Here is a 115343-nt window from a genome sequence, read left to right as displayed (position 1 = left end):
CCACTCCAGGGCACACTGACAGCCATTTAGCTTTTTTGGTGAATCAAAGCCATGTGTTAACGGGCGACGCTCTACTAATTCGGGGCTGTGGTCGGACGGATTTTCAAAGTGGGGATGCCGGTACTTTGTATGACTCTATCCACAGTAAATTATTTACCCTACCCGATGACGTTTTGGTTTATCCCGGCCATGATTACCGAGGCCAAACCGTTTCCACCATTGGGGAAGAAAAACGTTTTAATCCCCGATTGCTGGGGCGAGATCGCCAGGAATTTATCGAATTTATGGATAGTTTGAACCTGCCCGATCCCCAAAAAATTATGGAAGCTGTCCCCGCCAACCAACTCTGTGGTCAAAGGGCCGTACCTCTTTAAAAATCTAATTCTAGACCCATTTCCCGGTGAAAAATCCGTTGCAAATTATGGCTAGTTGCTTTCAGTCCCTTTACCGTACCTGGGGCAAAATCTTCAACGTAGCGGTGCTCAGCCTGGGGCTTTGGCTGGCCTGGGCGACTTTTTGGCCTGGGGCAACTCCGGCCCTGGTGCGGCAAACCACCGAAAAACCAGGGCAAACCCTGACCCAATCCCGCCAATCCCTACGGGACCAGGAAGGCAATACTTGGCAGGTGGTGTTATTTAAACGGGTAAAAGCTACTGGTGAAACGGAAACTAATTTGCGCTTGGTGGGTTTTCCCGGGGTAATATCCTTTCGCCATCCGGCTCCCTTAGTGGTTCAAGATAATGATGGTAGTACTGTTAACTTAACCGATCTTTTAGCGGCGGAGAGTCCTGGAGAAAATGTCGGTCAATTTTTAGTCACCGCAGATTTTGCCAAGCTAGAAATGAATGGCATTTGGGCATTAGATTTACCATTAAAAGAAGGAAATCAACAAATTAAAGTGCCTTACTTTGTACTTCAAGAATGGCAGGGATTGTTGGCCAAGTCCTCAGAATAATTGCTAATTTAGTTGTTAACCTGTGTAATACTTTTTTCTGATTTTGTAGAGACTATCCCGGAGATTAATGATGACAAGCTCGACCCAAACTAACCCCACCATTGCTCCTCAAACCCTGCAACAATTACGTCAGCAGGATGCGGTTATCTTAGTTGACGTGCGGGAACCCCTGGAATTTGTCGGGGAACACATCGCCGATGCCCATTCCCTCCCCCTATCTCGCCTTAATCCCAGTCAATTGCCCCAGGCAGAAGGAAAAACTACGGTGTTGTATTGCCAAAGTAGTAATCGTTCTGGTAATGCTCTGCAACAGTTGCAGGCCGCTGGGGCGGAAGGAATCATCCATTTAGAAGGGGGATTGTTAGCTTGGAAGCAGGCAGGATTGCCCACGGTAAAAACAAAAAACGCCCCTATCAGCATTATGCGTCAGGTGCAAATTATTGCCGGGAGCTTGGTGTTGACAGGGGTTTTATTAGGTACATTCGTTGCTCCAGGATTCTATTTTCTCAGTGGTTTTGTGGGGGCGGGATTGTTATTTGCTGGCATTTCTGGCACCTGCATGATGGCCAATCTGTTGGGCAAATTACCCTACAACCAAATTAAGGGGTAATAGCCATGGTGCTCCAGATGGTGGGCTATTTTTTGGCAGGTTGCATTGGCTTAAGTTTGGGGCTTTTGGGTGGCGGTGGCTCAGTATTGGCTTTGCCAATTTTAGTTTACGTTATGCAGGTTCCCCCCAAGGCGGCGATCGCCATGACGTTGGTGATTGTGGGGGTAGTGAGCTTGATTGGGGTAATTCCCCATTGGCGTCGGGGGAACGTTAATTTGCCTAAGGCCCTGATTTTTGGTTCTGCCACCATGGTGGGGGCTTTTGGAGGAGCTAAATTAGCAGCCCATCCCCTAGTGACGGAAACATTCCAGTTGGTTTTATTTGCTGTGCTGATGCTGGTGGCGGCCATTTTTATGATCCTCAAATCCCAACAGCGGCCCCAGTCTGCCTCCACTGAGGAAACAGCATTGGCAGCCTATCCTGCCCCCATCTGTAAATATTGTTGGCTATGGCTTTTGACTGAGGGCATTGCCATTGGCATTTTAACTGGATTGGTAGGGGTAGGGGGTGGTTTTGCCATTGTGCCGGCCCTGGTATTGCTAGGAAAGTTACCCATGAAAGAGGCGATCGGTACTTCTTTGTTGATTATTGCCTTTAACTCTGCAGCAGGCTTTTTAGGTTATTTTGGCCAAGTTAGTTTGGACTATCACATGATGGTGAGTTTCACCCTCTTCGCTGCCTTAGGAATTTTATTGGGTTCCTATCTATCCGGTTTTGTTGACGCAAGAAATTTACAGCAGGGTTTTGCCTACTTCCTCATGGCGATCGCCGCTTTTATTCTTTTTCAACAACGGGGCACTCTATGGAGTTCCAAGACCAATAGCTACCTGCCGGAACAAAGCTCCCAAGTATTGCTACAAAAAACCCGGTAGATCCGGCAGAATCAATGGGGAATAAAAAACCTTACGGACCATGGTAACCATTGCTATCCACACAGCATTAGGGGTGATCGGGGGCTTGCTAATTTTTGCCGTCTTTTTTTATCTTTCCAATGCACAGCAAACTTCTGCTCCCCTGGGGCTAATTTTTCTAGGGTTAGCCTGCGGCATCATGGCCCATTACCTTTCCCCTTGGGCGACCCTCGTTATCTTGGGATTATATGCCCTTATCTCCTTTAAAGAATGGTGGGGCGATCGCCATACCCCCTCCTGAATCCAATGCAACCTTTTGTCTAAAGGGAAAAAACGACACTTTTCAGCCAATTTGACCGTCCCCATCTCCATTAGCAATTTTTTGCCCTGCTTCATCATCCATGCTTTCCCTGCTCACACCTCTAGTTCTGGCCCAAGCCAATCCAATCACCATTCCCATCACTCCTCCCCCGGTAATCACCCAGCCGGCTCCCAACATTGGGGACTCTCCCCAAGAACTAAAAGTAGTGCAGCCGGTGCGTCCTTTGCCAGGGCAGCTAGATCAAATTCCGGTTTTTAACAGTAATAGTCCCGAACTAATTTTTAACGAAGGCATTATTCTCTCCACCCTGTCTTCCATTGGCATGGGTCATCCCTACGCCCACCTGAATCATCCCTTCCGGGGTCGGTTTGATGTCTTTGCCCACCACGTTGTCCAAGCATCTCCCGAAGGCAGGACTTTATACCTAGGGGTGTTATTGTTCAATGGCAGTCGGCAAGACGCCACGGTGGAAATTCTCCAGGGAGCCAGTTCCCTCACTTCCCCCGATGCCCTATTTATTGATCTGCCGCCGGTGGTGGAAAACAATGACGGTAAGGTTTTTGCGGGCCCCGGTAGCCGGGTAATGAACGATGTTTTGCGGGGACAACGGCAGAGTAATTACCCCGAAAAATTTGTCATTCCCGCTGGGCAAAGTCGCATGCTGATCAATCAGCCTTTGCCAGTGAACTATACCCCAGTGCCCGGACAGCCGCCACCGATTAGATTGCCGCGCAATGGTTTTTCTGCCTATCTCCGCCTTAACACCAACGTTCCTATCCATGCAGCCAGCATGGCCATGTATGCTCCCCAGGATAATTTTGGCGTAGAACAAGCTCCCCGCTTAGCGGATTGGGAAAACTTGCTTAAAACGGCTAACCTCATGCAACCCAGGGACCGTATTCCCCGCAATAGCCAACGGCGAATTTATAGCCGGGTGGCGGGGGTTTCCATTGGCTCCCAGTGGCAGGGCACCATCACCGACGACAACAGCCAACAATTAAATATTCCCGAACCAGGACGAGGCTTTTCCTATCCCATCAGTTCCCTAGAGGGAGGACGCATGGGTACTGGCCAAAATCAGTCTGCCCCCATGGCGGTGCGTTATCCGGATACGGCCTATGAATCCCATGGCAATTATGGGGTGCAATATAGTTTGACTTTACCTCTGGTGAATAACACCAACCGCAATCAGACCGTTGATCTGACGGTGGAAACCCCGCTCAAGTTTAATGACGCATCCAATGACCAGTTAACTTTTCTCGTTCCTCCCGCTGTCAATGTCTTTTTCCGGGGCACAGTAAGGTTCAGCTACACCGATCGCCGGGGTCAGACCAATAACCGTTACTACCATCTGGTGCAACGACGGGGACAAAAGGGAGAAAATTTGGTCACCCTAGACCTAAAACCGGGGGAAAAACGCACTGTTCAGGTGGATCTACTCTATCCCCCCGATGCCACACCGCCCCAACTGTTGACAGTGAGGACTCGCTGACCAGGGGACTGGGGGAGACTAATGGGGAATTGATCGCCTGAGTTTAGCAAGTTAGGACAACTAAAACTAACTTTTGGCCACGCTAACTTTCACCCCTGGGCTCTGTTCTTCTTCTCCTTCCTCTTCCCCTAGGCCCAATTCCCGTTTAAGGATGGCAATGGATTTCTCGCCGATGTAATGTTCCGAACAAATAATTTCCGGCATCCGGATCAAATCATGGCGTTCCGCTTCGATCGCCTGGCGCACAATGGGTTCACTAGCAGGATCGGTAATGATAGTGCGGGCGGTACGGACTAGGGAGCGCAATTTCGGGCGATCGCTCACCAAGGCCGATTTCAAAAAGAGGGATTCTCCCCGCAGGCTATGGATAAGAATTTCCGCAATGGTGAGAATGCCGGGGCTGAGGCTGACAATGCCTAAACAGGAGTTTTCCGGTAGGGCCTTAACTAGTTCTAGTTCTTTGCTGTAGTCGTAAATATCAACGGGAATAACCCGTACATCGTAGGGAGTGGCAATGGACTCCGCTTCGGCCAGGAAGTAGCGACTGGTGACCACTGTGCCGGAGGGCAGTTCCGACAGGGCTTGTTTGAGGGTTTCCATGGGCACTAACTGCACAGGGATTACCAGGGCTTGTTCCAATTCGTTGAGAATTAATTGTCCCGCCCCGATGTCCCGTTGGGGAACGGTGACTAACACCCTAGCGGTACTGCGCAGTCGCCAGTCAATGGTTTCTAAACAAAGCTCTTTCACCTGGGAAAGGTTTAACCCTTGGCTGAGCAGTTCATCAATGGTTTTTTGGATTAGCTGGCTGGCTTCGGGGTATTCCCGGAATAGGGGGCCATCAAGGATAATGCCCTCCTCGGTGCTGGGGGCTTTAACGTAAATACCTGAACCGGCGATGGATTCCACTAAGCCCGCATCTTCCAGATTTTGGTAAACCTTACTGATGGTGTTGCGGTGTAGGCCCGTCATCATGGCCAGTTGCCTGGTGCTGGGTAAACGATGCCCCGGATGATATTGACGGGAGGCGATCGCAAAACGGATTTGGTCAAATAACTGCTTGGAAGCAGGAATTTCGCTGTCGTTTTGAATTTGGAACTGTAGCATTTTAGGGAAGGGTAAACGAGGAGTAGGCAGATGAAGTCCGGATTTTATCCCACGGCTAAAGACGGTCTGCACCAGGGAAAGGTTCATTGGCAATTAGGTTTTGATGGCCACTAGCTCTCTGGTCCAAATGATTAGTTGTTGCCAACGTTTTCCCAATCAATTTTCACTAGCCACAAATTTTTAAAATTTCCCTCAACTGTTAAAGGGGCGGAGCCAACCCCAATCCATGGCCCAATCCAGGCTGGAACGAACTACGGCAAAACTAATCAGACTTTCCCCCATCAAAATGGCGATCGCCAGGGGATCTTCAGTGGTGGGCAATTCAATCAATCCGCCGCTCCGCACGAGGGTAAAGGCCAGCACGGCCCCGTCCCGGAGATGGGCATTGTCATCTTGGCGAATGATGTAGCGATAGGTGACAGCAAATAAAAAGCCACTCAGCAAACTACTACCAACGTTCAAACCCAGGTTAATCCAGTCCGAACTCAGTGGGCTTATGAGTAGGTTGAAATAGTTGTTGCCCAGCAAGGTCAACCCGTAAACCAGCCCAAAGGCGATCGCCCCTAGGCAACCGGCCTTAATGGACTCCAAACGTTCCTGAAAGCTTAATTGCACCCGTCAACCCCCTCCAGAAGCAAACACGGATCAATTATTGCAGGAAAGCTAGAATTTCACTGTGCAATTTTATGTTGGGGCTAGCTACTACTTCGGTGGATGTGGGGGTTAAATCCCGCCCCTGCCAATCGGTAAAACAATAATTTGCCCCGGTCAAAATGGGGATTAGCGCACAAAAATCATAAAAGTTCAGATCCGCTTCCACTATCACCACGGGCATGGCCGTCCAACCACTGGCGGCGGCAAGGTAATTAAAACAATCTCCCCCAAAGGCGGTGCGCTGACATTGGCGATAAATATTTGCCATTTTCTGCTGTTGCTCCGGGTTGGTGAACATTAACGGTGTGGTGGAAGCAATACAGGCGGAGGCTAAATTAATTTCGCTCTTTTCATAGGGATTAACCAGGGACATGCCGTTAAGGTTACTCTGCTCTCCCTGTACCCCCTGCCATCGATCGCCGCTGATGGGTTGATTGGCAATGCCCAGCACTGGCTGCATATTTTCATCCACTAAGCCAATCAGGGTGGCAAAAATTGGCAAGCCCCGCACAAAGGAGGAAGTACCATCAATGGGGTCTAGCACCCAGGTATAACCCGATTCTCCGCTAATATTCTCCCCTTCTTCCCTAATTACACTGTCCTGGGGCAATTTTGCTTGAATTAAATCCACCATGGCCTGTTCTGCTTCTTCATCAGCTTGGGTGACAATGGCGGAAACCTGGTCGGTTTTTGTGCCACTCTGGAGATGGGAGCGACGGAAATATTGAGCGAGTACGTCCCCGGAAATGGTGGCCAATTGCTGGGCGATGGCTAATCTTTGTTCAACCTCTGGCAACATTTTTCTATTCCAAAGACCCCTTCAAACTGGCGATCGCCGACAGTAATTGATCAATCTCGGCATCGGTGCCCACCGTAATGCGCAGATAATTGGTAATGCGGGGATGGTTAAAATAACGTACTAGAATTTTCTTTTCCTTCAGGGCTTGGTACAGGTCGGCGGCGGCCATCCAACGGGGGGCGGCAAAAACAAAATTGGCATCTGAAGGACAAACCTGAAAATCTAACTTGGCCAACTGCTCCATCAAACGGGTGCGAGTAGAACGTACCTTTTGCCACAGGGGTACAAATTCAGCTTGGTTCCGTAAAGCGGCGGTGCCCAAGGCCTGGGCCACCCGGTCAAGGTTATAGGAATCCCGCACCTTATCCATTTCTGCAATCAATGTCGGCGCGGCGATCGCCAATCCCACCCGCATCCCCGCCAGGCTATAACTCTTAGAAAGGGTGCGGGAAACAATCACATTGTCGAACTCTTGCAGAAAATCCCAATGGTCCTCGTCGGAAAAATCCCCATAGGCCTCGTCAATTACCACCACTCCTTCGGCCTGGGCACAGGTCTGCCAAAGAAATTCTCGCTTTAAATGTTTGCCTTTGGGGGGATTGGGAGAAGCGAGGAAAATTAATTTTGCCCCCGGACAAATCACCGGCCCGGTTAAATCAAAATTGGCATCGGTGGCAATCTTTTGCACCTTAGCTCCATGCACCGAGGCGATCGTCTCATACAAAGAGTAAGTAAGATCTAAAAAAGCAATGGTTTCCCCTGGATCAACAAAGGTGCGCACCACAATATTGAGAATATCGTCGGAGCCATTGCCCGCCAATACCTGGTTTAACTGCACTCCATACAAATCCGCCGCCGCCTGACGTAACTGGGTCGAAACGGGATCAGGGTAAAGCCGTACCTTTGGTAATTCCGCCGCCACCGCTGCCAACACTTGGGCCGGCGGATCGTAGGGATTTTCGTTGGTGTTTAGCTTGATAAAATCGTTAGTTTGGGGCTGTTCCCCGGGCACATAGGCAGGGGTTTGACGGACAGATGGACGGATGGACACCATTGCGAAATTACGGCCAAAGGGGCAAAAATCCCTTTGTTCAAAGCTTCTCCCAATACAGACCATACCCCGACACCGTTGCCGCTGTAAAGGCAAGACATAGGGGAACAATGGGGTTTTGCTAGGGCTGTTTTTGGCGCTCTTAATTGATCTACCAAGATGGAGCTGATGGATCTTTAACTTTCTACCGAAGAATTGAGGGGGCACAGAGAGATACCATTGCCCAACTGCCAATTATTCACAACAATGGCGGGCTGCGTATTCCTGAGCTATCTGGCCATAGGAATCTAAATAATGGCGGAGACAATGAAACTGGTCTGGGTTAAGACGGTAATAAATCCAGCGGCCCTCCTGGCGAGTGTGCACCAATTCCGCATCCCGCAAGCGCTTGAGATGGAATGATAACTTGGATTGGCTAATGGTCAGTTGCTCGCACAGGTCACACACGCATTGTTCCTGATTTTCCAGTAACGTCAGTACCTGTAGGCGAATGGGGTCAGAGAGGGCGTGGAATCCGGCACTAATTAGATCTTTTTCCGTTGGTTTCACAGCAATATAAGGAAATACCAATGCATTGTTTGCAGTGCGCTTGATTGAGATGCCCCCAAGCTTTTGTCTGGCTATGGTGCAAACTTTTCTGGAGGATTATTTAACTTTTACACAGAAGGCAAAATCAAGCTGAAATATAAGTTTAAAACCAAAGGGGAAGGCTTGATGGGGGGATATTGAGACAAATTTTTCGCTCAAAAGTAAAGTTTTGCCGAATTTTGTGCCGATTTTGACAAAACAATGTTATTTTTCGTGGTGGATATTTTTGATCCGAACTAGTCGATCGCATCTAGGCTTAAGTCGAGCCTGACTAAAATAAACTCTTTTTACCTTTTTTAAAACGCAAATGAAAAAGTACATTGCTGAATTTATCGGCACTTTTTGGCTAGTGCTTGGCGGCTGTGGCAGCGCTGTTTTTGCCGCATTTATTTCTGTTCCCGGTGGCGAAAACACCAACGAGTTTGGTTTGGGTTATCTGGGGGTTTCCGTTGCTTTTGGCCTGACCGTCTTCACTGGGGCCTACGGTTTAGGCCACATTTCCGGTGGTCATTTTAACCCTGCTGTTTCCTTTGGCCTCTGGATGGGCAAAAGATTCCCCAGTTCCCAGTTAGCCCCCTATATTGGAGCTCAGGTACTAGGGGCGATCTTAGCTGGCTTTTTTATTCTTATCGTCGCCCAGGGCAATCCTAACTTTATCCTCGATCCAGCCCAATCTAACCCCTTGGCCACCAACGGTTTTGGGGACCATTCCCCCCAGGGATATAGCTTCATGGCCGCGCTGTTAATCGAGTTTGTGTTGACTTTCATGTTCCTGTTGGTCATCCTTGGGGTAACGGATAAGCCTGCTCCCGCTGGGTTTGCCCCCGCCGCCATCGGTTTGGCCCTGACCCTAATTCACCTAGTCAGCATCCCCATTACCAACACCTCCGTCAACCCAGCCCGCAGCACCGGGGTTGCTCTTTTCTGTGGTAATCCTGCTTTGATTGGTCAACTATGGTTGTTTTGGCTAGCCCCGATCGCCGGAGCATTGTTGGCTGGCTTTGTCTATCACAATGTCTTGGAAGATTTAAGTCGCCCTGCAGTGGCCCCAGAACCAGAAGGGGAAAACTAGGGAAAGAAATCGTCCCCACTCCCCTTATTTAATCGTAGAGTTAGGTTATCCTAGCTTTGTTGATGTTGTTGCTCCCCAGATAGCCTCCGTTGTGCTAGCCCTCGGGGAGATTTTTGTGGCAAATTTGTAGGGTCAATGGGCTAATTTTTGTGGCTACCAGCATTGGTGCCCCCCAAAGTTCCTTGTGTCCGCAAAGCTCTCCCAATACCCCAAGGTTAGCGGGAAACTAGATCAGGCTCCCCCATGATTGGGAAATTTAGGATACAAATTAAAACCTGACCAACGGCCTCTTGCCAAGCTAACCACCAATAGTTTCTTGCCCGCCCCGAACCTGTGCAGAGTTACGTCGTCAGCGCCTGGGGCAATCCAGGGAATTTCACCCCGTCTTCCCTAACGATTGGATGGTGGGAATGTCAACACCTCCAAGCCAGGTTTGATCTTCTGGGAAGATTAAGATAAGTATTAGTTATGGCTTAGTCCGCTAAAGTCATCCATATAGATAGTCCACCTCAGACCCGCCCAAATTTTCCCCTCCGGTTCCATCCCCAGTTTCATTCCCTCCCTATGTCCAAACTCGTCATCGTCGAATCCCCCACCAAAGCTCGCACCATCCGCAATTATTTGCCGCAGGATTATCGGGTGGAAGCGTCCATGGGCCATGTACGGGATTTACCGGCTTCGGCAGATGAGGTGCCTGCGGCCTATAAGGACAAAAATTGGGCCAATTTAGGCGTCAACGTGGAAGACCATTTTAGCCCCCTTTATGTGGTGCCCAAAACCAAGAAAAAGGTGGTGAAGGAATTACAATCCGCCCTGAAAAATGCCGATGAAGTGATTCTGGCTACGGACGAAGACCGGGAAGGGGAAAGCATTAGCTGGCATTTATTACAACTGCTTCAGCCGAAGGTGCCCATTAAACGGATGGTATTCCATGAAATCACCCAGGAAGCCATTCGCCATGCCTTGGACAACTGCCGTGAGATTGACGAAAATTTGGTCCATGCCCAGGAAACTCGCCGGATTTTAGACCGCTTGGTGGGTTACACCCTTTCCCCGTTACTGTGGAAAAAAATTGCCTGGGGCTTATCCGCTGGCCGGGTGCAGTCGGTGGCGGTGCGTTTAATTGTGCAACGGGAACGGGCCCGCCGAGCTTTTAAAACCGCTGGTTACTGGGATCTAAAAGCAGAACTGGAACAAAGCAAAAATCCTTTCCAGGCTAAGTTAGCCACCCTCGCTGGGGTGAAATTGGCCACTGGCAGTGACTTTGACCCTAATACCGGTGCTTTGCTGCCAGATAAACGGGTGGTGGTACTGGATGAAGCCCAGGCGATCGCCTTGAGGGATCGTTTGTGGGGGCAACCTTGGGAAGTAATTAATACGGAGGAAAAACCAAGTACCCGTAAGCCTTCTCCCCCCTTTACCACCTCTACTCTGCAACAGGAAGCTAACCGCAAATTGGGTATTTCCGCCCGGGATACCATGCGGGTGGCCCAAAAGCTTTACGAAGAGGGTTACATCACCTATATGCGGACGGATTCGGTGCATCTTTCCGACCAGGCGGTGACGGCGGCCCGGAGTTGCGTCCAACAAATGTACGGTAAGGAATATCTCAGTCCCAAACCCAAGCAATACACCACCAAAAGTAAAGGGGCCCAGGAAGCCCACGAAGCCATTCGCCCTGCTGGAACAGAGTTTCGCATTCCCAACCGCACGGGGTTAAAGGAACGGGAATTGGCCCTGTATGAATTGATCTGGAAACGGACCGTGGCCTGTCAGATGGCCGACGCTAAAATCACCCAACTGAGCGTTTTATTAAAGGTGGAAGATGCGGAATTTCGGGCTGGGGGTAAGCGCATTGACTTCCCTGGTTATTTCCGAGCCTACGTGGAAGGTTCCGATGATCCCGATGCTGCCTTGGAAAACCAAGAGGTAATCTTGCCCCCCCTCAAAGTCGGCGATCGCCCGAGTTGCCAAGAAATTAACACCGTAGGCCACGAAACCCAGCCCCCGGCTCGCTATACGGAAGCTTCCTTGGTGAAAACATTGGAAAGTGAAGGGGTGGGCCGTCCCAGTACCTACGCCAGCATTATCGGCACTATCATTGACCGGGGCTATGTGCAAATGCGAGCTAAGGCGTTAACCCCTACCTTTACGGCCTTTGCGGTGGTGAGTTTGCTAGAATCCCATTTTCCAGACTTGGTGGATACGGGATTCACTTCCCGCATGGAGCAAAAATTAGACGAAATTGCGGTGGGCAAAACCCAATGGCTCCCCTATCTCCAGGGCTTTTTCCTAGGGGAATCGGGACTGGAAAACCAGGTTAAGGTGCGTCAAGACCAAATTGATCCGGCGATCGCCAAGGCCATTGAGTTGGAAAACCTGGCCGCCAAGGTGAAAATTGGCAAATTTGGCCCTTATATCGAAATTCCCCAGGGGGAAGAAATTATTACGGCATCCATCCCCCACGATTTAACCCCAGCGGACCTTAACCCAGACCAGGTCGCAGTGTTACTTAAGCAAAAAACCGAAGGCCCCGATAAAGTGGGCACCCATCCCGAAACCGGGGAACCGATTTTTGTGCTCATTGGTGCCTATGGTCCCTATGTCCAGCTAGGGGAAGCCACGGAGGAAAATAAGAAACCGAAACGCACTTCTCTACCCAAGGGAGTTAAGCCGGAGGATGTCACCCTGGAAATGGCGGTAGGATTGTTGGCTTTGCCCCGTACTTTGGGGCCCCATCCCGAATCGGGCAAAAATATCAAAGCTAGTCTGGGAAGGTTTGGTCCCTATGTGGTCCACGACCAAGGTAAAGACGGCAAGGATTATCGTTCCCTTAAAGGGGAGGACGATGTCTTGACCATCACCCTGGACCGGGCCTTAGAACTGTTGGCGGAACCAAAACGGGGCCGGGGTAGCCGCACTCCCCTCAAACAGTTGGGCCTCCACCCCGAAGATCAAGAGCCGGTGAATTTATTCAAAGGCCCCTATGGGGTTTACATCAAACATGGCAAAGTCAATGCCAGCTTACCGGAAGGGGAAACGGAAGAAACCATTACCCTAGAAAAGGCCTTACCTTTATTGGCGGAAAAGGCGGCCAGTGGAAAAAAAACTAGCCGTAAAAAGACCACCACCACAGCCAAAGGGACGAAGAAAACCAGCACTAAAAAGGCCAGTGCCACTGGTACCGCCAAGAAAACTACTACTAAACGCACCACCACTAGGAAAAAATCCCCCAGTAAAGCTACCAATCCAGACCAGTCTAGCGAGGCTAGTTAGAAGCTAGTTAAACAGCAGGATGAAAAAGCGTGTGACCCTAACTTTCCCCCGTAGTGCGGTGCAAATGCCCGTCACCTATCGTCTGGCCAAGGATTTTAATATTGCTGCCAACATTATCCGGGCCCAGGTAGCCCCCAACCAGGTGGGTAAAGTGGTGCTGGAATTGTCCGGGGACATTGACCAACTGGAGGCTTCTTTGGAATGGATGCGCTCCCAAAGTATTGAAGTTTCCTTGGCGAGTCGCGAAATTGTCATTGATGACCAAAGCTGTGTGGACTGTGGGCTCTGTACGGGGGTCTGCCCCACAGAAGCTCTGAGTTTAGACCCGGATAGTTTTCGCCTGATGTTTCGTCGTTCCCGTTGTGTGGTCTGTGAGCAATGTATTCCCTCCTGTCCTGTCCAGGCGATCGCCACTAATTTTTAGGCTCCATCACCGGCAATTATTCCCATGGAATCCCCCATTCAAGCCCAACCCCCCCTGGACTTTTTAGCTCCCGATCTCCAGCCTTGGTTGCTCCGGCTCGGGCCTTTGATTCTCCCCTGGTGGATCCGCTCCCAAACGGCGATCGCCAAAATCGAGGCCGAAAATTTAGAAACTTTAGTCCAGGCCTACACTGACTTTAGCCAAGGGAAAAACCGCCTACTGTTGGCCTTCCGCCACCCCAGCATCAATGATCCGTTGTGTATGGGGTATTTATTTTGGAATTTATTGCCGCCAGCACTCAAAAAAGGCCCCCTGCAACCGCCGCCGTTAAGCCATTCCCACTTCATGTATGACCGGGGCATTCCCCTCTGGGGGGGAGATTTTTTACGGTGGTTATTTCCCCGTTTAGGGGGTACATCCATTCAACGAGGTAAATTAGACCGTCCCGGTTTACGGTCGGCTCGGGAACTAATGCTCAATGGCCAATATCCCCTGGCCGCCGCGCCGGAAGGAGCCACCAACGGTCACAACGAACTGATTTCTCCCCTGGAACCAGGCATTGCCCAAATGGGATTTTGGTGCCTGGAGGATTTACGCAAAGCCCAACGGCAGGAGCAGACGTTAATTTTGCCAGTGGGTATTCAATACTTTTACCTTACGCCTCCCTGGCAAGAGATTGAAAATTTGCTTTCCCAATTGGAACAGGACTGCGGCATTCCCCCCAGCGACGACCATAGTTTGGGGGAAGCCAAGCTATACGAACGACTTTACCATTTAGGCGAAGTGATGTTGGATCTAATGGAGAATTTTTACCGACAGTTTTACCATCAAAATTTGCCAACAATGAAAGATTTAGCCAACCGTTTGCAAGAAAACTTTAACAGCTTGGAAACAGATCCAAATCAATTACTAGCTTCCCGTTTGCAGAATTTGCTTCATGCGGCCTTAACCGTGGGGGAAGAATATTTTCAAATTACCCCCAAGGGAACCCTCCCGGATCGTTGCCGACGGTTGGAACAGGCTGGTTGGGACTATATTTATCGAGAAGAATTACGGGATGAACAAGCTTTATTTCCCGTAAAAAAAGGCTTGGCTGATCGCATTGCTGAAGAAGCAGATTTAAGAATGTGGCATATGCGACTGGTGGAAAATTTTGTCGCCGTAACGGGCCACTATGTCAAAGAAAAACCAACGGTGGAAAGGTTTGCCGACACCCTTTTATTGCTTTGGAATGTCATTACCCGCATGAAGGGGGGCAACCTCAATAACCGTCCCATTTTGGGGCGTCAGCGGGCCCAACTTACCTTTGGTCAACCCATTCTAGTGGATGATTATTATAGCGATTACCAGGGCAATCGAAAATTGGCGATCGCCAAGGTAACTGAGGTTTTACAGGAAAAGTTATCCGGTCTGATTATTTAATTATTGCCAATGGTTTACCTGGTGTTAGCAATCTGATTGATCATCAGCCTTCCAAATCTGTTTCAGTGCTGTTCTTATCCATGGTTATCCACAGTTTTATTCTCCATCTCCACCGAAGCCACCACTGCATAAAAGGGGTCACTACCAGCCATACCTAAAAGTTGTAAGAATCCCGGTAAGTTTTGCCCTGGTTTAACAATGGTTTTCGGTGGGCCAAATTCCTTTACAGATTGGATATAGGCCCGGACTAACTGCAAATGACTGGCATCGGTGCCGTCCCGCCAAGCGGCGATCGCCTTTTGGTAAAACATGCGATTGGAAAAACTGACAATTACCACACCACCGGGCTTGAGAATACGGGCAATTTCGCTAAACACAGCTTCAGGATATTGCAAATATTGCACCGATACCGCCATTAATACGGCATCAAATTCCGCATCGGGGAAACCCAAAGCTGGATTTTCATTGAGATTTTGTACGAAGTAATGATCTAGCCGGGGATTTTTTGCCAATTCTTCCTCATTTAAACCATGACCTTCCACATGGGCAAAGTTCATTTCTCCGGGCAAATGGGATACCCAACTCCCCATCAAGTCTAAAATTTTTGTGCCAGGTTTGAGCTTTTGCCGATAAAGCTCTGTTAATTGGTCGATGAAGCCATTGTCCACATGGGTAACAAAGCGGGGATAGGCATAAAACTGACCGTCATTGCTGGGGTCGAGCTTACTGCGCTGGTCAGGATTAAGCAGGGCCATGGGGTTTAACTTTTAATGATGAATCGTTGGAAAAGAGCCATTTTCACTATTTATTTTAACGAAGGACTGAATATTGAAATACCCCCAAAAGTGTTGAAACATAAGTGAGGTAACAAAAAAAGGGGATAAAATAGACAAATCATCCCCAAAACAAGTAAACATCAACTACCATGCTAGGCTCTCTGAAAAAATAATCAAACCCATCCTTTGATGATGGCGTTGAATAGGTAGCCAATACTGATAATACCAATGGTCATTAACCCAATAAATACAGCTAATAGTTGTGGTCGCAGTACTTTTTTAAGAATTACCATTTCCGGCAGAGATAGTGCGGTTACCGCCATTGTGAAAGATAATACTGTACCCATGGGCATTCCCTTATTGACTAAAGCTTCAGTAATAGGCATAACCCCCGCAATATTGGCATAGAGTGGAACACCTAAAATCACCGAGATTGGTACGGCCAAAGGATTATTTGCCCCTGCATATTTGGTGATAAAATCCGTCGGCACATAACCATGAATCCCTGCACCGATTGCAATTCCAATCACCACATAAAGCCAAACCGATCGCACAATTTCGCTGGATTGGAATCTTCCTTGATCAAATCTTTGTCCCCAAGTTAACACCACTGGTTTTAGATTGTCTTCTTTTTCTATCGGTATTGTTTGACGTGATTTTTGCAGTTCCCAAACAAAGGGTTCTACCCATTTTTCCAATTTCATCAGTCCGATGATGTATCCAGAAGCGATCGCCAAACCTACCCCAAAGCCAATATAGATTAGGGTTACCTTCAACCCAAATAATCCCCACAACAGGATAACAGCAACCTCATTGACCATTGGTGCGGCCATCAGATAAGAAAAGGTAACTCCTAAAGGTACCCCTGCTTCTAAGAAGCCAATAAACAAAGGAACCGCAGAGCAAGAACAGAATGGTGTGACAATTCCGACCATTGCGGCCAAAATATTTCCCACAAAAGTACGCTTTCCTTCCAACAAAGAGCGAACCCGTTCTGGCTCCAAAAAGCTTTGAAATGTCCCAACAATAAAGCTAATTACAATTAGTAATGTTAATACTTTGGGCACATCATAAAGAAAGAAGTGCAGACTTGATCCTAAATGAGATGACATCGACAACCCCAAGACTTGGGTGACAATTTGGTTTGCCAACCAATCAAAAGGATAAAATGGGTCAAACATAATTTTGCCTTTTTAACCCTGTAATAGGGGCTGAATTTGTTTGGCATTAATGACTTGACCTTTACTGACAACTCTGCCATTGATTGTCATAGCCGGGGTAGACATCACACCTCGTTTAGCAATTTCAATGGGGTCAGTAACATGCAAAACTTCAGCAGTCAAATTTAGATTTGCTACAGCTTCTTTAACATTTGCTTCTAATTGTTGGCACTTTTTACAGCCTGCACCCAAAATTGCAATCTTGATAGTGCTCATGGCATAACTCCTTTTTTTATGTTTTCTAATTTAGTTCATTTGACTGTCAAATTTTCTTTTTATGGAAAATTTATGAAAAAATGTAATTATATTTGCCCTAAATATCATTGAGATCGCCACCAATCCATTGCTTCGCTTGTGCGAGTGCCGCATTAGGAAACAATTTAAACTTGCTCGGAATCAGCTAATTGACTTTTGCTCAATTTAACCTTCTTAACCTTCATGATCCTTCCTTGCATAGGACTACCCATTTCAGTGAGTAACATCGTCAAATCCCTGGTCATAGTAAGGTGCTTGGGTGCCGAGCTGCCTGTCCCAAAAAGTAAAATACAGTCCATAGTGAAATCTGTATTGACGATGATGAATCGCATGGTGAGCTGGACCGATAAACCAGCGGCCACACCAATGATGGGGGAAATTAGCCGGCAACCGATCAAGTCCGAGATGATTCACCACTGCCCATATAGTCATAGTGCTTAGCACCGCAATAACAGTAATAAAATGGAGAGGAATCACCAACGCAATGCCAACTAAAAACAGCACATGGGCGATCGCTTCCGGTGGATCGAAAGCAAAAGATGTCCAGGGTGTCAGATGATTTGATCGGTGATGTCCCTGATGCCACCAGCGGAATAGTAAAGGATGGTGAAACAGCCGATGCAAAAAGTAAAAGTAGGCGTCTTGGAGCACGATCACTATGACATAGCTAACACCTAGATACCATAGTGAATACTGATGAATGTCAGCGTATAAACGGGTGATACCTGAGTCGTATGCCGACAGAATCGATGCTGTCCCCAGTGCAAATACGACTGAAGAAAGTACCGAGAGTGCGATATCCCGTCGAATTTCTGGTGAAATCTCTCTGCAAAATAATCGTCCGGGTGGTGAATCTCGATACGCTGGCAGCACTTTGCTGTGATCGGCAGTGGTGCTGGCACAGTTGTCGATGGTGGGTCGACCAAAACCGACGGACAATAATAGGTCAATTGCCCCCGCCAGAACAAAGTATCGTGCCAGGATAATACCCAAGAAAGCCAATCCATAGAACGCAAATGAGTGGTCGATCAATTCAGTTTCCTCTCGATAGAATAATATATTGGTTTATTTGCTCTGGTTGTTCATCAGAAACAGACACGAGTGCTGGTTTTATAAGGTCTTGAGAAAACCAATCAAGTCGGCTAGATCTTCATCGCCCATTTGCCAGCGCGGCATATCTCTGTTCAACATTTTTTCGCCGTCAGGGTCTTGACCTTCGGCGATCGCCAAACGGAATTTTTCATCATCAATGAATTCATCCTTAAGGGCTGACCAACGAATGTCAGGGGCATTGATTCTCTGCATTCCCATCATCGTATGGACACCGCCACGTCCATCGGAGCCATGACAGGAAGCACAGGTTAAGAAGCTATTACCCATCATTCCCCCATTTCCCATTATTCCTCCCGATGAAATTATGCCAGTCGCAGTGATATTCGTACCGCGATCACTTGTCGTCGTGAAATAAATACGCTCACCATTAGAGGCAAATATTTGCTGTTGGGCCATTGCTGGGTTGCCATTTTGTGACGATGTGGGAACTGGCCGATATTGAGCGCTGTTAACTGTAGGCAATGGTGACATACAGGCATAGAGCAGTACTGCTGCTAGCATACTGATGAATAACCAAATGGAAATAAATTTATTTTTAGCTAGAGATCGCCTAATTAAATGTTTCATGATCGGTTCTCTATAATTGAAATAGAAGCGAAAGTGGAAACTTCTATTTTGTGTAGGAACAATTTATGAATTGCCCCTACTATTGGGAAAATTTATTGACTATTGATCTAACTAGACAGAGGTGGGTCAGTCCGATGACTCGCTTGATGCTCTAGCCGCCCCAGGGTGTGTTCAATCAAGTGGGTTAATTTCTCCGCAGCCCCGTCAACAGCTTGGTCTAGGGTTGCTGCCTGATGGGTTACCGCGAGGGCTTGGTATCCTGCGATGTGAGCTTCGATCATGCAGCGCATACTGTCATTGCCGTCCTCCTGCTCGCTGTTCTGATTACTTAGGTGAACATCAACGTTAGTGAGGCGAGTGCTGAATCGACTCAGACTCTCTTCCACTACACTACTAACCTCAGTGGCTAGTGCTTCGTGACCTTTAATGTTGTGACCGGTATTGATTTGGACTTGCATGGTAGTTTCCTCTTGTAATTGTGATAGGGATAAAAGTAAGGGGCGTTTATGAATTGCTCCTACGATAAAAAATTAAGAGTGTTAGTTTGCTTTCTGTAAATGGGGATGGGAAAACCATTGATGCAACTTCCTTAAACCGTAGGTAATATAAACTGGCTGGTCACAGTTAAAAACACTATAGGTTTTTTGTTTGATCCAGTCCGCAACCAAAAACCAGATGAAGGCATAACCCCAAACAATTCCTGCTAAACCCCAGCCTAGTGGGGCCATAAAAAATCCATAAACGGCAATTAGGGTTGCCACCCCTTGAGTTCCAAGTACAGCAATTAATAAAATTGGTGCTGGGGTAATTGACCAGAAAGGGCCTTTGGTAAGGGTTACAAAGATAGTTAGATGGCCGGCGATCAAGAGTTTTAGATAGATCAATGTCTGCAATGTGTCGCGATCAAGTTGGAAAGTCCGTTCTCCGAGGTACAACATGCCAAAGGAACTTGCTAGACCGGTCAGTCCTAAAACCGTTGCTAACCCCAGAACCACTGGCATATTCCATCTTTCAGGACGCTTGGCGGGACGGGTGTGATCGTAGGCGATGGAGATAATTGCACCATCGTTTAACAGGGCAAGCAACACAATCATGATTGCGGTGACTGGATAGAAGTTATAGACCAGAATCGAAAGGGTCATAAACAACAAAATCCGAATCGTTTCCGTAATTCGATAAATCGCGTAGTTATTCATGCGCTGAAAGATACGGCGACTTTCCTGAATGGCTTCCACGATGACACCGAGTCCGGGGGTAAGTAGCACAATATCCGCCGCCGCACGGGCAGCATCGGTAGCCCCTGACACCGCAATGCCTGCATCGGCTTTTTTCAGGGCTGGAGCATCATTCACCCCATCCCCCGCCATACCGACCAGATGTCCCCTCTGTTGCAGCACATCGACAATGTGATATTTGTGTTCGGGAAAGACTTGGGCAAACCCTGCGGCCGCCTCGATCGCCTCGTTAGTTTGTCCAATTTGGTGTAGTGGCTCTTTTCCCAAAAGACTAGCATCGAGAATATCGCCCTTGAGTCCGAGTTGATGGGCGGTTTCACTGGCGATCGGCCCCCAAAAATGCGATAAAAACTGCATGATTGGGCTAATGTTCTCCTCCGTCAGTTCATTTTCTCCATCCCGTAATCGGCGATCGCCTGCTTCTTTCTGACTTAATCCCTGAAGTGAAGTGTTTAATTGTTGTTGAAATTCTTCAAGGGGTAAATGGGAAAGAATCTCTGGATCGGCAAATACAGTCATGGTGGGATGTCTCCTGATATCTAGCAATCACCGAAAAATAAATCAGATCCTGATTCATTCAGTAATTGGGACTATCTATTGCGCTGCATTAATAATCTGAATAGTCATTTCCTCAACCTCTTTAGCAATTGCAGATAGGGCTGGATTCTGAGACAACGCCGCCAACATTTTTTCTGGTTTAATCATCCCAATCTTGGTAACATTTTTTTCTGTAAACACTGAGATTCGACAGGGTAGAGCCATATTTAGACACATATCAATGGCAAGAACTTTGGCCGCTTGCACTGGATTGCAGACTTCAAAAATTTTGCACTCTTCCGCAAATTCAATCCCTTTACTCCGCAGTGTAGCTCCCAAATCATGAATGTGTAATACTCCATAGCCATGACTCACCACCACTGATTCCAAGTCTTTAATCGCTAGGTCAAATAACTTATCAGTTTCAACTATGTAATACATGAAATCGTCCTTTGATATTGAAGATTTGAGCTTATCGATTAATGGATTACTAGTCCGCAAAAAAATCTCTAACCTTCGCCACAATTTGAGGATTTGTCATACTGTCAGATGTTTCCATCCCGATAACCTTAGCACCAAGATTATTTGCTTCAAGACATTGTTTCAGCTCATTTTTAGCGCTACTTGGTCCAAAGATAAAAATAGATTCCGCATTACGAATATAGTCAATTAATTCATCATAATAAGTGTTAAAGTCTTGGGTCAAAGTATTCTGCTGACTATCATCGGCAGGGACTTGGAGTGCTTCATAAGACCCCTTCATGGGTGAATCACCAGAACGCCGAGGCTGTGTTTCTACGTCTGATAGGATTTCTTTAATCTTTTCTTCTGTTTCCGCAATCGATACAATTACGGCTTTTTTGTGATCGATCCATAGTCCTAATTGATTATTCATAGCGATCACCTAAATTGATTACAATTCTATTACAAGTTTTATCTGAACATACTTGTTTTGTCACTTGCGATTAGTATGACAGTATGATGTTTGAAATAATATATATGCAATGTATGAGTTGGATGATTTGTATGAGAACGTCTTGAAACGTTACAAACTTGCGCCTATATTTATCCCATCGACCAGTGAGATCGACTGCCAAAGCACTGTCTGTTTAGGGAGTGAAAGTTAGAATGGTTATGCAGTATAAGATTAGAAAAATAGGCTGTGTGTATTGTGAGAGTGAACGGATAGTGAAGAATGGAAGAAAGAAGCTGAAGATAGAACAGATAGTTTAATAGTATTCCCGTAATGAATGTGGTCTTCGCTTCAACGAGTGTAGTGGTGCCCCCATGGCACGATTGAGAACGCCAGTGGAAAAAGCTTAGGAATCAAGGATAGGGGGTTGTATGAGGAGGGAGTCAAGACCGTTCAGGGATAGGGCAGGTGGATGCGGTGGTTTAACCATGACGAAAGACGCTACGGCAAGAAATGATAGAAGCTGGCAGGTGTTTATTTACCCCTTAAGATGACTACAGAATGGAAGTCTGGAGAAAAATACCACTCCGGCTATGGCCATGGGGTTTATTCAGCGCTCTGCAGAAATCCTGACTTCTAGAGGCTTTCCCCAATTCACTCCTTAAGCTGACAGCGCCCAAAATCACAACCTCCCGATAACGATTCGCCATGACAGACGCAATTAATGAAATTAACCAAGCATCGGAATTGGCTTTAAGTAATGGCGATCGGCTATTACAAGTTAGCTTAATTATGATCGCAGGAGGTGTTAGTTGCTTTGGAGGAATAATAATAATTCCTACACTAAAATTCTTTTTCAGTTGGTTCACTCCGCATTCTCTAACGGAAACCTATCTGCGAGTGGTAATTGCATCTAAATCTATTCTTCTGATTTTAATTACGCTGTTTGCAATGGAAATAATGCTGTTGCTAATCCCGAACACAGAATGGCTTAGTTTAATCGAATTTTGTTTCAGTATAGGCATCACAGTGCTCAGTGGCTGGTTTTTGTCAAAACTATTTAGAGATTTTTTTGACGCCAAAATTTTAGGGATAACTTTTGCTTCTAACCCCAAAGTGAGAGGGGAATCAATTTTCCTACTCCGCTATTTGGGCGATTTTGCGATCGCCGTCACCTTAATTATCTTCTTTTGCATCAGCCATAATATCAATGTCGCTGGCATTGTTGCTAGTTTAGGCATTGGAGGGATCGCCATTGCCTTTGCCGCTCAAAAGACATTAGAACAATTTTTGGGAGGAATTGTTTTAACCCTAGATCGCCCATTTATGGTGGGTGATTATATCGGTTTATCCGATGGACAGCAGGGCAAACAAGGCACATTTGGAAGAGTTGAGAGTATTGGTTTGAGATCAACTAAAATCCGCATTTCTGGCAAAGGTACACTCACAGTTATTCCCAATAATTCCCTCACCCAAGCTACCATTGAAAATTTTTCTGGTGCGAGGAAAATTATGTCAGTAATGACGATTACTTTTCCGGCGAAGGTATCAGTTGATGAGCAAGCACTAATTCGTCAAATCGTTATGGACAGCACAGTGGATATTTTTGGTTTAGATTGGCGTAGTACTGAGGTTGCATTTGGAGAAAATTATGCCCAAATTTCCTTTTTTATTTTAGGATCTAATGAATTGTCAATGGATTTACGAAAACAACTGCTAGATCTTGCGAGGCAACAAATTACCAAGCAACTAACACAACAGAATATTTCTTTTACTCTTAATGAGCCAACAATTTATGTGGATTCTCCAATCTCTATTTAAGTACTTAAACAAAAATTTCAAGAATTTAAATAGATGCTACTTACAAATTTTAAAAGCTATATTTATATGGTTTAACCTTTATTTGATTAGAATTACTAGACCAATAGTTAAACAAGTAACTCAACCAATCATTTTATTCTTTATTAGTTGGTTGGTTTTTATCGCTCCCCTAAGTTTTGCGCAAAATTCACCTTCCAGTCCTGCCCCAAATTTTAGCAATGGCTTTGCGTCCACTAGTGAGCCCGTTGTTGTGGATGGCATTCCCCTCTTTGATTTACAAGCAGTAGATCGTTCCACTGCCAAGGATAGAGCTGACTTTGCCAATAAGAGGATTAGCGATGCTATTGCTAACTCTCAAAATATTAATTTTGATGTCAATAATGATCCCAACACTGGAGTTACTTATATTTCCCTAAATGATCAATATCTGCTCACGGTGACGGCCAACGATGTATTACCCAGTTTTTCGCCGTTAGAACAAGCTACTCAATGGCAGAAAATTTTAAGGACGGCCACTGCCAAAGCAAAACAAGAACGAACTCGTCAATATCTTTGGCAACGAAGTGTTTGGATTCTAATGGCGATCGCCGTATTAATTGGGTTGCAAATTTTGCTGGGTATAATGACTCGAAAATTTAAGCTAAAAACTGGCATTGTCAGCAAGATTGGGTTTACTTTAAGCTGGATTGCCATTCTAAGTATTAGTTCTGAATGGTTCCCCTTTTTACGAAGTTGGCGTTATCATATTATTTCTCCATTTTTTCAACCCCAATGGTTAATATTTTTTGGTGCTTTAATTGGCTCTTTTATATTTAGTCGTTATGCCACAGATTTAGTAAAATTAGCTCTAAGAAAAATAGCCCCTCAATCCGTTGAAAAAATCTATAATGATATTATTTATCCAAGTGACCGTCTATTCAAATTTGTAGTTCTTAACCTTGCCGTTAGTTGGTCTTTAATTTTATTAGAGTCCTTCGCTCCGATTGCCTATAATCTGCTTAAGCCAATTTCTAATCTACTTTTAATAGGCAGTATATATTGGATATCCACAAAACTTATTAGCCGATATTTACGCACTTATGGTTTTAAGATAGGGGGAAGATTTAGCCCTGGCAGTGACGATGCAATTCTTGTCTTTGAAACTATCATTAATGTTTTTGCTTTTATTGTCGCCTTGGTGGCCTTTGCTAGAAGTCTCAATTTTGACTTAATTGGTTTAGTAGCAAGTTTAGGACTAGTTGGTTTAGCCGTTGCTTTTGCGGCCCAAAAAATTCTCGAACAATTGATTGCAACCTTAGTTCTTTATCTGGATCGTCCCTTCGTTACTGGGGACTACGTCCGTTTATCAGGAGGAGAACTAGGAAAAGTAGAAAGCATTGGTTTACGATCAACTAAAATTCGTTCTCTCGGTACTGGCACAATTATTGTCATGCCCAATTCTATTTTGGTAAGTGTAGAAATTGAAAATGTGACCCTTGCCAAGAAAATTATGGTTTTACTTTATATGAATTTTCCGGCAGTTTTGGAGGAACGAAAATTCGCTCTAGTACGACAAGCAATCATCGAAAAAACCTCGATTCTGTCAGGAATTGATGCAAATAGCACCAATATTTCCTATTCTGATGGCACAGGTAAAAGATTGCGGGTTAGTTTGACAATTCTTGGTTCTCAAGATGATGTCATCGAAGTCCGTAAACGCTTATTGACTCTGGCAAGCGTGGAAATTGCCAACTCCCTTTCTAGGCAAGGCATTGTCTTTACGATGGAAGACCCGACAATCTATTTCCAATCACCCATTACAATTTAACCAGGGCACTGTCTGTTGAGGGAATTTATTATGAGTCATCGGAGGATAGCTTACCATCAGCAACAAAACCCCTATGCGAAGGAACTAGAGGGACTGTAGGCAACGTTATCTGGTCTAATTGTTTGATTGTTGCCAATAGTTTGCTTGGTATCAGTAAGCTGATTGATGAGTAGATTAGATGTTTACCATGCACAGCTAAAATTGACTTTCTTATAAAAAACTTTAATAACTCATTTTCATCGATAAGGTCTTTATGCAGATTTAAGCCCGCTAAATATTTTCGCTTTTAGCAAACCAGCAAAAATGGCACTGGTCAGGAACATGACAACGGAATAAATTGCAGCAGGAATGGCCATAATCGGGGCATTTAAAAGGGTTGTGGCAATGGCGATCGCCAAGGTACCGTTTTGAATACCCACTTCAACGGTGATGGACTTTCTTTCCGCAAGGCCAAGTCCCGCCAAAAGGGCAATGCCATAGCCTAGAACCATGGTGAGGAGATTCAAGGTCACAGTTACTCCCCCCACCTGGAGGAAAAAGTCTGCCAAATTTGCCCTTTCCTTGACCAAAATAGCGACGATAATAATGCCAAGAAAAAAGAGGGAAAGCCATTTGACATTTTTCTCCACTACCATGGCTAACTTGGGTAAAAGGTGGTGACAAACCATGCCTAAACTAACGGGAATAATGGTAATTACGGCAATTTGCAGAACAGTTTTGAGAAAAGGAAGTTGGAGGGCAAATTGTTCCCCCATAAAATAATTAGCAGCGAGATTAACTATCAGGGGAATAGTAATGATGGTAATTAAACTACTGATGGCAGTTAGAGTAATGGAAAGAGCCACATTGCCTTTGAGCAAATAGGTAATTACATTGGATGTGGAGCCACCGGGGCAGGCGGCCAAAATCATTACTCCTACTGCTAACTCTGGGGACAAAGAAAATAAAGATGCCAGCCCGAATCCCACCATGGGCAACATTAGCAATTGGGCGATTAAACCAATTACAACTGCTTTGGGTTCTAGCCAAATGCGATTGAAATCTTTAATGGTAAGACCAAGCCCCATGCCAAACATAATTAAAAAAAGGGCTAGGGGTAAAAAAATGCTTGTTAAAAAATTGGACTCCATGAAAGTAAAGGGAGAGTGTTAATATGAAGTTAATAATATTGGGTAACTTGCTTGTTAGACTGAAGAAGTAAATCTACTTCTTTTTGTTCCTACAAAATAAAAGTAATGGAAGAATTTAACTAATAGAAAGAAGATATTCTATGGTCACAATCAATCAAGATCTGGCCGTGCCCATGACGGTAGCTAGGGCTTGGGTTAATTTTTGATTATCCGCCATGGTCCGTACTGCGACCCGAAAAAAATCCTGGCCTAATTCTGGAAAACTAAGGCAATCTCGGATTAAAATTTGGCATTTAATTAATAGTTCTTGTTGAAGTTCCGGCGCTGGAAAGGCGGTTTTTACAAGCAAAAAATTGGCTTGGCTTGCCAGGGGCAACAATCCCGGTAAACTAGCTAAATCTTTCTGCAATGCGGTACGGGCAGGGGGTAACCATTGCCATACCTGTTGACGGAATTCTTCCACTTCCAAACAGGCGATCGCCGCCGCTTCGGCTAAAACATTCACCGGCCATGGATCCCGCCAAGCCTGCCATTGCGAGAGTATGTCGGGATGGCCCAGGGCATAACCTAAGCGCAATCCAGGTAAACGGTAAAACTTGGTCAGGGAACGGAGAATAATTAAATTGGGATGCTCCCCCAGGTGGGATACTAAACTTTGCTCTTCCCCCGGGGGCAGAAAATCCATAAAGGCTTCGTCCAATAACACCCATTGATAGTGGGGTAGGAGAGCGAGAATTTCTTCCCTAGGCAGCAGAGTACCGGAGGGATTATGGGGATTATTAAGAATTAGACCCCGTTTTTGGGGCTGGATGGTGATGCTATCAGTAATTTCAGATAGTGATCGCAATTTTTGCCAGGGCCAGGGCTGATTTACTTGCCAGGTTATGGTTTTAAGTTTGGCTCCAGCCCCTCGCCAACTTCGGCCGTAGTCCCCAAAGGCTGGGCCCACCACATAGGTACAGTCCAAACTAGCAAAGGTACGCCCCGCTAAAGTTAATAATTCCGCCGAACCATTGCCCGGCAAAATCCAATCCACGGGTAAATGGTGGTAATCGGCGATCGCCTGACGAAGACGAACATATTGGGGGTCGGGATAGTGGTGCAGGGCCGGCAAAGCTGACTCAATGGCGGCCAGGACGGCGACGGGAGGGCCCAAAGGATTAATACTGGCGGAAAAATCTAATAAAGAAAAAGCTGGACAGCCTGCCATCTCCGCTGCCCAACCCAAATTACCACCGTGGTGGGGTCGCTCAAACAAAGGTCAGTGGCAATTATTTTTTCTCAGGAGCAACTTTATCTTTGAACATTTTGCCTGCAGAGAAAGCCGGCACCTTAGTGGCTGGAATGAGCATTTTATCCCCGGTTTTGGGGTTGCGGCCCTCCCGTTCCTTGCGTTCCCTGGCTTCAAAGGAACCAAAGCCCACTAGGGTCACTTTTTCTCCTTCGGCCACCACCTCCATGATGCAATCAATGGCGGCTGAGATCACCGCATCTACCTCCTTTTTCGTGATGCTTTCCCCCAGTTGTTCTTTCGCTTTGTCCGTGACCGCATGGACTAATTCGCCTTTATTCATCTGAAAAAATCTCCTTGAGAGTGAGTTTGTTGGAATAGACTCATTTTTTAGGCCTTTTCTCCCCATAACAGGGTCATCGGGAGGATCCACAGCCCGGATCTAGACAGAAATTTGGCATTAAAAATCCCTGAAATCCCCGCATACCGGCTGTTTCACTGCCTTATTCTATGCACAAAGTGTGGAAGTAGGATCACTTTTCCCCACGAATTTTTGCAGTTTTGCGGGATTTTGTCACAATCCTTTACGAAAACTGGAATTTTACTGCGCTCAGTTTACCAGCAATTAGAAGTTAGCCTAACTCGAAGGATGTGACTCCGTAAATTTTGTCTAGGGCGATGGGGGGAGCTTGCCCGGTGTACATTCGAGCAGTTTCAAAAACTATCTGCAAACCATATTTCTCCGCTAAGGCGATCGCCGCTTGGTTGGGTTCCGGCACATCTAGGTAAATGGTATTTTCCGCTGTAGGAATTGCTTTTAGAGCTAAAAAGAGCGCTTCCGCCACCTCTGGAGTATCAGCAAACAGAGGGCCAATTTTGTCCCCCACCCGGCAGGGGCGTAGAACGCCATAACCCCGCAAAATCCCATCTTCTTGATAGGCGATCGCCTGGTGCCCCGGTTGATGACACCACGTTCTTAGAAATTCTTCCCTGGGAGCAGGAAAACATTGACGGTCATAGGCCAACACGTCTTCCCAGGCCATGGCATTCAAGGGGACTATATGGGGCGATGGGATAGAAGGGCCCCCCGTAAAACCTTGGTAACGAATATTACGGTAAGCCAGATTAAAGCCGGATTTTTGATAATTCTCCTGCTGGGCCAGCACCCCGTCTAGGCCAATATTACAACCCCCTAAATGGGCTAAAGCCCTTTGCCAAATTTGCCAACCGTAGCCCTGACCTCGATACTCCGGTTTGACGATGTAAAAGCCTAAAAAACCAAATTCTTCGTTGTATTTAACCGCCGAAATGGTCGCAATGGGGTCCCCGGCCAGTAAACCAAGCAAAAATCCCTGGCGATCGCCTTGGTAAAAACAGTCGGCATCCTGCTGACCCGGATTCCAGCCCTCTGTGGCCGCCCAGTCCACCGCCAAGGCCACGTCGGATAAATCCATGGTTTTGATTAAGTATTTTTGCTCAGACATAACATTTAGCAGCGATGAACTTCAACGTTTGTTGACTTAGTAAAGGCAATTGTAATTAATGCTAAAACCGCCCCAATGCTAGCATTAACCTTGGATTGTCATAGATTTGAGTCAATCAAAAACCCCGAATCTTAACAATCGTTAATCTACTCACCCTGGGAGAAACTGCGGATGGTATCGATCGCCGAACGGACAAAATTAGACCTGCCCCCCATTGCTGGCCAAGAAGCGGAAATCTTAGCGGTGGTAAATGACAATAAGCCAGTGTTTTTGCACCAAACAAATTTACGCCTAGAAGATTTGCAGTCTGCCTGTGCTTGTGCGCTACATATGCACCAACCCACCATTCCAGCCGGACAAAACGGGGCGTTGATTTCTAATCTGCAATACATGTTTGAACATCCTGGGGAAGGGGATAACCATAATGCCGATCCCTTTGCGTGGTGCTATCGTCGGCTAGGAGAAATTATTCCCCGGCTCGTGGCGGAAGGTGCCAATCCCCGCATCATGTTGGACTACTCCGGCAACCTGCTCTGGGCGTTTCAGCAAATGGGGCGCCACGATATTTTGGATAACCTCAAACGGTTGGCCTGTGATGTCCAATATCAACCCTACGTGGAATGGCTGGGCACCATGTGGAGCCATGCGGTGGCCCCTTCCACCCCCATCCCAGATTTGAAATTACATATATTGGCGTGGCAACAGCATTTTGCTGATATTTTTGGTGCCGAAGCTCTGCAGCGAGTGAAGGGTTTTTCCCCACCGGAAATGCACTTACCCAACCATCCCGACACCTTATTTGAATACGTTAAGGCTTTGAAAGAATGTGGTTACCGTTGGTTAATGGTGCAGGAACATTCCGTGGAAAACCTCGATGGTAGTGGGCTTTCCGGTGACCAAAAATATATTCCCAATCGCTTGGTGGCCCGTAATTCCAAGGGAGACGAGGTCAGCATTGTGGCCCTCATTAAAACCCAGGGGTCTGACACCAAATTGGTGGCCCAAATGCAGCCCTATTACGAGGCTTTAGGCCGGGGCAAACAACCCGTGGGCAACCATCAAATTCCTGCCTGTGTGACCCAGATTGCGGACGGAGAAAATGGCGGCGTCATGATGAACGAATTTCCCCCCGCCTACGAACAAGCCACTCGCAAAATGGCAGAAAATGGGGGCAAGGCCGGCACTGTGGCCATTAACGGTACGGAATATTTGGAATTGTTGGCAGCGGCCGGGGTGCAGGAGTCTGAATTCCCCGCCATTCAAGCCATTCAGCAACACAAAATTTGGCAACGGGTTAACCCAGAGGAAGCCACTCCAGAAAAAGTGGAAGCGGCGATCGCCGATCTGAATGCCACCGACCACCAATTCACCATGGATGGAGCCTCCTGGACCAATGATCTCAGTTGGGTGCAGGGCTACGAAAATGTGCTCGAACCAATGAATCAACTCAGTGCCAAATTCCACCAAAAATTTGATCGTTTAGTGGCGGAAGATCCCAGCGTCACCCAACGGGAAGATTACCAAAATGCCCTACTTTACCTATTGTTAGTGGAAACCAGTTGCTTCCGCTATTGGGGCCAAGGCACCTGGACGGATTACGCCCGGGAATTGTACCGTCGGGGGGAAGCTGCCCTAGCGTAACTTTTGCCCATAGTGGAGAGTTATCTATCAAGCCAGCTCAAGGTGCATTTCCCATCGGGAAAAATCTAACTGGTTTTAGCTCTCCGTTAAGTTGTTAGCTCTATTGCCTGCCATGGCCGATCGCCAATCGTTGGAAGATGCCCTCCGTCGCATTTGGGGCTATGACCACTTTCGCTATCCCCAAGGGGAAGTCATTGATTGTCTATTGGCCGGGCGGGACTGTCTGGTGGTACTACCCACCGGAGGCGGAAAATCCATTTGTTTTCAACTACCGGCGTTACTGGGGGAGGGGCTAACTTTGGTGGTTTCGCCGTTGGTGGCCCTAATGGAAGACCAGGTGCAAAGTTTACGAAGGCAAAATCTACCCGCCGCCTGCCTCCATAGCCAACTAAGTCGCCCAGAGAAAAAGCAAGTATTGCGCCAGTTGGGCCAACAAACATTAAAACTTCTCTACCTTTCCCCAGAAACATTACTGAGTGAGTCAGTCTGGAATTTGCTCCGCCAACCCCAGATTAAGTTACAGGGTTTAATGCTCGATGAAGCCCATTGTTTAGTGCAGTGGGGAGATAGTTTTCGTCCCGCTTACCGTCGTTTGGGAGCCCTGCGGCAGGGATTGGGCCGAGATAAGGGCCAAATTCCCCTGGCCGCCTTCACCGCCACAGCCGATCGCCAGCAACAAGATTTGATCATAGCGGGATTAAATTTACGATCGCCGGAATGTTTCCAGGTCAGCCCCCATCGTCCCCAACTGCAACTGCAAGTCAAAACGGTGCTGAGTGAATATTGTCGAAGGCAACAACTACGGCGTTTTTTGCTCAAGCATTTGCAGGAAACCGGTTTAGTCTATGTCCGCACCCGCACCATGGCCATCAACTTAGCCCAATGGTTACAGTCACGGGGCTTTGATAGCGAAGCTTACCACGGCGGCTTGGGGGCTCACCAACGGCGACAGTTGGAGCAAAAATGGTTAACGGGCAAAATTTCTTCGGTGGTTTGTACAAACGCCTTTGGCCTCGGTATCGACAAACCCAATACCCGTTGGGTGTTGCACTACCAAGCTCCCTTGATGTTGATGGATTATCTCCAGGAAGTGGGGCGGGCTGGGCGGGATTTGCAACCGGCAGAATGTCTGACCTTAATTAGTGAACCCACCGGTTGGTTGGATTCTGGCGATCGCCAATTGCGCCAGTATTTTTTAGCCCAAGCCAGTCAATGTCTACAACGGGCAGAGGCCTTGAGTAAACAAATTCCGTCCCAGGGTAACTTAAGAGAACTAAAGCCCCATTTTCCCGATTTGGAAATAGCTCTGGCGTGGCTCCACCGTCGGGGTCGTTTAGAGTGGTTAGACCCGTTTAATTACCGCATTGCCCCTGGTGATAATCAAACTAATCCCCTGGGGGAATTGAAAAGCCAGTACCGCCTGATGACCCAATACTTAACCAGTTCCCGTTGTCGCTGGCAAACGATTTTGGCCGCCTTTGAGGATAACTCTTTGGGGGCCAGACAACCCTGTGGCACCTGCGACAATTGTTTGGCTAAACGTCAGTGATTTCTGGTCAAATGAAATTAAATAAATTTTGTGGAATGAGCGTTAATATACGGCACTGTGAAGTTTTAAGGGTTTACCAGAATTTTACAGTAACAAATGCTAGCATCAAGTTAATTTTAAATAGAAGGCCAAACTCAATGTTTTTAGGTCAAGAAAAATCCAAATTGACATGTAAATTTGTTAATACAAAAAAACTGTTAAATCATCTTTCACGAATTTTTCTGCCGATTATTTCTGTTGCTACAATGGGAATTCTGGAGTCCGTCAATGCGGCTCCGTTTAATGGTTGTAATGGCTCCGATTGTGTACAACATAACTTGCAAACCCAAACAGTTTGTGTTCAAGTGGGCACTGAATCAACGCCTAATGCACCAGTAGGCCCTGGACCAGGCTGGGCAAAAGGACTGAATACCGAAATTGATCAAAATATTTTGAAAGGTAATGTGGTTGCCTACAAAATACAGTGGTCTAGCGGATGGTCAGGATGGTTTGTAACTGGGGTTAATGATTTGGATATAAAATTCAATACTGATTCCGGTAATATGAGGCGAATGTGGTCTTACTTTACTGACCACCGACATCTTTATATAGTTTGCAAACAGCCTTAAATTTAGGCGTTTATTTATCTTTTTTTCGTTGCACCATGGTTAATCAGCCCCTTGTAAGCATCATTATTCCCGCCTATAGGGCTGAAAACACCATTGCTTTTACTGTCCGCAGTGTGTTGGCCCAGACCCATGACCATTGGCAGGTGGCGATTGGTGTGGATGACCAGGTAGATTACCTGCAACTGTTAGCGGAACAGGGCATCAATGACCCCAGGTTGAAGCAAATTTTTACTGGCGGCATTGGCAGTGGGGAGGCGATCGCCAGAAATACGGCAGTAAGTATTTGTGATGGAGAGATTCTGGCCAACTTGGATGCGGACGATGCCTTTGCTCCCGATCGCCTGGAAAAGTTAGTCCCCCTAGCGGAAAAGTATGGCGTGGCGATCGATAACACGGGGGTTTATAACAGTGAATTGGTGTTGTATAAGCAACCCTTTCCCCAACGGCAAGCACTGAGCTTTGCCACGGCGGCGGATATTCTTAGCCCCCGCATTCCCTTTTTTCCAGTTTTTCAACGACAATTTTTAGCAGATGGCTGGACGAAAGTGCCCTTTGCGGCGGATGTACTTTTTAATTTAGAGCTATTGAGTCGCACGGAAAAAGTAGCGATTCATCCCGACCCCCTCTATCGTTACTACAAACGGGACAATTCCATTACCCAATCTGCCAATGCTTTTGAGACGGCGGAAAAGGCCTATCTGACTATTTTGTCCTTGCTAGATGAAGGTGCTCTGACTTTAACCAACACAATTCGTCAGGCGGCCCACCAAGAATTTAGTGAAAATTTAGCTTTGAATAAAGTTTTTCGTCGTTACATGGAAGAAGGTCGTTGCCAAAATCTAGAACAATTTTTAGATATGACCAACAATGGACAACAAATTGAGTTTGCGGCTCACCCTAACTAAGTCTATTGCTCCATGGCGATCGCCCTATTTTTCTTGTAGTTAATCAGCAGTGAGAAAATTTGCCCCAGTCTATTGCCGCCCAATCTGGTTATACTCTGCCCGTATTTGCCTGTGCCTCGGCGATCGCCGCTGTGGAAACCTTGCTCACTGGTAACTGTCCAGATGTGGTGGCGTTGGAACTGTTGGAACCGGCCATAACAGCAGAAATCACCATTGAACAGGGAGCCTTGCTGGGCCAGCACAGAGCTTTGGCCATAAGCCGCAGTGAACCAGGCAATAACTTGGATTTAACTCGCCATACCCCTGTTTGGGCGGAAGTGGAGTTTACCCCAGGGGAAGGAAAATTGATTATTCAAGGGGGAGAAGGCATTGGCAAACAGCTTGACAGGGAAGGGCAAGCGGCCATTTACAGCTATGCCCAACGGCTGTTACATCACCATTTGCAACCCCGTATTAATGAAGATCAGAATCTCACAGTTACCCTAATTTTACCCCTTGGTCGAACCTTAGCCACCCGCACATCCAATGCAGCTTTTGGGGTGGTGGAAGGTTTATCTTTGTTAGGCACCAGCGGCATTGCCCAACCCCTAAGTGCTCCAGAGCAATTGGCGGAGTTTCAGCGGCATTTGACTAGTTTGGCCCAGCAACATCAATGTTTAGTATTTTGCTTGGGGGAAAACGGTTTAGATTTGGCCCGGCAGTGGGGAGTACCCTTAGACGAAATGGTAAAAACAGCCAATTGGTTAGGCTCCCTTTTGGTGTCGGCGGCGGCGGTAGGGGTGCAGGAAATCTTGCTCTTGGGTTACCACGGCAAATTGATCAAACTAGCCGGGGGCATTTTCCACACCCATCACCATTTAGCCGATGGCCGTTTGGAAATTCTCACTGCCCAAGCTGTACAAGCCGGTTTACCCTATCCTTTGGTACAGGAACTTGGCCAAGCACTCACCACCGAGGCAGGGTTAAAGCTGTTACGACAGTGGCAAACGGAGCAAAATTATCCTTGGGTTAGCAAAATCTACCAGGCTATGGCGGGCACCATCGATCGCCGTTCGGAGGAATATGTTTATAAGGTCAGTCAACATCGGTTAAAAGTGGGCAGTTTACTGTTTGATGGCGATCGCCTACCGGTGGCCATTAGCGCCCAGGGCCAAGCTATGGCCGATAAATTGGGGTTGACTATGCCAGAAACTTACCGGCCTGCCTAAACAAAACGCCACAATTTCGGGGAGGCACAGCCTAGGGGATAATAGGACAGTTGCCATTTGGAGGGAGACAGTAAACCATGCGCATTTTAATTATGGGGGGAACCCGTTTCATCGGTATCCATCTCTGCCGGGTGCTGGTGGCCCAAGGTCATGAAGTGGTGCTGTTTAATCGGGGAAATCGCCCTGACCCCGTCAATGGCCTGGCCCAAATCCATGGCGATCGCCGGGTCCCGGAGCAGTTGCGAGAAAAACTGGAAAAGGAAGAATTTGACATAATTTTTGACAACAACGGCCGGGAGTTGAGCGACACCCAGCCCCTGGTGGATTTATACAACGGTCGGGTCAAACAATTTATTTACATGAGTTCCGCCGGTGTGTATCAAGCCTCTTCCCAAATGCCCCACCGGGAGACCGATGCGGTGGATCCCCAAAGTCGTCATAAGGGAAAATTTGAAACGGAACGTTATCTGGCCCAGAGCGGCATTCCCTGGACCGCTATCCGCCCCACCTATATTTATGGTCCCCACAACTACAATGCCCTCGAATCCTGGTTTTTTGACCGTTTAGTGCGGGGTCGAGCCATTCCCATCCCCGGCAATGGTCAATACATCACCCAACTAGGCCATGTGGAAGATTTGGCGATCGCCATGGCCAAAACCATCGTTACCCCAGCGGCGATCGGACAAATTTATAATATCTCCGGCGATCGATACGTCACCATGGATGGTTTGGCTCAAGCCTGTGCCAATGCGGTGGGCCTTGACCCCCAGGGAGTTAAATTAGTCCACTATGACCCCAAGGATTTTGACTTTGGTAAACGCAAAGCCTTCCCGTTGCGCCAACAACACTTTTTTGCTGATATTCAAAAAGCCCAACACCATTTAGATTGGCATCCCAATTATGATTTAGTAGAAGGCCTAAAAAATAGCTTTCAACTGGATTATCTGCCGTCCGGTAAGGGGGAAGAAAAAGGAGATTTTGACTTAGATGAACAAATCCTAGCTTTTAGTTAACTTACAGCGGTTCGGGTATTTGAGTGACACGGCAAAACTCTTACAGAATGAAAGGGGTTGAGACTGCTTAATGTTTATCAGTCTGATTCGGAATTTGCTGTAGTTTACTAAATGCCAATGTTTGCAGCATTTTAATTGGTTAACTGTTACTGAACATCAAGGAGGAAAATAGTGGCCACCACTGCCGATGAAGTTTGGGCCTTACTGGGGCAGTTAATTGAGTCCCAAAAAGAAACCGATCGCCGCATGAAGGAGACTGATCGTCAAATCAAAGAACTAGGTAAACAAATTGGGGGATTAGGAAAAAAATTTGGTAGTTTTACCGAAGGTTTAGCTCTGCCTTCCATGGAGCGCATTCTGCAAGAGCGTTTTGGCATGGAGGTCATTAGTCCCAGTGTCAGAGCCAGCAAAGGAGGGCAACACCTAGAAATTGACGTTCTAGCCTATGCCAATAGTGACATTAATACTGCTTACGTGGTGGAAGTAAAAAGTCATCCTAGGGAAGAATCCATTACCCAATTGAAAAATTTGCTCCAGAAGTTTCGTATCTTCTTTCCTGAGCATAAAGATAAAAAATTATATGGCATTCTGGCGGCGGTAGATTGGTCAGGCGACTTAAAGCAACAGGCATTACGGGATGGTTTATATGTGGCCCTCATTCACGACGGGGTGTTTGAATTGGCCGAGACTCCAGCTGATTTTCAGCCCAAGCTTTGGTAATGATTTACCCGATCAAATGGGAATTTTGGGCGTTATTTAGTAATTCTAGGTAGCCCGATCATTTTCCAGTTTCTCAATCTCAATTTATTTAAACTTACTAATTTTTATGACTGCTCTCCGCATCGGCAACGGCTACGATATCCACCGCCTCGTAGGCGATCGCCCCTTGATTCTGGGGGGGGTTACCATTGCCCACCATTTGGGGCTAGATGGCCACAGCGATGCCGACGTGTTGACCCATGCCTTAATGGATGCCCTCCTGGGAGCGTTGAGTTTGGGGGACATTGGCCACTACTTTCCCCCCAACGATGCCCAGTGGCGGGGGGCCGACAGCCTCAAACTTTTGGCCCAGGTTAATCAACTCATCATTGAACGGGGTTGGCGCATTAATAATCTGGATAACGTGATTGTGGCAGAACAACCCAAACTTAAACCCCACATCCAGGCCATGAAGGAGAATCTAGCTAAAGTTTTGGCCATTGATCCAGACTTGATTGGTATTAAAGCCACCACCAATGAGCGTTTGGGTCCCACGGGCAGGGAAGAAGGCATTGCCGCCTACAGCGTCGCCCTATTGGTCAAAGAGGGGTAAACACTGGACCATGGGGCATGACATTCTTGCCCTATCCATGCCGCTGGTAAAGGTTGTTACGGTTTGCCTGTTGCAAAATGTGAGAAGAGCAGTTTAACCTGCCCTGTGAATTTTGACCGCATTTTTGCTTGGCCGCTGACCAGTTTAAAAGTCTTTATGAATCTTGCCCTGCCTAGCCAGTATCAATTTTTGCCCCGTTTTTTTCGCCTAGCCACCATTGCCGTCCTTTCCAATATGATGGTGCCCCTAGCTGGGTTAGTGGACACGGCTTTTTTGGGCCATTTGGAAGACATTGATTATTTAGCGGGGGTGATCCTAGGCTCAATTTTGTTTGATTACCTCTACCGGGTGTTAAAGTTTTTACGCACCAGCACCACTGCCCTCACAGCCCAAGCCGTAGGAGAAGAAGACCAAGCGGAAGTATGGGTGGCGGGATTGAGAAGTGCCTTCGTAGCCCTGTTGTTGGGACTGGGGATTTTAGCCCTGCAATATCCCTTGCAAAAATTCGGTTTTGCCCTGTTAACGGGGGCTCCGGGGGTAGAACAATCGGGCATGGATTATTTTTACGGCCGCATTTGGGGGGCTCCGGCGGTGTTACTTAATTTTGTTATCCTCGGTTGGCTATTGGGCCAGGAACGCAACGGCTTAGTTTTGCTCATTTCCCTGGTCGCCAATTTTTCCAACGTTGGCTTGGATTATCTCATGATCAATCGTTGGGGCTGGGCCAGTGCGGGAGCGGGTTGGGCCACTGCTAGTAGTCAGTATTTAGCTCTGGCATTGGGTTTGATCTGTATTGTCGCCTTAGCCAAGAAGGGGAAAGCTAAGGGAGAGTTTAAAGCGGCGATCGCCAAATTATCGGACTGGGGAGCATTACGGTCTACCATCGCCCTGAAAGGAAATATTTTGATCCGCTTTGTGGTCTTGATCACCACCTATTCTTTGTTTACCAATATCAGTTCCAGCTTTGGCACGGAAGTTTTGGCCCAAAATGGTCTGCTGTTGCAAATTGCCCTGCTCAGCCAATTCACCATCCAGGGGGTGGGTATGACCAGCCAAACCCTCACTGGTAATTTCAAGAGTAAAGGTGACTATCAATTATTATTGCCGGTTTTACTCACTGCCATTAGCACCACCTTAGTTATGGCCCTGGGATTTGCCGCCGTGGCGATCGCCTTCCCTGAAACCCTATTTGGACTGTTAACCAACCACGACGAAATCAACGACAGCGTCCGTCAATACACCATCTGGCTGATTCCCCTGTTGGAGAGTACGGCCCTCGCCTTTATGCTGGAAGGCTATTTCATCGGGCTTAAAGCTTCCCAACCCCTGAGGAACGGAGTACTGTTTGCCTTCTGCCTGATCTATCTGCCCTGCCTTGGACTAGCCATTTGGCAACAGAGCAATAATCTACTCTGGTTTTCCCTTGTTTCCTACATGCTGGGGCTAGTTATTTATCTGGGCTGGCAATTAATTACCCGATTTTCACCGCAGATTTTAGCCTTGGAAGCCAAACAGCCTAGCTAGGTTTGTCGGAGGACTGGGAACCATGGTGGCCATGGAAGCGAATACCAAGGAAAACGTCATAGAGGAAGCTCCAGAAATTTTTCCCTTCCAGTAACCCCAGGGACTGGGCACAGCCCTTCTCATCCAAAATTGGCTTGGTGATGTGATAGGTATTTTGGTAGTGGTACCAAGGAATAGAAGGCCACAGGTGGTGGATGAGGTGGTAATTTTGCCCGAAAATAAGCCAATTCAAAATGGGACTAGGATAAACCCGGGCATTCTTCCAGCGGTTCCTTTCCTGAAAAGGCCGGTGGGGTAAGTAATCAAAAAATAGCCCCAGGGCAATGCCGACGATCAAAGCCGGCACAAACCAGTAGTTCATCACAAAGCCGATAAAACCGTAATGAATGCCGAGAAAAACAATGGTGAACAATACCAGCCGACTTAAAAACCACTCCAGCAACTCATACTTACGCCACAACTGTCGCTTAAAGAAAAAGATCTCATGGTAGAAGAATCGGGCCGCAATCAGAAACAGGGGGCCGCCGGTGGAAACAAAATGGTCCGGGTCGTTCTCTGGGTCATTGACGTTGGCATGGTGTTGGAGATGCACCCGGGTAAAGACGGGAAAGGCAAAGCCCAACATTAGGGCACTACCGTGGCCGAGCACCGCATTAACAATGGTGTTACGGTGAGCTGCATTGTGGGATGCATCGTGGATTACTGTGCCCGACAGGTGTAACGCCAGCACTGAACAACAAAAGCAAAGCCAGTGGGGCAGTCCCCATTGCCAGTAGCCAAAAATGTTAGCAAGCATTAAGAGGATGGCTATCCCAAACATGGCTACGTTGGGATTGAAGCCGCCGTCCGCCTGTAAAAATTTCTTTGGGACAGCTTGGGAAACGGTTTGCAGCGGTTGGGTCGCCTGCATTACTATGACGGACTCCTGGCACACGAAATGGGACGCACTTCTGGTCAGTTTATAGCAAAAATGCTGGGGAAAGGAAGACAGCCAGAGAAAAAGCCCAGGACATCAAAGGCGCAGTCCCTGGGCCCCGACGTCATTGCCTGAGCACACTCGACACCTTGGATGTTACGCAAATGTAACGAAAAATATTGACCCTCTCAGAATTTAGGCAAAGCGCCCAAACCCAGCCCAGGCAAGCAATTCGCCAATTCACAAAAAGTTCATTTGGTCAACGGCCTTGACAAAAATCTTAACAATACGTTACATTTATTTACATAAGGTTACAAAACGAAAACCTTAAACACCTAAATCAAAGGAGACCAATTTATGACTAGCCGCGGATTTCGCCTCGACCAAGACAACCGTCTCAACAACTTCGCCATTGAACCCCCTGTATACGTTGACAGCAGCGTTCAAGCCGGTTGGACTGAATATGCCGAAAAAATGAATGGTCGCTTTGCCATGATCGGCTTTGTTTCCCTCCTAGCAATGGAAGTAATCACTGGCCACGGCATTGTGGGTTGGTTACTCTCTCTCTAATTTGCCGAGTAGACAGCCAAGCAATTTTATTGAATCAGGGCTTAGCCCCATCGATCGCCGAAGGAGTATCCTTCACCCCCTGGAAAATGAACAAGTAAGAGGTAAAACTATGAACGCCGACACCGATATTTATCAAAACAAAGATTTATTTGCCCCCGTTGTCTTCCGCAGAGACTTCAACGAATTTGCTCCCATAAATAGCAACCAAGCCTGGTCTTTATTTTTCACCGCCGGGCAGGAAGATAAGCAGTTGGGCAACAGCCCTGAATTGGGGCGCTTTTTCACCAATACCCTCTTAGCCATTGGGACTGCCACTTTCATCTGGGGTTACTTCTTCAGTCGTTGGGCTGACTTTCTCTAGAAATAACTGTGGCTCACCGCCACTGGAGTCGCCCCATGGTACTGCCTGCCATAGCACCACTGACACCCCTGGTACCGGGTGTTATTTTTTTGGCAATATGGCGATATTTTGTCGGCAGAAGACGGGGAAAGTAAAAATGATGAAGGGAAAAATGGACACAGCCAGACAGAAATTTAAATTTTTTTAGCAAACACCTGTGATTCTAGAAACTCTTACGGTATCCTTACGTCAACTAGCCTATGTGAGGAGTCAGCCGTGTTGGGTAAATCCATGAATCAAGCCGTCAATACCAACTGGGCGATCGAGAGTGGCGGAGGCAAACTAGGTGCCCTGCCCCCGGAATCGTTAACCAATGTTGACCTGATTTTGCTCTGTCAGCAAAAGACCCGTCCCGATAGTACCGCTTTCAATGAGTTGCTGCGGCGTTACCAGTCCCATGTGGATAAAATTCTTTATCACTTGGCCCCCGACTGGCAAGACCGGGCCGACTTAGCTCAGGAGGTTTGGATCCGGGTTTACCGTAACATCCATCGCTTGAACGAACCAGTCAAATTTAAGGGTTGGCTTAGCCGCATTGCCACTAACCTCTTCTACGACGAGTTACGCAAGCGCAAACGGGTTAGTCATCCCATATCCCTGGACGCTCCCCGGCGCATGGATGACGGCGAAATTGATTGGGACATTGAATCTGATTACCCGAGTCCCGATGATACTTTATCCACCGCTGAATTTTATGAATGTTTACGTTCGGCAATCAAAGACCTACCCGAGGCTTTCCGCACCACTATTATCCTGCGGGAAATTGACGGTTTAGCCTACGAGGAGATTGCCGAAATCACAGGGGTCTCCCTCGGGACAGTTAAATCCCGCATTGCCCGGGCCCGGGCGAAGTTACAGACTTTTTTACAGCCCTATTTGGCGTCCTAAACCTATCCTAAACATTGAATCCTAACTTCCGCCACCAGCAATGGCTTTGATGATTGGTGTTAGTCCTGTCACCCTTGGTTCAGGGAGTGTCCAACTTTGTGAGGAGTGAATCGGCCAGAGTTAATAACAAACCGCTAATTCACTATTACTTGTCGGTGGAGATTCCCCCGAAGAGGTTTACTATGAATTCAAAATTTGACTTTGATTACCCACGGCAGCCTTGGGATGGAGCTGAACCTGGGAATGAGCATTTATTGTTTGATGAAAAATTCGAGCTGTTGAGTGCTTACATTGACGGGGAGGTGAGCCCCCAGGAGAGAAAACAGGTACAAGGCTGGATTGATAGTGACCCGGAGTTTAAGCAGACTTACTTGGGCTTGATTCGTTTGCAGAATGCTTTACCCCAGGTGCCGGTGCCGCCGGCCATTGACACTGACGCCTTGGCCCAGAAGGTGTTTGCCAGGCTGGAGCAAGAAAATCGTTGGCGGGGTATTTGGTTCTGGGGCAGTGTTACCGCTGCTGCTGTGGTGGTGGCCGCCTACTCTAGTATCCTGGGTAAACCCTTGGATCCTTCTCTGAATCAGGCGAATTTGGACCCGGCCATCGTGGCCATGGATGAAGATCCTTTGATGATTGCAATCCACGAGCCGATGTTTGAAGTGTTAACCAAAGTGGACCCTGGCCATGGGCCCCAAAATGAGGGAGCGGAACAAGGGGTGGACTAATCTGATTGTTGCTTTGCCCCTGGATGACTAATTTGGTTGCATTAAATCTGTTTTTTAATTTGCTCGGTAGTGCTCTATTGCTTTCTCTACCGTGGCTCCTGTTGGGGATTATTGTTTCTAGTACTTTCCTAATTTGGACCGATGAACAAAAATGGGTGGCTAATTTTCCCCGCAATCGTTTGCTCAGTAGTTTGGTCGGAAGCGCCCTTGGTTTTCTGCTACCACTGGGGGCCTTTGGCAGTGTGCCTTTAGTAAGGCGGTTGCTTTTACAGGGAGCCCCTATTCCTTTAGCTATCAGCTTTTTAGTGGCGGCGCCCACTTTAAATATCTTTGCTATTGTTAGGGTTTTGTCTTCCCGTCAATCTCAGTACGGTCTCATCTTTCTTTGCATTTCTTTCAGTTGGTTGATGGCGATCGTGATGGGGTTGGTGTTTAGTCCCTATCGACTGGCCCGTCAACAGGCGGAGGAGGAGGGGGAAACGGCCCTGCTAAACATTCCCCTATTACGGTCGGGGGCTTTAATTATGCTCCAGTCTTCCATGGAGGCGTCCCCAAGGCAGGGAGGATTAGTTTTTGCCAGTGGAGTTAATCCCGTGGCGGACTTTTCCTGGCGGCAAAAGTTACATCTTTTCGGCCGTAACATTATTGAAGAATTTCAGGAATTCGGCGGGGTTTTGATTATCGGCACGGCGATCGCCTGTGGCATTGTCTTTTTCCTTCCCCAGGCATGGCTACTGCAATGGGCAGGACTGGGACCGGTGCGGCAAACGTTACTGATGATGGGTTGGTCGCTGATTTTACCCCTAGGAAACTTTACTAATCCAGATTTATTAGCACCCCTAGGGGAACAACTCTGGCGGGGGTCCATGGTTGCTTTTTCGCTTTGGGGGAGCCTGTTCAATTTACAGACCATTGGGCTCTGGTTAGTGACCTTAAGACTGCGCCCCCTGAGTTATTTAGTGTTCTTAGTAGGTTTATCGGTCTTTCTTTTTGCCATGGTGACCAATTACTACTTAAGTTAAGCTCAGTTAGGAAAAAAATTTGTCCCTTGATGGTGCTTAATTGGGGGGATTGCCATGATATTATTACAGGTAACGCGGATGTGGCGGAATTGGTATACGCGCACGTTTGAGGGGCGTGTGGCTTTGCCTTGCGAGTTCGAGTCTCGCCATCCGCATTTTACCAATGACTGAAGTGCAACAGAAAATGCCCCGCCTTTTCACAAGATTGGTGGGGTTTTCCGTCGGATTATTAAATTCACAAACAAAATACCCAAGTTTCCCGGCTGGTTAATGCTAGGCAGAAACCAGATCCCCTAGCCACTGTAATTGTTGGGGTAGACAAATAGTCTGTAGGTCATATTTAGCCTGGACTAGGTGGCGGGCATTAGTTCCCAATCTTTGTCTTTCCTCTTTGTCCCCTAATAACTGACAGATGGTTGTGGCTATGGCTGAGTAGTCGAAAAAGTCCACCAACCGGCCTGTTTCGCCATCGGTGATTACCTCCCGCACCGGGGCCGTGTTACTTGCGACAATGGCACAGCCAGAGGCCATGGACTCCAATAAACTCCAGGACAGCACAAAGGGATAACTGAGGTAAACGTGGACCGTGGAGATTTGTAGCAGATTGATGAAATATTGGTAGGGAATGGTGCCGAGGAAATAAAGACGACTCAACTGTTGCGGCGTCAGTTTACCCTTGACCTCCTCAAGAAAAATGTCTCGCCAAGGGCGATCGCCAGGGGGCTTGGCACCATAGCTAACTCCATTGCCGCCCACAATTAAAACCTTGGCATCGGGACGATTAGTGAGAATTGCCGGCAGGGAGCGCATAAAACTGTGGTAGCCCCGGTAGGGTTCCAAGTTGCGATTGACGAAAGTGATAATCTCGTCATTGCGGTTGAGGTTAATTTGATTATTGAAAGTTAGGCTGGCATCGCTGTTGGGGCGTAGAACATTAGTGTCAATGCCATCGTGGACAACTGTCAGCTTAGAACGGAAAGGTTCTGGAAATGAATCTGCTTGCCATTGGGTGGGGGCCAGTCCACCATCGGCAATGTCAAAATGAAGGTAATGGTTTAGGTTTTTCCAGCGAATGCGACAAACTTCGGTCTCGTCCGCGCTGGCAAATTCCGGGTCAAAGGTAGTGTCATACCCGGACGCATGGTAGAAAAATTCGCAGTAAATACCTAGCTTGGTTTGGGGCCACACATCTTTGATCAGTAAACTTTCCCCCCAGCCGGGGTTAGCAATGACAACATCGGGATTGAAACCCTGTTCTTTTAACTGACGGGCCTGATGAAAAACGGATTCTGCCCGGATAGTTTTGGTTTCAAAGTCCACCAGCCAAGGATGAATGTTTGGGGTACTGCCTCGATTAGGAAAATAGTTGACCAACTTTACCCCTTGCCAATGGGGGGGCGTGTTTTTTTGCATGATCAGGGCCACCACCTGATGCCCCTGTTGCACTAAGGCAGGAGCCAGATGTTTGAATTGCCCCGGAAAATTTTGGTGAAGAAAAAGAACGTTCATTATTTTTTTCTGGCCGCAGAATCGCTCTCCTCTAGGTCTACATCCACCACTTCACTGCTATCCACATCCTGGGTCTGTAACTCTTCTTTGAAGCCCCGCAGGGTTTTGCCCAGTGCTCCCCCCAATTCCGGAATTCTCTTGGGACCAAAAATGATGATTACTACCCCTAAAATCAGCAGAATTTCTGGCCAACCTAATCCAAACATTTTTTGCTCCTGGAGGGTCACAACGTCCTCCCATCATACTCTGAAGGTTTACCCAAATTGAGTTTTCGGCAGCTTGGCTGTTCTCCTCTAGGGCTATGGTTTCGGAGAATTCCGGCATCGGCTAAATTACTGTCCGGTTTGCAATTTGTGCACCAATTCATGGAAGGGTTCCCAATCATCGTCTTCGGCGATCGCCTGCCAGATGGTTTCAATGCGGGGACGCAGTAGGTCCGTGAGGGGATTGGCTTGCTCGAGCACTGTGGGTACTGTCGCCAAGGATTCCGAGGACAGTTGCTGCAACACCTGCTGATATATGGACCGCCAGGCAGACCAGTCCGCGCCGAGTAAGTCGACATTTTCCAAAATTAAATCGGCCTTATCCTGCCAACTAGGGCTGAAATTAAGCCGCAATTGGGCAAAGAAGTCCGGGTAGCTCCATTGGCTTTGGGCTAAACATTGCAGGGTTTGACCGACTAATTTTTCCCGTAACTCTAGATCCAGGCGATCGCCAAGGGTGGGGGAAATACCAAGGCGACGGGCCATCAAGGTGATGTAATGGCTTAAATAAATCCTTTCATAGTCCTCCAATACCTCGGCCATTGCCTTACTGGTAATAACAGAACTCAGAGCTGCTTGCAAACGTTCCAAATTCCAGCGGCAGATAGCCGGTTGATTACCAAAACGGTAGCGACCACCATAGTCGAAATAGGCGGCAATGAAATTTAAATCGTAGGTAGGGACAAAACCGTACGGGCCGTAATCAAAACTTTCCCCAGTGATGGACATGTTGTCCGTGTTCAATACCCCATGGCAAAAGCCCGCCGCCATCCATTGGGCTACTAACTTGGCCACCCGTTCCATCAACGCTTGGAAAAAGACAATATGAGTTGACCCATCAGAACTGGGGGCAGAAATTTCTGGGTAATAGGTCTGGATAACATGATCCAGTAATTGCCGAATCTGTTCTGTTTGGTGATGGTAATGGAGTCGCTCAAAGGTGCCAAAGCGGATATGGGAGCGGCTAAAGCGGATCATTACTGAAGCTCGGGTAGGGGAAGGCTCATCCCCCCGCCAGAGGGCATCCCCCGTTTCCACCAAACTTAAACAGCGGGAAGTATTGACTCCCAAACGGTGTAGGGCTTCGGCGGCTAAAACTTCCCGTACCCCGCCTTTGAGGGTTAAACGGCCGTCACCGCCCCTGGAGTAGGGAGTTTGGCCAGAGCCTTTGGTGCCAAAATCGAATAACTCCCCGTTTAGTCCCCGCACCTGGCCATAGAGGAAACCTCGACCGTCGCCCAAATTAGGGTTATATTCACCAAATTGGTAACCGTGGTAGCGCAGAGCTAAAAATGGTCTTACCCCATGGAACAAACCGAAAGCTTCAACAAAATCATCGTCCCTAACCTGACTCGGTTCTAGACCTACCATGGGCAACAGGCGATCGTTGCGGAATCTCAGTTTATGCTCAGGAAAAGTGGCCGCTGGCACTGCATCAAAAAATTCATTGCCCAAGGATTCTAAGGCTGGTTCGTAGGTTAAATTTAAAAACGGATTAGTCACAATTGTTGGGCAAAGCAGTAAAAGTGTAGCTAGATAAGCCAGGGAAATCGATGGTATTATCCCTATGCCACCGTCAATTTTGCTAGATTTTTGTAGTAACTTTAGCTAAATTCTGGCTGGCCACCACGGTATTTCTTGGAAAAATAGCGATGACCTTAGCAAAACGGATTTTGCCCTGTTTAGATGTTAATGCAGGGCGGGTGGTCAAGGGCATCAATTTTGTTGATCTCCAGGATGCGGGGGATCCGGTGGAGTTAGCCCGGGCCTATAACGAGGCGGGGGCGGACGAATTGGTGTTTTTAGACATTACTGCCACCCATGAGCAACGGGACACCATCATTGATGTGGTCTATCGCACGGCTGAAGAGGTCTTCATCCCCCTCACGGTGGGGGGTGGCATTTCCACGTTAGAGCATATTAAAAATTTACTCCGGGCCGGGGCGGATAAGGTGAGTGTGAATTCTTCCGCTGTGCGGGATCCGGATTTTATCAGTCGGGCCAGTGATCGTTTTGGGCGGCAATGTATTGTGGTGGCGATCGATGCTCGTCGTCGGCTAGATGCGGATAATCCTGGTTGGGATGTGTATGTGCGGGGTGGCCGAGAAAATACAGGTTTAGATGCGATCGCCTGGGCGGAAGAAGTGGCCCAACGGGGAGCGGGGGAATTGCTGGTCACTAGCATGGACGGGGATGGCACCCAAGCGGGCTACGATCTGGCCCTTACAGCGGCGATCGCCGAACGGGTGGAAATTCCGGTGATTGCTTCCGGGGGGGCAGGCAATTGTCAGCACGTATATGAAGCGTTTACGGAGGGTAAGGCTGAAGCTGCCCTGTTGGCTTCCCTGTTGCACTATGGCCAACTAACCATTGGGGAGTTAAAAGCCTTTTTACAAGCGAGACAAATTCCAGTCAGGCACGCTGCAGTCCTTGGCCAAGGGGACAACTAGGAAGAGATTCTTTGCTAAATCCCTTCAATCCTGGTGATGGTGGGCCAAAAGCAATTCTTCTGCCAACAACTGTTGGTAAAGTTCCGGCAGACGCTTCGTCATGACGTTATCCTCAATGCCGTAGCCCAAACTAGTCCAAGTGGGGGAAAGATGGCGCAAAACCTGGTCTAGATGGCCAGCCCGTAATTGGGCCCCAATATCTAATCCCCAGGCGTTGGTATCGGCGAGCCAACGGTAAAGCACTTGGTCCTGGTACTCCGGCTCAAAGCTGTAACTTTTCCAGAGCAAAAATTTCTGGGGCTGGGGATGATATTTACCCGCTTTTTCGGCCCAGGTGGTGTTCAAAAACTGGTAACGCCCAGAGGCCGTACTGCAATTGCCCCGATTCGGCCCCATAAAAATTTTGACGCAACGGTTGGGATGTTCGCTCAAGTCCCGCACATGCTGTCCCCCATAGATGACGTTATAGGGCTGGGCTGTGTTGGCTTCACTGGCGCTGATGGTGCGCATTAGGGCCCGTAGATAGGGATCACCCCCTTCCATCACTAGGGGAGCAATTTCCACCGCAGTGGAAAAGGAAGGCAATTTTAGCCTTGACCAGGGGGATTGCCACAGGGCCATGCCTCCCCAGCCCAATAAAACGGCGATCGCCAGGGTCCAGGGCCAGGGTGAAGCTAACCAAGGGCGATTTTTAACCAAGGAAAGGTCGGATGGGGACTGGGAATTGGGGTCAAGTAAAAATTCGCGGTCAATCATGGATGGGGGCCAGCGAAACCAGGGCGCTTTCCATCATAGGACTCCCACCAAGGCAAAATAAGTTTCCTTTTTCCACAGAAATTAATCCTCCAAAGCAGTAGAGCCAAGGCATCCCCAGAAAAGCTCTAAAATAGTCAATAGGGCGGGGTTGTTTCGACCAATGGGCGGCCCGTGGCCACCGTGGTCCATTCCCTGCCAACCTCTCTAAGTTTAACTTTTTCCTTTTCTGCACCTTGAACGTTTCTGTCCCCCATGTCCCGTCCGATTTACCGATGTTCGATGCCATTGATGCGGCCCTAGCTGATATTAAAGCGGGCAAGGCCGTGGTGGTGGTGGACGACGAAAATCGGGAAAATGAAGGGGATCTAATTTGTGCGGCCCAATTTGCCACCCCTTCTCTGGTTAACTTTATGGCTGTGGAAGCCCGGGGATTGATCTGCTTGGCCATGACTGGCGATCGCCTGGACGAATTAGATTTGCCTTTGATGGTCAGTAAAAACACTGACAGCAACCAAACAGCCTTCACTGTCAGCATTGATGCAGCTCCCCACCTAGGTGTAACCACAGGCATTTCCGCCGAAGACCGGGCCCGAACGATCCAAATTGCCATTAATCCCGTCACTCGCCCGGAAGATCTTTCTCGCCCTGGTCACATTTTCCCTCTGCGGGCCAAAACTGGGGGAGTGCTCAAACGGGCTGGCCACACGGAAGCCGCAGTGGACCTATCCCGCCTAGCAGGGCTTTATCCAGCGGGGGTAATTTGCGAAATTCAAAATGCCGACGGTTCCATGGCCCGGTTACCGGAATTGGTAGAGTATGCCCGCAAATATGACCTCAAACTGATCAGCATTGCTGATTTAATCAGTTACCGCCTCCAGCACGACCGCTTTGTGCAACGGGAGACCATCTGCCAATTTCCCAGCCAGTTTGGGGAGTTTAAGCTCTATGCCTACCGCAATTTATTAGACCAAACAGAGCACATTGCCATTGTGAAGGGCGATCCCGCGGCCTTTGGTCAACAGCCGGTAATGGTGCGGATGCATTCGGAATGCTTAACGGGTGATGCCCTGGGTTCCCTCCGCTGTGACTGTCGCATGCAACTCCAAGCGGCCCTCAAAATGCTGGAAAACCATGGTTTGGGGGTGGTGGTTTATCTCCGCCAGGAAGGTCGGGGCATTGGTTTGGTCAATAAGCTCAAGGCCTATTCCCTCCAGGATTTGGGCTATGACACCGTGGAAGCCAACGAACGGCTGGGTTTTCCCGCAGATCTGCGGGATTACGGCATGGGGGCGCAAATGCTCAACGATTTGGGGGTCAAACAAATCCGCTTGATCACCAACAATCCCCGGAAAATCGCCGGACTAAAAGGCTATGGGTTGGAAATTGTCGAACGGGTACCCCTGCTAATTGAAGCCAACGACTATAATTCCCATTACCTGACCACCAAAGCGGAAAAATTAGGGCACTGGTTAGTCAAAACCTATCTGCTGGCGATCGCCGTTAAATTTGCCCCCAATTTAGCTTCAGCCCAGCAACGGTACGAAAAATTGGAAAAAATCCGGGCCCTGTTGCAGGGAACCCCCCTGATGGTGCACGAAGACAACCGCCCCGTGGCGATCGCCCTATTCGGTAAAAACGGTCTAATTTTCCACGTCGGCCTAGACCAAAATTTACCGTCGGGCCAGCCCTGGCAAAAAAACTCCCATTCTCCCTACCCTGCTTTGGTGAAGAATTTCCTCGCCCAACTCAAAGAATGGCCGGACCTACAGGCCCTGGCCTTCCTGGTGGCCCAAGGGGAAGACCCCATGGAAACCCTGCAGGTCAGCCTGGACCGGGAAAATTTGGCTTTTGCCGACCTCACCCCCCATGCCCTAGACCAATGGCAGTGCCAAACAGTTTATACCTATGGCAAGGCTGCGGAGTAGGGATTGACAGGGACTCAAAGGCGAGCCAAAGCCTTGATTTTAGACTGCTTGTCAGGGGCTAAAAAAGTTAACTCCTCTGCCTCCACCAAACCTTCCTTTAAGAGTTGGGCAAAGACAAAAATAATCACCGACTGGCGATCGTCGTATTTCCCATCTATTTCGTGGCGTTTTGCACTCAAAAAATCGTGGAGCTTCCAAAGGTCTTCGATCATCGTAATCTGGGAAGCCTGGGCTTGCACCGTTGCCAACAACCCGTCTAATTCTCTTTCATAGGCCTTGCGAAAAAGGGCGTGGGCAGACTGGGTTTCAGCTTGGGACCAAGGTGCTTCAGCGGTTTGTAACATTAACTTATGATATTGATTTGTAATTATCATTACCATAATAAAAAAAGTGAGCTTGCTCTGCAACGAGAAGCCCACATTTATTAGTATTTTGGCTGATTATCCCTCCGCCCATGGTCTTCACCTATGGGAAAGAGAAAAAGCCCAGGGGAGTCATTCTAGCGAGCAAAATTGAGTAATTCTTTAGGGGAAGCCAGGAGATCGATCGCCACAAAGAAAATTTTCCCTTCGGGGTTGAGGAGGAAACGCCAGGCAATGTTCATGCCCACTTTGCCACCAAACCAAGGAGTTTGCACCTTACCGGTAACTTTAATTTGGGTGAAACCATCTTCTGCCGGTTCGGTAACGCCCCGTTCCGGGATCAATTTCAGGTTTTGGCACTCTTCCTGGAAAAAGCGGAGCACATTTTCTTTGCCAACAATGGGCCGTTGGAAGGGAGGTTGCAGAGCACCGTCGGGGGTAAATAGTTCGATTAAGGTGTCAAAATCATTGGCATTGAGGTTGTCCATGTAATTGAGGACAGTGGCATTGGTTACCCCTTCAATGGAAACTTTAGTGCGGCTAGCGGTGTCTTGGGGAGGAACCACAGGCTCAGCAATGCGTTTGGCATCTTGACCAGCAGTAAAGCCCATGTCCACCACCGCGTTCCGTAATACGGTAATCTGTTGACCGGATTCTAATCCTTGGATGGTGGCCAGTACCGCATTGGCGTTGGCGGAGAGTTGGTAGCCAGGGGGAATGGGGGCCACAAAACCCTGTTCCATCAATTCCCCTAAGCGATACCAAAAGCCTAATTTAATGTTGGGGGACCAACTGGCGTAGGTGCGGCACAGGGGAGTGTCAGCCCGGTTGGCCAGGTCACACATGGCCTGGGTTTGTTGGAGGGGGCTCATGGCTTGAATTTCCTTGAGGGCATTTTCTGCCAGTTGCATGCTGGCGGCCCCAGGGGCGGCAATGGTGAGAGTGTTACCCATTTCTAGGTAAGCAAACCAAATTAATGCCAACTGATCTTCGGCATTAAGTTGGCTAAAACGAGCGATAGTAGCTGGAACAACGTCCGCAGCTAAGGTGTTAGGGAAAATACCCCGGGCAGAGTCAATGGTGAATGGCATAGGTTTTATACATGAATCAACTTTCCCCAGAATTTACCATGGTTTGGTGGGCCCCTTTGGGATCGGAAAACCGAATGGGAACCGAGATTTTTTCTAAAAGTTTGTCCTAGCTTGACAATAATAGGACAAAGAATATAGTGGCTGAATAATTATTGTGTAGGCTACCATTGGTTGGGGAAATTAAATGATGGCAGCAACGAATACAAATCAGATTGTTCTCTTACTTATTTCCCCTTAGTGGTAGCTGGTTGGGGCAGTGATCAATAATTGCTCGGTAATTACAACAATGATCACTGTCTAGGACTATATTTTCTTCAGGCTCGACTTTTTTCCCTTGTAACGCTCCTATGCTTTATCAATTGGTTGTTGATTCGCCCTCGTTTAAGAAGGTCATTCGCTTACAAAATTCTTGTTATTCTATTGGCCGCCATCCGAGCAACACCATTGTTATTCCTTCCCCCCAAATTTCCCGTCGCCACGCCACCCTAATCAAAAAAATTAATCCCAATTTAGATATTTCCTTCCACATCATTGATGGAGATTTAGAAGGTCATCGCAGTCGCAATGGAGTGTGGGTTAATGGTGAATCCCATTTAGATTATGAGTTAGTGCATGGGGACGTCATCGCCCTATCGGAAGATATTCAAATCTTCTATCAGGCCATCCCGACCGACCCCAAAGATACTATCTCCGGCGGTGGCGATCGGCAGCGATTAACTCCGGATCTGTCGGAGCATTTTCCCCAGGAACAATGGGACATTACCCTGATCGGCCACGAGGATGATCTATCCCAACTGAGCCACGAACAATTGTCTAAGCTAGCCGCTTGTATTGAATATAGTCCCTACCCCATGGTGGAGATTGATTACTTCGGTAACTTGACCTATTTGAACACCGCTACTAAGGAAAAATTCCCCTCCATTCGGGAAGATTCCATGACCCATCCCCTGCTCAGAGATGTTATTCCCCAGCGGGAAGATGCTCCCACTTACTATATCCGCACTAGAGAGGTACAAATAGGAGATAAGTTTTATGAGCAACATATTCACTACCCCGCCGAAAGTCAGTTTATTCGTAGTTATATTTTCGACATTACTGAGCGCAAAGTAATTGAACAATCGATCCATTACCAGGCTTTTTATGATCCCTTAACGGACTTACCCAACCGTTTTTTGTTCAAACAAGAATTGGGCAAAGTCTTAAGTAACGTTCAGAATCAAAGTAGTGTTTTAGGGCTAGTGCTTTTAGGTTTTCGGGAACTGCAATCTTTAAATGATTTACTGGGGCACAGCGTTGCCGATGAGGTACTCAAAATTATCACTGAGAGATTGTCCGCCCATGTGAGATTAGAAGACTTACTTTGTCGTTGGCGGGGAGATACCTTTATATTGTTAATTCAATCCTGCCGTAACCTGGACGAAATTGAAGTTTTTGTACGACGATTGTTGGCGGTATTGAAAAGACCATTTTTCATTGCGAATAATCCCCTTTACCTCCAGGGTTATGCGGGCATTGCCTGTTACCCCAACCATGGGGATAACGTGGAAACTTTGCTCAATCGAGTGGGAGTGGCATTAAACGAAGTCAAGGACATTGGTAGTAGGCAATACTGCTTCTATGAAGAGTCCATGAACAGTGACCATTTAGAAAGGATTCAACTGGAGCATGCCCTACATCAGGCCCTGGAAAAAGATGAATTCTTGCTTTATTACCAACCGATTATTGATGTGCAAGCCGGTCGCCTTTGTGGAGTGGAAGCTCTGATCCGTTGGCAACATCCGTTCCAGGGTTTAGTCCCCCCAGGTTTGTTCATTGGTTTGCTGGAAACCACTGGCTTAATTATTCCGGTGGGGGAATGGATTATGCGCACAGCTTTTCAACATTTTCACAATTGGGCTCCGGCGGTGGATGATGATTTTCGCATTGCCATTAATCTTTCTCCCCAACAGTTCCAAGCACCGGATTTATTGCCGACAATTTTACGCATTTTGGAAGAATCTTCCTTGGCTCCCCATCGCCTTGAGGTGGAGATTACCGAAAACATTGTCATGCAGAACGTCACTGCCACCCAAAATTTGCTCAATGCCCTGCAATCCCATGGTATACGGCTTTCCATGGATGATTTTGGCACTGGCTATTCTTCCCTTTCCTACCTCAAAACCTTTCCCTTCAATACCCTAAAGATTGATCGTTCTTTCACTAAGGATATTCTCCACACCCCCAAAGATGCCGCCATTATTCAAGCCATACTGCTGTTGGGCAATGGTTTTAACTTAAACATTATCGCTGAAGGTATAGAGGAGGAATCCCAAGCCCGTTGTCTCTACGATTTAGGCTGTCGAGAAATGCAGGGCTATTGGTTTAGTCACCCCCTTTCGGAAGCAGAAATCACGGCTTTTCTAGCGGAAGGTAATTTTCAAAGATTTTGCCTTGGTTAGGGAACTTTTTCGACGAATTGGGTATAGCTAAGTTCGTTGATTGCATTCCAACCAAACATTTGAGTGCGGAATGTCTGCCATTGTTGATAAATTTCCTTAAATTGAGCATCTTTGCTGGCAAATTCTGCTAGTAAAGCTTGGGAAGTTTCTTGAGCTACCGTTAAAATTTCTGGAGAAAATGATTTGAGAATAGTTCCTCCGTCAAGTAGTGTTTTGAGGGCCATGCTGTTGAACGTTTCGTAGCGGGACAGCATCAATAAATTGGCGCTGCGGGCTGCTTCTTGAAAAATAGTTTGATATTCCAGGGGTAATTTTTCCCATTGGCTTTGGTTCACCAGTAGGTCCAAGGTGGGCCCTGGTTCCCACCAACCAGGATAGTAATAGTATTTGGCTGCCTTGTTTAATCCTAGTTTTTCGTCGTCGTAGGGCCCCACCCATTCCGCTGCGTCAATGGTGCCCCGGTCCAGGGCTAAAAACAGTTCTCCACCAGGGATTACCTGGACATTGACCCCCAGTTGGGCCATTACCTGCCCCCCCAGGCCGGGAATCCGCATTTTTAAGCCCCGCAAATCCGCTAGGGATTCCACCGGTTTCTTAAACCAGCCGGCCATTTGGGCTCCGGTGTTACCGGCAGGGAAGTTAATGATATTAAAATCGCTGTAAACCTTTTGCATCATTTCCAGCCCTCCTCCGGCATAGAGCCAGGCGTTTTGTTGTTGGGCAGTTAAACCAAAGGGCATTACACAGGCAAAACCCAGGGCTGGATTTTTGCCAATGTAGTAATAACTGGCGGTGTGTCCACATTCAATGGTGCCGTTCTGCACTGCGTCAAGGACTTCTAACCCTGGCACAATTTCCCCGGCGGCGTAGGGGGTGATGCGAAATTTCCCCCCGGTCATGGCGGCGATCGCCTCACAGAAATCCTGGGCTCCCCCATAAAGGGTATCAAGGGATTTGGGCCAACTGGTGACCATGCGCCAGCGAATATTGGGTAGCTCTCCTCCGGTGGTGGCTTGATTATTGGAGGTGGTGGCCTTGCCACAGGCAACTAAACTGGCGGCGGTTCCAGCGGCGATCGCCGATTGGCTAAGGAGTTGACGGCGTTTCATAGGGGCAGGTCATGAAAGGGATGATTTAAGGGATTTTCCCACAGGTTTACGGCTATATTGGTCGATTACTGAAAATTTCTCTTTAGAATGTAATTGCCGGTAATTGTTGACAAGCCAAATGGCGATCGCCAAGGAAATTGTGCTGGCTCACGGGGGAAATTTAACAGCAACTAACCATGAAACCGTCGGAGCAATGTTCAGCATTGAATTACCCTATCAACCAAACGTGGATGAAAATCCTTAGAATTTGACTACAAGAAGGTCAGGCTATACTGAAGAAAGTTCACAGCCTTTAGAAAATGATGCTTCAAGAACTCGAAGCCGTATTTGACGGGACAGCTCTTCAATTAGAAGTTCCCTTAAACCTTGCTGCAGGTACGAGGGTACGAATTGTCGTTGAAAGTGTTCTACCAAATGAAGTAAATGCACCTAAAACGTTTCTTAAAACTGCTCAGTCTTTAAAATTACAGGGTGAACCTGATTGGTCAGAGAAAATTGATCGATCTAAGCGATCCGGAGACTCGAAGGAAAAGGCACAATGGAAAATCGCAGTTTCACGATTGAACTGGTGATCGCCAGCTTAAAAGAGGCAACACGGTTTTATTTGGAGAAATTTGCTCTACCTTTATCTATCGTCACTGAACTGTTAAACAAATCTTTCATGCAAAGTACAAAATTCCGTCTTTGACTTTGACGCGAACTCAAGGGTTTAATGCAGCATCCATTTTGTCAAAATGATTGTACTGCATCCACGCTATACTTAATACCTAGTTATGTTATACGGCAAAGCACAATATGGCTTGGCAGAAATTTACCCGAACGAAGAGCGTCAACCGTGAGACACCAATGGTGACGATTAACAAATCGCACTTCTACTACAATGCCGTCTCTGCACGTATATTCGAACTCAAAGACGGTAAACGCGTCGTCTACCACATTGATGAGGTAAACCGTAAGGTCGGATTCCAATTCACCAAAGAAGATAGCGACCACAGCTATTCAGTATTCGCCAAAAGAGGTATCGCTGGCTTTAGAAGTAGTTCTCAAGACGTCGTCGCGAACTATCGTTGGGTAAAAGCAGTTGCATTGCTTCCGGACGCTATCGAGCGTCGATTTCGCTTACGGCTGGATGGAAAACTTTGGGTCGCACAGTTCTGCCCCGCCTTTGAAATGAAAGTGTTGCGCTCAGAGGCAGTGACTATCCCCTCCGGTGATACGGGAATCTACCGTTATTTAAACTCTGGCGTCATTGTATACATCGGCAAAGGCAATATTCGGTCACGATTGAGAGAAACCGGGCGTGATCAATGGCAGTTCGATACAGTTGAATACTCGGTAGTTCCAGACGAAGAAAGTCAGTACGAATGGGAGTCGTTTTGGATCGACCGTTTCAAAGAAGCCAATAATGATATGTTGCCTTCGTACAATGCTATAGCAGGGCGCGCTGTGTGACATTTAAGCTCAATCATCCTTTCTCTGTGTCATGATATGGTCGGGAACTCACAATTTGCCTTCCGTGCCAACGAACAACTCTGAAATACAAAACCAAGCAAGAAGTATCTTGGATGCAATTGCATTTACTCCCTTCGAGCAATGCCAACCTTTAAGTCGTGATTTCAAAGATATTCCTGATCATCCTGGTATTTACGCAGTAAGACATAAATTTCAAGGATTACTTTACATTGGCAAAACTAAAAGCCTACGAGGTCGTTTTAAAGGTGGACACAAAGCTTTCTTATGGGCTTGGCTCGATCAGTATAAAAGTGAAGATGTACGAATTGCGGTGCAGAAAATACCTTACTCAAAAAATCCTAAGCTACTATTGGAACTAGAGGCGATTATTTTAAGGGCAACCGAGCCGCCGTATAATGTCCAAATTCCTATGGAGTCCTAGGCCGTGCAAGTGAAACTTTCGGAGCAAATTTCGTCCGCTGATGCAGAAGTTATTTTAAGGTGTTTACCAAATCGGATTCAAGATGCTCTAACTGCTCGGGCTACGGAAATTGATTATCCCGTTGAAGCAGTCATCGAGATGGCGATCGCCAGTTTTTTAGATACAGAGGCGTTAAGTTTTGCAGACTGTAAGCCAGGGCGAGGTCAGTAAGTCAAATAAATCACTGCACCCGACTCAAAGATGACATCATTGACAACAAAGGTAGGATTGGCTAGTATGATAGCCTAATCCTACTGGGCTGTCGCAGGCGGCTTATGACAATGAGTAAGAAAGTCAGTATAACCCTGGACGACGATATTCTAGATTTTGTGGATCAACTTACAAGCAATCGTAGCAGCTTTATAAATGATATTCTCTGGCAAGAAAAGAGAAGAAATTTTATGAAAGAGTTAGAAGATGCCTATAAAGATCAGGCGGATGACCCAGAGTTTCAAGAAGAAGTTTCTGTTTGGGAAATTACAGTGGGCGATGGTTTAAATGCCTAACGGAACCTTAACCTACAAGCGGGGAGAGATATGGTGGGTCGATCTGAAGCCGGTTGTTGGTCATGAAACCGATAAAGAACGCCCCTGTCTGATTCTGCAAAACGATGTTGGCAACCAAAATGGAACAACCACAATAGTGGCTCCTTTATTGCCTGGAACAAAAACCTATCCATTTGTTGTGAACATTACACCGACTCCACGGAATGGACTCAATGGCGATCGCCATATTAACTTGAGCCAATTAAGGGCTGTTGATGCTCAGAGAATTAAAAATAAACAAGGCACCCTGGAAGATATTTATTGGGAAGAAATTGAGAAAGCAGTATCTATTGAACTTGGTTTCAATTCTGCCTTTAAGTCTTGATAAAAAAAGAGCCTGAAAATGCCCTCGCATTTAGGATTGCAATACATTGGCTAGATATTTACCCGTATAGGAAGTGGGATGTTGAGCCACAATTTCCGGTGTGCCTGTAACCACCAATTCCCCTCCCCGATCGCCGCCTTCGGGGCCCAGATCAATAATCCAATCACTGCAACGGATTACGTCTAGATTATGTTCAATGACTAAAACAGAATTGCCTTTATCTACTAGTCTTTGCAACACATTCAGTAGATGATGCACATCATAAAAAGATAGACCCGTGGTGGGCTCATCGATGAGATACAAAGTTTTGCCCGTGGCCCGGCGGGATAATTCCGAGGCTAGTTTGACCCGTTGGGCTTCTCCCCCGGATAGGGTAGGAGCCGGTTGACCCAGTTTGATATAACCCAAACCCACATCCACCAAGGTTTGCAGACGATTCACTGCCCTGGGAATATTTTCAAATACCGTTAACGCTTCTTCCGTGGTCATGGCCAACACATCGGCGATGGAATAGCCCTTATATTTAACCTGCAACGTTTCCCGGTTATACCTGGCCCCTTTACACACGTCACATTGCACATAAACATCGGGCAAAAAATTCATTTCAATGACGTTGACCCCTTGCCCGGCACAGGCTTCACAGCGGCCTCCTTTGACGTTAAAGGAAAATTGCCCCGGCTTATAGCCCCTCGCTTTAGCCTCAACGGTTTGGGTGAAAATTTCCCGAATTGGATCGAAAATGCCGGTATAGGTAGCCGGATTAGAGCGGGGAGTGCGGCCAATGGGGGACTGGTCAATGACAATCACCTTATCGATCGCCTGGAGGCCGGTGATTTCCCGTAAATGCTTAGGGAAGGCGACTTGGCGGGAGAGATGATGTTGCAGAGCCGGATGGAGTAATTCATTCACCAGGGTAGATTTGCCGGAGCCGGATACCCCCGTAACGCACACCAGTTTGCCCAGGGGAATGGTCACATCAATATTGCGTAGATTGTTATGACAGCAACCCTGGAGGGTTAACTTAGCCCCATTGCCGTTCCGACGCTCTGGGGGAGTGGCGATCGCCTCCCGGCCGGATAGATAAGCCCCAGTCAGGGATCTTTTATTTTTTAATAGGGTCTGGAAATCCCCTTGACAGACAATTTCGCCGCCATGGATGCCCGCTTTGGGGCCAATATCGACAATATGGTCAGCGTGGCGGATGGTATCTTCGTCATGCTCCACCACAATTAACGTATTGCCTAGATCCCGCAATTTAGTCAAAGTAGCTAAAAGGCGATCGTTATCCCGTTGATGCAAACCAATACTAGGCTCATCCAACACATACAAAACCCCCGTTAGACCGGAACCAATTTGGGTAGCGAGGCGAATCCGTTGGGCTTCCCCCCCCGATAAAGTCATAGCTGCCCGATCTAGAGTGAGGTAATCCAAACCTACGTCCAGGAGAAAGGTTAAACGGGCTTTAATTTCCTTGAGGGCCAACTCCCCAATCATGGCTTGTCGGGGGGTCAACTCTAGGTTTTCAATCCGTTCTAGGGTCTGACGGATGGGGACACTGGTTAAATCGTTAATGTTGTACTGCCCCAGCTTTACGGCCAGCGCTTCGGGTTTTAACCTTTTACCGTCGCAGGTATGACAGGGTTGATTAATAATATATTTTTCCAATTTTTGTTTAATGGCATCGGAATTAGTTTCGTCATAGTTTTTTTGCAGAATATTTAACGCCCCGGCAAAACGACGATAATAACCTTGTTTATTGCGGTAGCGAGATTCCCCTTCAAACCAAATTTCTTCTTCCGTACCGTATAAAACCACTTCCTTTTGCTCTTGGGTTAACTTTTTCCAAGGGGTTTGTAGTTTAAAATCAAAATGTTGTCCCAAACTGTATAGTAAGGACAAGTAATAGGAATTATCTTTCTCTGACCAAGGGGCGATCGCCGCATAGACAGGCTTTTCTGGATCGGGAATGACCAAATCGGGGCAGAAGGAGCGCACAAAGCCAATGCCATGGCAATCGGGACAAGCACCATAGGGGGAGTTAAAGGAAAACAAACGAGGGGAAAGTTCATCCATCACCGCCCCATGTTCCGGACAAGCAAAGTTTTCTGAAAAGATAATTTCCTTGGGTAATTCTGCGTGGTAAGCTTGACCATTTTCCGCCGCTTTTAATGCTTCTTTGTCGTCTTTTTTACCCCCATCTAACACTGCCAGCGTTGGCTTGTCCAAAATATCTATAATGGCAGTGCCTTCTGCTTGCTTTAAACAAGTGCTGAGGGAGTCCACCAGTCTTTCCTGTAAACCATCCTTTTTGATCAGGCGATCGATGACTATTTCAATGGTGTGGGCTTGGTTCTTTTTCAGTTCAATATTGTCACTTAATTCCCGCACTTCTCCATTAATTCTTACCCGCACAAAGCCCTGGGAAACCAAACTGGAAAGTAGTTGCACATGGGTGCCTTTTTTCCCTTTTACCACCGGAGCCAAAATTTGAAACTTAGTTCTGTCGGGCAACTCCATCACCCGATCGCACATTTGGTCAATGGTTTGGGGGGCAATGTTCCGTTGGCAGTGGGGACAATGGGGACTACCGGCTCGGCCAAATAGCAGACGGAGGTAGTCGTAAATTTCCGTAACTGTGCCCACGGTGGAGCGGGGATTATGGGAAGTGGATTTCTGATCGATGGAAATGGCGGGACTCAGCCCCTCAATGCTGTCAACATCGGGCTTATCCAATTGCCCCAAAAACTGTCGTGCGTAGGCACTGAGGGATTCCACATAGCGCCGTTGACCTTCTGCAAAGATGGTGTCAAAAGCCAAGGAAGATTTCCCTGACCCCGATACCCCCGTAAAGACAATCAGGCGATCGCGGGGCAGGTCTAGATCCACATTTTTCAGGTTATGTTGTCTAGCGCCTCGAATACGGATGCTATTTTGGTCGGGCATAGGGGGGCGGCAAGGCTCTTAACTTTTCTTCACGATTTTAAACTGTCTTTGCTAATCTTGGTCGGCGATCGCCATTTAGGTAAAGGAAAAATTGTCTAACTGATACAATTTTCTGTAGAGCAAAAATTAATTAACCAAGAATGTCAAAAGCAAGCAAGGGTCCAGAATTTGTCAAATATTTTGTTCCACTGCTTTCTGCTTTAAAGGAATTAGGCTATTCGGGTACTCCCAGCGAAGTTAAAAACGTAATCATTGAAAAATTGCAAATATCCGAAGAATTACTGGAGGAAAAGCTTAAAAGTGGCTCCTCCCGGATTATCAACCAGATTGACTGGGCCAGATTCTATTTGGTGAAAGCTGGTTATTTAGATTCTTCTAAACGGGGAGTCTGGACATTAACAGAGAAAGGAATAGCAGAAACGGTAACCAATCAGAAAGCATTCACCATTTTCAAGGAAGTTCAGGGCGAGTTCAAGGATAAAAAATCGGTGGACTCAAATGGAAGTAATGGGGAAATTCAAGAAGAGGAAATTTATGCCCCTGACGATGGTGAAAGTCTGATTACAGTCGACTATCGAGAAAAACTACTGCAAATATTAAGAAATCTTTCCCCTAGCGGATTTGAGCACCTGTGTAAACAATTTTTGCGGGAAGCTGGTTTTCAAGAGGTGGAGGTTACAGGAAAAACTGGAGATGGAGGCATTGACGGCAAAGGTATTTTGCAAATTAATCCCCTGTTAAGCATCCCGGTTTTATTTCAGTGTAAACGTTACGCAGGATCGGTGGGAGCACCACAAATCAGAGATTTTCGCGGGGCGATGATGGGTCGGGCCGACAAGGGGATTTTAATCACCACAGGAAGTTTCACCAAAGAAGCAGAGAGAGAAGCTATCCGGGATGGGGTATCACCGACAGAATTGGTCGACTCAAACAAGTTAATTAAAATGTTTGAGCAGTTAGAATTAGGCCTAAAACCCAAAATAGTTTACGAAATTGATACAGATTTTTTTGATCGCTTTAAGTAGTATAAACTTCACAACATAGATTCATTTTCTGCTGAATGTTGCCGAGGCTGATCCTTCTTTCTTTAGCAAAGTACAGGCCACAATAATGCCAATAATAGCTAATAAACCCATGGGGTAAAACGCATAGGTGTAGCTACCAAATAAATCTCGAACCCGACCTGTTACCAAAGTTCCAATTAAAGCTCCCATGCCATAGGCGGTGAAAATAATGCCATAATTTTGGGCGTACTGGTCAGGATCAAAAAAGCGTAGCGTCATAGTGGGAGCCATGGCTAACCAACCCCCTAGGCAGAACCAGAATAAACAGAAAGCAATTAAGTAGGTGGCAACCTGCCCGGTTTGAGCATTGATCATTAAAATACAAGCGATCAAAATCAAAACATAGGATAAAATTGCAATGTGGTGGGGCTTAAATTTATCAGCAAGCCAGCCAAATAGCGGACGACTTACTCCGTTAAAGAGGGCAAATAAGGACACACTACCCGCCGCCACATTGGGATTAATATTAATAATTTCCTGTCCCACCGGACTGGAAATGCCGATGGCACTCAACCCCACTAATGCCCCGATGATATAGCAAATCCATAGACCATAAAATGAGCGGGTTTTAAACAAATTTTGGGGATAAACCGGGGTTAAAATAGTTTCAGTATTAGTGATTTTCTGGGGTGGTTGCCATCCCCTGGGAGGAAATTTCATCGTTAAGGAAATAGTCAGAATAACCAGAGTGAAGACAATGCCCAAAAGACGCAGGGTAGGGCGGACAGTATAAACACTAATTAAATGGTTAGCCAGGGGGGCAGTGATCAGGGGAGATAAACCAAAGCCAATAATAGTTAATCCCATCGCTAGTCCTTTTTTGTCCGGAAACCAGCGGGCCACAACAGCCATAGGAACACCATAAACAATACCAATGCCAATGCCGGTAATTACTCCGTAGGTAAAAATCAAAGTTCCGACGTTAGTGGCAAAACTAGATAAAATGTAACCCAAACCGACAATAATACCACCAACAGCAGTGATTTTACGGGTACCAAGGCGGGGAATGTAAAACCCCGTAATAGGCATAAAAATGGCATAGAAAACCAACACAAAAGTATAGGGCAGTAAACTAGCTGTTGCACTAATGCCCAATTCATTCTCTAGGGGAGTCCTGAAAATACTCCAGGAATATACCGTGCCCAGACAAAGTAAAACAGTCATTCCCAATGGAACTAAAAACCATCTACTTTGATGGGCATTTTTCCCTAGAACAGTGACCCCTAATTCATTATTCATAAACAATAATTTTTGCAGTCAAAAAATTGCTAATCAGTATCCATAATTAGGGTCGATGTTAACCGGTTGATTAACTTTGGTTTACTAGCGATCTATAACCTGCGCCAACGACGGCCATCCTTATTAATTAACCATTCCGCCTCCGCCGGTTCCCAGGTGCCAGCTTCGTACAAAGGCATGGAAAGGGGATCACTGGGGGCATCCCAAGCTGATAACACCGGAGTTACTACCCGCCAAGCTTCTTCCACCTCATCAGCCCTAGTGAAGAGGGTTTGATCCCCCAACATACAATCCAGTAAGAGACGATGATAAGCGTCAGCCGTGGCCACCCCAAAGGAAGAACCATAGCTAAAATCCATATCCACGGTGCGGGTACGCAATTCTGAGCCAGGCATCTTTGCTTCAAAGCGGAGAGAAATACCTTCGTTGGGCTGAATTCGCAGACTCAACACATTGGGGTTAGCTTGGTGAGCCACGGATTGAAAAATTAACAATGGCACTTCCCGGAATTGAATGGCGATCTCACTCACTTTTTTGGGCATGCGCTTGCCGGTGCGGAGATAAAAGGGGACTCCCTGCCAACGCCAGTTATCCACCATTAACTTGAGGGCGACAAAGGTGGGGGTGGTAGAAGTGGGAGCTACCCCTGATTCTTCCCGATAGCCGGGGACTGGTTTGCCGCCCATCCAACCCGCTTTATATTGACCACGGATGCCAGCATTTTCCAGGTTATTAATATCTGCCAAACGGGTAGCCTGTAAAACTTTAACCTTTTCGTTGCGAATACTATCTGCATCAATGGCGTTGGGGGGGTCCATGGCGGTCAAGCAAAACAGTTGCAACAGGTGGTTCTGCACCATGTCCCGCAGGGCACCGGCAGATTCGTAATAACCAGCCCGTTCTTCTACACCTACCGTTTCTGCCACCGTAATTTGTACGTGGTCGACAAACTGGCGATTCCACAATGGTTCAAAAATTGCATTGGCAAAGCGGAATACCATTAGGTTCTGCACCGTTTCTTTGCCCAGATAATGGTCGATGCGATATACCTGATTTTCTTTACAAACCCCCTGCACCACTCGGTTAAGGTTTTGGGCTGAGCTTAAATCTCGACCAAAGGGCTTTTCGATCACAATCCGGCTTTTTATCGGATCACTAAGCATCCCCGCCGCCCCCAATTGTTTAATACCTGGGGGAAAGAAGTTGGGGGAAACGGCTAAATAGAAGACCCGATTGCCCCTGGTGTTGCGTTTTTCATCTAATTCCGCCAGGAAGTTTTTCAATTTGAGATAGCTTTCTGGGTCGTCCATGTTGCCGGAGCAATAAAATAGACCCTGGGCAAACTCATTCCACAGGTCCTCGCTACCAATGCCGGTGGAAAATTCTTCGATGCCCTTACGCATCTGCTCACGAAAATGGTCGTGGCTCCAGTCCCTTCTAGCAAAACCGACAACTGTTAACTCCGGGGGTAAACGACGCTCCCGTTTCATTTGGTAGATGGCTGGCACCAGTTTCCGTTGGGTCAGGTCCCCCGATGCGCCAAAAATGGTCAAAATGAGGGGTTCTGGAGTGCGTTCTTGGCGGAGTCCAGTGCGGAAGGGATTTTCGAGTAGCGTTACCATGGGGAATGCTCGTATTGTGTGACCACTTACGCTTTAAAATAACTCACAATTCCCGAAAGTTTTCTTTTTCCGGCAAAGTTTTCAGGAAAAATTCTTTTCCTAGTCCAAATCCTGAAATAGGGGGGTGCTGAGGTATCTTTCCCCAAAACTAGGTTGGATCATAACAATTAATTTATCTTTATTGGCAGGTCTTTTTCCCACTTTGATGGCCGCCGCTAGAGCTGCCCCGGTGGAAATCCCCGACAATAAACCTTCTTCCCTGGCTAATCTACGGCCGTAGGCGATCGCCTCTTGGTCGGTAACGGTAATTACTTCATCAATTAAATCCACATCCAGCACTTCGGGAATAAAGCCTGCCCCAATGCCTTGGATTTTGTGGGGACCTGGTTTCCCCCCCGATAAGACCGGACTATTGTGGGGTTCCACGGCGATCGCCTGAAAAGTAGGCTTTTTCTCCTTCAATACAGAAGCAACCCCGGTAATTGTGCCACCAGTGCCTACCCCCGCCACCAAAAAATCAATGGCTCCGTCCGTATCTTGCCAAATTTCCAATGCTGTAGTTTGTTGATGAATTTGAGGATTAGCCGGATTATCAAACTGTTGCAACATATAGGCATTGGGTAAACTTTCCGCCAATTCCTGGGCCCTTCTAATGCACCCGCCCATACCTTCTCCCCCTGGGGTGAGTTCCAATTTGGCTCCATAGGCTTTTAACATAGCCCGTCGTTCTTGGCTCATGGTTTCTGGCATGGTCAAAATCAATTGATAACCCTTGGCCGCCGCCACCATGGCGAGGGCAATACCTGTATTACCGGAAGTGGGCTCAATCAACAGAGTTCTGCCTGGTTCAATCAACCCTTCCTGTTCTGCCCGGTTAATCATATTGACGCCAATGCGGTCTTTTACCGACGCCGCCGGGTTCATCCCTTCTAACTTGACTACAATTTGAGCTTCACACCCCTCGGATTGGGGAATACGATTGAGGCTAACTAGAGGAGTACGACCAATTAACTCCGTAACATTGCTGGCAATTTTCATAGATAAGGGGCTACTAAGAGAGGAAATCTGCCTGCATCTTACAACGAAAAACCCCACCAAAGGCGGGGTCAAAGAGTTATTAGAGCTTAACTTTCAAATAAGTATCCTGGGAAGATGAACTTAGAATTAGAAAGTGAAGGTACCACGGATGGTGCCAATGAAGGCGTCAGTGGCGTTGGTGGTCTGTTCAGGCTTGGAGATCCAGATTACACCAGGGGTCAAAGAAAGGTTGTCGGTCAGTTGATACTTGTAGAACAATTCAACTTGGACAGGGTTAGCGGTGGTTACAAAGGTGGTGCCTAAAGTACCGTTGGTGAAACCAGAAACATAGGGTTGAACACCAGCAAAGATACCAAGCACGTTACCTTCTTTACCAAGGTCAGGGAAGGCAAAGCCACCACCGTAGGTCCAGATGTCACCGTTGTCCTTACCAATCAAAGTTACGTTGGTGTAGCTACCATAGGCACTGAAGCTCAACCAGTCAGCAACGTTCCAAGCCATTTGGATACCATAGCTGTTGGTTTGTTTACCACCGAAGTCGTAGGGGTTGACAACGTTACCCGAAGCAGTACCACCACTGACATTACCGTTGTAGGTAGCTGCATCTACGGGGGGAGCACCTACGCCCAAACCGTTAACAAAGGAATCGTTCAATTCAGAACGGTTGAGGTTAGCGGCAGTCGTACCAACAATACCCTGGGTGCCACCTTTACCGAAGATAGCGGCATCGGGGGTGGTGTAGGCATTAACGTAGGTGAAACCTAGGCTGACCCGGTCGAAAATATTGGTGGTAATCTGGGCCAAGGCACCGTAGCCACCGTTAAACAGACCATTGCCACCACTGCTGAAGTCGTAGTTATTACCGGTAGCAGGGTTGGTCACGGAGCTGCCGCTGCTGGGGTTGGCACCAGTGCTAGCCAAGTAACCCAAGCTCAAGGAAGTGGGTCCTAAGAGATTGCTGAGGAAGCCCAACTCAAGGCTAGTACCTATACCAGTACCACCACCAATGGAGTAGATGGGGTTCTGGGCAGTGAATTGGCTCAAGGAACCTTTACCACCGGTGTAGTCATCGAAGTAGGGGTTCAGGGTGGGAACGAAGTCATCCCAGATACCACCAAAGGCAGCGATGTAGTTGTTGAGACGGAAGTTGGTTCCCAAATCGAGGGGTACATAGTAAGCTAACCAGTCGACGGCGACGTTATTATTATCGCCGGGGGAAAGTTGGTGCACCTGGGTGAAGGTGGGGCTTTCATAGTAGTTGCCGACAATACCAATGGGGTTACCGGTCTCGGGATCGATAACGTTTTGGGTGGGGTAGAAGCTCTTGAAGCGATTATTGCTACCAGCGGCAAGACGAGTAACCAACAGGTCTTCACCGGAAAAACTGGTGTTGAACTGTAAGCGAACCCGGTTTTGGAATACAGCCTGGTTGTTGTCGCTCTGGTTGTTGAGGGTGTTTTTGGTACCAAAGATGGCGGTGGGAGCAAAAATCACTTCCCCGGTCAATTTGGTGGTGGTAGAAAACTGATGGTCTTCCAGGAAGGAGGTGCGGGCTTCAAGGTTGTCAACCCGGGCACCCAAAGCAGCCAACTCTGCTTCGAATTCCTGCATGAGACGTTTTAGTTTGTCGATGTCCTCACGGAGAACCGCCACATTTTCCTGAATCAAACGTTCCATAACGTTCATACAGGCGTTAAGACCAGCGGCAAATTCCCAACGGCTGAGAGCCCGATCGCCACGGAAGGTGCGGTCAGGGTAACCAACGATACAACCGTAGCGTTCCACCAAGCTCTTGAGCGCTTCATAGGCCCAGGCGGTGGGTTGCACATCGCGGAGTTCGCTGACGCTGGTTACTTGATCAACACTGGAGAGTTGACCTTCAGCGGTGTATTGATCTAATTGATCTAAAACTTGAGCATTCGTAACGTTGTCGGGAGCGGCGTTAGCAGCACCAGCCACAAGGGCGGCACCGATCACAGCGGGGCTCACTAACAGGGACTTCCAAGATAGTTTAAGCATTTTTAGCTTTTCCTCACACCTAATAATGACTACGGGAACCAAGTCCTATACTCAGTAACACATTGTACACGTTTTTTTCGAAAGAGTGGGAGAAGTTGACAATTTTCTTTAGATTCATGGTGAATGCTAGGTTTAGCAAGGCCATTGGGCTGTTTTGTAGACTCGGTTTAGGGTGCCGGAGCCACAATCAGTTTTGGCAAAGAAAAACCGCCTACAGCTTCTGCTCACGGAACGATGATGTTGATGGTTAATAACAAATTATAGTTGCTATTTTGATGATGGCTAGGGTGAGGGTCAGTTTTCTGGCTGGCCCCCTCAGCTTGGTCGAGGAGATAGCCGACCATTTCCTAATCTATCAGGTTGATCAGATATTGTTTGACCTCAACAAGTCTCCGTTGCAAAGCCCATTGAGGATTGTTCAGGGCTGTGGTTGGAGAAATATCACTGCCCACTAGGGTAAAAATTTGCTTTAGGTTGGACGGGGTTTTTGTTTGGTTTTCTTGACTTTGCCCCGCCACCACGATCGCCGGTTTCCCCATAGCTTGTGCCAGCTCAATGACCCTCCCCACAACTTTGCCCTGGTGAGATTGGCCATCGAAGCAACCTTCCCCGGTTACCACTAGGTCGCATTGGGCCATGGCTTGTTCCAGCCCCGTCAACTGGGCGATCGCCGTAAACCCCGACTCGATAGTGGCCTTGAGGGCCCAGGCAACGCCCCCACCAACCCCCCCAGCGGCACCGGCTCCGGAAAAATTAAGCTCAAAGCCATCCCTTTTTCTAACTACCTGAGCAAAATGTTCCAGCCCACGATCTAAGCGTTGCACCATGGCTGGATCTGCCCCTTTTTGGGGAGCATAAACAAAGGCGGCCCCATGGGAACCGTAAAAAGGATTGGTCACATCACATAACAGGGCGATCTGGGGAAAAGTATCTAACACTGCGGGAATAATTTCGGTGACTTTTTCCAGACCTTGTCCTCCCCACCCGACAGATTGGCCTTGATAATCTAAAAACCTCCAACCCAACGCCATCAGCAAACCTAAACCGCCATCATTGGTGGCTGAACCACCGATCGCCAGTTGAATGTGTTTTGCTCCCCGCTGGACAGCATGGGCAATTAATTCCCCAGTGCCGTAGCTAGTGGTAATTTCCGGATTACGCTTCCCCATGGGGACCAAAGGTAAACCGCTGGCCTGGGCCATTTCAATGACCGCTGTTTCCTTTTCTGCTAACCATAAATAACGGGCGTCAACCTTTTGACCAGGCAATGGGCCCTGTACCCGCACCGTTTGCCATTGGCTATCGAGATTATGGGCGATCGCCTCTAGAGTTCCTTCCCCACCATCAGCCAAGGGATGGGCAACACAGTCAAATTCTGGTGCTAAAACTTCCGATGTAATACGGCAAACCTCCCCAGCGGAGAGAGTCCCTTTAAACGAGTCTGGTGCAATCAGGATTCGGCGCATCAGGGCATCTTCTAGCCTCCCCTATCCACACCTGTTGCACTTCCTCACGAACTAACGAAAAAAATTAACGACGATTCAGACCTTCCGCGGCTTCTCGGAAAGGCTCCACCTCAGGACTAAAATCAATAGGCAGAACCGCTACGACGTTTTCGTGGGGCCGGGGAATGATCACCCAGGTTTTCACATCTGCCCCTTCCGTGCGGTTAATGGCATCAATACCCGCCGCCATGGCAGTTTTTACTTCCTGCACATCTCCACGAATGTTAAGGGTGAACCGAGCACTCCCTGCCCGAATGTAGCCCACAATGGTAATCCTACCGGCCTTAACCATGGCATCAGCAGCGGCAAGAATACCGGGAAAACCAATGGTTTCAATGGAACCGACGGCGGATTGGGCGGACATATTTTTCTCCTTGACAGTGGCGGCAAAAACTAAAGGACAGATCGAACCAAAACCCTCGACTTAACGACTGGTCGGGGTGGAGATTAGCGAGAATCCCATGGTCAACTATAGGCTAAGTGGTGTACATCGGACCACGAGGGCGGCAAAGTCTCCGTTAGGTGCGGAAGCGAGCGACTTTTTCTGTGTATTCCACCGGCAGAACCGCCAGGACATTTTCGGGTGGATTGGGGACGATGTAGTGGCTGACAATTTCTCCCCCCATAACGGATTCGTTGACCGCGGCTAGACCCATCTTCATCGAGAGATTGACCTCCGACACTGGACCCCGTATTGCGACCACAAAATTTCCCCGTTCCGCCAAGTCATAGTACACCAAGGTCACCCTTCCCCCCTTGAGCATGGCATCGGCGGCGGCCAGAACGGAGGGAAAGCCAAGAGTTTGTATAACGCCAACGGCCTGGGGCATGGGAAATTCCTCTGGGGGGACGGATGGGAACAATCAATCGGACTGGGTAAGCGAGGATTAGAACTCAGCTAGCCTTTCATCCTATCAAAAACGTGGCACGGGCAAATCAACACGCAAGGTGCCAGGGCTGTTAACCAGGGGAATTGTTTGCTTGGGCAGGGAACAACGAATAGCTTTCGAGCTGGCGCCCTAATCGATGCCCACCTTGCTCCCTGACTAAAATCCCCGCTATGGGGGCCAGTCAGTGTGTCAAAATACTAGATTGTTGTGCCCCGATCGCCCTTGCTTGTTTTATCTTTACGGATCAGCGGGGGGAGATGCGGCGGCGGTCCAAATCGTTACTACAAACTAAGTTTTCCCCCAGAAATCATGGCTGAGACCCTACTGTTTGCCGCCCTACGCCAAGCCCTTGACGAAGAAATGGGACGGGATGTCAACGTCCTTGTGCTGGGAGAAGATGTGGGGCACTATGGCGGTTCCTACAAGGTGACCAAGGATTTGTACGAAAAGTATGGCGAAATGCGGGTGTTGGATACCCCGATCGCCGAAAACAGTTTCACCGGCATGGCGGTGGGGGCGGCCATGACAGGGTTACGCCCAGTCATTGAAGGCATGAACATGGGTTTCCTACTGTTGGCGTTTAACCAAATTGCCAATAACGCAGGCATGTTGCGCTACACTTCCGGCGGCAATTACCAAATTCCTATGGTCATTAGGGGGCCTGGGGGCGTAGGTCGACAGTTAGGGGCAGAGCACTCCCAACGGTTGGAGGCCTATTTCCATGCAGTGCCGGGGCTAAAAATTGTGGCTTGCTCCACCCCCTACAATGCCAAGGGTTTACTCAAAGCGGCCATTCGGGACAATAACCCAGTGTTATTTTTTGAGCATGTACTGCTGTACAACCTGAAGGAAAATCTGCCCGACTACGAATATATTGTGCCCTTGGATAAAGCGGAAGTGGTGCGTCCTGGTAAAGACGTGACCATTTTGACCTATTCCCGCATGCGTCACCATTGCTTACAGGCCCTCAAAACCTTGGAAAAAGAAGGTTACGACCCGGAAGTAATCGACCTGATTTCCCTCAAGCCCTTTGACATGGAAACCATTAGCGCTTCGGTGAAGAAAACCCATCGGGTAATTATTGTCGAAGAATGTATGAAGACTGGCGGCATTGGGGCAGAATTAATCGCCCTCATCAATGACCATCTCTTTGATGAATTAGATGCTCCGGTGGTGCGCCTTTCTTCCCAGGATATTCCCACCCCCTATAACGGCATGTTGGAACGGCTGACCATTGTCCAACCACCCCAAATTGTCGACGCGGTCAAGGCGATCGTCGGTTAATAGACTTCGAAGCAATAGCCCTTGCCGTAAACAGAATTAATCAGGCGGGGGGCATTGGGCTGTTCAATTTTGCGTCGTAGCAACCGCACTAGGGCGGCCAAAACGTTGCTACTGGGGGGGGATTCTCCCGGCCAGAGGCGAGCATAGATTTCCTCGTGGCTCAAAATTTGCCCCGGGGCCTGAAGGAACAGACTCAGCAGGGCCACTTCCTTTTCCGACAGGGCAATGCGTTGACCTTGACAATAGGCCACTTGATTAGCCACATCTAGGCTGACGTTGTTGACACTAAGCACATTGCTTTTACCTGGAATTTCTGGAGAGATTTCTCCTTGGCCTTGCCGTCGCAATAGGGCTCGCACCCTGGCTAAAAGTTCCCTTAATTCAAAGGGTTTAATTAAATAGTCATCTCCACCGGCATCTAAGCCCGCCACCCGGTCATCGAGGGTATCTTTAGCAGTGAGAAATAAAACCGGCGTTGACCGTCCCAGAGCCCTAATTTGACGACAAATTTCCAACCCAGATACCTGGGGCAACATCCAGTCAAGGATTAATAAGTCATATTGACCGGCGATCGCCATGGCTAAACCCATTTGACCTTGGTCGGCCACATCAGTGCGATAACCCTGATGCCCTAATGCTTTGCTTAAAGGTTCCGTTAAAGCATTTTCGTCGTCCACTAAAAGAATATTGGCCATGGCTAATTCTCCTCCCACAAATAGACCACCCATCCCTGGAAGCAAACTGGAACCAAATATGATTCCGACTGACTTACTAATTAATTTTATAATTGATTGAAAAAGTTATTCCCACAGCATGCAGTATTTCTAGTGACGTATGATCGTGGATGTCAAGCTTAGGGAAGGAGCTAACAAAATCAAGGACGGAGTAAATGGAATGGTATTTGTTAATGACATTGAATAATAGCAAATAACAGCGTTCCATTCTTTTATTTACAATAGGTTGCTCACTAATCACTCCAACGCTTCAGCATACTTCGATCAAAAAATTTAAACTCAGTATTTTCATCCTGCTTGGCTTCGTACATTGCAATATCAGAAAATTTTAAAATTTCATCACCTTTTTCTGAATCATCAGGTGCAATGGCAATGCCAATGCTGAGCAAAATTTCAATTGATTGGCCCTGAATTATTACAGGTCTTTTAAAAATCTTTAAGATATTAAAGACAATATCCTCAACCTTTAAGCTATTCTCAAGATTTTGTATTATCAAAATAAATTCATCTCCACCGATGCGGAACAGATCATCATCAGAGCGAACAGCCTGCTGAAGTCGATTAGCTGTCTCCTTTAGTACTAGATCTCCAGCGTCATGGCCAAGGGTATCGTTAATTTTTTTGAATTTATTTAGGTCTATAAATAAAATGGCAGTTTTAGAATTGCATTGTTGTGATTTTTTGATAGAATCGTCAATTTTATCAAACATGTCTGCTCGATTTTCCAGTCCAGTTAATTCATCATGGTGAACTTTATAGTCTAATATTTGCGTCCGTTCCTGCACTCTTTCGTTCATTTTAAAAAAAGCAGAGAGTAGATAGCCAATTTCATCATTGGGCAAAATATCTGAAACATCAAGTTTTTCGCCTTTGTCAACTTTCTCTGTGCTAGCAAGAAGTAGTTTCAGTGGTGAAAATAATTGTTTATTTAAAAATGAGAGAGTCATAAAGGCAAGAAATACAAAAAACATGATCTGAATATAAATAAATGTAAATAGCACTGCTCTGTTCCTTCGGTAATCACCCTTCCTTTGCTCTAGCAAAACATTTTCTGTATTTACCATTTCCCTAAGTACATTTCTGATATCTTCCATTGACTTCCTGCCTTTACCTTGATTGATAATTTCAAGGGATTTGACATAATTATTTTCCTGATTTAAACGAGTTGTTTCTGATAACTCATTGAGATTAATTTCAAGATATTTTTTGATGGAGTCTAAACGTTGTTGCTGAATAGGATTGTCTATAGTCAAAGTTTTCAATTGCTTGAAATGATATTCAATTTTTTCTAAACTAATCTGATAATGCATCAAATAGGATAGCCTTTTGGTAAGCAAATAATTTCTTTGATTAGCTTCAGCGTTATCTATACTGCCTAAAAAGTTACTTATTTCACCTAAAACTTGATTCGTATGATTGACCCATTCTAGTTTTTCTTCACCATATTTTTCTATTTGAAAACTTATGGCACCGTTACCAATGGCTGTTAGAAATAGCAAAGATAAAAACATCAATACTTTTCTTTTAATACTCATATCCAGCCAATCCGGCTTATTAAAATGTGGATGATTGTCGGGAAAACTTCTACTATCAGGAAATCATTAGGAGATAAAGTGTTCGCCGAAAATATTTAAAACGAATCATAAGATCCCAACCAAGGGCCGCCGGTGACCACCGCCAGCAAAGTTTTTGGGACACGAGTCAACTCAAGATAAACTCTTTCGCTTTCCTGTTGGTCTTGAGAGAATTTTGAAGAGAGTGGGTGTAAAATTCCGATAGTTTGTTTTTGAGTAGGCTCTAATGAGCATTTCCTCGATTCTATCAAAATAATCTCAATTATTTAAAGTTCGACTGAGAATAGGTTGAAGCCACAATGCTACTCATGAATAATCACGGCATTTGGTTGAACAAAAATCAGATGAACAATTTGTGGTTATCTGCACACGGTATGGGCGGGGCAAGTTGGCTAAATATACAAGAGCGGATTTCATTGACAGTGGCATTGAGCAAATCCAATTAGTTCGGGCGGTACCCCTAGGCGATCGCCAGATTTCCATGGCAATATTTAATCCCCAAAGCAAATCCCCCACCAACGAGGGCAGGGGACAAGCTTAATTACCTAACAGAGGATTTTCGTTAACCGAACTTGCCCGCTGTGGAAGCAATTAGGAATGCCGCATAGGTGAGGACATAACCAACGGTGAAGTGGGCTAAGCCAACCAAACGGGCTTGAACGATGGACAACGCAACGGGCTTATCTTTCCAACGAACCAAGTTCGCCAAAGGAGTGCGCTCGTGGGCCCAAACGATGGTTTCAATCAACTCTTGCCAGTAACCCCGCCAAGAGATCAGGAACATGAAGCCGGTGGCCCAGACCAGGTGTCCGAAGAGGAACATCCAAGCCCAAACCGACAGGTTGTTAACACCGTAGGGATTGTAGCCGTTGATCAACTGAGCAGAGTTTGCCCAGAGATAATCCCGGAACCATCCCATCAGGTAGGTAGAGTTTTCGTTGAACTGAGCAACGTTACCCGTCCAAACACCGAGGTGTTTCCAGTGCCAGTAGAAGGTCAACCAGCCCAGGGTATTCAGCATCCAGAACATGGCTAGGTAGAAGGAATCCCAAGCAGAGATGTCGCAGGTACCGCCACGGCCGGGGCCGTCACAGGGGAAGGAGTAACCGAAGTCTTTTTTGTCCGGCATCAACTTGGAACCACGGGCATCCAAAGCACCTTTGATCAAGATCAGGGCAGTGGTGTGCAACCCTAGGGCGATGGCGTGGTGAACCAAGAAGTCCCCAGGACCAATGGTCAAGAACAGGGAATTGGTGCCGCTGTTGATAGCATCCAACCAACCGGGTAACCAAGCGGCTCCAGTGGTGGAAGCAATGCTGTCAGGATTGGAGAGCAATACGTCAAAGCCATAGAGAGCTTTACCGGAAGTTGCTTGAATCCATTGAGCAAAAACAGGCTCGATCAGAATTTGTTTTTCGGGGGTACCGAAGGCCACCACCACATCGTTATGGACATAAAGACCAAGGGTGTGGAAGCCCAAGAAGAGGGATACCCAACTGAGGTGGGAAATCAGTGCTTCTTTGTGTTCAAGCATGCGGGCCAGCACATTATCTTTATTGGCCACAGGATCGTAATCCCGGACAAAGAAGATGGCACCGTGGGCAAAAGCACCGACCATCAGGAATCCAGCAATGTACTGGTGATGGGTGTAGAGGGCTGCTTGGGTGGTGTGGTCCTGGGCAATAAAGGCGTAGGAGGGCAGGGAGTACATGTGCTGCGCCACCAGGGAAGTAATAACCCCTAAGCTTGCCAAGGCTAAGCCGAGTTGGAAGTGGAGGGAGTTATTGATGGTGTCGTACAGGTTGGTATGGCCTGCGCCGGTTAGGGGACCTTTATGGGCATTAAGAATTTCTTTGATGCTGTGGCCAATGCCCCAGTTGGTGCGATACATGTGACCAGCAATGATGAAGATCACGGCGATCGCCAAATGGTGGTGGGCAATGTCCGTTAACCAGAGAGCTTCCGTTTGAGGGTGGAAACCACCCAGGAAGGTCAAGATTGCGGTACCAGCACCTTCAGAAGTACCAAAAATGTGGCCAGCAGTGTCGGGATCCGCTGCATACACGCCCCAGTTGCCGGTGAAGAAAGGCATCAAACCAGCAGGGTGGGGAGGGGTAGACAGGAAGTTATCCCAACCAACGTGTTGACCCCGGGCTTCGGGAATCGCGACGTGGACCAAGTGACCAGCCCAAGCCAAGGAGCTAACCCCGAACAAACCAGCCAAGTGGTGATTTAAGCGGGATTCGGCATTTTTAAACCAAGCTAAGCTAGGACGGAACTTCGGTTGGAGGTGTAGCCAGCCTGCAAACAAAAACAGGGAAGCTAACACTAATAGGAAGACCGCACCAGAGTAGAGCTCTTGGTTGGTGGTCATACCAATGGTGTAGAACCAGTGGTAAACCCCGGAATAAGCAATGTTAACCGGGTTAGAAGCCCCAGCTTGGGTGAAGGCATTAACTGCCCCCTCGCCAAAGTGGGGATCCCAAATCGCATGGGCGATCGGGCGAATGTTTAAAGGATCTTTAATCCATTGTTCAAAATTACCTTGCCACGCAACGTGGAAAAGGGTGCCAGACGTCCACAGGAAAATGATGGCGATGTGACCAAAGTGGGAGGCAAAAATCTTTTGGTAAAGATTCTCCTCAGTCATCCCATCGTGGGTTTCAAAGTCGTGGGCCGTAGCAATCCCGTACCAAATACGCCGTGTAGTCGGGTCTTGGGCGAGATCCTGGCTAAATTTAGGAAATTTAGTTGCCATAGCTTTTTCGGAAATTCTCCTCGTTAAGCAAGCAAAATGAGGCTAATGCAGAAGCGCTGCTCATTTCCGGATTGTTAAAGCCACTATAACAAGGGGTTATAGGGGTGAATATAGGGTAAAAGCGAAATTAAAACCGCTTCTATTAAAGGCTGGGGAGGGTGAAGGGCAGGGGGAAGATTAGGGCGAGTTAAAAACCTCAGCCAATCCCCCTGGTTTATCCCGGAAAACCCAACTTCAGCTCAAAGTCTAGCCAATGGAAAGACTGCGGGCGAGGAAGAACGCCCAGGTGGTAACAATACCTCCGAGGAGATAATGCGCTACACCGACCGCACGACCTTGAATGATGCTCAAAGCGCGGGGTTGAATGGCAGGAGCCACATTCAGTTTGTTGTGAGCCCAGACAATGGACTCGATCAACTCTTGCCAATATCCCCGTCCACTGAACAGGAACATGAGGCTGAAGGCGAAGACAAAGTGTCCAGCAAGGAACATGATGCCGTAGGCCGACAGGGCAGAACCGTAGGAGTTGATTACGTTGGCGGCTTGGGCCCAGAGGAAGTCCCGCAACCAGCCATTGATGGTGATGGCACTCTGGGCAAAGTTACCCAGGGTCACATGGGTGACACCGCCATCGGGGGAAACGGTACCCCAAACATCGGATTGCATTTTCCAACTGAAGTGGAAGATGACGATGGAAAGAGAGTTGTACATCCAGAACAGACCAAGGAAAACGTGGTCCCAACCAGATACTTGGCAGGTGCCGCCGCGACCAGGGCCATCACAGGGGAAACGGAAGCCGAGATTCGCTTTATCGGGGACAAGGCGAGAACTACGGGCATACAGAACCCCTTTGAGGAGGATCAGGGCCGTTACGTGGATTGTGAAAGCGTGGATGTGGTGAACCATGAAGTCTGCCGTACCCAGGGTGATGGGCATCATGGCGACTTTACCGGCAACGGCAACGGTTTCTCCACCAAAGGCATAGCTGGCAGTGGCCAAGGCATTGGGAGCAGTGGCTCCGGGGGCCAAGGTGTGCAGGTGCTGTACCCATTGGGCAAAGATCGGTTGCAATTGAATGGCCGTGTCGGAAAACATGTCCTGGGGACGGCCTAAAGCCCGCATGGTGTCGTTGTGGATGTAGAGACCGAAGCTATGGAAGCCGAGGAAAATACATACCCAGTTGAGATGGGAAATGATGGCGTCACGGTGGCGCAGCATCCGATCCAGCAAGTTATTAACGTTTTTGGCGGGATCGTAATCACGCACCATGAAGATGGCGCCATGGGCACCGGCCCCTACGATGAGGAAGCCGCCAATCCACATGTGGTGGGTGAATAGGGATAGCTGCGTAGCGTAATCGATCGCCTGGTAGGGGTAGGGCGGCATCGCATACATGTGTTGTGCAACGATGATCGTCAAAGAACCTAACAGGGCGAGGTTAATGGCCAATTGAGCGTGCCAAGAAGTGGTCAGGATTTCATAAAGTCCTTTGTGACCTTCCCCGGTGAAGGGGCCCTTGTGGGCTTCGAGGATCTCTTTCATACTGTGACCGATGCCCCAGTTCGTGCGGTACATATGACCGGCAATGATGAACAGGACGGCGATCGCCAAGTGGTGGTGAGCGGTATCAGATAACCACAATCCGCCGGTTACCGGATTCAATCCCCCCTTAAAGGTGAGGAAGTCAGCGTAGACTCCCCAGTTGAGGGTAAAGAACGGCGTCAAGCCCTGGGCAAAGCTGGGGTAGAGTTCCGCCATTTTGCTCGGCTCTAAAATAAACTCGTGGGGGAGGGGAATGTCCTTAGGAGCAACCCCAGCATCCAAAAGTTTATTAATGGGCATGGAAACGTGGATCTGGTGACCCGCCCATCCCAAGGAGCCTAAACCCAACAAACCAGCCAAATGATGGTTCATCATCGACTCCACATTTTGGAACCATTCCAATTTGGGAGCTTTGACGTGGTAGTGGAACCAGCCAGCGAACAGCATTAGGGCAGCCATAACCAAACCACCAATGGCGGTGCAGTAAAGCTGATAGCTGTCGGTGAAACCGGAGGCCCGCCAGAGATAAAACAGGCCGGACGTAATCTGAATACCGTGGAAGCCGCCGCCCACATCTCCATTCAAAATGCCTTGACCAACAATGGGCCAAACCACTTGAGCACTGGGTTTAATGTGGGTGGGGTCAGCTAACCAACCTTCGTAATTGGAAAATTTCGCGCCGTGGAAGTACATTCCACTTAACCAAACAAAGACCACAGCGAGGTGCCCAAAGTGAGCACTGAAGATTTTGCGCGAAACATCTTCTAAATCGCTGGTCTGACTATCAAAATCATGGGCATTGGCATGGAGATTCCAAATCCAGGTGGTGGTTTTGGGACCTCTAGCTAAAGTCCGGTCGAAGTGACCCGGCTTGCCCCACTTCTCGAAGGAAGTTGGTACCGGATTGTTATCAACCGAGACTTTGGCCTTAGCCTCTCTTTCGGGTGGACTAATTGTCATGCAGGGTTCTCCTCGCTCGACAATGAACTATTAAGGGTTTCCTATGCAGAATAGTGTAATAGAGGAAGCGTAAAAAAGGGAATTAGTTTTCGCTTCATAATAACGATGTTAAACCTTGCACAGATAGGCGTTTTCAGCAAACATCACTAGAAGATAATACGGCCTCCCCCCCCCTAGGCAAGACCTGCGTAACAATAATTAAAAATTGCCCCAGCCCTGACCAGTTCTAGCTCCTGGATTTTGCAAAGACTTACAAAAGTCAAGATAAAGTTGAACTTTGTTACAAAAATTTACAGCATTTTCATCAATTTACAACTGATAGCAATGGACACCGTCAAAAATTAGATAGAAATTAATCAATGTTGTTGCTATAACGGCCTTAATTTTAAGAAATGTTAAGAAAAGGATTTTGGCAATGCTCTCCATAGATAAAAATTATGATCGCCCTTGGGACGATGGGGACGTTTTACAAATTGGCCCAGAAGCTGAACAGGAAAATCAGTCCGACGGTCTGGCTTGGACTCTGCTGGAATGTTTTGCTGAGGTTAAAAATCCCTGGTTGACTTTGAAAGGAGAAAGGTGGCAGGACGGCCAGGCCAGGAGATTGGATTATTGGCGAGTGGAAAAGGCTGATTCTTTGGTGTTGTTGCCCCAACAGGGCGATCGCTTGCTTTTACCCCATCCTATTTTCCGGCCGGGGATAGGTCGATCTACTTGGGATTTTCCCGGAGGAAGGCTCACGGATATAACTAAGGTGGAGCTAACTTTGGCTGAAATTCTCAATCGGGAACTGGATGTCCCCCTGGATGCCATCACTGAAATAGTGCCCCTCAATCCCGGCGGTTGGACCGTTAATAGTTCTTTCTCCAACCAAAAGCTCCATGGCTATTGGATCAGGATCAACGAAGATTTTTCCCCCAACCCCAAGGCGATCGGAGCCGAGTTCCATGTCCCTTCACAACTAGTCGATTTGCTAAAAATTTTGGACTGTTTGCAATGTCGGGCCCTACTGCGGGAATGGCAACAGATTAATCACCGATTTGATGGTTCAGATTAAAAGACCAAATTTGCCCCAGGAGTGAACTCTCCCCAGGGCGATCGCCATTTCCTCTAATTACCCAGACTTATCATTCACTTAAGCAAATGGTTGTTGATCTGGGATTTTATTTAACCTATGATATGGTGTAACAAATAACACTGTTTCTATGCATCTAGCGTCTACCATTGCTGCTTGGCTATGGTCGCGTCTCCTTGGGGCCTAGATAAAATCAGCCATTTCGGCCATCACTTTAATTGTATTAGCTTTTCTCTGTCTAGGTTCTAGACGGTCCTGGGTTCTTCGCACCGAGTAATCCGGAAAATTTTTCGGTGACTCGAACGTTTGGACGGCGAAAGTGGAACCTTGTTAACAAAATTTCCCACAACCCCCATGTTAGAAAGTTTAAGTCGAATTATCTGGCTAGTACCTTGCTACGCTCTCTTAGGTGCCCTCTTGGCAGTCCCTTGGTCACCGGGCTTAACTCGACAAACGGGGCCAAGACCGGCGGGCTATATCAGCACTTTAATGACTTTCACTGCATTTTTGCATAGTCTGCTAGTGCTTATCTATATTTGGCAGCAACCCGCCATCGATCTTTCTTTTCCCTGGCTACAGGCCGCCGACCTAGAGATTAGCTTTGATTTAAAAATATCCACCGTCAACATTGCTGCCTTAGTGGTGATTACTGGCCTTAACTTGGGGGCACAGATTTATGCCATTGGCTACCTAGAAAGGGACTGGGGCTGGGCCAGATTTTTCTCGCTAATGGCTCTATTTGAAGCGGGATTATGCACTTTAGTGTTGTGCAACTCACTGTTTTTCAGCTACGTTGTTCTGGAAATTTTGACCCTAGGGACCTATCTTCTCATTGGCTATTGGTTCAATCAATCCCTAGTGGTGACCGGGGCGAGGGATGCTTTTTTAACTAAACGGGTTGGGGATTTAATTTTATTAATGGGGGTGGTGGCCCTACTACCTCTGGCTGGAAGTTGGAATTATGATGATTTAGCTCAATGGGCTGCCAGTGCAGACTTAAATCCCACCGCCGCTACTCTGCTTTGTCTAGCCTTAATTGCTGGACCTTTGGCTAAATGTGCCCAATTTCCGCTCCATCTCTGGTTGGATGAAGCCATGGAAGGGCCGATTCCCGCCACCATTCTCAGGAATACAGTGGTGGTTTCAACGGGAGCATGGGTTTTGGTAAAAGTACAACCCATTCTGGCCCTTTCCCCTGTGGCTTTAACCTTCATGGTCACTGTCGGTTCCCTAACGGCGATCGGTGCTTCCCTCATCGCCATTGCCCAGATTGATATTAAGCGGTCCCTTTCCTATGTGGTTAGTGCTTATATGGGCTTGGTCTTCATTGCTGTGGGCACAGGGCAAGGAGAAACGGCTCTACAATTGATTTTCACCTACACCTTCGCCATGGCAATTTTGGTCATGTGTGTGGGGGGCATTATTCTTAACAATGTTAGCCAGGACTTGACCCAGTACGGTGGTCTTTGGAGTCGTCGTCCGATTTCTGGTTTGAGTTATCTGGTCGGGATTGCTTCCCTTATTGCCCTACCTCCCTTTGGCACCTTTTGGGCTTGGTTAAAACTGACAGAACATTTAGCAGAGACCAATCCCTTACTAGTGGGAGTTTTGTTAGTTGTCAATCTACTCACCGCCTTCAATGTAACCAGGGAATTTTGTTTGATTTTCGGTGGTGTAGCTAAACCGATGACTACCCGATCGCCAGAGGGTTTGTGGGCCCTGGTGCTGCCCATGGTGGTAACAGTGGGTTTTGCTCTGCATCTGTCCCTCATTTTAAAGCAAGGAAATTTATTGCCGGATTTTGCCGATATCAATTGGGGACTAAGCTCAGTCTTAATTATTTCTAGCTTGCTTGGTGTGGGAAGCTCAGCCTTTATTTACCTCAATCCCAAAATTAGTAAACCGATTAATTTACCCTTGCCCGCACTACAAAACTTTTTTGCCTATGACTTATATACAGACAAATTCTACAAAATCACCATTGTCGCCATCATTGACTCAATTTCTCGTTTGATTAACTGGTTCGACAAAACCTTTGTAGATGGAGTAATTAACTTAATCGGCATCGTAACAATTTTTAGTGGTCAGAGCCTGAAATATAACGTTTCTGGTCAGACGCAATTTTATGTCCTTTCCATCGTTCTAGGCTTGACTTTAATTGGCGCATTTCTCAGTTATTCCCTATTTGGCCAAGCATTTTAAGCCCAAGTCCAAGAAAATCAAAACTGAACGAATTCCATCCATTGACTCTGGTTTGTGTTTGATTTTCCCCCGGCAAGATTTACCTTCATCTAACTGATTTATCACCTCTTTTTGCCATGCTTAGCCTGCTATTAATCCTGCCAGTTATCGGAGCTTTAATTATTGGCTTTTTTCCGGGCAACATACCAGCCAAACAACTGCGGCAAATCACCGAACTATTTGCTGTGTTGACCCTGGTTTGGTCATTGCTAGTGTTGTTTAAGTTTGATGTTACGGACCCCCAGTTTCAATTCCAGGAATATATACCTTGGATTCCCCAGCTTGGTTTAAACTACAGCCTTGCCATTGATGGGTTATCCCTCCCCCTAGTCATTCTTAATAACTTGTTAACGGGAGTGGCGATTTACAGTATTGGGCCCAACGTCAATAGGTCAAGACTTTATTATGGCTTGATTTTGTTAATTAATGCTGGTATTTCCGGTGCCTTACTAGCCCAAAACTTGCTTCTATTTATTGTCTTCTACGAACTGGAATTAATTCCCTTCTACTTGATGATCGCCATTTGGGGTGGGGAAAAGCGGGGTTATGCCTCCATGAAATTTCTGCTCTACACTGCCTTTTCTGGTCTGTTGGTGTTGGCGGCTTTTCTCGGCATGAGTTTGCTAAGTGGTAGCCATTCTTTTGATTACAACCCACAAATTACCCAAACCTTCACTGAGTCTGCCCAAACCGTTCTGCTGATTCTAATTTTGCTGGGTTTTGGCATCAAAATTCCCCTAGTGCCTCTCCACACTTGGTTACCGGATGCCTACACAGAAGCTTCCCCGGCCACGGCTATTCTATTGGGGGGAATTTTATCCAAACTTGGAACCTACGGCATCATTCGCTTTGGTCTGCAATTATTTCCCCAAACCTGGGCCCAGTTTGCCCCGGTGCTAGCCATCATTGGCACCGTCACTGTACTGTACGGAGCCCTCTCGGCGATCGCCCAAAAAGACATCAAACGGATGGTGGCCTACAGCTCCATTGGCCACATGGGATATATCTTGGTGGCCGCCGCCGCTGGCACGGAATTAAGTGTTTTGGGGGCAGTGGCCCAAATGGTTAGCCACGGCCTGATTTTGGCCTTGTTATTTCACCTGGTTGGTATCGTCGAACGGAAAGCTGGTACCCGCGACCTGGATGTGTTGAATGGCTTGATGAATCCCATTCGGGGTTTGCCCCTCACCAGTGCCCTATTAATTACTGGGGGCATGGCCAGTGCTGGCATTCCTGGCTTGGTGGGGTTTGCAGCGGAATTCATCGTTTTCCAAGGCAGTTTTCCCACCTTTCCCATTCCCACCCTACTCTGCATTCTGGCTTCGGGTTTAACAGCGGTCTATTTTGTCATTCTTTTAAACCGTACCTGCTTTGGCAAGCTTGATAATCAACAGGCTTACTATCCGAAAGTATTAGCCTCGGAAATGCTACCGGCCCTGGTATTAACCGCCATTATTTTCTTCCTCGGTGTTCAGCCCAACTATTTAGTGCATTGGACGCAAACCACCACCAATGAAATGATTGCCCAACTGCCCCATGGCACTCCCGCTGTTGAGCAATTAGCCCAAGGGGTGACCTTGCCATAACTTTAGCGCCGTTGCCATTGTCCGTTGTCTTGAGTGCAGTTTATTTTTCCCTCGTGAACCAGAAATGACTACCCTGACCCAAAACACCATCTTACCCCCCTCCACCCATCCCTTTGCGGACGTTATCCATCGCCTTGAAGCCGGTGGATCCATGTTGCCAGACACCCCAGAAAATTTGATGCAGATTATCGGTATTTACAAAGCCTATGCTGTGCCCATGGATTTTTACTGGCGGGATCTGCTCTACATTGCGGAGCGAGTTTTCCTGAATCCCCTACGTTTCTTTAAATATTTTTTGCCCCAGGAATATTTAGACCTAGCCAACCACTATGCTGGGGAAACTGCCGATCTGAGAATCTGGCGGGGGGAAGCTTCCGCCCATCCTGAGTTGCTGGAATTCATGGAAAAAGGCAACACCACCAAAATGCCCAAACTGTTTCATCACCTCTGGCATGACCGCATCAATATGGAGTTTGCGGAAGCCTGTATGCAAGCAATGCTATGGCATGGCCGGGATATGGGCATGGGCAAATTCGACGCTTACCTAGACAGTGATGAATATAAGGCCAACGCAGATAAAGCGATTCGCGCTTACTTCAAGGGTAATCCCCCTATGTTGGCTTTGTATAAACTTTTCCCTGATTTATTTTTGGAACAGGTTAGAGAACTATCCTACTATTCCAATTTGGGGCTTTTTTGGGAAGTGATGGCGCCGGTATTCTTTGAAATGTCCGACATTTACGATGAGGGTGGATTTAAAGGAGTTCCTGATGCCATGAACTTCTTAGTTAACGGTATTTTTGCCATTGCTGGCCGCCCCATTTATCACCATGTTTATATTGATGGCGAATGTTTAGAAATTATTCCCAAATCTAAAGGTTTTACTTGGCTTTATGAAGCGGCATTACCCTATGTGGAAGCTGTGTTTTACCGCACGGCGCCATTCCGGGGCACCAAATCCTACAATGCCCAGGCCAAACAGGTACCAGACGAACAAAAGGATTTTCACTACGGTATTTTGTACGCCGATGTTTTCCCCGTTGGTACTGCGGGCATTCCCCCCACGTTGTTAATGGATGATATGTTGCACTTTTTACCGCCCTACTTGGTGGAATATTATCAAAAACATTGCCGGGGCGAAGACGATATGTTGGTGCAACTGGGGATTACCTTCCAGCGCTCAATGTACAATGTTACATCGGCAGTTATCCAGGCTTTACGGACAGCATTGTTATATCCCCTAGATGATCCTAACCCCCGGCATTTAGCTAAAAATCGACAATTTTTTGAAGCTCAAATTGACCGATTTCTCCGTCCTGAGGCCCGCTTAAAAGATATTCAAACTGATCGCTATCGTTAGTTGCCTTCAGTTTAACCTACAGACTGGGTTGAAATAAACTGAAATTTTGTCTTCAATCTCCCCATTTTTGGGAAAATTGTGAATTTTTTCTCCCTAATGGGGAAATTGAAAGTTTTCCTCACCCCTGCTCCTGCTAACTGTTCCGTGCTTGCCCAACTAAGCTGAGTAAATCCATGCCTAACATTGTTGAAATTGCCGTGGCCGACGATAGATTTTCCACCTTGGTAACCGCTGTCACTGCGGCCAATTTGGTTGATGTATTGCAAAGCCCTGGGCCCTTTACGGTATTTGCTCCCACTGATGCGGCCTTTGCCAAACTTCCCCCCGGTACCATTACCACCCTAGTACAAAACATTCCCCAATTGGCGCGGATTCTGACCTACCATGTGGTTGCTGGAAAGCTTACCCAAGCCGATTTATGTCGCCTATCAACCGTTGATTCGGTGGAGGGTTCCCCGATCGCCATTGACTGTACGGAGGGGTTTGAAGTGAAAAATGCTACGGTAATTATCCCCGATATCGAAGCGGACAACGGCATCATCCATGTAATTGATAACGTTATTCTGATGGGATAGGCATGGTGTCCTATTTGTCCAAAACCTGCGTCCCAGGGGGTAATGGCTTGGTATTCCAACTGCGGAGCCAATGGACTAGGATGGAAAATAGTAATCCCAACGGTAATGCTGTTGGTAGGAGCCATCTGTGAACAATTTTTCCCCCAAATTTGTTACCGTCAACCAATCAGGCCTAGGTTGTGGCTTGACCGTGCTGGCTGTGGCCTTACTGCTCAGTGCCATTGGTCTGAAATGGGTTGTCAATGGCATTGCTCTATTGATTTTGCTGCTGTTCCTAGCCCCAACAGTGGGTTTTTTGGTATTTCGCTGGTGGCTGAAGAGAAAACTGGTAGATGGGGACTGTCCCGTTTGTCAGTACCATTTCACTGGCTTTGATGGTCAACCATGCCGATGCCCCAGTTGTGGGGAAGTTTTGGAGGTAAGCAATGGCCAATTTACCCGTCCCACTCCCCCCGGCACCATTGACGTGCAAGCGGTGGACGTATCAGTTAAAGCCCTGGATGAATCCTGATTTTTATGGGATTCCAAGAGAATTTTCACTGTCGTTCTGATAGCCACTGGGCGATCGCCGGCGGCAGATCCCGTTGCACCTTGCCACTGACATACATACCAATGTGCCCCACAGGGAAGGATTGTACGGTGTAGTCACTGTTTTCGGGCAAATATTCCCCCAGAGCGAGGGAAGAAGCCGGGGCAACCAAATGATCTTTTTCGGCATATAAATTCAAAATGGGCATGGTGAGGTGGTGCAAATCCACCCGGCGATCGCCGATCATTACTTCCCCTTTAATTAACTTATTTTGTTGATAAAAATCCTTGAGGAATTGACGGTAAGTTTCCCCCGCTTGATCGGGACTATCAAAAATCCATTTTTCCATGCGGAGAAAGTTTAATAATTTGGCCTCATCCCCCATAATATTTGGCACATCCAGATACTTTTGATAACCCAATTGCACGGGCTTGAGCATGAGAAATTCCAAATTAAGATAATCACCTGGAATGTTGCCCATGGCATCCACCATTAGGTCAATGTCCACGGCTTCGGCCCCCAAAGTACAGCCCCCCCTAGCATTCAACAAAGTACCGGGTTGCTCAAAGTCCACCGGGGCCACCATCACCACTAAGCTTTTAACTTTCTCAGGAAAAAGGGAAGCATAGCACAAACTAAATGTCCCCCCCTGACAGACCCCTAGGAGGGTGATTTTTTCCTGTTGGGAGCGCTGGCAAATTACATCGACACAGTTGTTTAAATAACCGCATAAATGATCTTCTAAGGTCAACCAACGATCGCCACGGGAAGGATAACCCCAATCAATTAGGTACACATCCAAACCCAGTTTAAGTAGGTTGGCCACCAGGGAACGCCCTTCTTGCAAATCCACCATGTAGGGGCGATTCACCAAAGCGTAAACAATTAAGACAGGAACAGGCAGGGGATTTTCCACCACCGGTTGGAAGCGGTAAAGAACGACCTTATCTTCCTGGTAAATTGCCTCTTTAGGGGTAAAACCTACTTGAATATCATCTTCATTCAAACCCTGTAAATTTTCCAAGCCGGAGAGGAATTTTTCAGTAAAATCTAACGTTTCATGGAGATTTTCTTCCATGCCCATCTGAGCAAAAAAAGGCAACATAATTTTCAACCAATGAACAATAAAAAAAAGTAAAAACATTAACGGTTAATCAGCTAACCAAGGGCATTATCCGAACAGACTGTAATTCTTTCTCTGCAATCCTCTGCTAAGATTTGGCGCTTTGAAAGATTTTGCCAGAATTTTTCCTCTAACTTAGCCATAAATATGCTTGGCAATTACCAATTCAATGGAGGAGGTATGGCAGGCTAGATCTTAACCTTGGTCTGATTCCGTTTCCCCTAAACGCTTTTTCAAACTTTTAACTTCTTTCCGTAATTGATAAATAGTTTGATGAATTTCATCCACCTCCGAGCGAGTGGGTAAGTTGAGCGTTTTTAACCATGCTTCGAGAATCTCTTGTTGTTGAATCCGATAACGATTCAACGCATTAATAAATTTGCCCCGTACTTTAAGATTTTTCTCTTGGCAGAAGGCTTCTTCAAATACTTGGTCAGCGGCGATCGCCCACCGTTGTTGAAATTCCTTCCAAGTTTTAACGGGTTTATCTTCCTGGGCCCGGGCTAGTAAATCTTCCATCAGGGCGGCAAAGCCCCGATATTGAATATCCGCTTCCAGTAATTGGTAGTCCGCCATGGCATGGGATAACTTGACCCAATCGTCAAAGGCCCGTAACAATTTGCCATTCATTTCCCGGCTGGGGCCCAGTAACGGCGATCGCATAAAACTGCCCAGATTTTTACTGTAGAGGGCATCGCCATAAAGATTGCTTAAATCTAGCCAGGCATGGATGTCGCCTGTGGGTAATTTGCCCAGGGGGGCGACGCTACTCTGCCAGGTGGAGAGCCAGAGTTGGGAAAATTTTTGTACTTCCTTGAGATAACACTGCCATAAACCATCCATGTCCCCCCGGAGAGCTTGGGTGCTGATGGTGTATTGCTCAATCTGGGCTTGCAACTGTTCTAGGTAGCCCTGCACTGCCGCTTGGGCCGAACCATTATCCAATTTGGGCCACAGACTCTGCCAAGCTTCAAAAGAAAGTTTGAGTAGCTGTCCATAAAATTGCTGGGATTGGAGGAACTGCTGGGGCAAAGACTCAAAGGGCTGGGGGGCATTGCCCATCATCCCACCAGCGCCCCCTTTGGCCATGAGGTCAAACCAATTCTTCCAAGCCTGACTACTGGACTCCAGCCAGAACTGACTGAGGGGAGTCATGAGTTCTGTCCAGGTTTTACTTGTCGATTCCATGGTCAAAATCCACCTTACTACTGGCTGCTACCTGAATTATGGCTCAGCTTTTTGGGGTGGCAACTGTTGATCTGGAAAATTTGTCATGGGAAGGGAGAATTACGACGGAATCTAGCCTTGACCGCCGAACTGCCGCTGATAAACTTCGTCTTCTTTTTCGGTGATAATTTTTAAATCTGAGCGGGGGTAGGCCACACAAAGCAAGGCATAACCCTCTGCCTGTAGTTCGGCCGAAACCCCCATGCCGTCCGCTTGATCCACTGTGCCTTCTGTGATCAATGCCGCACAGGTAGTACAAACTCCAGCTCCACAGGAAGTGGGCAACTGTATTCCCTCATCATCGGCCGCTTGGAGCACCGTTTTATCCTCGGGCACGGAAATGGTGTAGGTCTGACCCTGGTGTTGGATTTCGGCGGTGTAGGTGTTAACCATGGCAAAGCGGTAATAATAAAAGGATTAATCGGATTTTTGGCCAATGAACACTCTAGCAAGTTTTGGATAGCCTGTTAACCAACTGGAGGCAGGCTCAGGCTGGCCACCATTGCGCCCATGGCAGTGGGCTAGAAAAATAATTTTCCATCGGCGATCGCCAGGGGGGAAGACCGAATCCGGTCCGTGGTGAACCCAGGTTAAAATCAGGGCATAATCTCCGTAACTCTTTTTAAATCAACAAGGAATTTTCTATGGCATCTAACAGTACGGCGGACGGTAAAGATCGTTTTTTTAGTGCTCTGATTTATCTGATTCCCCTCATTGATGCATTCATGTTCGGCAGTTTTTTATTGCAGCAATTTCCTATTTTACAGATAATCTACTTGCCTATTATGCCCCTGTTGCAATTCTATTATCAGTTCCCCTTCGCTTCTTTTATTATTTTTATTGTACTGTTTATGGCGGTGGTTAGAAATAACAATATTTCCCACTTTATCCGCTTCAATGCCATGCAAGCCATCCTCATTGGCATCCTACTATCATTGTTTGGCTTAGTTGTCGCCTACGTTATCCAGCCAGTGTTTGGTCAAGGATTAGTCATCGAAACTCTCTACAATTTTGCTTTCCTTGGTGCCTTAGCCTGTGGATTTTTTGGCATTGTTCAATCAGTGCTGGGGCGCTATGCAGAAATTCCCACCATTTCTGATGCAGCCTATTCCCAGGTGCGTTTTTAGTCATCCAAACTAACCGCTTTTAACCGGACCAACCTGATTAACTGGAGCTATTTTTGTTGACCATGTCTGATAGTCGTTTAAATCTGGTGGCGATCGCCATTTTTCTGATGATGATGTCTGCCCTAGTGGGGCCGATAGTCCACCTTTCCCCGGCCATACCCGCGGTGGCGACCCTAGGGATTTTGGGCATAATCACAGCAGATCAAATTAGTTGGCAAGGTAGGGGAACGGACTTTTTTGTCGGTCTCTTCCAAACCAAAGCAGAAAAAGAGAGGATTTTGTGCCATGAGGCGGGGCATTTCCTCGTGGCCCATTACCTACAGGTTCCCATTACTAACTACAGTCTTAGTCCCTGGGAAGTTCTGCGCCAAGGGGCTGGCGGGATGGCGGGTATTCAATTCGATACGACTAATCTAGAAAATCAGTGTCGGGATTGGCACCTGCGTCCCCAAGCTCTGGAACGTTGGGCTACGGTCTGGATGGCGGGCATTGCCGCGGAAAAAATTATCTACGGTGAAGCCCAGGGGGGAAATGGCGATCGCCAGCAGCTACGCCAAGCCTTTCGTCGGGCAGGACTGCCGGAAATTAACCTAAACCAAAAGGAAAGTTGGGCCTTTCTCCAGGCCAAAAACTTGCTGGAACAACATCGCCAAGCCCATGGTCAGTTGCAACAAGCTCTGGCCCAGCGGCGATCAGTGGAAGAATGCCGTCATCTTATCGCCCAACATCTAGGGGAGCCTGCTGTTAGTTCCAATTAACGAGTTAAGTTAGCTTAATTCAGTTGAAACGAACTTTTTTGGTGATTGCGACCCATTCATCTCCAAGCAGTGATTTTAGGGGATACCATTAGAACCATTACCCGCAGACTATGGTGTCGGTGTAGGGCTGTTATCATATCTATTATTGGGGGTCAGCACAATTGTCAAAAATGTTTCACATACCCACATACCCTACCCCAAACGCTATCGACGCCATTGGTCTGTGTCAGCAAGAATTCTTCCCCTAACATTCGCTAACTATCATGAAATTTAACACGGAATGCTTACCCGATGTTATCAACAAAATTGAGAGTAACCGCGAAAGAATTAGGCTCAAGAAAATCATTTACGGCTTGACCAACAAGGTTTGGGAAAACGATCCCAAAGTGGTGGGGGGCTGCTCCACCTACATGCTGTTAATGAACTTAATGAAAGTCCAACCAGAGATCAAACGTCTGGTGTCGGACATGTATAACTTGATTGAAAGCCTGAATCGGAAGCAAGCCTATGTGCCGATCGCCAAGAACTTGCTAGATATTATCGCCCCCATTTATGGCATCACCTCCGACAGCATCGGCCAATCATTGTTGGAAAACCTATTAGACGAAAAAGAAGAAGAGAAAAAACGTCAACGGAAAACCTGTCTTAATTTACTCGAAGTAGTAGTCAAAGATGAAATTTATAACGAACTACAAAAACTGCCCGTCAACGTGGCCAAATTTGTCAGCATTGCCGAGGTAGCTAGTTACACCCTGAACCGCCTACCGCCTATGTATGTGGCTAGTGAAGAAGGGAAAGCCTTTCAGATGCAACGAGTCGAACAAATGCGGGGGGAAATTCGTACCGCGGTATTGAGGGGGATTGGGGCAATTATGCGAGATCCTCTAAAAAAATCTACTCCCTTACAGGTAGATGAAATCGATTCCTTCAGCACGGCCCACTCCATCCTGATGGAGTTAGAGGAATTTGCCCGCAACATCGGCGTTGCCCAGGATAAAGTTAGCCTGGATGAACTTTCTAGCAAAATTCGTCGGGGCGTGAGAGATTACCATGCCGCCTTATTAGACCTCGAACAAGTGCTAGACGTCTATGGCATTGCCTACGAAAAAATTACTGCTAAAAATTTAGCCTCGGTGGTGCGCAAAATTCTGCGGCAAGTTGAAAAAAATCAACGGGATGGACACTATAGCACCAATTCAGGAGATGGTTTATCTGGCAGTAAAAGAAGTCATGGAGAGGAAATGGATGCTCAACAGACATCCATTGTGGAGTTTGGTAACTATGGAGACGAAGAAAATAAGGAAAATAGCGACGAAGATTTTGCTAGCTCCATTCGTGACTGGTACACCTTTTAGGGGCATCGGCATCATTAAAGCGACCCTATGTCATCGTTCCTGTTTGACTTTGCTCCTTTCTTGCGGCAGCGGTGGAGAAATTTTGCTCCAGCCAGGCTAAGCAGGTTTGATTGAACTTGGTGGGACACTCATCGTGCAAACAATGGCCGACCCCTGGCCAAAGTTGAAACTCGATTTTGTTATTTAACTGGGCAAATTGCTTCCCATACCGACAGGGAATGAACCGATCGCCATCTCCCCAAAGCAACAATATGGGTAAATCGAGGCTAGGCAAGACTTCCTTCACTGACGGCGCAAAATGGGGCTGGCGCACAGAGCCAAACAATTGTCGAAAAGCAACCTCAGCCCCCAGATCCTGAGGAGGGGAGCAAATAATCTGCACCAATTCTTCTTCAAACTGCTCTGGATCAGGCTGTTCCTGCCGTAAACCATAGGCCAAACTAGCCCAACGCTGAATAATCGGGGGACGACGCACAAATTTGAATAGGCCATTGAGTAACCAAGGGGGAGAAAATGCATTTTCTATCTTTTCAATCCAAGGCCGAAAAAAACGGGGGGCGGCCTGCTGACGGAGGGACACATCGGGCAAACTGGCCATAACTAATCCGGCCACTAGGGCTGGACTTTCTGCCGCCATGGTCAAAGCCACCAGGGAACCAATGGAATTTCCCACTAGCACCGTGGGACAACCAATGATTTCCCGACAAAAATCCTCCACTTGGTCGGCCCAGGAGTAGGCGCTGTAACGTTCGTTGGCCTTGCGCGAACCACCAAAACCGAGTAGATCAATGGCATAAACGCTGGTGTGCTGGGCAAACACCGACAGGTTATAACGCCAATGTTCGATCGCCGCCCCAAAACCATGGATGAGCAACAGGGGGGGTAAACCAGTGGCCTCGGGAGGATGACGAAAACTGTACCGAATTTGCCAGCCCCGCCAATTCCATTCCCGCTGACAGCCAATACGGCCATCCCATCGGTTTACGCTGCCTGGGTTTGTCCCTTGTCTACCCTGGGCCTGGGTGATGGGAATGTCATCAATCAATTGTTTTCACCATCGTAATTAAGCTTGAAATGGATGGGGGCACAAAAATCATCAATACCTTGCTCCAAAACGTAGGCCACCACCAAAGGCGCCAACAGGGGATGACAGACTTTGCGCTCGCTGAGGTGACTGACCACTGCACTGATGTTATTGTCCTTCAGGGCCCCAGGAAAATCCCCCTCACAAATGGCTACCCGACATCTTTTGGCCAAGCCTTCTAGCCAGTCATTGCGATCGGGCTGTTGCCCCACTTGGATGCCCAGGGTCAAAGCTGCATCCTCTAAATTACCTTCACAATCCTCGATGGTATCCAGCGCCTGCATCGCCTCCACAGAGTGGGCAAGTTGGTCACGGTAACGGGCGATCGCCTGGGAGGTAATGGTGGTCATCGGCTTTTCAATTAGGATCGAGCAAAACTGCATTCTAGCGGCCAATAGTCCGGGCGCAACAGCGGGGGAAGTAGGGAAAAAGCAACTTTTGCAAAAGAGGGTAAATCAGTTATGATGAGAAATTGTGAGTTTTTACTATGACCATGAACGCCCAAGCCATAATCAATTCCATCGAGGCAGAGTTTCTCAAAGAAGACCTGCCCACCATCCATGTCGGTGACACCATCAAGGTTGGGGTCAAGATTGTCGAAGGTGGTAAAGAGCGGATCCAACCCTACGAAGGCACCGTCATTGCCAAGCGTAACGGCGGCATCAGCGAAACCATCACCGTGCGTAAAATTTTCCAAGGTGTCGGTGTAGAAAGGGTTTTTCTGCTCCATTCCCCCCGGGTTGCCAGCATTAAAGTATTGCGTCGCGGTAAAGTTCGTCGGGCCAAGCTTTACTATCTCCGGGATCGGGTTGGTAAAGCTACCCGTATTAAACAACGGTTTGACCGGGCCCTGTAGTCCGCAAAACTGTGATCTCCAACACCATGGCGATCGCCCTCGATGGGAATTGGCAACAAATTAGGGTATGATGGTGCGAGAGTGCAGACTCTGGGGCTAACCTCAGCCCAGACTATGCGTCCTTAGTTCAGTTGGTAGAACGCAGGTCTCCAAAACCTGATGTCGGGGGTTCAAGTCCTCCAGGGCGCGTTGACCACCAATTACCTCGCTAACGATTGTCCCGCAACTGTTCAACTTTGCGTTTGGTGATATTCCGGATTTTCTCATTAGTTACAATGATTTGGGAGGCAAGAAAAACCTGTGGTTAAGAAGGAAGCGGTCAGAACCGACAGTACCGAAGACAACTCCGTGGACAGTGCCCAGGCCCGGAGCAACTTCATTACGGCCACCAAAGATGAGTTGGCAAAAGTGGTTTGGCCTTCCCGTCAACAACTAATCAGCGAATCCGTGGCTGTGATTCTAATGGTTATTTTGGTCTCAACGGTGATCTACTTTGTTGACCAGATCTTTGGCTGGATTACTAAGCAACCTTTTCTTTTTGGTTGAGGCTGGCGAGAAAAGGCCAATAATTCCTGATGCAGGTTATGCTAACTTTTTTGCAGAAATTGGCCAGGAAAAGAACTTTTCTTTCACTATGCAGTTAGTTATTCAGCCAGATTCGATATTATTTAGCTTTTCGGCAAATTCTTAGTATTTTTGCCATCCTAAATTTAAGTTTTTAAGTTTTAAAAATTTTCCATTTGCTAAGTCAAAAAAATTAGACTTTAAACCTAGCCAATCTGACTCCGAATCTGAGTTTGGATTGGGATTAATGCCCACCGTAAATACTCCCTGTACATGTTGTTGTCATGAGCTTCACTGACGATCAGTCTCCGGTCGCGGAACAAAACAAAAAATCCTCCTCCGAAGGCCATTGGTTTGCTGTACAAGTGGCCTCTGGCTGTGAAAAGCGAGTCAAGCTCAATCTTGAGCAAAGGATTCACACCTTGGACGTGGCCGATCGCATTCTCCAGGTGGAAATCCCAAAAACCCCCATTGTGAAAATCCGTAAAGATGGGGCCCGGGTGCAGGGAGAAGAGAAAATCTTCCCTGGCTATGTGCTCATCCGCATGATTATGGACGATGACGCTTGGCAGGTGGTAAAAAACACCCCCCATGTGATCAACTTCGTCGGCTCTGAGCAAAAACGTCACTATGGTCGGGGGCGAGGCCACGTTTTGCCCATGCCCCTCAGCCATGGGGAAGTGGAACGGATCTTCCGTCATGTGGATGAGCAGGAACCGGTGGTGAAAATCGATATGGAAATCGGTGATCACGTCATGGTGCTCTCCGGCCCCTTTAAAGATTTTGAAGGGGACGTGATTGAAGTCAGTCCAGAAAGAAGTAAGCTAAAAGCCTTACTGTCCATTTTCGGTCGGGAAACCCCGGTGGAATTGGAATTTACCCAAGTGGAAAAACAGAATTAAGCCTTTTATTGGGGGAAGAGCAAGGAATTCCTGCTCCCCATGGTCGGCTTGATTGCTGTTAATTCACATCCTAATCACATTAACTTAGACATACATAAGCAATGGCCAAGAAAGTCGTCGCTCTGATTAAACTGGCCCTGCCCGCTGGCAAGGCTAACCCTGCGCCCCCCGTCGGCCCTGCCCTGGGTCAACATGGGGTTAACATCATGGCATTTTGCAAAGAGTACAATGCCAAAACCGCCGACAAACCCGGGATGATTATTCCTGTGGAAATTTCGGTGTTTGAAGACCGTAGTTTCACTTTTATCCTCAAAACTCCCCCTGCTTCAGTGCTAATCCGCAAAGCCGCTGGGGTGGAAAAAGGCTCTAGTGAACCAAACAAAACTAAAGTGGCTTCCATTACCCGGGACCAACTGCGGGAAATTGCCCAAACCAAATTGCCCGATCTCAATGCCAATGACATTGATGCGGCCATGAATATCATTGAAGGCACCGCCCGCAACATGGGTATCACCGTCAACAGCTAAGCACAGTTCACGGCTTGAGCCGATTAAGTTTTCTATTTATTTCGGGGAGAAGTTCCCTACTTCGCCAGTACCCAAGGAGTTACCAAATTCATGACTAAAAAGCTTTCAAAACGGATGCAGGCGGCGATCGCCAAGGTAAATGACAGCAAACTCTATAGCCCCCTGGAGGCGATGGAACTGCTGAAGGAAACCGCCACTGCTAAATTTGATGAAACCGCAGAGGCCCATATTCGTCTGGGCATTGACCCCAAATACAGTGACCAACAAATTCGAACCACTGTTTCTTTGCCTAAGGGCACAGGGCAAACGGTACGGGTAGCAGTCCTAGCCCGGGGGGAAAAGGTCAAGGAAGCCACCGATGCTGGGGCCGACATTGCCGGTTCTGAAGAATTGATTGAAGAAATCCAAAAGGGCATGATGGACTTTGACGTGCTCATTGCCACCCCCGATATGATGCCCAAAATTGCCCGACTGGGTAAACAATTGGGGCCACGGGGCCTGATGCCTTCTCCCAAGGGGGGGACAGTAACAGCGGACGTGACAGCGGCGGTCAATGAATTTAAGGCAGGAAAATTAGAATTCCGGGCTGATCGTACGGGCATCGTTCATGTTATGTTTGGAAAGGCCTCTTTTTCTGCCGATGATCTGTTGGCGAATTTAAAAGCGCTGCAAGAGACCATTGACCGCAATCGTCCTTCCGGGGCCAAAGGCCGTTTCTGGCGCACCGTGTTTGTGTCCAGTTCCATGGGTCCTTCCATCCCCGTAGACGTTAATGCTTTGCGCGATCTGAAGTTTGAGGATAACTAAGCGACGACAATTTCCGAGTCATTTCTAGCCACTATTCATTTAACTGGCTACGCCAAAGACCGCAGGAGCAATTAGGGTTGCTTAATTAACCTGCCGAGGTTGAAGCCTGAATCAAGATTTAAGTCTGGGGGAATTCTTTCCGCTGGCTTTTGATCCTCTGCTTCAGCCCCGGCGATCGCCAAGGGGCATTTTTATTGTGTGTTTAATGCTTGCTATCCCAACCCCAAGGAGGTGAAACCCGAATGGGAAGAACGAGAGAAAATAAAGCGACGGTAATCACCGAAGTCCAGGAGTTGTTCCAGGACGCCCAGATGACCATGGTCATTGATTATCAGGGATTGACCGTTGCCGAAATTACCGATTTACGGAACCGACTCCGCCCCCTGGGTGGAACCTGTAAAATCGCCAAAAATACCTTAGTCCGTCGGGCTTTGGCTGGGCAAGAAGCCTGGTCCCCCATGGAAGAATTCCTGACGGGAACTACAGCAATTGTGGTGCTCAAGGATGACCTGGGTGGGGCCATTAAGGCCTACAAAAAATTCCAGAAAGATACCAAAAAAACCCAACTCAAAGGGGGGGTACTGGAAGGAAAAAGCCTGTCCCAAGCTGACGTGGAGGCGATCGGTGATCTGCCCTCCAAAGAGCAACTCATGGGTCAAATTGCCGGAGGCATCAACGCCCTGGCTACCAAGATTGCCCTGGGCATCAAAGAAGTTCCGGCTTCCGTGGCCCGTGGTCTCCAAGCCCATGTGGACAAAGAATAGGGTAGTTTTTCACCCTGCTTGTCCCAAAACCATTTGCTTTGGGTTTGTCTAGTTAGATTTAACCTACTTATCCTATAGGAGTCATTTCTATGTCCGCTGCAACCGATCAAATTTTAGAACAGTTAAAAAGTCTTTCCCTGTTGGAAGCTTCCGAGTTAGTTAAACAAATCGAAGAAGCTTTTGGTGTTAGCGCCGCTGCCCCCGTTGGTGGCATGGTTATGGCCGCCGCTGCTGCTGCCCCCGCTGAAGCTGCTGAAGAAAAAACTGAATTCGACGTTATCCTCGAAGAAGTACCCGCCGACAAGAAAATTGCCGTGCTTAAAGTTGTCCGCACCATCACTGGTTTGGGTCTGAAAGAAGCCAAAGAGTTGGTGGAATCTACCCCCAAAGCCATCAAAGAAGCTACCGGCAAAGATGATGCTGAAGCCATCAAAAAACAAGTGGAAGAAGCTGGTGGTAAAGCCGCCGTTAAATAGTCATTTGGCATATTTGCCTAACCATTTAACTGTTTGCTTACCCATCGATCATTTTCCTATTAGAAATTGAATTGTTAGGAGCTAACCTAATCACTCTTTTTCTCGGGCCAGGGTTTTTCCTTGGCCTTTTTATTTCATGCTTTAAGAATTTTTTGTGCCATTCTGTCTAAATTTCACTTTTGAGTTTCATGGTACAATGTCATTGTGCCTGAAATCTATACTTTCGCTCTATTCATGTAAGCTATATGTGAATTTGAAATGACATTTGCAGAAGCCGCTATTTTAATTCTCAAAGAAGCAGGTGAGCCTTTACACTATCAGGAAATTACGAGACGAATTCTTGAACGTTCTTTAGTTTCTACCAATGGAGCTACTCCCCATAATACGCTCTACGCAGTAATGCATCTTGACGAAAAGCAAGATAACATAAACAGTCGATTCATTAAACTAAAAGGAGGTGTCTTTGGATTAAGAGAGTTAGTAAACAAACAAAAAATAGAATCTAAATTAATTGAAGATGTTAAAAGTAATGTTTCTGAAAGACAGGTAAGAATACCTTTTTTTCCAAAATATTCAGAATTGAAGCTGATTTTACCAATTTGGGAAAATACAAATAAAAATCAAATTACTCATCTTCATTCAACTATATCAACACTTAGAGGTACTCCCCAGTCCCCTGTTAATTGGACAAATCCAGATGAATGGATTTTTGAACGTCTTAATGAAAAAGACAAAGAATTAGCTTTAAATATCTGGACTCAATCTAGAAAGCTAGTAAATCCCCGGTACACTTATGGTCATTGGTTACTAGCAAACACATATTCTCTCGTTTTTGAAAATGATTCAGGACAAATACAGGTTACCCCCAAGGGAGAAAATTTTGTCAGAGAATGCTTCGGAGAAACAGAGAAGTTTATTGATGAAAATGAAGGGCTAATAAAAATATTAAATATAATTGCAGAGCGGGGCACTGGTAGGGCAGGGGAATTTTATCCTGAATGGGAATCTTATTTAAAAAAAAGTTCAAATTTTAGTACCGAATCAACAATTAAAGATACCCTGAGAAGAAGACTAGATAATCTTGTAAATCGTCAATTGCTTAGTAGATCGGGACGTAATTACAGTATCACTGAACAGGGTTTATCTTACATTAATTTGAATAATCAAGAATCAGAAGCTATTCCAGTTGAAAAAACTCAAGACATTTATTATTTAGTAAAACAACAAACTGTTGCGGTAAGAGCAAGCTTGCTAGAAATTTTATCAGAAATGAATCCCTATCATTTTGAGCATTTGATTAAAAATCTACTCGAATCTATGAATTATCAAAATGTTAATGTAACATCTCAATCTAACGATAAAGGAATAGATGTAATTGCGGATATTGAATTTGGTATCACGTCTATTAGAGAAGTTGTACAAGTTAAGCGTCAAAAAGCAAATATCCAGAGGACAGTCCTAGATGCATTGAGAGGGTCACTACATAGATTTAGCGCAGTCCGTGGAACAATTATTAGCACAGGTAATTTTACTAAGGGAGCAGAAAATGCGTCTATTGAAAAAGGGGCGGCACCGATAACCTTAATTAATGGAGAAAAACTGATAGATTTGCTAATAGAAAATGAAATAGGAATTAAGAAAAAGAATATTTCATTGATGGAAATTGATGAAAACGCATTTATTTTTGATCTAAACAATGAATAGCTCTTGAAAAATAATCTACAATTTGGATAAAACTAATCCAATCATGTGTCTAATAAAATCAAGAATTAATAAATCAACATAATTAAACTATGGGCAACACATTTGGCAGTTTATTCCGCATTACCACCTTTGGTGAATCCCATGGGGGCGGCGTGGGGGTAATTATCGATGGTTGCCCTCCCCGGTTAGAAATTTCCCCAGAAGAAATTCAAGTGGATTTGGACCGGCGACGCCCAGGACAAAGCAAAATCACTACCCCCCGCAAGGAAGCTGACCAGTGTGAAATCCTCTCCGGGGTGTTTGAGAGCAAAACCTTGGGTACACCGATCGCCATTTTGGTCAGGAATAAAGATGCCCGTTCCCAGGATTACAACGAGATGGCGGTGAAATATCGTCCTTCCCACGCCGATGCTACCTATGAAGCTAAATATGGTATCCGTAATTGGCAGGGGGGCGGCCGGTCTTCCGCCAGGGAAACCATTGGCCGAGTTGCCGCTGGGGCGATCGCCAAAAAGATCCTCGCCCAGTTCAATGGGGTGGAAATTGTCGCCTACGTGAAAAGTATCCAGGATATTGAGGCAGAGGTGGATACCAATTCTGTCACCCTAGAACAGGTGGAAAGCAACATTGTCCGGTGTCCCGATGGTGAATGTGCAGAAAAAATGATTGAACGCATTGACCAAGTGCTACGGCAAAAAGACTCCATTGGTGGGGTGGTGGAGTGTGTAATCCGCAATGCCCCGAAAGGATTGGGAGAGCCGGTATTTGATAAATTGGAGGCGGATTTGGCCAAAGCAATGATGTCTCTCCCGGCCACCAAAGGGTTTGAGTTTGGTTCTGGTTTTGCCGGTACTTTACTGACCGGCAGTCAACATAATGACGAATATTACCTGGATGAAGCAGGGGAATGGCGCACCCGTACCAACCGTTCCGGGGGAGTCCAGGGGGGCATCAGCAACGGCGAACCAATTATTATGCGTATAGCTTTTAAACCTACTGCCACCATTGGCCAGGAGCAAAAAACTGTCAGTAACATTGGGGAGGAAACTACCTTAGCTGCTAAAGGTCGCCATGATCCCTGTGTGTTACCTAGGGCCGTTCCCATGGTGGAAGCCATGGCCGCCCTGGTACTTTGTGACCATCTCTTGCGTTTCCAGGCCCAATGCAAGACCCTCCCTTAGAAACTGTTTAGAAGTGTCAATTTTTACCCTCAATCCGATTTGTCCCAGAATTAGGAGTTAGGGGAACTTCTTGAATACACCCTTAGAACGGAATTTGAATTTTGGAACAGCTAAAACTGTTTGATGCGCCCTCCAGCTATCGAGTCAAGCGGGAGCCAAAGTTGGCGCTCGATCGCCAGGGATTGGAGAATTGGCAGGGGAAAATCCACCAATATCAACAGAATCAACGGCAAACTGGACAACCCCAACAAGTTTCCCTCTTTGACACCCCGGCCACCAGTTGGCACCATGCCGACGAAATTGACCCGTTTACTTTGCCCCAACAGTCTTCTCTGTTTTGGCGACAAGGTAAAGATGGGACGGCAATAGCAGGGGAGCATGAGGGTTGTTTATACTTTATTCTTGACCGCCGTTGGCCAATATTGCTTTACGTGGGGGAAACCAAATTAACAGCAGATCAACGTTGGCAGGGCACCCATGACTGTAAGGATTATATTTTGAGCTACATCGAATTACATCGCCGCTATGAATTGGAAGTGGAAGTGGTGGCCGCTTTTTGGCCCCATGTGCCCCCGGAGAAGAAAACTCTCCTGGCTTGGGAAAAGGAATTAATTATTAAATGGCGATCGCCTTTTAATAAAGAGTGTTGGCGTTGGTGGGGTCAGCCCTTTGGCAAATTGAGTTAAATTCCAGCAAAAATGGCCTCACCCCCTTAGTGCAAAGGAAAAGTGGACGGGCAACTACCTGCGGATTCACCGAGCTACTCAACTTGGCGGAAGGTTACAATGCGTTTTGATGATCATTTTCTAGCAACAAACTGGTTTGTGTCTCACAAAACCCCATTTCGTTAGCAACAAAACCTCTCCTCTCCATCAATGACTTCCTCCACCCCCGTCTCCCGTTGGTTAGAGCAATGGCAAGTCCGTTTTGAAGCTGTGCCGGTCCCCAAAACGGAGGAATCCATTATTTTCCGCATTTTGGTGCAGTTAATGGTGATTGTGGGTATTGTTGCCACGGACGTAGCGGCCCAAACCACCTGGAGTTTATGGGCCATTCCCCTCAGTATTATTGGTTCCTGGTGGAGTTGGCGACAAAGAAAAAAGAAAAATATTGCCCTCAAATTTTTGCTGGCGATCGCCATGGTAGCCATGTTGTTCGTCTTCTTAGGCAACTTGGTGGAAAACCTAAATGCTAGCCAGGTGGCCCTAGCGGGGCTATTGGTGCAACTGCAGGTATTGCACAGTTTTGATTTGCCCCAGCGTAAAGATTTGGGCTACTCCATGGTGATTGGACTGATCCTATTGGGGGTGGCAGGTACCCTGTCCCAAACCTTGGCCTTTGCCCCCTGGTTGCTACTTTTTTTAGCTGTGGCCATTCCCACCCTAGTGTTGGATTATCGTTCCCGTTTGGGTTTAGAAGGAATTCCCTTCTCCCTCTGGAAAAGTCGTGGGCAAAAAAGTTCATCCCATCAGGCAGAATACTCTCCCCTAGTGCCGAGAAAATTGTTAGCTCTGTTGGCAGTAACCCTAGCCTTTGGACTGTTATTGTTTGCCCTGATGCCCCGTTTTCCTGGTTATAGACTGCAAAGTTTTCCTGTGTCCAGCCCTGGGGAAGTACAACAGCAAACCTTCGAGGGACAAAATCAAGATATTAATAACCCCGGTTATCGTCGGGGCGATGGCACTGGTACCGGCGGCGAGGGAGATGGTTCAGAACCAGGGCAGGTGGATGACACCTTTTACTACGGTTTTAACAGCCGCATGAACCAAAATTTACGGGGGCAAATGACCAAACAATTGGTGCTCCGGGTGCGTTCCCAAGCGCCAGGTTTTTGGAAAGCGTTGTCCTTTGACCACTACACCGGCCAGGGATGGGAAATTACCGATAACACGAAAATTACCAAAGTGGAACGATCGCCATGGTCCTATCGTTTTGTGCTGGATAACATTGATTCCCTGATGGAAACGGAGAGTGTGGTGCAAACCTACACCGCTGTAATGGATTTACCTAATGTGATCCCAAGCCTCTATCACCCTAGATTTTTATACTTTCCCACCAGGGAAGTGGGCATAGATCCCAATGGCAGTTTACGATCGCCGGTGGGCTTACTGGAGGGCATTACCTACACAGTCATTTCGGAAGTACCGGTGCGCAACCGGACTATGTTACAGAACTATCGCATTCCCCCAGAAGTCAAAATCTCCCCCCAATTGCTCCAAGTGCCACCGGATATTAAATCAGCGGTGCGGGCCAAAGCGGAGGAAATGCTAGCCAAATCGGAACGACCCTTGGAAACGCCCTATGAAATTTCCCTCTACTTAACCCAGGCTCTCAAGCAGAATTACCGTATCCGCACCGATTTGCCATTTTTTGAAGACGACGAAGATTTGGTCACAGCCTTTTTGTTTGAATACCAAGGAGGTTTGCCGGACCACTTTGCCACAGTATTGACCATTATGCTGCGGAGTTTAGATATTCCCGCCCGGCTAACGGTAGGGTTTGCCCCTGGACAGTTTAACCCCTTCACTGGTTATTATTTGGTCCACAACACCGATGCCTATGCTCTGACTGAGGTATTTTTTCCCCGGCTGGGTTGGTTTATGTTCGACCCCATTCCCGGCCATGAACTCTATCCCCCCTCCATCGAAGATAACGAGACCTTTAGCGTACTTCAGCAAATTTGGCGTTGGGTCGCCGGTTGGTTACCTTCCCCGGTGAGTAGTTTCCTGGCCAATGTCTGGGCAGCCGTCACCGGATTCCTTGTCACTGTTCTACGATGGTTTTGGAACTTAGTTTCCACCAGCTTGGGCGGCGCTTTACTCGGACTAATTTTGGCGATCGCCGCTGGATTTCTGGGTTGGCTTGGTTGGACCCAGGCTAAACGCTGGTTACAATATCGCCGCTTGGCTAGACTCCATCCCATGGCTAGGCTTTATCAAACTTTGCTTTACGACCTCGAACAACGGGGTTTTCGTAAAAGTCGGGCCCAAACTCCAGGGGAATTTGCCCAATCCCTACGGGAGCATTTAACCCCGGAGCAAGTGGAAATAATTGTGGAAATTTCCAGCGCCTATGTGGCTTGGCGTTATGGAGACCAACAAGCCCACCTAGATTATCTGGGTCAGCAGTTTAGACTTCTAGAACGCAGTTGGCGGAGCAAGGCAAAAATAAAGCTAATCTAAAATATGTCTGGGTTTAAATCGATGTTTTTTTGAGGTTAAACGATAGCAAAAAGTTGAAGCTAAACTTGAATAAGCCAAATAAAACAGGGTATCAATTATGGTCGTTGCTACAACTAAAATCCTAACAGCGGCGGAGTATCTGCAACGGGAAGAACAGGCCACTGAAAAAAGTGAGTTTATCCAAGGAGAAATTATTCCCATGGCCGGAGCCTCCGCGAACCATAACTATCTAACAGGAAAACTTCATGCCCTGCTACTATTTGCCCTGGAAGATCATGGCTATTCTGTATTTATGAGCGATATGAGGTTATGGATTGCTGAGTCTGAAAGTTATTTTTACCCCGATGTGATGGTAATTGCGGCAGAGCCAAAGTTTACTGATAATAGCCAGATGGCGCTGACCAATCCCTGTTTGATTGCGGAAGTTCTCTCCACTTCAACAGCGGGCTTTGATAAAAATCAGAAATTTGGTTTTTACCGGACTATTCCCCAATTACAGGAATATTTATTAATTGATCAATCCTGTTATCGGGTGGAGCATTATCAAAAAGTTGGCGATCGTCAATGGTTATTAACGGAACTGATGGGAGAAGATGCCGAAATTGAATTTAGTTTTATGAAAATAAAAATCAAACTTGTGGAGCTTTATAAACGGGTTGATTTTTAAAAATGACCAATCCACCGACTCCCCCAAACAGCACAACATAAAACCGCTGGGGGCACTGGCCAAACACCGTTGGTTAACCGGTAGAGCCTTAGAACCTGTTTGTAAAGTCTTATTTTGCTCCTAAATCTTCTCACTAAAGCTCCGGCAATACTGGGAGACTTTGCCTATATTTCCTCTCAAATTTTGGGGGGTCGGGGGGGCTTTTCAAATACGTTCTTAAGCTTGGGCCAGTAGTTTACCAATTAATTGGTTAGTCAACTTTGGATCTGCCTTACCGCCGGTGCGTTTCATTACCTGACCGACAAAAAAGCCCTGCATGTTGCCCTTACCACTGCGGAACTTTTCCAACTCCTTGGGATGGTCAGCAATGACAGCTTGAATGATGGCGGTTAACTCATCGGGATCGGAAATTTGTACTAACCCCCTGGCTTCAATAATTTTCTGGGGAGAACCACCCTTTTCTAGCAATTCCGGCAGAATATCTTTGGCAATTTTGCCGCTAATAGTGCCCTTGGTAATCAACTCAATCAACTCCGCCAAGGCCGACGGTTTCAAGGCCAGCTCACCGATGGTCAAACGGTTGTTATTGAGGTAGGCCGCAATATCCTGGGTAACCCAATTGGTCACTGCCTTCGGATCGGCCCCTGCATCCACCGCTTCCTCGAAATAGAACGCCACTTCCCGGTCTTCGGTCAATACTCGGGCATCGTAGGCAGACAAGCCCAAGTCTTTTTCATAGCGGGCCCGTTTAGCACTGGGGAGTTCTGGCAATGTCGCTAACCAAGCCTGTTGCTGTTGCTCGGAAACTTCTAGGGGAGGCAAGTCCGGTTCAGGAAAATAGCGATAATCGCTGGAGCCCTCCTTTTTCCGCATGCTGATGGTGCGCTGACTGCCCTCTTCCCAGAGGCGGGTTTCTTGGTAAATTTCTTCCCCGTTGGCGATCGCCTCGATTTGTCTTTCAATTTCATACTCGATCGCCTTTTGGATCGCACTAAAGGAGTTCATGTTTTTGATCTCCACTTTGGTGCCAAATTCCTCTTGTCCGACAGGGCGCACAGAAATATTCACGTCACAACGGAGGGAACCTTCTTGCATATTGCCGTCGCTAATGCCCAGGTAACGCACCAGTTGCCGTAAAGACTGGGCATATTCCGCCGCTTCCTGCCCCGTGCGTAAATCTGGCTCCGAAACGATCTCCAGCAATGGCACCCCAGTGCGATTAAAATCCACCAGAGAATGGGTCGATCCCGCCAGGCGATCGCTGCCCGCATGGACTAACTTGCCCGCGTCCTCTTCCATGTGTAGACGGGTGATGCCAATGGTTTTGCGGGTAATTTCTTTAGTTTTTTTATCCACCAACTCTATTTCCAAGGAGCCATGTTCCACAATGGGCAAATCAAACTGGGAAATTTGATAATTCTTGGGTAAATCCGGGTAAAAATATTGCTTACGGTCAAATTTGCTGTAGGGGGCAATCTGACCATTGATGGCCAGGCCAAGTTTCACCGCCGCCGCCAACACCTCTTCATTGAGTACCGGCAAAACCCCCGGATACCCCAAACATACCGGACAGACATTGGTGTTGGGGGGACTGTCAAAATCGGTGGAGCAATTACAAAAAATCTTACTAGCTGTGTTGAGCTGACAATGGGTTTCTAGCCCAATAATCGCTTCGTAATTGGTTTTAACAGCAGTGGCAGTCATGAATTTCCGGCATATTGGCTTCTCCCCATTCTGCCATACTCCCGCCGTCCAACGGGCATTTTTCTCCGTCATTAACCCCTAGCGGCGATCGGGTCAAAGCCTAGGATTTTTGTTGTTTTTCCGGCTTGGGACGGGGGAATTGGGAAGGAGACGGAAAACTTTCCACCGGCATATTTTTAATGGCCTGACTCATGAAAGAGCGCCAAATGGGAGCGGCATAACCCCCCCCAGAAATCCCCTTACCCAGAGGACGGTTCGCATCATCCCCAATCCAGACAGCGGTGGCCAGTTGGGGCACATAACCCACAAACCAGACATTGCGCTCATTGTCCGTGGTGCCAGTTTTCCCGGCAGTGGGACGCCCTAGGTAGGCCGATGTCCCTGTCCCCCCCTGCACAACGGAAGTCAGTACGGAAGATGTACTAGCAGCAGCCCAGGGATCTAGCACCTGTTGGGGCTTAGGTGTGTTGTCTAGCAGCACATCCCCCCGCACATTGGTAACCCGTAAAATCGCAGTAGGTTCGGAATACCAACCATTGCTAGCTAGGGTGGCATAACCCACGGCCATATCCAACGGCGTCACATCCACTGATCCCAAGGGCAGGGAAAGAACAGACTGCAATGGCGTTTTAATGCCCATCTGCTTGGCATCTTCAATCACCTTGTTGAGGCCGACTCGACTGCCAATCAACACCGCTGGAATGTTGGCGGAACTGGCCACCGCCTGGCGAATGGACATGGAACCAGAAAAACCACCGCCATAGTTTTTGGGGGAATAGACGCCGGCTCCGTCCCTCAAACTAATGGGTCGGTCTTCAATGGAGGAATCGGGGGTGTATTTCCCACTAGCAAAGGCACTGTAATAAACAAAGGGTTTAAAGGCTGAACCCGGCTGACGACGGGAAATGGTAACCCGATTAAGTTGGCTTTTGTTATAGTCCACTCCCCCAGCCATGGCCTTGATGAAATGGGTTTCCGGCTCCACCGCCACTAGGGCAATCTGTAAATCCTTTGCCCTTCCCATACGTCCCCGCAGATTTTTATAGGCGGACTTGACCGTATTTTCCGCTAGCTTTTGGGTGTCGTAGTCGATGGTGCTTTGTATCCTTAGACCCCCCTGGGCCAAAGCCTCTTGACCAAATCGAGTTTCCAGTTCGGCAATAACTGCATCGGTAACGTAGGGCAATTTGCTGTTTTGCCAGGCAGTGGGTTCACCTAATTTGTTCTGGAGGGGTTCTTTTTTAGCCGCCTCGGCCTCAGCGGGGGTAATCCAGCCGATACTAGCCATGCGATCCAGCACCACTTCCTGGCGTTCCTTGGCCGCGCTGAAATTGTTGAAAGGGCTGTAGGCCTCCGGGGCTTGGATCATGCCCGCCAATAGGGCAGATTCGGCCAAATCCAGGTCAGCGGCGGATTTTTTAAAGTAACTTTCGGCGGCGGTTTGGATGCCGTAGTTATTGTGACCCCAGTAGATATAGTTGAGGTACATATCCAAAATTTGGTCTTTGTCGAATACCTGCTCGACCCTGACCGCCAAAACCGCTTCAGCTAACTTGCGGGTAAAAACTCTTTTTTGACTCAGGTAAATATTTTTCACCAACTGCATACTGAGGGTAGAAGCCCCTTCGCTCACTCCACCACTCTTAAAGTTGACCAACAGGGCCCGCCCAATGCTGTTGGGGTTGATGCCTTGGTGTTTGTAAAAATTGCTGTCTTCGATCGCCAGTACGGCCCGTTTCAAGTTGGGGGAAATTTCCGCTAGGGGCACAATTTTGCGATGTTCTTCCCCATGGAGGCTGAGCAATTCCCGCCCTTTGGCATCGTAGATGTAACTGGTTTGGGCAGGCACATAGGAAGTCAGTCCCCGCACATCGGGTAGGTTGCGAAAACTGAAAGCCAGGCCGGCCACCCCTCCCGCCACCACAGCGGTAGAAACTAGACCCACTCCTAAAAAAGTGGTGCCAGTGGTGCGCAATACCCGCTGGAAAAAATTAGGTTGGGCTTTGGCTTTGGCCTTGGTGGAAGACGGTTTAAGGGTGCTGGTGGATGACACGGTGTAAGAACTTCCTCACGCCAGGAAATGGGATTGGTAACCTTGCAAACTCAGATGATGAAAATTAGCTATTTTCCAGGAACAATTTTTTCCAGAATTAATCTTAGTTTAGCTTACTGATATTCGCCCAGAAGTCAACTGACCTAGGCTAGCCCAGGTATAAGCTCCCTCAGACGGGGATTCCCCCAACCAAATCAACTTTAACGGGGCAAATTAGCAGGCTAGTTGGTCGCATTCTGACCAATCCACTGACGACAGGCCGGAATTAAATATTCTGCTAAATGTTGGGCATCCACCCCCAGAACCGTTCTTTGTTGGGCCGCTAAAATACCGGCCTGGGCATGCCACCAAGCGGCCGTTGCCACCCTTTGAGTTAGGGCAAATTCCCCTGGTTGGGCCAAGAGGCCCCCCATTAATCCAGTGAGGACATCCCCACTGCCCCCCCGGGCCAGGGCTGGAGTGCTATCTTTGATTACCCAAGTGGGCCCCGTTGGGCTGGCAATGACCGTTTTGGCTCCTTTGAGTAGCACTGTGGCCTGGCTTATGGCCGCGGCTGTTTGCACTGCTGTGAGGCGATCGCCTTGGTCGAGGTCGGGAAAAAGCCGTTGAAATTCACCGCCATGGGGCGTTAACACGGTGGGGGCTGTCCGTTCCGCCAACAGGGGTAATAATTGTTGCCGAGCCAATTGGTTGAGGCCATCGGCATCCAAAATAAGGGGACAATTAACCGGCAAAACTTCTTCCACCACAGGCCCCACGTCAAGGCCTAACCCCGGCCCGAGGGCAACGGCAGTGTAACGGGATAGGTCCAAATTGCCTAAACCGGCGATCGCCCCGGAGGAGGTTTCTAAAAGACCTTGCACCAAAACTTCGGGACATTGACTGTGGAGCAAAGCTTTAATCCCTGTGGGTACCGCCATGGTCACCATCCCCACCCCACTGGCCCTGGCCCCCAAACAGGCTAACAACGCTCCTCCCGCATACTGGTGGGAACCGCAGATGAGCAAGACATGGCCCTGTTGATATTTATGGGTCACTAGGGATCGGCTGAGGGGCAATGTTCGTCGAGCTTGCTCAGTCCCAAGGATTTGCACTGGCCAGATTTGGCCTAGAACGCTGGCGATCGCCTGGAGAGGTAAACCGATACCTAATAATTCCGTCTGGCCCAAGTGGGCCAAAGCCCTGTCCTGAAAGTAAGCTCGTTTCCAGAGACCAAGGCAAAAACTCCGGTCTGCCTGCACCGCTGTACCTAAAATTTCCCCCGTATCGGTATGAATGCCAGAAGGCAAATCGATGCTGACAACGGGGATGGGTAAATCATTAATGGCTATGACTAGATCGGCGATCGCCCCGGTAATCGGTCTAGTTAAACCAAAGCCGAACAAAGCATCAATAATTAGGTCGCAATGGGCTAAAGCCTGGACATCATCTACCCAAGGGATGCCCAAACCTTTGCCATAGTCAGCGTGGTTTTGGGTTAGGGGCTTTAACTGATCCAGGGGTTGTAAAACTTTTACTTGGTAATCCTGGAGCTTTAGTTCCCTCGCCACTACTAAGCCATCGCCGCCGTTATGGCCCGGGCCCACCACCACCCCGATGCGGGGAAATTTAGTGGGAGGATAGAGCAGGGACAATCTATTGGCGATCTGTAGAGCCGCTTTTTCCATCAAGGCCGCCACCGGCATGCCCTGGGCGAATAACCAATTTTCAATCTCCTGCATTTGGGCCGCACTGACCACCGCCCGGAACCATGGGGATGCCACAGTCATAATGTTTTTCCCTGCATTCCTAGGCCAACACCGGATCAACTAACGGCGATCGCCGCTGCAGTTGCCATTGATCCAAATATTCATACCAAGACTGTAAGCCTTCCCCTGTACGGGCAGACACCGCAAAAATTTGTGCTTGGGGGGCCACTTGCCGTAGGTTTTGCCAAGCTAGCTCGGCATTAAAGTCCACTGCGGCGGCAATGTCCTGTTTGGTAACCAAAATAACCTGGGCCGATTTGAACGTAGCGGGATATTTAAGGGGTTTATCCTCCCCTTCCGTGACGGAAAATAATACGACCCGTAAATCTTCCCCCAGATCATAGGCGGTGGGGCAAACTAAATTACCGACATTTTCAATGATCAATTGGTCAATGTTGTCCAAATTCAACTTTTGGGCTGCCTTGGCCACCATTTCCGCCTCCAGATGGCAAATATTTCCCGTGGTTACCTGAATGGCGATCGCCCCAGCACTGCGGAGACGTTGGGCGTCGTTATCGGTGGCTAAATCCCCCACAATCACAGCGGTGGGATGGTCTTGTTGTCGATCGCCGACCATTTTTTGGATCAGGGCGGTTTTACCGGCCCCGGGGGAGGAGAGAAAATTCATCACTAGTAAGCCTTTGGCCTGGAAGTAGCCCCTATTCCTTTCCGCTAGGCGGTCATTTTTGCTCAGAATGCCTTGGCCAATGGCAATGGACTGGCGATCTGGTTCAATGGTCACAGTCTGTTGACTTGGACTGTTGCTATGGTCGCCATGGTGGTGATGATGTTCCTGGTGGGCATGGCCATCATGGCTGTGGACAAAATTTCCATCTCCATGGTGATGGTGGCTATGGGCAACGGTTCCCACCGCACTACAACCGCAGTTCTGGCACATAATAACCTTCCCCCTCGGGCAGAAACATCAATGTTATGCCCCCATGGTAAGAGAAGATGCTCGAAAGAGGTTCGGCCGCAATTCCCGTTTAGCGCAGTACTCTGGAGTGGACGGCGGCGGCAAAAATTTGTCTGCTCCGGCTCCGTGTTAACAATTGACTTTCCAGCCCTATTTTTCCGATGACAGCCCCCCTAACTCTCAACTTACTCCAAGGTTCTGTTCGTTTTCCCTTTAGTCCCGAAGCGGCGATCGCCCTCCAGGGGGAAATTAACCAATTGGTCAATCAGTTAAAGGCCATTGGTGCCCAGGTGAACCAAGGGGGCCGGCCAGAGAAGCAACAGAATTTGGAATATTGCCACAGCGGAGAAGTATTTTTAGAAGTATTTTGTAACCCTAATATTTACCCCAGTCCCTTTGCTGCAAAAGTTTTGCTGACACTACGGGACGACCGGATTCGTTTAACCACCGAGGCTGAGTTGCCCAGACTCATTGAGGATTTGGCAGAATATCTAGCCCAGCATGGTTAGGCCAGGGCCTGCTGACATTTCCCTAATACTGATGGCGAGCAATACGGTGTCAAGTTCCCCATTCAACCAGCAAACCCATTGGGCAAGCTTTCGCTAAAGTAAATTTTGCAAACAGCGCTCCACCAATGTTTTCCCTCCCTCAAAATTTTCTGCAACCACCACCCCTCCAACCAGGCGATCGCCTCACGGTAGTGTCCCCGAGCGGTAGTCTGCGGGAATTGGCAGCCTTACAAAAAGGGGTGGAAATTTGGCGATCGTGGGGCTACGAGGTGACTTTCAGCCAAGGCTACGAAAACCGCCAAGGTTATTTAGCGGGCACGGATCAACAACGCCGCCAAGATTTACTGAACGCCTGGTTAGACCCCCAATGTAAAGGAATTTTATGCAGTCGGGGGGGCTACGGCTCCGCCCGGTTACTGGAAGATTGGCAATGGCCGGAAATTTCCCAGCCAAAATGGGTGTTGGGTTTTTCCGACGTCACAGGTATTTTATGGAGTTTGCTCAAATCAGGCATTATTAGTCTCCACGGCCCGGTGTTGACCACGATCAGCGATGAGCCGGATTGGGCCCTGGAACGATTGCGGGTGCATCTTCAGGGCTTTCCCCTCACGCCGTTGACCGGGAACAGTTGGCAAAAAGGCAAGGCTCGAGGGCGTTTAGTGGCGGGTAACTTGACCGTAGCCACCCATTTTTTAGGCACTCCCTGGCAACCTAATTTGGCTAACGTAATTTTGGCGATCGAAGATGTGACCGAAGCCCCCTATCGTATTGACCGCATGGTGACCCAATGGCGAGCCTCCGGCAATTTATCCCAGGTAGCTGGCATTGCCCTGGGGCGGTTTAGTGAATGTGAAGCCCCCGCCGGTTTCCCTAGTTGGACAGTGGAAGAAGTACTTGGCGATCGCCTGGGGGATTTGGGCATACCAGTGGTGGCGGATTTACCTTTTGGGCATGGCGGCGTTAATGCTATTTTGCCCGTGGGTAGCGAAGTGGAATTGGATGGAGACGCTGGCACCCTCAGTTTTTTATAATCTTCTCCGCCCTAAAGGAAGGGGCTTCAGACCCAATTTCCTTGATGAATTTCACCCTGATTTCATTTTGCTTTGCCACACTAGGATCAAGGCAAAAAGCAGGAGTTAACCATCATCATGGGTAATCAATTCTGGATATATGGATTAGCAGGACTACTCCTCAGTGGTTCGGCGGCTGGGGTAACAGCAGTTTATCGTAATCAATCCTCACCGCAGATGATGGCCCAACACGGAATGCACATGCAATGGACAGACCAGAGTTTTATCGAAATGATGATTCCTCACCATCAGGATGCCATAGATATGGCGGAGATGGCCCTGCAAAAAGCCCAGCACCCTGAACTGAAAGAGTTAGCTCAGAATATTATCCAAGACCAGGAAAGGGAAATTAAAGAAATGAAAACCTGGTATCAGCAATGGTTTAAACAACCAGTGCCTGCTTTATCGAGCCAGGGAATGATGGGAATGCACCAAGGTCACGGCATGATGGCGATGGATTTAGATGCTTTGGCCACCGCCAAAAACTTTGACAGGGAATTTATTCGTCAGATGATTCCCCACCACCAAATGGCAGTGATGATGGCTAGCAATTTAAAAACCAATACAAGTCGTCCCGAGATGGATAAATTGATGGATGACATTATCCGCTCCCAAAGTGCCGAAATTAAGCAAATGAAGCAATGGTATCAAAACTGGTATGGCCAGTGAGGAAGCATGAGACTGTTGCTGGTGGAGGATGAGCCTGACCTAGGAATGGCGCTGGAAAAAGCTCTCCGTCGCGAAAATTACGTAGTTGATTGGGTGAAGGACGGCAACCTAGCTTGGAGCTATTTAGACCAGGGTTGGGTGAACTATACCCTAGCTATTTTTGATTGGATGGTGCCGGGTTTATCGGGGTTGGAACTGTGCCAAAAACTCCGGGGCCAAAGGAGTTCTTTACCGATTCTAATGCTGACAGCGAAGGATCAAATTGCAGACCGGGTTGAGGGTTTAGATGCAGGGGCCGATGATTATTTAATCAAGCCCTTCGGCATGGCTGAACTATTGGCTCGTTTACGCTCCTTGCAAAGGAGATCGCCGGAATTGCAACCCCAGCAGTTACGGGTGGGGGAATGGGAATTAGATTATGGGACTTTTGCGCTGGTAACCCCAGAGCAAGCAAGAATTGCCCTCACAGCCAAGGAGTTCCAGCTTTTGGAATACTTCATGAAACATCCCCAGCAAATTCTTAGTAGTGAACAGATTAAAAATCAACTGTGGGCGCTGTCGGCGGAATCTACCAGCAATGTCGTAGCGGCCCAGGTGCGTTTGCTACGGCGAAAATTAGGGGAGTATGGCCATGGCAATCTCATTGAAACCGTGTATGGCTTAGGGTATCGTTTCCACCCCCATTCAACCCATGCAGAACAATAGATTATTCAATCTATCCCGTTGGCGTTTAGCCAGTTATTATGCTGGGGTCATGGGGCTAATTTTGGGTCTTTGTGGCCTAGCGGTCTATGAAATGACTTCTCAGGATCATTGGCGATCGCTGGATCAAGAGCTTACTTCCCTAGCGGGGACTCTCCATGATGGGCTAGAACCACTTCTCCATAGACCGGGACAACTAGAGCCATCGGTTAAACAAGTTTTACCCAATCTTTGCCTAGGGACTCAAGTTTGTGTCATTCCGCCACGACATAACCACATTCTCAATGCCACCCAACAGCCAGGATATTATGTACGATTTTTGAATTTGAACGGTCAGTTATTGGCAAAGGCCGGGGAAAATCCCCCCGGTTTGTCCTTCGAGAGGAAAACCACCCGGCAGCGTCCATTAACGGATCAACAAGGCGATCGCTATCATCAGGTGTCCTTGCAACTCAAAACGGCGACGGGAAAACCGTGGGGTTATCTGAAAGTGGGTCGTTCCTTAGAAGAATACGATCACCATTTACAGACTATTCAGGCTTTTTTAGTATTTGGTTTGCCCGTTGTCATGATAGGGGTGGGGGGAGCGAGTTGGTTTTTAGCGGGTTTGGCCATGGAGCCAGTTTATCTTTCCTATCAACAAATCCAGCAGTTCACCGCCGATATTGCCCATGAGTTACGCACACCTATTACAGCCATTCAAGCTACTTTAGAAACAACTTTAAGTACGGAGCCTAACTCGGAGGAAGTCCACAGTACCCTCCAAATACTGAAACGTCAAAATTACCGTCTCACCCATTTAATTCAGGATTTATTGCTCCTCTCTCGCATGGATTTACAGGACGCTAATTGGAGTCGATTTCAACCCTGTTGTCTCAATGATTTAGTTACCGATTTGGTCGAAGAGTTTGCTGGTTCGGCGATCTCTGCTGGGGTGCAACTATCGGCTGAAATTCGGGTTGAAGAACCGATTTGGGTCAAGGGGGAAGAAGACCAGCTTTATCGTTTAGTAGCCAATTTAATCAGTAACGCCATTCACTACACCCCCACCGGGGGAATGGTGCAAGTCATTCTTCAAACCGATAAACATCAGTCCCTTATCCAAGTGCAAGATACGGGCATTGGCATTGCCCCAACAGAACAAGCTCGGATTTTTGATCGTTTCTATCGAGTAGATGTGGCCCGGTCTCGGCAACGGGGTGGGGCAGGATTAGGGTTAGCCATTGCCCAGGCGATCGCCGTTAAGCATCAGGGGATTTTGACTGTAGAGAGTGAATTGGGGCAGGGTAGTTTGTTCAGTGTTAGGCTCCCTTTAAAGGGGAGCATCCCACTTTTGCCCTGAGTATAAATGCTTGGTGATGTGAGTAGAGAAAATTGCTGTAAAAATAAGAAAAACAGGAAAAATCTATGACTCCAGAAGAAATTCAGCAG

Annotated in this window: 113 protein-coding genes, 2 tRNA genes, 1 pseudogene and 1 other annotated feature (1 of these 117 running past the window's edge); of the genes and pseudogenes, 68 read left to right on the top strand and 48 right to left on the bottom strand. The window is 47.6% G+C overall.

What is annotated here, in order from left to right; translation table 11 throughout:
- The 6 genes from H6G45_RS14035 to H6G45_RS14010 form a co-directional block, all read left to right on the top strand.
- Positions 1 to 374: the 3' portion of an MBL fold metallo-hydrolase gene (locus H6G45_RS14035; RefSeq protein ID WP_190599026.1), read on the top strand. Its footprint begins 325 nt before the window's first position; 374 of the gene's 699 nt are visible here — the last part of the coding sequence; the start codon falls outside the window, past its left edge; it ends in the stop codon at positions 372 to 374.
- A gap of 47 nt (positions 375 to 421) precedes the next feature.
- On the top strand, positions 422 to 955 hold the full coding sequence (locus H6G45_RS14030) for a DUF3122 domain-containing protein (protein ID WP_190599025.1): 534 nt from the start codon (positions 422 to 424) through the stop codon (positions 953 to 955).
- 70 nt (positions 956 to 1025) lie between these two features.
- A complete protein-coding gene (locus H6G45_RS14025) occupies positions 1026 to 1565 on the top strand; it encodes a rhodanese family protein (protein ID WP_190599024.1) in 540 nt (179 codons plus the stop codon).
- A gap of 5 nt (positions 1566 to 1570) precedes the next feature.
- Positions 1571 to 2437 carry a sulfite exporter TauE/SafE family protein gene (locus H6G45_RS14020; protein ID WP_190599023.1) on the top strand — a complete coding sequence of 289 codons (867 nt, stop codon included), beginning with the start codon at positions 1571 to 1573 and terminating at the stop codon, positions 2435 to 2437.
- A 40-nt stretch (positions 2438 to 2477) separates the two neighbouring features.
- Positions 2478 to 2717 carry a hypothetical protein gene (locus H6G45_RS14015; protein ID WP_190599022.1) on the top strand — a complete coding sequence of 80 codons (240 nt, stop codon included), beginning with the start codon at positions 2478 to 2480 and terminating at the stop codon, positions 2715 to 2717.
- A gap of 100 nt (positions 2718 to 2817) precedes the next feature.
- A complete protein-coding gene (locus H6G45_RS14010) occupies positions 2818 to 4230 on the top strand; it encodes a DUF3370 domain-containing protein (protein ID WP_190599021.1) in 1413 nt (470 codons plus the stop codon).
- 66 nt (positions 4231 to 4296) lie between these two features.
- On the opposite strand, the gene H6G45_RS14005 is transcribed toward H6G45_RS14010, so the two are convergent.
- The 5 genes from H6G45_RS14005 to H6G45_RS13985 all read right to left on the bottom strand — a co-directional run bounded on the left by H6G45_RS14005 (position 4297) and on the right by H6G45_RS13985 (position 8390).
- Complete coding sequence (locus H6G45_RS14005) at positions 4297 to 5424, bottom strand: GntR family transcriptional regulator (protein WP_347338271.1); 1128 nt, start codon at positions 5422 to 5424, stop codon at positions 4297 to 4299.
- A gap of 105 nt (positions 5425 to 5529) precedes the next feature.
- A complete protein-coding gene (locus H6G45_RS14000) occupies positions 5530 to 5952 on the bottom strand; it encodes a hypothetical protein (RefSeq protein WP_190599020.1) in 423 nt (140 codons plus the stop codon).
- Positions 5953 to 5986: 34 nt separating this feature from the next.
- Entirely contained in the window at positions 5987 to 6790 is an 804-nt protein-coding gene (hisN, locus tag H6G45_RS13995; protein WP_190599019.1) for a histidinol-phosphatase, read from the bottom strand.
- Between the two features lie 4 nt (positions 6791 to 6794).
- Positions 6795 to 7844 (bottom strand): histidinol-phosphate transaminase, encoded by a 1050-nt coding sequence (gene hisC / locus H6G45_RS13990; RefSeq protein ID WP_190599018.1) that lies wholly within the window; start codon positions 7842 to 7844, stop codon positions 6795 to 6797.
- Positions 7845 to 8075: 231 nt separating this feature from the next.
- The gene (locus H6G45_RS13985; RefSeq protein ID WP_190599017.1) at positions 8076 to 8390 is read right to left on the bottom strand and encodes a metalloregulator ArsR/SmtB family transcription factor; all 315 of its coding nucleotides are present in this window, start codon (positions 8388 to 8390) and stop codon (positions 8076 to 8078) included.
- 346 nt (positions 8391 to 8736) lie between these two features.
- On the opposite strand from H6G45_RS13985, the gene aqpZ reads away from it, so the two are divergent.
- The 4 genes from aqpZ (at position 8737) to H6G45_RS13965 (ending at position 14623) form a co-directional block, all read left to right on the top strand.
- Positions 8737 to 9501 carry an aquaporin Z gene (gene aqpZ, locus H6G45_RS13980; protein WP_190599016.1) on the top strand — a complete coding sequence of 255 codons (765 nt, stop codon included), beginning with the start codon at positions 8737 to 8739 and terminating at the stop codon, positions 9499 to 9501.
- Between the two features lie 564 nt (positions 9502 to 10065).
- A complete protein-coding gene (topA, locus tag H6G45_RS13975; protein WP_190599015.1) occupies positions 10066 to 12777 on the top strand; it encodes a type I DNA topoisomerase in 2712 nt (903 codons plus the stop codon).
- Between the two features lie 19 nt (positions 12778 to 12796).
- The gene (locus tag H6G45_RS13970; protein ID WP_010872494.1) at positions 12797 to 13201 is read left to right on the top strand and encodes an NIL domain-containing protein; all 405 of its coding nucleotides are present in this window, start codon (positions 12797 to 12799) and stop codon (positions 13199 to 13201) included.
- Positions 13202 to 13225: 24 nt separating this feature from the next.
- The gene (locus H6G45_RS13965; RefSeq protein WP_190599014.1) at positions 13226 to 14623 is read left to right on the top strand and encodes a 1-acyl-sn-glycerol-3-phosphate acyltransferase; all 1398 of its coding nucleotides are present in this window, start codon (positions 13226 to 13228) and stop codon (positions 14621 to 14623) included.
- Positions 14624 to 14697: 74 nt separating this feature from the next.
- Here H6G45_RS13965 and H6G45_RS13960 read toward each other — a convergent pair whose 3' ends face one another.
- From H6G45_RS13960 to H6G45_RS13920, 9 genes are all read right to left on the bottom strand, one after another.
- Positions 14698 to 15378: a class I SAM-dependent methyltransferase gene (locus H6G45_RS13960; RefSeq protein ID WP_190599013.1), complete on the bottom strand. Its 681-nt coding sequence runs from the start codon at positions 15376 to 15378 to the stop codon at positions 14698 to 14700.
- A 194-nt stretch (positions 15379 to 15572) separates the two neighbouring features.
- Positions 15573 to 16580, bottom strand: coding sequence for a permease (locus H6G45_RS13955; RefSeq protein ID WP_190599012.1), 1008 nt, complete (start codon positions 16578 to 16580; stop codon positions 15573 to 15575).
- Between the two features lie 12 nt (positions 16581 to 16592).
- Complete coding sequence (locus H6G45_RS13950) at positions 16593 to 16835, bottom strand: thioredoxin family protein (protein WP_190599011.1); 243 nt, start codon at positions 16833 to 16835, stop codon at positions 16593 to 16595.
- A gap of 252 nt (positions 16836 to 17087) precedes the next feature.
- Positions 17088 to 17906: a sterol desaturase family protein gene (locus tag H6G45_RS13945; RefSeq protein WP_190599010.1), complete on the bottom strand. Its 819-nt coding sequence runs from the start codon at positions 17904 to 17906 to the stop codon at positions 17088 to 17090.
- 78 nt (positions 17907 to 17984) lie between these two features.
- Positions 17985 to 18554 carry a cytochrome c gene (locus H6G45_RS13940; RefSeq protein ID WP_190599009.1) on the bottom strand — a complete coding sequence of 190 codons (570 nt, stop codon included), beginning with the start codon at positions 18552 to 18554 and terminating at the stop codon, positions 17985 to 17987.
- Between the two features lie 107 nt (positions 18555 to 18661).
- Entirely contained in the window at positions 18662 to 19012 is a 351-nt protein-coding gene (locus H6G45_RS13935) for an HPF/RaiA family ribosome-associated protein (protein ID WP_190599008.1), read from the bottom strand.
- Between the two features lie 81 nt (positions 19013 to 19093).
- Entirely contained in the window at positions 19094 to 20308 is a 1215-nt protein-coding gene (locus H6G45_RS13930; RefSeq protein WP_190599007.1) for an HAD-IC family P-type ATPase, read from the bottom strand.
- Positions 20309 to 20383: 75 nt separating this feature from the next.
- Positions 20384 to 20767, bottom strand: a complete 384-nt coding sequence (locus H6G45_RS13925) for a DUF302 domain-containing protein (protein WP_190599006.1) — start codon at positions 20765 to 20767, stop codon at positions 20384 to 20386.
- Between the two features lie 49 nt (positions 20768 to 20816).
- Positions 20817 to 21221, bottom strand: coding sequence for a hypothetical protein (locus H6G45_RS13920; protein ID WP_190599005.1), 405 nt, complete (start codon positions 21219 to 21221; stop codon positions 20817 to 20819).
- A gap of 260 nt (positions 21222 to 21481) precedes the next feature.
- Here H6G45_RS13920 and H6G45_RS19985 point away from each other — a divergent pair.
- From H6G45_RS19985 to H6G45_RS13910, 3 genes and pseudogenes are all read left to right on the top strand, one after another.
- Positions 21482 to 21640: pseudogene (locus H6G45_RS19985) on the top strand (IS1 family transposase); the annotation flags it as partial.
- 307 nt (positions 21641 to 21947) lie between these two features.
- Positions 21948 to 23060, top strand: coding sequence for a mechanosensitive ion channel domain-containing protein (locus tag H6G45_RS13915; protein WP_190599004.1), 1113 nt, complete (start codon positions 21948 to 21950; stop codon positions 23058 to 23060).
- On the top strand, positions 23020 to 24867 hold the full coding sequence (locus tag H6G45_RS13910; protein ID WP_199309770.1) for a mechanosensitive ion channel domain-containing protein: 1848 nt from the start codon (positions 23020 to 23022) through the stop codon (positions 24865 to 24867). The genes H6G45_RS13915 and H6G45_RS13910 overlap by 41 nt, the downstream gene beginning before the upstream one ends.
- A 251-nt stretch (positions 24868 to 25118) precedes the next feature.
- Here the strand turns inward: H6G45_RS13910 and H6G45_RS13905 are convergent, their stop codons facing one another.
- The 4 genes from H6G45_RS13905 to H6G45_RS13890 all read right to left on the bottom strand — a co-directional run bounded on the left by H6G45_RS13905 (position 25119) and on the right by H6G45_RS13890 (position 28712).
- Complete coding sequence (locus H6G45_RS13905; protein WP_190599003.1) at positions 25119 to 25997, bottom strand: bile acid:sodium symporter family protein; 879 nt, start codon at positions 25995 to 25997, stop codon at positions 25119 to 25121.
- A gap of 154 nt (positions 25998 to 26151) precedes the next feature.
- Positions 26152 to 27255: a threonine-phosphate decarboxylase CobD gene (gene cobD / locus H6G45_RS13900; RefSeq protein WP_190599002.1), complete on the bottom strand. Its 1104-nt coding sequence runs from the start codon at positions 27253 to 27255 to the stop codon at positions 26152 to 26154.
- Between the two features lie 13 nt (positions 27256 to 27268).
- Positions 27269 to 27571, bottom strand: coding sequence for an HU family DNA-binding protein (locus H6G45_RS13895; protein ID WP_014407089.1), 303 nt, complete (start codon positions 27569 to 27571; stop codon positions 27269 to 27271).
- Between the two features lie 289 nt (positions 27572 to 27860).
- On the bottom strand, positions 27861 to 28712 hold the full coding sequence (locus H6G45_RS13890; protein ID WP_190599001.1) for a GNAT family N-acetyltransferase: 852 nt from the start codon (positions 28710 to 28712) through the stop codon (positions 27861 to 27863).
- A 171-nt stretch (positions 28713 to 28883) separates the two neighbouring features.
- Between H6G45_RS13890 and H6G45_RS13885 the strand changes: the two genes are divergently transcribed.
- The 9 genes from H6G45_RS13885 to gntT all read left to right on the top strand — a co-directional run bounded on the left by H6G45_RS13885 (position 28884) and on the right by gntT (position 38472).
- Positions 28884 to 30353: a glycosyl hydrolase family 57 gene (locus H6G45_RS13885; RefSeq protein WP_190599000.1), complete on the top strand. Its 1470-nt coding sequence runs from the start codon at positions 28884 to 28886 to the stop codon at positions 30351 to 30353.
- Between the two features lie 112 nt (positions 30354 to 30465).
- Entirely contained in the window at positions 30466 to 31902 is a 1437-nt protein-coding gene (locus tag H6G45_RS13880) for an ATP-dependent DNA helicase RecQ (RefSeq protein WP_190599064.1), read from the top strand.
- Positions 31899 to 32510 (top strand): hypothetical protein, encoded by a 612-nt coding sequence (locus tag H6G45_RS13875; protein WP_206754993.1) that lies wholly within the window; start codon positions 31899 to 31901, stop codon positions 32508 to 32510. Before H6G45_RS13880 ends, H6G45_RS13875 begins: the two co-directional genes overlap by 4 nt.
- 35 nt (positions 32511 to 32545) lie before the next feature.
- Positions 32546 to 33415 (top strand): glycosyltransferase family 2 protein, encoded by an 870-nt coding sequence (locus H6G45_RS13870; protein ID WP_190598998.1) that lies wholly within the window; start codon positions 32546 to 32548, stop codon positions 33413 to 33415.
- A 59-nt stretch (positions 33416 to 33474) separates the two neighbouring features.
- Complete coding sequence (cbiD, locus tag H6G45_RS13865) at positions 33475 to 34623, top strand: cobalt-precorrin-5B (C(1))-methyltransferase CbiD (protein ID WP_190598997.1); 1149 nt, start codon at positions 33475 to 33477, stop codon at positions 34621 to 34623.
- A gap of 77 nt (positions 34624 to 34700) precedes the next feature.
- Entirely contained in the window at positions 34701 to 35636 is a 936-nt protein-coding gene (locus tag H6G45_RS13860; protein ID WP_190598996.1) for an NAD-dependent epimerase/dehydratase family protein, read from the top strand.
- 171 nt (positions 35637 to 35807) lie between these two features.
- The gene (locus H6G45_RS13855; RefSeq protein WP_190598995.1) at positions 35808 to 36356 is read left to right on the top strand and encodes a DUF3782 domain-containing protein; all 549 of its coding nucleotides are present in this window, start codon (positions 35808 to 35810) and stop codon (positions 36354 to 36356) included.
- A 106-nt stretch (positions 36357 to 36462) separates the two neighbouring features.
- Positions 36463 to 36948 carry a 2-C-methyl-D-erythritol 2,4-cyclodiphosphate synthase gene (ispF, locus tag H6G45_RS13850; RefSeq protein WP_190598994.1) on the top strand — a complete coding sequence of 162 codons (486 nt, stop codon included), beginning with the start codon at positions 36463 to 36465 and terminating at the stop codon, positions 36946 to 36948.
- A gap of 105 nt (positions 36949 to 37053) precedes the next feature.
- Positions 37054 to 38472, top strand: a complete 1419-nt coding sequence (gene gntT, locus H6G45_RS13845; protein ID WP_190598993.1) for a guanitoxin biosynthesis MATE family efflux transporter GntT — start codon at positions 37054 to 37056, stop codon at positions 38470 to 38472.
- Here the strand turns inward: gntT and crtR are convergent.
- Complete coding sequence (crtR, locus tag H6G45_RS13840; RefSeq protein ID WP_347338270.1) at positions 38465 to 39406, bottom strand: beta-carotene hydroxylase; 942 nt, start codon at positions 39404 to 39406, stop codon at positions 38465 to 38467. The genes gntT and crtR overlap by 8 nt on opposite strands.
- A gap of 339 nt (positions 39407 to 39745) precedes the next feature.
- Between crtR and H6G45_RS13835 the strand changes: the two genes are divergently transcribed.
- The 6 genes from H6G45_RS13835 to H6G45_RS13810 all read left to right on the top strand — a co-directional run bounded on the left by H6G45_RS13835 (position 39746) and on the right by H6G45_RS13810 (position 43148).
- Positions 39746 to 39958: a chlorophyll a/b-binding protein gene (locus H6G45_RS13835; RefSeq protein ID WP_010872099.1), complete on the top strand. Its 213-nt coding sequence runs from the start codon at positions 39746 to 39748 to the stop codon at positions 39956 to 39958.
- A gap of 109 nt (positions 39959 to 40067) precedes the next feature.
- Positions 40068 to 40319 (top strand): hypothetical protein, encoded by a 252-nt coding sequence (locus H6G45_RS13830; protein WP_190598991.1) that lies wholly within the window; start codon positions 40068 to 40070, stop codon positions 40317 to 40319.
- Positions 40320 to 40574: 255 nt separating this feature from the next.
- Positions 40575 to 41246: a sigma-70 family RNA polymerase sigma factor gene (locus tag H6G45_RS13825; protein WP_338116516.1), complete on the top strand. Its 672-nt coding sequence runs from the start codon at positions 40575 to 40577 to the stop codon at positions 41244 to 41246.
- A gap of 182 nt (positions 41247 to 41428) precedes the next feature.
- Positions 41429 to 41971 carry an anti-sigma factor gene (locus H6G45_RS13820; RefSeq protein ID WP_242018178.1) on the top strand — a complete coding sequence of 181 codons (543 nt, stop codon included), beginning with the start codon at positions 41429 to 41431 and terminating at the stop codon, positions 41969 to 41971.
- Between the two features lie 23 nt (positions 41972 to 41994).
- Entirely contained in the window at positions 41995 to 42993 is a 999-nt protein-coding gene (locus H6G45_RS13815; RefSeq protein ID WP_190598988.1) for a permease, read from the top strand.
- A 74-nt stretch (positions 42994 to 43067) separates the two neighbouring features.
- Positions 43068 to 43148 (top strand) — tRNA-Leu (locus H6G45_RS13810).
- A 118-nt stretch (positions 43149 to 43266) separates the two neighbouring features.
- Here the strand turns inward: H6G45_RS13810 and H6G45_RS13805 are convergent.
- The 3 genes from H6G45_RS13805 to H6G45_RS13795 all read right to left on the bottom strand — a co-directional run bounded on the left by H6G45_RS13805 (position 43267) and on the right by H6G45_RS13795 (position 46268).
- Positions 43267 to 44502 carry a glycosyltransferase family 4 protein gene (locus H6G45_RS13805; RefSeq protein WP_190598987.1) on the bottom strand — a complete coding sequence of 412 codons (1236 nt, stop codon included), beginning with the start codon at positions 44500 to 44502 and terminating at the stop codon, positions 43267 to 43269.
- On the bottom strand, positions 44502 to 44729 hold the full coding sequence (locus H6G45_RS13800; protein WP_338116515.1) for a twin-arginine translocase TatA/TatE family subunit: 228 nt from the start codon (positions 44727 to 44729) through the stop codon (positions 44502 to 44504). The genes H6G45_RS13805 and H6G45_RS13800 overlap by 1 nt, the downstream gene beginning before the upstream one ends.
- A gap of 105 nt (positions 44730 to 44834) precedes the next feature.
- Entirely contained in the window at positions 44835 to 46268 is a 1434-nt protein-coding gene (locus H6G45_RS13795) for a protein adenylyltransferase SelO family protein (protein ID WP_190598985.1), read from the bottom strand.
- A 149-nt stretch (positions 46269 to 46417) separates the two neighbouring features.
- On the opposite strand from H6G45_RS13795, the gene hisF reads away from it, so the two are divergent.
- The gene (gene hisF, locus H6G45_RS13790; RefSeq protein WP_190598984.1) at positions 46418 to 47215 is read left to right on the top strand and encodes an imidazole glycerol phosphate synthase subunit HisF; all 798 of its coding nucleotides are present in this window, start codon (positions 46418 to 46420) and stop codon (positions 47213 to 47215) included.
- 24 nt (positions 47216 to 47239) lie between these two features.
- Here the strand turns inward: hisF and H6G45_RS13785 are convergent, their stop codons facing one another.
- Entirely contained in the window at positions 47240 to 47971 is a 732-nt protein-coding gene (locus H6G45_RS13785) for a glycoside hydrolase family protein (RefSeq protein ID WP_190598983.1), read from the bottom strand.
- A gap of 272 nt (positions 47972 to 48243) precedes the next feature.
- Between H6G45_RS13785 and ribBA the strand changes: the two genes are divergently transcribed.
- The gene (gene ribBA / locus H6G45_RS13780) at positions 48244 to 49896 is read left to right on the top strand and encodes a bifunctional 3,4-dihydroxy-2-butanone-4-phosphate synthase/GTP cyclohydrolase II (protein ID WP_190599063.1); all 1653 of its coding nucleotides are present in this window, start codon (positions 48244 to 48246) and stop codon (positions 49894 to 49896) included.
- 14 nt (positions 49897 to 49910) lie between these two features.
- Here ribBA and H6G45_RS13775 read toward each other — a convergent pair whose 3' ends face one another.
- Entirely contained in the window at positions 49911 to 50240 is a 330-nt protein-coding gene (locus H6G45_RS13775) for a fluorescence recovery protein (RefSeq protein ID WP_190599062.1), read from the bottom strand.
- Positions 50241 to 50395: 155 nt separating this feature from the next.
- Positions 50396 to 51349, bottom strand: coding sequence for an orange carotenoid-binding protein (locus H6G45_RS13770; protein WP_190598982.1), 954 nt, complete (start codon positions 51347 to 51349; stop codon positions 50396 to 50398).
- Positions 51350 to 51696: 347 nt separating this feature from the next.
- Between H6G45_RS13770 and H6G45_RS13765 the strand changes: the two genes are divergently transcribed.
- Positions 51697 to 53787 (top strand): EAL domain-containing protein, encoded by a 2091-nt coding sequence (locus tag H6G45_RS13765; RefSeq protein ID WP_190598981.1) that lies wholly within the window; start codon positions 51697 to 51699, stop codon positions 53785 to 53787.
- On the opposite strand, the gene H6G45_RS13760 is transcribed toward H6G45_RS13765, so the two are convergent.
- On the bottom strand, positions 53784 to 54896 hold the full coding sequence (locus H6G45_RS13760; RefSeq protein ID WP_190598980.1) for a TRAP transporter substrate-binding protein: 1113 nt from the start codon (positions 54894 to 54896) through the stop codon (positions 53784 to 53786). The two genes, H6G45_RS13765 and H6G45_RS13760, sit on opposite strands and share 4 nt — an antisense overlap.
- 103 nt (positions 54897 to 54999) lie before the next feature.
- On the opposite strand from H6G45_RS13760, the gene H6G45_RS13755 reads away from it, so the two are divergent.
- From H6G45_RS13755 to H6G45_RS13725, 7 genes are all read left to right on the top strand, one after another.
- Entirely contained in the window at positions 55000 to 55140 is a 141-nt protein-coding gene (locus H6G45_RS13755) for a hypothetical protein (RefSeq protein WP_206754994.1), read from the top strand.
- A gap of 58 nt (positions 55141 to 55198) precedes the next feature.
- Positions 55199 to 55468, top strand: a complete 270-nt coding sequence (locus H6G45_RS13750; RefSeq protein ID WP_190598979.1) for a hypothetical protein — start codon at positions 55199 to 55201, stop codon at positions 55466 to 55468.
- 223 nt (positions 55469 to 55691) lie between these two features.
- Positions 55692 to 56348, top strand: coding sequence for a hypothetical protein (locus H6G45_RS13745; protein ID WP_190598978.1), 657 nt, complete (start codon positions 55692 to 55694; stop codon positions 56346 to 56348).
- A 64-nt stretch (positions 56349 to 56412) separates the two neighbouring features.
- Positions 56413 to 56790 carry a GIY-YIG nuclease family protein gene (locus tag H6G45_RS13740; RefSeq protein WP_190598977.1) on the top strand — a complete coding sequence of 126 codons (378 nt, stop codon included), beginning with the start codon at positions 56413 to 56415 and terminating at the stop codon, positions 56788 to 56790.
- Positions 56791 to 56793: 3 nt separating this feature from the next.
- Positions 56794 to 57000 carry a hypothetical protein gene (locus H6G45_RS13735; RefSeq protein ID WP_190598976.1) on the top strand — a complete coding sequence of 69 codons (207 nt, stop codon included), beginning with the start codon at positions 56794 to 56796 and terminating at the stop codon, positions 56998 to 57000.
- Between the two features lie 110 nt (positions 57001 to 57110).
- The gene (locus tag H6G45_RS13730; protein ID WP_190598975.1) at positions 57111 to 57335 is read left to right on the top strand and encodes a hypothetical protein; all 225 of its coding nucleotides are present in this window, start codon (positions 57111 to 57113) and stop codon (positions 57333 to 57335) included.
- A complete protein-coding gene (locus tag H6G45_RS13725; protein ID WP_190598974.1) occupies positions 57328 to 57699 on the top strand; it encodes a type II toxin-antitoxin system PemK/MazF family toxin in 372 nt (123 codons plus the stop codon). Before H6G45_RS13730 ends, H6G45_RS13725 begins: the two co-directional genes overlap by 8 nt.
- 30 nt (positions 57700 to 57729) lie before the next feature.
- Here the strand turns inward: H6G45_RS13725 and uvrA are convergent, their stop codons facing one another.
- The gene (uvrA, locus tag H6G45_RS13720) at positions 57730 to 60642 is read right to left on the bottom strand and encodes an excinuclease ABC subunit UvrA (protein ID WP_190598973.1); all 2913 of its coding nucleotides are present in this window, start codon (positions 60640 to 60642) and stop codon (positions 57730 to 57732) included.
- A 140-nt stretch (positions 60643 to 60782) separates the two neighbouring features.
- Here uvrA and H6G45_RS13715 point away from each other — a divergent pair, with 140 nt between their 5' ends.
- Positions 60783 to 61667: a restriction endonuclease gene (locus tag H6G45_RS13715; RefSeq protein WP_190598972.1), complete on the top strand. Its 885-nt coding sequence runs from the start codon at positions 60783 to 60785 to the stop codon at positions 61665 to 61667.
- A gap of 21 nt (positions 61668 to 61688) precedes the next feature.
- Here the strand turns inward: H6G45_RS13715 and H6G45_RS13710 are convergent, their stop codons facing one another.
- The 7 genes from H6G45_RS13710 to H6G45_RS13680 all read right to left on the bottom strand — a co-directional run bounded on the left by H6G45_RS13710 (position 61689) and on the right by H6G45_RS13680 (position 69959).
- A complete protein-coding gene (locus H6G45_RS13710; RefSeq protein WP_242018177.1) occupies positions 61689 to 62870 on the bottom strand; it encodes an OFA family MFS transporter in 1182 nt (393 codons plus the stop codon).
- A 167-nt stretch (positions 62871 to 63037) separates the two neighbouring features.
- Positions 63038 to 64567 carry a glucose-6-phosphate dehydrogenase gene (gene zwf, locus H6G45_RS13705; protein WP_190598970.1) on the bottom strand — a complete coding sequence of 510 codons (1530 nt, stop codon included), beginning with the start codon at positions 64565 to 64567 and terminating at the stop codon, positions 63038 to 63040.
- Positions 64568 to 64666: 99 nt separating this feature from the next.
- Positions 64667 to 65605 (bottom strand): cysteine synthase A, encoded by a 939-nt coding sequence (gene cysK / locus H6G45_RS13700; protein WP_190598969.1) that lies wholly within the window; start codon positions 65603 to 65605, stop codon positions 64667 to 64669.
- Between the two features lie 126 nt (positions 65606 to 65731).
- Complete coding sequence (locus H6G45_RS13695; protein ID WP_190598968.1) at positions 65732 to 67624, bottom strand: iron uptake porin; 1893 nt, start codon at positions 67622 to 67624, stop codon at positions 65732 to 65734.
- 347 nt (positions 67625 to 67971) lie between these two features.
- Positions 67972 to 69090 (bottom strand): glycerate kinase, encoded by a 1119-nt coding sequence (locus tag H6G45_RS13690; protein WP_190598967.1) that lies wholly within the window; start codon positions 69088 to 69090, stop codon positions 67972 to 67974.
- Positions 69091 to 69154: 64 nt separating this feature from the next.
- Positions 69155 to 69493 carry a carbon dioxide-concentrating mechanism protein CcmK gene (locus tag H6G45_RS13685; RefSeq protein ID WP_010872077.1) on the bottom strand — a complete coding sequence of 113 codons (339 nt, stop codon included), beginning with the start codon at positions 69491 to 69493 and terminating at the stop codon, positions 69155 to 69157.
- A 154-nt stretch (positions 69494 to 69647) separates the two neighbouring features.
- Positions 69648 to 69959 (bottom strand): BMC domain-containing protein, encoded by a 312-nt coding sequence (locus H6G45_RS13680; protein ID WP_010872076.1) that lies wholly within the window; start codon positions 69957 to 69959, stop codon positions 69648 to 69650.
- A gap of 369 nt (positions 69960 to 70328) precedes the next feature.
- On the opposite strand from H6G45_RS13680, the gene H6G45_RS13675 reads away from it, so the two are divergent.
- Positions 70329 to 71303 (top strand): alpha-ketoacid dehydrogenase subunit beta, encoded by a 975-nt coding sequence (locus H6G45_RS13675; RefSeq protein ID WP_190598966.1) that lies wholly within the window; start codon positions 70329 to 70331, stop codon positions 71301 to 71303.
- On the opposite strand, the gene H6G45_RS13670 is transcribed toward H6G45_RS13675, so the two are convergent.
- Both H6G45_RS13670 and H6G45_RS13665 read right to left on the bottom strand, forming a co-directional pair.
- Positions 71300 to 71998 (bottom strand): response regulator transcription factor, encoded by a 699-nt coding sequence (locus H6G45_RS13670; protein WP_190598965.1) that lies wholly within the window; start codon positions 71996 to 71998, stop codon positions 71300 to 71302. The two genes, H6G45_RS13675 and H6G45_RS13670, sit on opposite strands and share 4 nt — an antisense overlap.
- Positions 71999 to 72270: 272 nt before the next feature.
- Positions 72271 to 73572 (bottom strand): diguanylate cyclase, encoded by a 1302-nt coding sequence (locus H6G45_RS13665; protein ID WP_190598964.1) that lies wholly within the window; start codon positions 73570 to 73572, stop codon positions 72271 to 72273.
- A gap of 394 nt (positions 73573 to 73966) precedes the next feature.
- Here H6G45_RS13665 and H6G45_RS13660 point away from each other — a divergent pair, with 394 nt between their 5' ends.
- Positions 73967 to 74152 (top strand): hypothetical protein, encoded by a 186-nt coding sequence (locus H6G45_RS13660; protein WP_190598963.1) that lies wholly within the window; start codon positions 73967 to 73969, stop codon positions 74150 to 74152.
- Between the two features lie 21 nt (positions 74153 to 74173).
- On the opposite strand, the gene psaB is transcribed toward H6G45_RS13660, so the two are convergent.
- Entirely contained in the window at positions 74174 to 76369 is a 2196-nt protein-coding gene (psaB, locus tag H6G45_RS13655) for a photosystem I core protein PsaB (protein ID WP_190598962.1), read from the bottom strand.
- A gap of 246 nt (positions 76370 to 76615) precedes the next feature.
- On the bottom strand, positions 76616 to 78871 hold the full coding sequence (gene psaA / locus H6G45_RS13650; protein WP_190598961.1) for a photosystem I core protein PsaA: 2256 nt from the start codon (positions 78869 to 78871) through the stop codon (positions 76616 to 76618).
- Between the two features lie 415 nt (positions 78872 to 79286).
- Between psaA and H6G45_RS13645 the strand changes: the two genes are divergently transcribed.
- The 6 genes from H6G45_RS13645 to H6G45_RS13620 all read left to right on the top strand — a co-directional run bounded on the left by H6G45_RS13645 (position 79287) and on the right by H6G45_RS13620 (position 86219).
- The gene (locus H6G45_RS13645; RefSeq protein ID WP_190598960.1) at positions 79287 to 79928 is read left to right on the top strand and encodes a hypothetical protein; all 642 of its coding nucleotides are present in this window, start codon (positions 79287 to 79289) and stop codon (positions 79926 to 79928) included.
- A 372-nt stretch (positions 79929 to 80300) separates the two neighbouring features.
- The gene (locus H6G45_RS13640; protein ID WP_190598959.1) at positions 80301 to 82148 is read left to right on the top strand and encodes an NAD(P)H-quinone oxidoreductase subunit F; all 1848 of its coding nucleotides are present in this window, start codon (positions 80301 to 80303) and stop codon (positions 82146 to 82148) included.
- Positions 82149 to 82264: 116 nt separating this feature from the next.
- Positions 82265 to 83773, top strand: a complete 1509-nt coding sequence (locus H6G45_RS13635) for an NADH-quinone oxidoreductase subunit M (protein WP_190598958.1) — start codon at positions 82265 to 82267, stop codon at positions 83771 to 83773.
- A 64-nt stretch (positions 83774 to 83837) separates the two neighbouring features.
- Entirely contained in the window at positions 83838 to 85133 is a 1296-nt protein-coding gene (locus tag H6G45_RS13630; protein WP_190598957.1) for a CO2 hydration protein, read from the top strand.
- A 173-nt stretch (positions 85134 to 85306) separates the two neighbouring features.
- Positions 85307 to 85708: a fasciclin domain-containing protein gene (locus H6G45_RS13625; protein WP_190598956.1), complete on the top strand. Its 402-nt coding sequence runs from the start codon at positions 85307 to 85309 to the stop codon at positions 85706 to 85708.
- Positions 85709 to 85835: 127 nt separating this feature from the next.
- Positions 85836 to 86219 (top strand): hypothetical protein, encoded by a 384-nt coding sequence (locus tag H6G45_RS13620; protein WP_190598955.1) that lies wholly within the window; start codon positions 85836 to 85838, stop codon positions 86217 to 86219.
- Between the two features lie 25 nt (positions 86220 to 86244).
- Here H6G45_RS13620 and H6G45_RS13615 read toward each other — a convergent pair whose 3' ends face one another.
- From H6G45_RS13615 to H6G45_RS13605, 3 genes are all read right to left on the bottom strand, one after another.
- Positions 86245 to 87342, bottom strand: coding sequence for a class III poly(R)-hydroxyalkanoic acid synthase subunit PhaC (locus H6G45_RS13615; protein WP_190598954.1), 1098 nt, complete (start codon positions 87340 to 87342; stop codon positions 86245 to 86247).
- Between the two features lie 213 nt (positions 87343 to 87555).
- Complete coding sequence (gene phaE, locus H6G45_RS13610) at positions 87556 to 88548, bottom strand: class III poly(R)-hydroxyalkanoic acid synthase subunit PhaE (RefSeq protein WP_190598953.1); 993 nt, start codon at positions 88546 to 88548, stop codon at positions 87556 to 87558.
- Between the two features lie 111 nt (positions 88549 to 88659).
- On the bottom strand, positions 88660 to 88980 hold the full coding sequence (locus H6G45_RS13605) for a 2Fe-2S iron-sulfur cluster-binding protein (protein ID WP_190598952.1): 321 nt from the start codon (positions 88978 to 88980) through the stop codon (positions 88660 to 88662).
- A gap of 251 nt (positions 88981 to 89231) precedes the next feature.
- Here H6G45_RS13605 and H6G45_RS13600 point away from each other — a divergent pair, with 251 nt between their 5' ends.
- From H6G45_RS13600 to H6G45_RS13590, 3 genes are all read left to right on the top strand, one after another.
- Positions 89232 to 89714 (top strand): Tic20 family protein, encoded by a 483-nt coding sequence (locus tag H6G45_RS13600; RefSeq protein ID WP_190598951.1) that lies wholly within the window; start codon positions 89232 to 89234, stop codon positions 89712 to 89714.
- 62 nt (positions 89715 to 89776) lie between these two features.
- Positions 89777 to 90472 (top strand): ATP-dependent Zn protease, encoded by a 696-nt coding sequence (locus tag H6G45_RS13595; RefSeq protein ID WP_190598950.1) that lies wholly within the window; start codon positions 89777 to 89779, stop codon positions 90470 to 90472.
- Positions 90473 to 90735: 263 nt separating this feature from the next.
- Positions 90736 to 91827 carry a late competence development ComFB family protein gene (locus tag H6G45_RS13590; protein WP_190598949.1) on the top strand — a complete coding sequence of 364 codons (1092 nt, stop codon included), beginning with the start codon at positions 90736 to 90738 and terminating at the stop codon, positions 91825 to 91827.
- 25 nt (positions 91828 to 91852) lie between these two features.
- Here the strand turns inward: H6G45_RS13590 and H6G45_RS13585 are convergent, their stop codons facing one another.
- Positions 91853 to 92872, bottom strand: coding sequence for an alpha/beta fold hydrolase (locus H6G45_RS13585; RefSeq protein ID WP_242018176.1), 1020 nt, complete (start codon positions 92870 to 92872; stop codon positions 91853 to 91855).
- Positions 92869 to 93261: a hypothetical protein gene (locus H6G45_RS13580; RefSeq protein WP_228023862.1), complete on the bottom strand. Its 393-nt coding sequence runs from the start codon at positions 93259 to 93261 to the stop codon at positions 92869 to 92871. The genes H6G45_RS13585 and H6G45_RS13580 overlap by 4 nt, the downstream gene beginning before the upstream one ends.
- Positions 93262 to 93398: 137 nt before the next feature.
- Here H6G45_RS13580 and rplS point away from each other — a divergent pair, with 137 nt between their 5' ends.
- The 3 genes from rplS to secE all read left to right on the top strand — a co-directional run bounded on the left by rplS (position 93399) and on the right by secE (position 94313).
- Entirely contained in the window at positions 93399 to 93767 is a 369-nt protein-coding gene (gene rplS, locus H6G45_RS13575) for a 50S ribosomal protein L19 (RefSeq protein WP_010872052.1), read from the top strand.
- Positions 93768 to 93883: 116 nt separating this feature from the next.
- Positions 93884 to 93956: transfer RNA gene (locus H6G45_RS13570), tRNA-Trp, on the top strand.
- 111 nt (positions 93957 to 94067) lie between these two features.
- Positions 94068 to 94313: a preprotein translocase subunit SecE gene (gene secE, locus H6G45_RS13565; protein WP_190598947.1), complete on the top strand. Its 246-nt coding sequence runs from the start codon at positions 94068 to 94070 to the stop codon at positions 94311 to 94313.
- Positions 94314 to 94454: 141 nt separating this feature from the next.
- On the opposite strand, the gene H6G45_RS19875 is transcribed toward secE, so the two are convergent.
- Complete coding sequence (locus H6G45_RS19875) at positions 94455 to 94586, bottom strand: hypothetical protein (RefSeq protein WP_277922726.1); 132 nt, start codon at positions 94584 to 94586, stop codon at positions 94455 to 94457.
- Between the two features lie 29 nt (positions 94587 to 94615).
- Between H6G45_RS19875 and nusG the strand changes: the two genes are divergently transcribed.
- The 10 genes from nusG (at position 94616) to H6G45_RS13515 (ending at position 104541) form a co-directional block, all read left to right on the top strand.
- On the top strand, positions 94616 to 95233 hold the full coding sequence (gene nusG / locus H6G45_RS13560) for a transcription termination/antitermination protein NusG (RefSeq protein ID WP_190598946.1): 618 nt from the start codon (positions 94616 to 94618) through the stop codon (positions 95231 to 95233).
- A 101-nt stretch (positions 95234 to 95334) separates the two neighbouring features.
- Complete coding sequence (gene rplK / locus H6G45_RS13555; RefSeq protein WP_190598945.1) at positions 95335 to 95760, top strand: 50S ribosomal protein L11; 426 nt, start codon at positions 95335 to 95337, stop codon at positions 95758 to 95760.
- A gap of 90 nt (positions 95761 to 95850) precedes the next feature.
- The gene (rplA, locus tag H6G45_RS13550) at positions 95851 to 96567 is read left to right on the top strand and encodes a 50S ribosomal protein L1 (RefSeq protein WP_190598944.1); all 717 of its coding nucleotides are present in this window, start codon (positions 95851 to 95853) and stop codon (positions 96565 to 96567) included.
- A gap of 34 nt (positions 96568 to 96601) precedes the next feature.
- Positions 96602 to 96769: a sequence feature (ribosomal protein L10 leader region), on the top strand.
- Positions 96770 to 96809: 40 nt separating this feature from the next.
- Positions 96810 to 97331, top strand: a complete 522-nt coding sequence (rplJ, locus tag H6G45_RS13545) for a 50S ribosomal protein L10 (protein ID WP_190598943.1) — start codon at positions 96810 to 96812, stop codon at positions 97329 to 97331.
- Between the two features lie 89 nt (positions 97332 to 97420).
- Positions 97421 to 97807: a 50S ribosomal protein L7/L12 gene (rplL, locus tag H6G45_RS13540; RefSeq protein WP_190598942.1), complete on the top strand. Its 387-nt coding sequence runs from the start codon at positions 97421 to 97423 to the stop codon at positions 97805 to 97807.
- Between the two features lie 258 nt (positions 97808 to 98065).
- On the top strand, positions 98066 to 99511 hold the full coding sequence (locus tag H6G45_RS13535) for a restriction endonuclease (protein ID WP_190598941.1): 1446 nt from the start codon (positions 98066 to 98068) through the stop codon (positions 99509 to 99511).
- Between the two features lie 89 nt (positions 99512 to 99600).
- Positions 99601 to 100692, top strand: coding sequence for a chorismate synthase (gene aroC, locus H6G45_RS13530; protein WP_190598940.1), 1092 nt, complete (start codon positions 99601 to 99603; stop codon positions 100690 to 100692).
- A gap of 101 nt (positions 100693 to 100793) precedes the next feature.
- The gene (locus H6G45_RS19615) at positions 100794 to 101378 is read left to right on the top strand and encodes a GIY-YIG nuclease family protein (RefSeq protein WP_242018175.1); all 585 of its coding nucleotides are present in this window, start codon (positions 100794 to 100796) and stop codon (positions 101376 to 101378) included.
- A 189-nt stretch (positions 101379 to 101567) separates the two neighbouring features.
- The gene (locus H6G45_RS13520; RefSeq protein WP_190598939.1) at positions 101568 to 103874 is read left to right on the top strand and encodes a transglutaminaseTgpA domain-containing protein; all 2307 of its coding nucleotides are present in this window, start codon (positions 101568 to 101570) and stop codon (positions 103872 to 103874) included.
- 94 nt (positions 103875 to 103968) lie between these two features.
- On the top strand, positions 103969 to 104541 hold the full coding sequence (locus H6G45_RS13515; RefSeq protein WP_190599059.1) for a Uma2 family endonuclease: 573 nt from the start codon (positions 103969 to 103971) through the stop codon (positions 104539 to 104541).
- Between the two features lie 216 nt (positions 104542 to 104757).
- Here the strand turns inward: H6G45_RS13515 and gatB are convergent, their stop codons facing one another.
- The 4 genes from gatB to hypB form a co-directional block, all read right to left on the bottom strand.
- Positions 104758 to 106245: an Asp-tRNA(Asn)/Glu-tRNA(Gln) amidotransferase subunit GatB gene (gatB, locus tag H6G45_RS13510; protein ID WP_190598938.1), complete on the bottom strand. Its 1488-nt coding sequence runs from the start codon at positions 106243 to 106245 to the stop codon at positions 104758 to 104760.
- Between the two features lie 100 nt (positions 106246 to 106345).
- A complete protein-coding gene (locus H6G45_RS13505; RefSeq protein ID WP_190598937.1) occupies positions 106346 to 108298 on the bottom strand; it encodes a PBP1A family penicillin-binding protein in 1953 nt (650 codons plus the stop codon).
- Between the two features lie 221 nt (positions 108299 to 108519).
- Positions 108520 to 110067, bottom strand: coding sequence for an NAD(P)H-hydrate dehydratase (locus H6G45_RS13500; RefSeq protein WP_190598936.1), 1548 nt, complete (start codon positions 110065 to 110067; stop codon positions 108520 to 108522).
- A 19-nt stretch (positions 110068 to 110086) separates the two neighbouring features.
- Positions 110087 to 110944: a hydrogenase nickel incorporation protein HypB gene (hypB, locus tag H6G45_RS13495; RefSeq protein ID WP_190598935.1), complete on the bottom strand. Its 858-nt coding sequence runs from the start codon at positions 110942 to 110944 to the stop codon at positions 110087 to 110089.
- Positions 110945 to 111123: 179 nt separating this feature from the next.
- Between hypB and H6G45_RS13490 the strand changes: the two genes are divergently transcribed.
- From H6G45_RS13490 to rppB, 5 genes are all read left to right on the top strand, one after another.
- On the top strand, positions 111124 to 111471 hold the full coding sequence (locus tag H6G45_RS13490) for a hypothetical protein (RefSeq protein ID WP_190598934.1): 348 nt from the start codon (positions 111124 to 111126) through the stop codon (positions 111469 to 111471).
- Positions 111472 to 111596: 125 nt separating this feature from the next.
- Positions 111597 to 112502 carry an LD-carboxypeptidase gene (locus H6G45_RS13485; RefSeq protein WP_190598933.1) on the top strand — a complete coding sequence of 302 codons (906 nt, stop codon included), beginning with the start codon at positions 111597 to 111599 and terminating at the stop codon, positions 112500 to 112502.
- A gap of 117 nt (positions 112503 to 112619) precedes the next feature.
- Complete coding sequence (locus H6G45_RS13480; RefSeq protein ID WP_190598932.1) at positions 112620 to 113210, top strand: DUF305 domain-containing protein; 591 nt, start codon at positions 112620 to 112622, stop codon at positions 113208 to 113210.
- 6 nt (positions 113211 to 113216) lie between these two features.
- On the top strand, positions 113217 to 113915 hold the full coding sequence (gene rppA, locus H6G45_RS13475) for a two-component system response regulator RppA (RefSeq protein ID WP_190598931.1): 699 nt from the start codon (positions 113217 to 113219) through the stop codon (positions 113913 to 113915).
- Positions 113902 to 115254 (top strand): two-component system sensor histidine kinase RppB, encoded by a 1353-nt coding sequence (gene rppB / locus H6G45_RS13470; protein WP_190598930.1) that lies wholly within the window; start codon positions 113902 to 113904, stop codon positions 115252 to 115254. Before rppA ends, rppB begins: the two co-directional genes overlap by 14 nt.
- The last annotated feature ends 89 nt before the right edge of the window (positions 115255 to 115343 follow it).

Origin of the sequence: Synechocystis sp. FACHB-383, from assembly GCF_014698605.1 — a bacterium.
Taxonomy (GTDB): Bacteria; Cyanobacteriota; Cyanobacteriia; order Cyanobacteriales; family Microcystaceae; genus Synechocystis; species Synechocystis salina.
The sequence above is the reverse complement of the archived record's forward strand: the minus strand, read 5'-3'. Positions and strand labels throughout refer to the sequence as shown.

Excerpts from the sequence above, each read along its gene's own strand:
- H6G45_RS14030 (WP_190599025.1), top strand. The coding sequence starts at position 422 with ATGGCTAGTTGCTTTCAGTCCCTTTACCGTACCTGGGGCAAAATCTTC.
- H6G45_RS14025 (WP_190599024.1), top strand. The coding sequence starts at position 1,026 with ATGACAAGCTCGACCCAAACTAACCCCACCATTGCTCCTCAAACCCTG.
- H6G45_RS14020 (WP_190599023.1), top strand. The coding sequence starts at position 1,571 with ATGGTGCTCCAGATGGTGGGCTATTTTTTGGCAGGTTGCATTGGCTTA.
- H6G45_RS14015 (WP_190599022.1), top strand. The coding sequence starts at position 2,478 with ATGGTAACCATTGCTATCCACACAGCATTAGGGGTGATCGGGGGCTTG.
- H6G45_RS14010 (WP_190599021.1), top strand. The coding sequence starts at position 2,818 with ATGCTTTCCCTGCTCACACCTCTAGTTCTGGCCCAAGCCAATCCAATC.
- H6G45_RS14005 (WP_347338271.1), bottom strand. The coding sequence starts at position 5,424 with ATGAACCTTTCCCTGGTGCAGACCGTCTTTAGCCGTGGGATAAAATCC.
- hisN (WP_190599019.1), bottom strand. The coding sequence starts at position 6,790 with ATGTTGCCAGAGGTTGAACAAAGATTAGCCATCGCCCAGCAATTGGCC.
- hisC (WP_190599018.1), bottom strand. The coding sequence starts at position 7,844 with ATGGTGTCCATCCGTCCATCTGTCCGTCAAACCCCTGCCTATGTGCCC.
- aqpZ (WP_190599016.1), top strand. The coding sequence starts at position 8,737 with ATGAAAAAGTACATTGCTGAATTTATCGGCACTTTTTGGCTAGTGCTT.
- topA (WP_190599015.1), top strand. The coding sequence starts at position 10,066 with ATGTCCAAACTCGTCATCGTCGAATCCCCCACCAAAGCTCGCACCATC.
- H6G45_RS13970 (WP_010872494.1), top strand. The coding sequence starts at position 12,797 with ATGAAAAAGCGTGTGACCCTAACTTTCCCCCGTAGTGCGGTGCAAATG.
- H6G45_RS13965 (WP_190599014.1), top strand. The coding sequence starts at position 13,226 with ATGGAATCCCCCATTCAAGCCCAACCCCCCCTGGACTTTTTAGCTCCC.
- H6G45_RS13960 (WP_190599013.1), bottom strand. The coding sequence starts at position 15,378 with ATGGCCCTGCTTAATCCTGACCAGCGCAGTAAGCTCGACCCCAGCAAT.
- H6G45_RS13955 (WP_190599012.1), bottom strand. The coding sequence starts at position 16,580 with ATGTTTGACCCATTTTATCCTTTTGATTGGTTGGCAAACCAAATTGTC.
- H6G45_RS13950 (WP_190599011.1), bottom strand. The coding sequence starts at position 16,835 with ATGAGCACTATCAAGATTGCAATTTTGGGTGCAGGCTGTAAAAAGTGC.
- H6G45_RS13940 (WP_190599009.1), bottom strand. The coding sequence starts at position 18,554 with ATGAAACATTTAATTAGGCGATCTCTAGCTAAAAATAAATTTATTTCC.
- H6G45_RS13935 (WP_190599008.1), bottom strand. The coding sequence starts at position 19,012 with ATGCAAGTCCAAATCAATACCGGTCACAACATTAAAGGTCACGAAGCA.
- H6G45_RS13930 (WP_190599007.1), bottom strand. The coding sequence starts at position 20,308 with ATGACTGTATTTGCCGATCCAGAGATTCTTTCCCATTTACCCCTTGAA.
- H6G45_RS13925 (WP_190599006.1), bottom strand. The coding sequence starts at position 20,767 with ATGTATTACATAGTTGAAACTGATAAGTTATTTGACCTAGCGATTAAA.
- H6G45_RS13920 (WP_190599005.1), bottom strand. The coding sequence starts at position 21,221 with ATGAATAATCAATTAGGACTATGGATCGATCACAAAAAAGCCGTAATT.
- H6G45_RS13915 (WP_190599004.1), top strand. The coding sequence starts at position 21,948 with ATGACAGACGCAATTAATGAAATTAACCAAGCATCGGAATTGGCTTTA.
- H6G45_RS13910 (WP_199309770.1), top strand. The coding sequence starts at position 23,020 with ATGAGCCAACAATTTATGTGGATTCTCCAATCTCTATTTAAGTACTTA.
- H6G45_RS13905 (WP_190599003.1), bottom strand. The coding sequence starts at position 25,997 with ATGGAGTCCAATTTTTTAACAAGCATTTTTTTACCCCTAGCCCTTTTT.
- H6G45_RS13895 (WP_014407089.1), bottom strand. The coding sequence starts at position 27,571 with ATGAATAAAGGCGAATTAGTCCATGCGGTCACGGACAAAGCGAAAGAA.
- H6G45_RS13890 (WP_190599001.1), bottom strand. The coding sequence starts at position 28,712 with ATGTCTGAGCAAAAATACTTAATCAAAACCATGGATTTATCCGACGTG.
- H6G45_RS13885 (WP_190599000.1), top strand. The coding sequence starts at position 28,884 with ATGGTATCGATCGCCGAACGGACAAAATTAGACCTGCCCCCCATTGCT.
- H6G45_RS13880 (WP_190599064.1), top strand. The coding sequence starts at position 30,466 with ATGGCCGATCGCCAATCGTTGGAAGATGCCCTCCGTCGCATTTGGGGC.
- H6G45_RS13870 (WP_190598998.1), top strand. The coding sequence starts at position 32,546 with ATGGTTAATCAGCCCCTTGTAAGCATCATTATTCCCGCCTATAGGGCT.
- H6G45_RS13860 (WP_190598996.1), top strand. The coding sequence starts at position 34,701 with ATGCGCATTTTAATTATGGGGGGAACCCGTTTCATCGGTATCCATCTC.
- ispF (WP_190598994.1), top strand. The coding sequence starts at position 36,463 with ATGACTGCTCTCCGCATCGGCAACGGCTACGATATCCACCGCCTCGTA.
- H6G45_RS13835 (WP_010872099.1), top strand. The coding sequence starts at position 39,746 with ATGACTAGCCGCGGATTTCGCCTCGACCAAGACAACCGTCTCAACAAC.
- H6G45_RS13830 (WP_190598991.1), top strand. The coding sequence starts at position 40,068 with ATGAACGCCGACACCGATATTTATCAAAACAAAGATTTATTTGCCCCC.
- H6G45_RS13820 (WP_242018178.1), top strand. The coding sequence starts at position 41,429 with ATGAATTCAAAATTTGACTTTGATTACCCACGGCAGCCTTGGGATGGA.
- H6G45_RS13815 (WP_190598988.1), top strand. The coding sequence starts at position 41,995 with ATGACTAATTTGGTTGCATTAAATCTGTTTTTTAATTTGCTCGGTAGT.
- H6G45_RS13805 (WP_190598987.1), bottom strand. The coding sequence starts at position 44,502 with ATGAACGTTCTTTTTCTTCACCAAAATTTTCCGGGGCAATTCAAACAT.
- hisF (WP_190598984.1), top strand. The coding sequence starts at position 46,418 with ATGACCTTAGCAAAACGGATTTTGCCCTGTTTAGATGTTAATGCAGGG.
- H6G45_RS13785 (WP_190598983.1), bottom strand. The coding sequence starts at position 47,971 with ATGATTGACCGCGAATTTTTACTTGACCCCAATTCCCAGTCCCCATCC.
- ribBA (WP_190599063.1), top strand. The coding sequence starts at position 48,244 with ATGTTCGATGCCATTGATGCGGCCCTAGCTGATATTAAAGCGGGCAAG.
- H6G45_RS13775 (WP_190599062.1), bottom strand. The coding sequence starts at position 50,240 with ATGTTACAAACCGCTGAAGCACCTTGGTCCCAAGCTGAAACCCAGTCT.
- H6G45_RS13770 (WP_190598982.1), bottom strand. The coding sequence starts at position 51,349 with ATGCCATTCACCATTGACTCTGCCCGGGGTATTTTCCCTAACACCTTA.
- H6G45_RS13765 (WP_190598981.1), top strand. The coding sequence starts at position 51,697 with ATGCTTTATCAATTGGTTGTTGATTCGCCCTCGTTTAAGAAGGTCATT.
- H6G45_RS13760 (WP_190598980.1), bottom strand. The coding sequence starts at position 54,896 with ATGAAACGCCGTCAACTCCTTAGCCAATCGGCGATCGCCGCTGGAACC.
- H6G45_RS13750 (WP_190598979.1), top strand. The coding sequence starts at position 55,199 with ATGCTTCAAGAACTCGAAGCCGTATTTGACGGGACAGCTCTTCAATTA.
- H6G45_RS13745 (WP_190598978.1), top strand. The coding sequence starts at position 55,692 with ATGGCTTGGCAGAAATTTACCCGAACGAAGAGCGTCAACCGTGAGACA.
- H6G45_RS13730 (WP_190598975.1), top strand. The coding sequence starts at position 57,111 with ATGAGTAAGAAAGTCAGTATAACCCTGGACGACGATATTCTAGATTTT.
- H6G45_RS13725 (WP_190598974.1), top strand. The coding sequence starts at position 57,328 with ATGCCTAACGGAACCTTAACCTACAAGCGGGGAGAGATATGGTGGGTC.
- uvrA (WP_190598973.1), bottom strand. The coding sequence starts at position 60,642 with ATGCCCGACCAAAATAGCATCCGTATTCGAGGCGCTAGACAACATAAC.
- H6G45_RS13715 (WP_190598972.1), top strand. The coding sequence starts at position 60,783 with ATGTCAAAAGCAAGCAAGGGTCCAGAATTTGTCAAATATTTTGTTCCA.
- H6G45_RS13710 (WP_242018177.1), bottom strand. The coding sequence starts at position 62,870 with ATGACTGTTTTACTTTGTCTGGGCACGGTATATTCCTGGAGTATTTTC.
- zwf (WP_190598970.1), bottom strand. The coding sequence starts at position 64,567 with ATGGTAACGCTACTCGAAAATCCCTTCCGCACTGGACTCCGCCAAGAA.
- cysK (WP_190598969.1), bottom strand. The coding sequence starts at position 65,605 with ATGAAAATTGCCAGCAATGTTACGGAGTTAATTGGTCGTACTCCTCTA.
- H6G45_RS13695 (WP_190598968.1), bottom strand. The coding sequence starts at position 67,624 with ATGCTTAAACTATCTTGGAAGTCCCTGTTAGTGAGCCCCGCTGTGATC.
- H6G45_RS13690 (WP_190598967.1), bottom strand. The coding sequence starts at position 69,090 with ATGCGCCGAATCCTGATTGCACCAGACTCGTTTAAAGGGACTCTCTCC.
- H6G45_RS13685 (WP_010872077.1), bottom strand. The coding sequence starts at position 69,493 with ATGTCCGCCCAATCCGCCGTCGGTTCCATTGAAACCATTGGTTTTCCC.
- H6G45_RS13680 (WP_010872076.1), bottom strand. The coding sequence starts at position 69,959 with ATGCCCCAGGCCGTTGGCGTTATACAAACTCTTGGCTTTCCCTCCGTT.
- H6G45_RS13675 (WP_190598966.1), top strand. The coding sequence starts at position 70,329 with ATGGCTGAGACCCTACTGTTTGCCGCCCTACGCCAAGCCCTTGACGAA.
- H6G45_RS13670 (WP_190598965.1), bottom strand. The coding sequence starts at position 71,998 with ATGGCCAATATTCTTTTAGTGGACGACGAAAATGCTTTAACGGAACCT.
- H6G45_RS13665 (WP_190598964.1), bottom strand. The coding sequence starts at position 73,572 with ATGAGTATTAAAAGAAAAGTATTGATGTTTTTATCTTTGCTATTTCTA.
- psaB (WP_190598962.1), bottom strand. The coding sequence starts at position 76,369 with ATGGCAACTAAATTTCCTAAATTTAGCCAGGATCTCGCCCAAGACCCG.
- psaA (WP_190598961.1), bottom strand. The coding sequence starts at position 78,871 with ATGACAATTAGTCCACCCGAAAGAGAGGCTAAGGCCAAAGTCTCGGTT.
- H6G45_RS13645 (WP_190598960.1), top strand. The coding sequence starts at position 79,287 with ATGCTCTCCATAGATAAAAATTATGATCGCCCTTGGGACGATGGGGAC.
- H6G45_RS13640 (WP_190598959.1), top strand. The coding sequence starts at position 80,301 with ATGTTAGAAAGTTTAAGTCGAATTATCTGGCTAGTACCTTGCTACGCT.
- H6G45_RS13635 (WP_190598958.1), top strand. The coding sequence starts at position 82,265 with ATGCTTAGCCTGCTATTAATCCTGCCAGTTATCGGAGCTTTAATTATT.
- H6G45_RS13630 (WP_190598957.1), top strand. The coding sequence starts at position 83,838 with ATGACTACCCTGACCCAAAACACCATCTTACCCCCCTCCACCCATCCC.
- H6G45_RS13625 (WP_190598956.1), top strand. The coding sequence starts at position 85,307 with ATGCCTAACATTGTTGAAATTGCCGTGGCCGACGATAGATTTTCCACC.
- H6G45_RS13615 (WP_190598954.1), bottom strand. The coding sequence starts at position 87,342 with ATGTTGCCTTTTTTTGCTCAGATGGGCATGGAAGAAAATCTCCATGAA.
- phaE (WP_190598953.1), bottom strand. The coding sequence starts at position 88,548 with ATGGAATCGACAAGTAAAACCTGGACAGAACTCATGACTCCCCTCAGT.
- H6G45_RS13605 (WP_190598952.1), bottom strand. The coding sequence starts at position 88,980 with ATGGTTAACACCTACACCGCCGAAATCCAACACCAGGGTCAGACCTAC.
- H6G45_RS13600 (WP_190598951.1), top strand. The coding sequence starts at position 89,232 with ATGGCATCTAACAGTACGGCGGACGGTAAAGATCGTTTTTTTAGTGCT.
- H6G45_RS13595 (WP_190598950.1), top strand. The coding sequence starts at position 89,777 with ATGTCTGATAGTCGTTTAAATCTGGTGGCGATCGCCATTTTTCTGATG.
- H6G45_RS13590 (WP_190598949.1), top strand. The coding sequence starts at position 90,736 with ATGAAATTTAACACGGAATGCTTACCCGATGTTATCAACAAAATTGAG.
- H6G45_RS13580 (WP_228023862.1), bottom strand. The coding sequence starts at position 93,261 with ATGACCACCATTACCTCCCAGGCGATCGCCCGTTACCGTGACCAACTT.
- rplS (WP_010872052.1), top strand. The coding sequence starts at position 93,399 with ATGACCATGAACGCCCAAGCCATAATCAATTCCATCGAGGCAGAGTTT.
- nusG (WP_190598946.1), top strand. The coding sequence starts at position 94,616 with ATGAGCTTCACTGACGATCAGTCTCCGGTCGCGGAACAAAACAAAAAA.
- rplK (WP_190598945.1), top strand. The coding sequence starts at position 95,335 with ATGGCCAAGAAAGTCGTCGCTCTGATTAAACTGGCCCTGCCCGCTGGC.
- rplA (WP_190598944.1), top strand. The coding sequence starts at position 95,851 with ATGACTAAAAAGCTTTCAAAACGGATGCAGGCGGCGATCGCCAAGGTA.
- rplJ (WP_190598943.1), top strand. The coding sequence starts at position 96,810 with ATGGGAAGAACGAGAGAAAATAAAGCGACGGTAATCACCGAAGTCCAG.
- rplL (WP_190598942.1), top strand. The coding sequence starts at position 97,421 with ATGTCCGCTGCAACCGATCAAATTTTAGAACAGTTAAAAAGTCTTTCC.
- H6G45_RS13535 (WP_190598941.1), top strand. The coding sequence starts at position 98,066 with ATGACATTTGCAGAAGCCGCTATTTTAATTCTCAAAGAAGCAGGTGAG.
- aroC (WP_190598940.1), top strand. The coding sequence starts at position 99,601 with ATGGGCAACACATTTGGCAGTTTATTCCGCATTACCACCTTTGGTGAA.
- H6G45_RS13520 (WP_190598939.1), top strand. The coding sequence starts at position 101,568 with ATGACTTCCTCCACCCCCGTCTCCCGTTGGTTAGAGCAATGGCAAGTC.
- gatB (WP_190598938.1), bottom strand. The coding sequence starts at position 106,245 with ATGACTGCCACTGCTGTTAAAACCAATTACGAAGCGATTATTGGGCTA.
- H6G45_RS13500 (WP_190598936.1), bottom strand. The coding sequence starts at position 110,067 with ATGACTGTGGCATCCCCATGGTTCCGGGCGGTGGTCAGTGCGGCCCAA.
- hypB (WP_190598935.1), bottom strand. The coding sequence starts at position 110,944 with ATGTGCCAGAACTGCGGTTGTAGTGCGGTGGGAACCGTTGCCCATAGC.
- H6G45_RS13490 (WP_190598934.1), top strand. The coding sequence starts at position 111,124 with ATGACAGCCCCCCTAACTCTCAACTTACTCCAAGGTTCTGTTCGTTTT.
- H6G45_RS13485 (WP_190598933.1), top strand. The coding sequence starts at position 111,597 with ATGTTTTCCCTCCCTCAAAATTTTCTGCAACCACCACCCCTCCAACCA.
- H6G45_RS13480 (WP_190598932.1), top strand. The coding sequence starts at position 112,620 with ATGGGTAATCAATTCTGGATATATGGATTAGCAGGACTACTCCTCAGT.
- rppA (WP_190598931.1), top strand. The coding sequence starts at position 113,217 with ATGAGACTGTTGCTGGTGGAGGATGAGCCTGACCTAGGAATGGCGCTG.
- rppB (WP_190598930.1), top strand. The coding sequence starts at position 113,902 with ATGCAGAACAATAGATTATTCAATCTATCCCGTTGGCGTTTAGCCAGT.